Annotated in this window: 116 protein-coding genes and 2 tRNA genes (1 of these 118 running past the window's edge); 62 read left to right on the forward strand and 56 right to left on the reverse strand. The window is 47.3% G+C overall.

Annotated elements, in window-relative coordinates; translation table 11 throughout:
* Positions 1-92: 92 nt before the first annotated feature.
* Positions 93-743, reverse strand: a complete 651-nt coding sequence (locus tag M988_RS10390; RefSeq protein ID WP_020303763.1) for a transglycosylase SLT domain-containing protein — start codon at positions 741-743, stop codon at positions 93-95.
* A 169-nt stretch (positions 744-912) separates the two neighbouring features.
* Here M988_RS10390 and ghoS point away from each other — a divergent pair, with 169 nt between their 5' ends.
* Complete coding sequence (ghoS, locus tag M988_RS10395; protein WP_008813410.1) at positions 913-1,233, forward strand: type V toxin-antitoxin system endoribonuclease antitoxin GhoS; 321 nt, start codon at positions 913-915, stop codon at positions 1,231-1,233.
* A 283-nt stretch (positions 1,234-1,516) separates the two neighbouring features.
* The gene (locus M988_RS10400; protein WP_008813409.1) at positions 1,517-2,389 is read left to right on the forward strand and encodes a fructosamine kinase family protein; all 873 of its coding nucleotides are present in this window, start codon (positions 1,517-1,519) and stop codon (positions 2,387-2,389) included.
* 351 nt (positions 2,390-2,740) lie between these two features.
* On the opposite strand, the gene M988_RS10405 is transcribed toward M988_RS10400, so the two are convergent.
* Positions 2,741-3,286, reverse strand: a complete 546-nt coding sequence (locus M988_RS10405) for a YniB family protein (protein WP_004089983.1) — start codon at positions 3,284-3,286, stop codon at positions 2,741-2,743.
* A 226-nt stretch (positions 3,287-3,512) separates the two neighbouring features.
* Here M988_RS10405 and hxpB point away from each other — a divergent pair, with 226 nt between their 5' ends.
* From hxpB to M988_RS10420, 3 genes are all read left to right on the forward strand, one after another.
* Positions 3,513-4,175, forward strand: a complete 663-nt coding sequence (hxpB, locus tag M988_RS10410) for a hexitol phosphatase HxpB (protein WP_040012372.1) — start codon at positions 3,513-3,515, stop codon at positions 4,173-4,175.
* 149 nt (positions 4,176-4,324) lie between these two features.
* Entirely contained in the window at positions 4,325-4,867 is a 543-nt protein-coding gene (locus M988_RS10415) for a metal-dependent hydrolase (RefSeq protein ID WP_020303765.1), read from the forward strand.
* A gap of 243 nt (positions 4,868-5,110) precedes the next feature.
* Positions 5,111-6,502, forward strand: a complete 1,392-nt coding sequence (locus tag M988_RS10420) for an L-cystine transporter (protein WP_008813406.1) — start codon at positions 5,111-5,113, stop codon at positions 6,500-6,502.
* A 113-nt stretch (positions 6,503-6,615) separates the two neighbouring features.
* Here M988_RS10420 and M988_RS10425 read toward each other — a convergent pair whose 3' ends face one another.
* On the reverse strand, positions 6,616-8,388 hold the full coding sequence (locus tag M988_RS10425) for a SulP family inorganic anion transporter (RefSeq protein WP_008813405.1): 1,773 nt from the start codon (positions 8,386-8,388) through the stop codon (positions 6,616-6,618).
* Positions 8,389-8,616: 228 nt separating this feature from the next.
* Here M988_RS10425 and M988_RS10430 point away from each other — a divergent pair, with 228 nt between their 5' ends.
* On the forward strand, positions 8,617-9,162 hold the full coding sequence (locus M988_RS10430) for a septation protein A (RefSeq protein ID WP_008813404.1): 546 nt from the start codon (positions 8,617-8,619) through the stop codon (positions 9,160-9,162).
* 118 nt (positions 9,163-9,280) lie between these two features.
* Entirely contained in the window at positions 9,281-9,709 is a 429-nt protein-coding gene (yciA, locus tag M988_RS10435) for an acyl-CoA thioester hydrolase YciA (protein WP_004089994.1), read from the forward strand.
* An 80-nt stretch (positions 9,710-9,789) separates the two neighbouring features.
* On the opposite strand, the gene M988_RS10440 is transcribed toward yciA, so the two are convergent.
* Positions 9,790-10,461 (reverse strand): TonB family protein, encoded by a 672-nt coding sequence (locus tag M988_RS10440; protein WP_064574072.1) that lies wholly within the window; start codon positions 10,459-10,461, stop codon positions 9,790-9,792.
* Positions 10,462-10,859: 398 nt separating this feature from the next.
* On the opposite strand from M988_RS10440, the gene M988_RS10445 reads away from it, so the two are divergent.
* Positions 10,860-11,156: a YciI family protein gene (locus M988_RS10445; RefSeq protein ID WP_004090000.1), complete on the forward strand. Its 297-nt coding sequence runs from the start codon at positions 10,860-10,862 to the stop codon at positions 11,154-11,156.
* 808 nt (positions 11,157-11,964) lie between these two features.
* A complete protein-coding gene (locus tag M988_RS10450) occupies positions 11,965-12,456 on the forward strand; it encodes a Dps family protein (protein WP_004090001.1) in 492 nt (163 codons plus the stop codon).
* A gap of 47 nt (positions 12,457-12,503) precedes the next feature.
* Here the strand turns inward: M988_RS10450 and M988_RS22400 are convergent, their stop codons facing one another.
* Positions 12,504-12,680, reverse strand: coding sequence for a YciY family protein (locus tag M988_RS22400; RefSeq protein WP_071603101.1), 177 nt, complete (start codon positions 12,678-12,680; stop codon positions 12,504-12,506).
* A 250-nt stretch (positions 12,681-12,930) separates the two neighbouring features.
* Here M988_RS22400 and cls point away from each other — a divergent pair, with 250 nt between their 5' ends.
* A complete protein-coding gene (gene cls / locus M988_RS10455; protein ID WP_008813402.1) occupies positions 12,931-14,391 on the forward strand; it encodes a cardiolipin synthase in 1,461 nt (486 codons plus the stop codon).
* A 45-nt stretch (positions 14,392-14,436) separates the two neighbouring features.
* Positions 14,437-14,760: an HI1450 family dsDNA-mimic protein gene (locus M988_RS10460; RefSeq protein ID WP_035502449.1), complete on the forward strand. Its 324-nt coding sequence runs from the start codon at positions 14,437-14,439 to the stop codon at positions 14,758-14,760.
* A gap of 69 nt (positions 14,761-14,829) precedes the next feature.
* On the opposite strand, the gene M988_RS10465 is transcribed toward M988_RS10460, so the two are convergent.
* The 3 genes from M988_RS10465 to spy all read right to left on the reverse strand — a co-directional run bounded on the left by M988_RS10465 (position 14,830) and on the right by spy (position 19,476).
* Positions 14,830-15,681, reverse strand: coding sequence for an ion transporter (locus M988_RS10465; protein WP_008813401.1), 852 nt, complete (start codon positions 15,679-15,681; stop codon positions 14,830-14,832).
* Positions 15,682-15,957: 276 nt separating this feature from the next.
* Positions 15,958-18,645, reverse strand: a complete 2,688-nt coding sequence (gene acnA, locus M988_RS10470; protein ID WP_428838869.1) for an aconitate hydratase AcnA — start codon at positions 18,643-18,645, stop codon at positions 15,958-15,960.
* 309 nt (positions 18,646-18,954) lie between these two features.
* Positions 18,955-19,476 (reverse strand): ATP-independent periplasmic protein-refolding chaperone Spy, encoded by a 522-nt coding sequence (gene spy, locus M988_RS10475; protein WP_008813399.1) that lies wholly within the window; start codon positions 19,474-19,476, stop codon positions 18,955-18,957.
* Positions 19,477-20,018: 542 nt separating this feature from the next.
* Between spy and kduI the strand changes: the two genes are divergently transcribed.
* The 3 genes from kduI to M988_RS10490 all read left to right on the forward strand — a co-directional run bounded on the left by kduI (position 20,019) and on the right by M988_RS10490 (position 22,647).
* Positions 20,019-20,855 (forward strand): 5-dehydro-4-deoxy-D-glucuronate isomerase, encoded by an 837-nt coding sequence (kduI, locus tag M988_RS10480; RefSeq protein WP_008813398.1) that lies wholly within the window; start codon positions 20,019-20,021, stop codon positions 20,853-20,855.
* A gap of 65 nt (positions 20,856-20,920) precedes the next feature.
* Entirely contained in the window at positions 20,921-21,682 is a 762-nt protein-coding gene (gene kduD / locus M988_RS10485) for a 2-dehydro-3-deoxy-D-gluconate 5-dehydrogenase KduD (protein ID WP_004090015.1), read from the forward strand.
* Between the two features lie 227 nt (positions 21,683-21,909).
* Positions 21,910-22,647, forward strand: a complete 738-nt coding sequence (locus M988_RS10490; RefSeq protein ID WP_008813397.1) for a substrate-binding domain-containing protein — start codon at positions 21,910-21,912, stop codon at positions 22,645-22,647.
* Here M988_RS10490 and M988_RS10495 read toward each other — a convergent pair.
* From M988_RS10495 to M988_RS10505, 3 genes are read right to left on the reverse strand one after another with little or no spacing between them, the layout of a single operon-like run.
* Positions 22,644-23,405: an ABC transporter ATP-binding protein gene (locus tag M988_RS10495; RefSeq protein ID WP_061060452.1), complete on the reverse strand. Its 762-nt coding sequence runs from the start codon at positions 23,403-23,405 to the stop codon at positions 22,644-22,646. The two genes, M988_RS10490 and M988_RS10495, sit on opposite strands and share 4 nt — an antisense overlap.
* Entirely contained in the window at positions 23,398-24,402 is a 1,005-nt protein-coding gene (locus M988_RS10500; protein ID WP_020303767.1) for a FecCD family ABC transporter permease, read from the reverse strand. Before M988_RS10500 ends, M988_RS10495 begins: the two co-directional genes overlap by 8 nt.
* Positions 24,386-25,465, reverse strand: a complete 1,080-nt coding sequence (locus tag M988_RS10505) for an ABC transporter substrate-binding protein (RefSeq protein ID WP_064574076.1) — start codon at positions 25,463-25,465, stop codon at positions 24,386-24,388. Before M988_RS10505 ends, M988_RS10500 begins: the two co-directional genes overlap by 17 nt.
* A 241-nt stretch (positions 25,466-25,706) precedes the next feature.
* Between M988_RS10505 and M988_RS22965 the strand changes: the two genes are divergently transcribed.
* On the forward strand, positions 25,707-25,883 hold the full coding sequence (locus M988_RS22965) for a hypothetical protein (protein ID WP_008813393.1): 177 nt from the start codon (positions 25,707-25,709) through the stop codon (positions 25,881-25,883).
* Between the two features lie 97 nt (positions 25,884-25,980).
* Here the strand turns inward: M988_RS22965 and M988_RS10510 are convergent, their stop codons facing one another.
* The 3 genes from M988_RS10510 to M988_RS10520 form a co-directional block, all read right to left on the reverse strand.
* Positions 25,981-26,235, reverse strand: a complete 255-nt coding sequence (locus M988_RS10510; protein ID WP_004090023.1) for a hypothetical protein — start codon at positions 26,233-26,235, stop codon at positions 25,981-25,983.
* A gap of 234 nt (positions 26,236-26,469) precedes the next feature.
* A tRNA-Thr gene (locus M988_RS10515) sits at positions 26,470-26,545 on the reverse strand.
* 5 nt (positions 26,546-26,550) lie between these two features.
* Positions 26,551-26,638 (reverse strand) — tRNA-Ser (locus M988_RS10520).
* Between the two features lie 215 nt (positions 26,639-26,853).
* On the opposite strand from M988_RS10520, the gene M988_RS10525 reads away from it, so the two are divergent.
* Entirely contained in the window at positions 26,854-27,351 is a 498-nt protein-coding gene (locus M988_RS10525) for a 2-thiouracil desulfurase family protein (protein ID WP_008813392.1), read from the forward strand.
* Between the two features lie 32 nt (positions 27,352-27,383).
* Here the strand turns inward: M988_RS10525 and M988_RS10530 are convergent, their stop codons facing one another.
* The 3 genes from M988_RS10530 to M988_RS10540 form a co-directional block, all read right to left on the reverse strand.
* Positions 27,384-27,800 carry a DoxX family protein gene (locus M988_RS10530; protein ID WP_008813391.1) on the reverse strand — a complete coding sequence of 139 codons (417 nt, stop codon included), beginning with the start codon at positions 27,798-27,800 and terminating at the stop codon, positions 27,384-27,386.
* Between the two features lie 143 nt (positions 27,801-27,943).
* A complete protein-coding gene (locus M988_RS10535) occupies positions 27,944-28,618 on the reverse strand; it encodes a MarC family NAAT transporter (RefSeq protein ID WP_008813390.1) in 675 nt (224 codons plus the stop codon).
* Between the two features lie 98 nt (positions 28,619-28,716).
* A complete protein-coding gene (locus M988_RS10540; protein WP_064574078.1) occupies positions 28,717-29,610 on the reverse strand; it encodes a formate/nitrite transporter family protein in 894 nt (297 codons plus the stop codon).
* A 172-nt stretch (positions 29,611-29,782) separates the two neighbouring features.
* Between M988_RS10540 and M988_RS10545 the strand changes: the two genes are divergently transcribed.
* On the forward strand, positions 29,783-30,061 hold the full coding sequence (locus M988_RS10545) for a YjcB family protein (RefSeq protein WP_008813388.1): 279 nt from the start codon (positions 29,783-29,785) through the stop codon (positions 30,059-30,061).
* Positions 30,062-30,142: 81 nt separating this feature from the next.
* Here M988_RS10545 and M988_RS22970 read toward each other — a convergent pair whose 3' ends face one another.
* From M988_RS22970 to M988_RS10575, 7 genes are all read right to left on the reverse strand, one after another.
* A complete protein-coding gene (locus M988_RS22970; protein WP_020303768.1) occupies positions 30,143-30,286 on the reverse strand; it encodes a hypothetical protein in 144 nt (47 codons plus the stop codon).
* A 184-nt stretch (positions 30,287-30,470) separates the two neighbouring features.
* Positions 30,471-31,973 carry a glycine betaine/L-proline transporter ProP gene (gene proP, locus M988_RS10550; protein WP_039186868.1) on the reverse strand — a complete coding sequence of 501 codons (1,503 nt, stop codon included), beginning with the start codon at positions 31,971-31,973 and terminating at the stop codon, positions 30,471-30,473.
* Between the two features lie 572 nt (positions 31,974-32,545).
* A complete protein-coding gene (gene yfiB, locus M988_RS10555; RefSeq protein ID WP_008813386.1) occupies positions 32,546-33,037 on the reverse strand; it encodes an outer membrane lipoprotein YfiB in 492 nt (163 codons plus the stop codon).
* 29 nt (positions 33,038-33,066) lie between these two features.
* Positions 33,067-34,293: a diguanylate cyclase DgcN/YfiN gene (gene dgcN, locus M988_RS10560; protein ID WP_020303769.1), complete on the reverse strand. Its 1,227-nt coding sequence runs from the start codon at positions 34,291-34,293 to the stop codon at positions 33,067-33,069.
* A gap of 4 nt (positions 34,294-34,297) precedes the next feature.
* Positions 34,298-34,882, reverse strand: coding sequence for a regulatory sequestration protein YfiR (gene yfiR / locus M988_RS10565; protein WP_039186869.1), 585 nt, complete (start codon positions 34,880-34,882; stop codon positions 34,298-34,300).
* A 473-nt stretch (positions 34,883-35,355) separates the two neighbouring features.
* Positions 35,356-35,727 carry a helix-turn-helix domain-containing protein gene (locus M988_RS10570; protein ID WP_008813383.1) on the reverse strand — a complete coding sequence of 124 codons (372 nt, stop codon included), beginning with the start codon at positions 35,725-35,727 and terminating at the stop codon, positions 35,356-35,358.
* Between the two features lie 29 nt (positions 35,728-35,756).
* A complete protein-coding gene (locus M988_RS10575) occupies positions 35,757-36,167 on the reverse strand; it encodes a hypothetical protein (protein WP_039186872.1) in 411 nt (136 codons plus the stop codon).
* An 865-nt stretch (positions 36,168-37,032) separates the two neighbouring features.
* Here M988_RS10575 and M988_RS10580 point away from each other — a divergent pair.
* Positions 37,033-37,377 (forward strand): DMT family transporter, encoded by a 345-nt coding sequence (locus M988_RS10580; RefSeq protein WP_008813381.1) that lies wholly within the window; start codon positions 37,033-37,035, stop codon positions 37,375-37,377.
* Between the two features lie 310 nt (positions 37,378-37,687).
* Positions 37,688-38,620, forward strand: a complete 933-nt coding sequence (locus M988_RS10585) for a LysR family transcriptional regulator (RefSeq protein ID WP_082019177.1) — start codon at positions 37,688-37,690, stop codon at positions 38,618-38,620.
* A gap of 50 nt (positions 38,621-38,670) precedes the next feature.
* Here M988_RS10585 and M988_RS10590 read toward each other — a convergent pair whose 3' ends face one another.
* The gene (locus M988_RS10590; RefSeq protein ID WP_064574079.1) at positions 38,671-40,122 is read right to left on the reverse strand and encodes a methyl-accepting chemotaxis protein; all 1,452 of its coding nucleotides are present in this window, start codon (positions 40,120-40,122) and stop codon (positions 38,671-38,673) included.
* A gap of 301 nt (positions 40,123-40,423) precedes the next feature.
* Between M988_RS10590 and M988_RS10595 the strand changes: the two genes are divergently transcribed.
* On the forward strand, positions 40,424-40,867 hold the full coding sequence (locus M988_RS10595) for a GNAT family N-acetyltransferase (protein WP_008813379.1): 444 nt from the start codon (positions 40,424-40,426) through the stop codon (positions 40,865-40,867).
* A gap of 65 nt (positions 40,868-40,932) precedes the next feature.
* Here the strand turns inward: M988_RS10595 and M988_RS23255 are convergent, their stop codons facing one another.
* Together M988_RS23255 and M988_RS10600 are read right to left on the reverse strand one after the other, a co-directional pair.
* Positions 40,933-41,064: a hypothetical protein gene (locus M988_RS23255; protein WP_020303774.1), complete on the reverse strand. Its 132-nt coding sequence runs from the start codon at positions 41,062-41,064 to the stop codon at positions 40,933-40,935.
* Between the two features lie 157 nt (positions 41,065-41,221).
* Positions 41,222-42,127 (reverse strand): LysR family transcriptional regulator, encoded by a 906-nt coding sequence (locus tag M988_RS10600; protein WP_008813378.1) that lies wholly within the window; start codon positions 42,125-42,127, stop codon positions 41,222-41,224.
* A 104-nt stretch (positions 42,128-42,231) separates the two neighbouring features.
* On the opposite strand from M988_RS10600, the gene M988_RS10605 reads away from it, so the two are divergent.
* Positions 42,232-43,158 (forward strand): DMT family transporter, encoded by a 927-nt coding sequence (locus tag M988_RS10605; RefSeq protein WP_064574080.1) that lies wholly within the window; start codon positions 42,232-42,234, stop codon positions 43,156-43,158.
* A gap of 145 nt (positions 43,159-43,303) precedes the next feature.
* On the opposite strand, the gene M988_RS10610 is transcribed toward M988_RS10605, so the two are convergent.
* A complete protein-coding gene (locus M988_RS10610; protein WP_008813376.1) occupies positions 43,304-43,651 on the reverse strand; it encodes an antibiotic biosynthesis monooxygenase family protein in 348 nt (115 codons plus the stop codon).
* A 372-nt stretch (positions 43,652-44,023) separates the two neighbouring features.
* On the opposite strand from M988_RS10610, the gene M988_RS10615 reads away from it, so the two are divergent.
* A complete protein-coding gene (locus M988_RS10615; protein ID WP_064574081.1) occupies positions 44,024-44,602 on the forward strand; it encodes a cytochrome b/b6 domain-containing protein in 579 nt (192 codons plus the stop codon).
* Between the two features lie 63 nt (positions 44,603-44,665).
* Here M988_RS10615 and umuC read toward each other — a convergent pair whose 3' ends face one another.
* The 6 genes from umuC to M988_RS10645 all read right to left on the reverse strand — a co-directional run bounded on the left by umuC (position 44,666) and on the right by M988_RS10645 (position 49,688).
* On the reverse strand, positions 44,666-45,934 hold the full coding sequence (gene umuC, locus M988_RS10620; RefSeq protein WP_064574089.1) for a translesion error-prone DNA polymerase V subunit UmuC: 1,269 nt from the start codon (positions 45,932-45,934) through the stop codon (positions 44,666-44,668).
* Positions 45,934-46,353, reverse strand: coding sequence for a translesion error-prone DNA polymerase V autoproteolytic subunit (gene umuD / locus M988_RS10625; protein ID WP_039186882.1), 420 nt, complete (start codon positions 46,351-46,353; stop codon positions 45,934-45,936). The genes umuC and umuD overlap by 1 nt, the downstream gene beginning before the upstream one ends.
* A gap of 238 nt (positions 46,354-46,591) precedes the next feature.
* Positions 46,592-47,188, reverse strand: a complete 597-nt coding sequence (locus tag M988_RS10630; protein ID WP_064574090.1) for a serine acetyltransferase — start codon at positions 47,186-47,188, stop codon at positions 46,592-46,594.
* A 177-nt stretch (positions 47,189-47,365) separates the two neighbouring features.
* Positions 47,366-47,848: a cold-shock protein gene (locus M988_RS10635; protein WP_004090082.1), complete on the reverse strand. Its 483-nt coding sequence runs from the start codon at positions 47,846-47,848 to the stop codon at positions 47,366-47,368.
* A gap of 259 nt (positions 47,849-48,107) precedes the next feature.
* Positions 48,108-48,647 (reverse strand): DUF2058 domain-containing protein, encoded by a 540-nt coding sequence (locus tag M988_RS10640; protein ID WP_004090084.1) that lies wholly within the window; start codon positions 48,645-48,647, stop codon positions 48,108-48,110.
* Positions 48,648-48,827: 180 nt separating this feature from the next.
* Positions 48,828-49,688 (reverse strand): LysR family transcriptional regulator, encoded by an 861-nt coding sequence (locus tag M988_RS10645; RefSeq protein WP_064574093.1) that lies wholly within the window; start codon positions 49,686-49,688, stop codon positions 48,828-48,830.
* 97 nt (positions 49,689-49,785) lie between these two features.
* Here M988_RS10645 and M988_RS10650 point away from each other — a divergent pair, with 97 nt between their 5' ends.
* Positions 49,786-50,292 carry a phenolic acid decarboxylase gene (locus M988_RS10650; RefSeq protein ID WP_008813370.1) on the forward strand — a complete coding sequence of 169 codons (507 nt, stop codon included), beginning with the start codon at positions 49,786-49,788 and terminating at the stop codon, positions 50,290-50,292.
* A gap of 170 nt (positions 50,293-50,462) precedes the next feature.
* Positions 50,463-50,741, forward strand: coding sequence for a hypothetical protein (locus tag M988_RS10655; protein WP_008813369.1), 279 nt, complete (start codon positions 50,463-50,465; stop codon positions 50,739-50,741).
* Positions 50,742-50,956: 215 nt separating this feature from the next.
* Here the strand turns inward: M988_RS10655 and M988_RS22975 are convergent, their stop codons facing one another.
* The gene (locus tag M988_RS22975) at positions 50,957-51,118 is read right to left on the reverse strand and encodes a hypothetical protein (protein ID WP_167390522.1); all 162 of its coding nucleotides are present in this window, start codon (positions 51,116-51,118) and stop codon (positions 50,957-50,959) included.
* Positions 51,119-51,606: 488 nt separating this feature from the next.
* On the opposite strand from M988_RS22975, the gene M988_RS10660 reads away from it, so the two are divergent.
* Complete coding sequence (locus M988_RS10660; RefSeq protein ID WP_008813367.1) at positions 51,607-52,065, forward strand: GNAT family N-acetyltransferase; 459 nt, start codon at positions 51,607-51,609, stop codon at positions 52,063-52,065.
* Between the two features lie 388 nt (positions 52,066-52,453).
* Here the strand turns inward: M988_RS10660 and icd are convergent, their stop codons facing one another.
* Positions 52,454-53,707, reverse strand: coding sequence for an NADP-dependent isocitrate dehydrogenase (icd, locus tag M988_RS10665; protein WP_004090093.1), 1,254 nt, complete (start codon positions 53,705-53,707; stop codon positions 52,454-52,456).
* Positions 53,708-53,936: 229 nt separating this feature from the next.
* Here icd and rluE point away from each other — a divergent pair, with 229 nt between their 5' ends.
* The 13 genes from rluE (at position 53,937) to M988_RS10735 (ending at position 64,864) form a co-directional block, all read left to right on the forward strand.
* On the forward strand, positions 53,937-54,560 hold the full coding sequence (rluE, locus tag M988_RS10670; RefSeq protein WP_008813366.1) for a 23S rRNA pseudouridine(2457) synthase RluE: 624 nt from the start codon (positions 53,937-53,939) through the stop codon (positions 54,558-54,560).
* A 108-nt stretch (positions 54,561-54,668) separates the two neighbouring features.
* Positions 54,669-55,604 (forward strand): hypothetical protein, encoded by a 936-nt coding sequence (locus M988_RS10675; protein ID WP_064574244.1) that lies wholly within the window; start codon positions 54,669-54,671, stop codon positions 55,602-55,604.
* A 9-nt stretch (positions 55,605-55,613) separates the two neighbouring features.
* Entirely contained in the window at positions 55,614-56,081 is a 468-nt protein-coding gene (locus M988_RS10680; protein WP_039187720.1) for an NUDIX hydrolase, read from the forward strand.
* A gap of 195 nt (positions 56,082-56,276) precedes the next feature.
* Positions 56,277-56,861, forward strand: coding sequence for a fasciclin domain-containing protein (locus M988_RS10685; RefSeq protein ID WP_064574096.1), 585 nt, complete (start codon positions 56,277-56,279; stop codon positions 56,859-56,861).
* A 62-nt stretch (positions 56,862-56,923) separates the two neighbouring features.
* Complete coding sequence (locus M988_RS10690; RefSeq protein ID WP_008813362.1) at positions 56,924-57,487, forward strand: RNA polymerase sigma factor; 564 nt, start codon at positions 56,924-56,926, stop codon at positions 57,485-57,487.
* Complete coding sequence (locus M988_RS10695) at positions 57,484-58,167, forward strand: anti-sigma factor (protein WP_039187718.1); 684 nt, start codon at positions 57,484-57,486, stop codon at positions 58,165-58,167. The genes M988_RS10690 and M988_RS10695 overlap by 4 nt, the downstream gene beginning before the upstream one ends.
* Positions 58,168-58,317: 150 nt before the next feature.
* Complete coding sequence (gene mnmA / locus M988_RS10700; RefSeq protein ID WP_008813360.1) at positions 58,318-59,421, forward strand: tRNA 2-thiouridine(34) synthase MnmA; 1,104 nt, start codon at positions 58,318-58,320, stop codon at positions 59,419-59,421.
* A 158-nt stretch (positions 59,422-59,579) separates the two neighbouring features.
* Positions 59,580-60,638 carry a GGDEF domain-containing protein gene (locus M988_RS10705; protein WP_008813359.1) on the forward strand — a complete coding sequence of 353 codons (1,059 nt, stop codon included), beginning with the start codon at positions 59,580-59,582 and terminating at the stop codon, positions 60,636-60,638.
* Between the two features lie 170 nt (positions 60,639-60,808).
* Entirely contained in the window at positions 60,809-61,435 is a 627-nt protein-coding gene (hflD, locus tag M988_RS10710; protein WP_008813358.1) for a high frequency lysogenization protein HflD, read from the forward strand.
* Between the two features lie 70 nt (positions 61,436-61,505).
* The gene (purB, locus tag M988_RS10715; RefSeq protein ID WP_004090115.1) at positions 61,506-62,876 is read left to right on the forward strand and encodes an adenylosuccinate lyase; all 1,371 of its coding nucleotides are present in this window, start codon (positions 61,506-61,508) and stop codon (positions 62,874-62,876) included.
* A gap of 196 nt (positions 62,877-63,072) precedes the next feature.
* Entirely contained in the window at positions 63,073-63,834 is a 762-nt protein-coding gene (locus tag M988_RS10720) for a GntR family transcriptional regulator (RefSeq protein ID WP_008813356.1), read from the forward strand.
* Between the two features lie 297 nt (positions 63,835-64,131).
* A complete protein-coding gene (locus M988_RS10730) occupies positions 64,132-64,533 on the forward strand; it encodes a type II toxin-antitoxin system RelE/ParE family toxin (protein WP_064574098.1) in 402 nt (133 codons plus the stop codon).
* Positions 64,526-64,864 (forward strand): helix-turn-helix domain-containing protein, encoded by a 339-nt coding sequence (locus tag M988_RS10735; protein WP_008813354.1) that lies wholly within the window; start codon positions 64,526-64,528, stop codon positions 64,862-64,864. Before M988_RS10730 ends, M988_RS10735 begins: the two co-directional genes overlap by 8 nt.
* Before the next feature lie 42 nt (positions 64,865-64,906).
* Here M988_RS10735 and M988_RS10740 read toward each other — a convergent pair whose 3' ends face one another.
* From M988_RS10740 to M988_RS10750, 3 genes are all read right to left on the reverse strand, one after another.
* Positions 64,907-65,854, reverse strand: a complete 948-nt coding sequence (locus M988_RS10740; RefSeq protein WP_039187717.1) for a PfkB family carbohydrate kinase — start codon at positions 65,852-65,854, stop codon at positions 64,907-64,909.
* Positions 65,854-66,894, reverse strand: a complete 1,041-nt coding sequence (locus M988_RS10745; RefSeq protein ID WP_039187716.1) for an ADP-ribosylglycohydrolase family protein — start codon at positions 66,892-66,894, stop codon at positions 65,854-65,856. Before M988_RS10745 ends, M988_RS10740 begins: the two co-directional genes overlap by 1 nt.
* A 77-nt stretch (positions 66,895-66,971) precedes the next feature.
* The gene (locus tag M988_RS10750; protein WP_064574100.1) at positions 66,972-68,222 is read right to left on the reverse strand and encodes a nucleoside permease; all 1,251 of its coding nucleotides are present in this window, start codon (positions 68,220-68,222) and stop codon (positions 66,972-66,974) included.
* A gap of 411 nt (positions 68,223-68,633) precedes the next feature.
* Here M988_RS10750 and M988_RS10755 point away from each other — a divergent pair, with 411 nt between their 5' ends.
* The 9 genes from M988_RS10755 to M988_RS10795 all read left to right on the forward strand — a co-directional run bounded on the left by M988_RS10755 (position 68,634) and on the right by M988_RS10795 (position 78,971).
* On the forward strand, positions 68,634-69,365 hold the full coding sequence (locus tag M988_RS10755) for a gluconate 2-dehydrogenase subunit 3 family protein (protein ID WP_008813350.1): 732 nt from the start codon (positions 68,634-68,636) through the stop codon (positions 69,363-69,365).
* Complete coding sequence (locus M988_RS10760; RefSeq protein ID WP_064574102.1) at positions 69,365-71,143, forward strand: GMC family oxidoreductase; 1,779 nt, start codon at positions 69,365-69,367, stop codon at positions 71,141-71,143. Before M988_RS10755 ends, M988_RS10760 begins: the two co-directional genes overlap by 1 nt.
* A gap of 14 nt (positions 71,144-71,157) precedes the next feature.
* Complete coding sequence (locus tag M988_RS10765; RefSeq protein ID WP_064574103.1) at positions 71,158-72,444, forward strand: c-type cytochrome; 1,287 nt, start codon at positions 71,158-71,160, stop codon at positions 72,442-72,444.
* Positions 72,445-72,760: 316 nt separating this feature from the next.
* Positions 72,761-73,387 (forward strand): outer membrane beta-barrel protein, encoded by a 627-nt coding sequence (locus M988_RS10770; protein WP_008813347.1) that lies wholly within the window; start codon positions 72,761-72,763, stop codon positions 73,385-73,387.
* Positions 73,388-73,452: 65 nt separating this feature from the next.
* The gene (gene phoP / locus M988_RS10775) at positions 73,453-74,124 is read left to right on the forward strand and encodes a two-component system response regulator PhoP (protein WP_008813346.1); all 672 of its coding nucleotides are present in this window, start codon (positions 73,453-73,455) and stop codon (positions 74,122-74,124) included.
* A complete protein-coding gene (gene phoQ / locus M988_RS10780; RefSeq protein ID WP_008813345.1) occupies positions 74,124-75,596 on the forward strand; it encodes a two-component system sensor histidine kinase PhoQ in 1,473 nt (490 codons plus the stop codon). The genes phoP and phoQ overlap by 1 nt, the downstream gene beginning before the upstream one ends.
* Before the next feature lie 177 nt (positions 75,597-75,773).
* Positions 75,774-76,895: a ribosomal protein uL16 3-hydroxylase gene (locus M988_RS10785; protein WP_008813344.1), complete on the forward strand. Its 1,122-nt coding sequence runs from the start codon at positions 75,774-75,776 to the stop codon at positions 76,893-76,895.
* 220 nt (positions 76,896-77,115) lie between these two features.
* Positions 77,116-78,339 carry a phosphoadenosine phosphosulfate reductase gene (locus M988_RS10790; RefSeq protein ID WP_064574105.1) on the forward strand — a complete coding sequence of 408 codons (1,224 nt, stop codon included), beginning with the start codon at positions 77,116-77,118 and terminating at the stop codon, positions 78,337-78,339.
* Complete coding sequence (locus M988_RS10795) at positions 78,336-78,971, forward strand: IbrB-like domain-containing protein (protein WP_064574107.1); 636 nt, start codon at positions 78,336-78,338, stop codon at positions 78,969-78,971. Before M988_RS10790 ends, M988_RS10795 begins: the two co-directional genes overlap by 4 nt.
* Positions 78,972-79,048: 77 nt before the next feature.
* Here M988_RS10795 and cobB read toward each other — a convergent pair whose 3' ends face one another.
* Genes cobB through lolC form a run of 5 tightly spaced genes read right to left on the reverse strand, consistent with a single transcriptional unit; the run spans position 79,049 to position 84,042 of the window.
* Positions 79,049-79,888: a Sir2 family NAD+-dependent deacetylase gene (gene cobB / locus M988_RS10800; protein ID WP_064574109.1), complete on the reverse strand. Its 840-nt coding sequence runs from the start codon at positions 79,886-79,888 to the stop codon at positions 79,049-79,051.
* 51 nt (positions 79,889-79,939) lie between these two features.
* A complete protein-coding gene (gene nagK / locus M988_RS10805; protein WP_064574111.1) occupies positions 79,940-80,851 on the reverse strand; it encodes an N-acetylglucosamine kinase in 912 nt (303 codons plus the stop codon).
* Positions 80,852-80,880: 29 nt separating this feature from the next.
* Positions 80,881-82,131 carry a lipoprotein-releasing ABC transporter permease subunit LolE gene (gene lolE, locus M988_RS10810; protein WP_008813339.1) on the reverse strand — a complete coding sequence of 417 codons (1,251 nt, stop codon included), beginning with the start codon at positions 82,129-82,131 and terminating at the stop codon, positions 80,881-80,883.
* Positions 82,131-82,850, reverse strand: coding sequence for a lipoprotein-releasing ABC transporter ATP-binding protein LolD (lolD, locus tag M988_RS10815; RefSeq protein WP_004090166.1), 720 nt, complete (start codon positions 82,848-82,850; stop codon positions 82,131-82,133). Before lolD ends, lolE begins: the two co-directional genes overlap by 1 nt.
* Positions 82,843-84,042 carry a lipoprotein-releasing ABC transporter permease subunit LolC gene (gene lolC / locus M988_RS10820; RefSeq protein ID WP_061060096.1) on the reverse strand — a complete coding sequence of 400 codons (1,200 nt, stop codon included), beginning with the start codon at positions 84,040-84,042 and terminating at the stop codon, positions 82,843-82,845. The genes lolD and lolC overlap by 8 nt, the downstream gene beginning before the upstream one ends.
* Before the next feature lie 834 nt (positions 84,043-84,876).
* On the opposite strand from lolC, the gene M988_RS10825 reads away from it, so the two are divergent.
* The 3 genes from M988_RS10825 (at position 84,877) to mfd (ending at position 91,990) form a co-directional block, all read left to right on the forward strand.
* A complete protein-coding gene (locus M988_RS10825) occupies positions 84,877-85,533 on the forward strand; it encodes a helix-turn-helix domain-containing protein (RefSeq protein ID WP_064574112.1) in 657 nt (218 codons plus the stop codon).
* A 135-nt stretch (positions 85,534-85,668) separates the two neighbouring features.
* Entirely contained in the window at positions 85,669-88,227 is a 2,559-nt protein-coding gene (locus tag M988_RS10830) for an autotransporter outer membrane beta-barrel domain-containing protein (protein ID WP_064574113.1), read from the forward strand.
* A 301-nt stretch (positions 88,228-88,528) separates the two neighbouring features.
* A complete protein-coding gene (gene mfd, locus M988_RS10835) occupies positions 88,529-91,990 on the forward strand; it encodes a transcription-repair coupling factor (RefSeq protein ID WP_039187709.1) in 3,462 nt (1,153 codons plus the stop codon).
* 54 nt (positions 91,991-92,044) lie between these two features.
* Here mfd and M988_RS10840 read toward each other — a convergent pair whose 3' ends face one another.
* Together M988_RS10840 and M988_RS10845 are read right to left on the reverse strand one after the other, a co-directional pair.
* Positions 92,045-92,584: a glycine zipper 2TM domain-containing protein gene (locus tag M988_RS10840; RefSeq protein ID WP_064574118.1), complete on the reverse strand. Its 540-nt coding sequence runs from the start codon at positions 92,582-92,584 to the stop codon at positions 92,045-92,047.
* Between the two features lie 332 nt (positions 92,585-92,916).
* The gene (locus M988_RS10845; RefSeq protein WP_008813333.1) at positions 92,917-94,221 is read right to left on the reverse strand and encodes an NAD(P)/FAD-dependent oxidoreductase; all 1,305 of its coding nucleotides are present in this window, start codon (positions 94,219-94,221) and stop codon (positions 92,917-92,919) included.
* Between the two features lie 384 nt (positions 94,222-94,605).
* On the opposite strand from M988_RS10845, the gene M988_RS10850 reads away from it, so the two are divergent.
* Together M988_RS10850 and M988_RS10855 are read left to right on the forward strand one after the other, a co-directional pair.
* Positions 94,606-96,672 carry a carbon starvation CstA family protein gene (locus M988_RS10850; protein WP_064574123.1) on the forward strand — a complete coding sequence of 689 codons (2,067 nt, stop codon included), beginning with the start codon at positions 94,606-94,608 and terminating at the stop codon, positions 96,670-96,672.
* Between the two features lie 25 nt (positions 96,673-96,697).
* On the forward strand, positions 96,698-97,003 hold the full coding sequence (locus M988_RS10855) for a YbdD/YjiX family protein (protein ID WP_074388446.1): 306 nt from the start codon (positions 96,698-96,700) through the stop codon (positions 97,001-97,003).
* A 70-nt stretch (positions 97,004-97,073) separates the two neighbouring features.
* Here M988_RS10855 and M988_RS23260 read toward each other — a convergent pair whose 3' ends face one another.
* Positions 97,074-97,205: a hypothetical protein gene (locus M988_RS23260; RefSeq protein ID WP_004090179.1), complete on the reverse strand. Its 132-nt coding sequence runs from the start codon at positions 97,203-97,205 to the stop codon at positions 97,074-97,076.
* A gap of 245 nt (positions 97,206-97,450) precedes the next feature.
* Between M988_RS23260 and nhaB the strand changes: the two genes are divergently transcribed.
* The 4 genes from nhaB (at position 97,451) to uspF (ending at position 100,919) form a co-directional block, all read left to right on the forward strand.
* On the forward strand, positions 97,451-99,028 hold the full coding sequence (nhaB, locus tag M988_RS10860; RefSeq protein ID WP_064574128.1) for a sodium/proton antiporter NhaB: 1,578 nt from the start codon (positions 97,451-97,453) through the stop codon (positions 99,026-99,028).
* Between the two features lie 110 nt (positions 99,029-99,138).
* Entirely contained in the window at positions 99,139-99,669 is a 531-nt protein-coding gene (gene dsbB / locus M988_RS10865) for a disulfide bond formation protein DsbB (protein WP_008813329.1), read from the forward strand.
* Between the two features lie 229 nt (positions 99,670-99,898).
* Positions 99,899-100,090 (forward strand): hypothetical protein, encoded by a 192-nt coding sequence (locus M988_RS10870; RefSeq protein WP_008813328.1) that lies wholly within the window; start codon positions 99,899-99,901, stop codon positions 100,088-100,090.
* Positions 100,091-100,487: 397 nt separating this feature from the next.
* Entirely contained in the window at positions 100,488-100,919 is a 432-nt protein-coding gene (gene uspF / locus M988_RS10875) for a universal stress protein UspF (RefSeq protein ID WP_008813327.1), read from the forward strand.
* Between the two features lie 619 nt (positions 100,920-101,538).
* Here uspF and M988_RS10880 read toward each other — a convergent pair.
* From M988_RS10880 to M988_RS10890, 3 genes are all read right to left on the reverse strand, one after another.
* Positions 101,539-101,994 (reverse strand): YcgN family cysteine cluster protein, encoded by a 456-nt coding sequence (locus tag M988_RS10880; RefSeq protein ID WP_004090188.1) that lies wholly within the window; start codon positions 101,992-101,994, stop codon positions 101,539-101,541.
* Positions 101,995-102,100: 106 nt separating this feature from the next.
* A complete protein-coding gene (locus M988_RS10885) occupies positions 102,101-102,757 on the reverse strand; it encodes a fumarylacetoacetate hydrolase family protein (protein ID WP_039187704.1) in 657 nt (218 codons plus the stop codon).
* Positions 102,758-102,993: 236 nt separating this feature from the next.
* Positions 102,994-103,278, reverse strand: a complete 285-nt coding sequence (locus tag M988_RS10890; protein ID WP_008813325.1) for a YcgL domain-containing protein — start codon at positions 103,276-103,278, stop codon at positions 102,994-102,996.
* A gap of 136 nt (positions 103,279-103,414) precedes the next feature.
* Here M988_RS10890 and minC point away from each other — a divergent pair, with 136 nt between their 5' ends.
* From minC to minE, 3 genes are read left to right on the forward strand one after another with little or no spacing between them, the layout of a single operon-like run.
* Positions 103,415-104,098, forward strand: a complete 684-nt coding sequence (gene minC / locus M988_RS10895; RefSeq protein WP_008813324.1) for a septum site-determining protein MinC — start codon at positions 103,415-103,417, stop codon at positions 104,096-104,098.
* Positions 104,099-104,123: 25 nt separating this feature from the next.
* On the forward strand, positions 104,124-104,936 hold the full coding sequence (minD, locus tag M988_RS10900) for a septum site-determining protein MinD (RefSeq protein ID WP_008813323.1): 813 nt from the start codon (positions 104,124-104,126) through the stop codon (positions 104,934-104,936).
* Positions 104,937-104,939: 3 nt separating this feature from the next.
* Positions 104,940-105,209 carry a cell division topological specificity factor MinE gene (minE, locus tag M988_RS10905; protein ID WP_004090202.1) on the forward strand — a complete coding sequence of 90 codons (270 nt, stop codon included), beginning with the start codon at positions 104,940-104,942 and terminating at the stop codon, positions 105,207-105,209.
* A 385-nt stretch (positions 105,210-105,594) separates the two neighbouring features.
* On the opposite strand, the gene rnd is transcribed toward minE, so the two are convergent.
* Both rnd and fadD read right to left on the reverse strand, forming a co-directional pair.
* Positions 105,595-106,710: a ribonuclease D gene (gene rnd, locus M988_RS10910; protein ID WP_064574130.1), complete on the reverse strand. Its 1,116-nt coding sequence runs from the start codon at positions 106,708-106,710 to the stop codon at positions 105,595-105,597.
* Between the two features lie 118 nt (positions 106,711-106,828).
* On the reverse strand, positions 106,829-108,511 hold the full coding sequence (fadD, locus tag M988_RS10915; protein ID WP_008813321.1) for a long-chain-fatty-acid--CoA ligase FadD: 1,683 nt from the start codon (positions 108,509-108,511) through the stop codon (positions 106,829-106,831).
* A 453-nt stretch (positions 108,512-108,964) separates the two neighbouring features.
* Between fadD and rluF the strand changes: the two genes are divergently transcribed.
* Positions 108,965-109,846 carry a 23S rRNA pseudouridine(2604) synthase RluF gene (gene rluF / locus M988_RS10920; RefSeq protein ID WP_008813320.1) on the forward strand — a complete coding sequence of 294 codons (882 nt, stop codon included), beginning with the start codon at positions 108,965-108,967 and terminating at the stop codon, positions 109,844-109,846.
* A gap of 55 nt (positions 109,847-109,901) precedes the next feature.
* Here rluF and M988_RS10925 read toward each other — a convergent pair whose 3' ends face one another.
* From M988_RS10925 to M988_RS10940, 4 genes are all read right to left on the reverse strand, one after another.
* The gene (locus M988_RS10925; protein WP_004090212.1) at positions 109,902-110,513 is read right to left on the reverse strand and encodes a Slp family lipoprotein; all 612 of its coding nucleotides are present in this window, start codon (positions 110,511-110,513) and stop codon (positions 109,902-109,904) included.
* 65 nt (positions 110,514-110,578) lie between these two features.
* On the reverse strand, positions 110,579-111,280 hold the full coding sequence (gene tsaB, locus M988_RS10930) for a tRNA (adenosine(37)-N6)-threonylcarbamoyltransferase complex dimerization subunit type 1 TsaB (protein WP_039187701.1): 702 nt from the start codon (positions 111,278-111,280) through the stop codon (positions 110,579-110,581).
* A gap of 192 nt (positions 111,281-111,472) precedes the next feature.
* Positions 111,473-113,392 carry a DNA repair helicase YoaA gene (gene yoaA, locus M988_RS10935; RefSeq protein WP_039187700.1) on the reverse strand — a complete coding sequence of 640 codons (1,920 nt, stop codon included), beginning with the start codon at positions 113,390-113,392 and terminating at the stop codon, positions 111,473-111,475.
* A 148-nt stretch (positions 113,393-113,540) separates the two neighbouring features.
* Positions 113,541-113,858 (reverse strand): monooxygenase, encoded by a 318-nt coding sequence (locus M988_RS10940; RefSeq protein ID WP_004090217.1) that lies wholly within the window; start codon positions 113,856-113,858, stop codon positions 113,541-113,543.
* A 237-nt stretch (positions 113,859-114,095) separates the two neighbouring features.
* Between M988_RS10940 and M988_RS10945 the strand changes: the two genes are divergently transcribed.
* A complete protein-coding gene (locus M988_RS10945) occupies positions 114,096-114,440 on the forward strand; it encodes a RidA family protein (RefSeq protein WP_064574131.1) in 345 nt (114 codons plus the stop codon).
* Between the two features lie 3 nt (positions 114,441-114,443).
* Positions 114,444-115,343, forward strand: partial view of a LacI family DNA-binding transcriptional regulator gene (locus tag M988_RS10950; RefSeq protein WP_004090221.1) — the 5' portion only. 105 nt of this gene lie beyond the right edge of the window; the window shows 900 of its 1,005 coding nt (coding positions 1-900); it begins with the start codon at positions 114,444-114,446; its stop codon lies off the right edge, out of view.

The following is a 115,343-nucleotide window of genomic DNA, read 5'->3' on the forward strand; positions in this document are numbered from 1 at the left end:
TAGGGTTTCAATTAAGAAGAGGAGAGATGACTGTGGTTAACCTACAGCCTTATAAAGGCTAACCACAGTCAGGACATGGCCTGATTTACAACTTACTGCACCATCGCCAGATAGGCGGTGTTTACTTTCCACAGATAACGCGGAGCCTGCGCTGCCGGATGTCGTTTCTGTATATGCTGGTAAAATTGTTCCGGTGTCATGCTATTGATTTTGTCGATCGCCACTTTGCGGTTTGGCGAAAACGTTCTCAACATGGCTCCTGCGCCGTTGGCATATGACACTATCATCGCATACCGCATGGTTTTAGGGTTGGTGATACCGGCTAACTGCTGATTCTGCAAAATATTCAAATAAGCGGTGCCTAAATCAATATTGACAGCAGGATCTTTTAACTCACGCGACGTTGGTTGCCCGCCTCGCCCCTTCTTGCGGTAAGCATCCTTACCGGCCGTAGAGGCCTTTAACTGCATCAGCCCAATCGCATTGGATGTGCTGACCGCGTGAGGATTCCCTCCTGATTCCACCTGAATAATGGCCTTTATTAAGGTTTCATCAATGCCATAACTGTTTGAGGCCGTTCGGATGTAAGTTCCAAACTCTCCTTCAGGTGGCGTTCGTGCATCTAAAAAACTACCGCGAGCATTATTGTTGACGTTTAACTTCACTGTTTGAGGCGGTGTTTGCTCTTTCGCACACCCAGCCAAAAGCAATACCGCCAACATGCAACTGATTCGTATCTTCACCGTTGCGAGATCCTCTGCGTATGTTGGTCCGAGGTGGATGTTGCCAGAAAAAAAAGGTCTTTGGCTAGTTGATTTTTACGCTTTGTTGCTCATTTCACCTTTTTATACACATTTTTAGTTTATTTATAGACTATTATTATTTAGTTAAGTGCATCAATTGAGGTACTCCATGAGTCAATCTGCTATTGCTTGCTATGTAGTGACCTTCAGTTATCCGCAGGCCGATCTGGCGGAAAACGCAAAATTAAACAACCAACTCATGCTTGAGGGGTTTGCCACTACCGTTGCGGATTCTGATGGTATCCCGCATGAACTGGGGCCAAATAGTTACGCCATCACCAGCCTACAAGATAAAAGTGACGTTGAGCGTCTTGCGCAGGCCTTGGGCAAGGTCGCATTAGGGCAAGAGCCTGAAGTGGAGGCCGTTTTGCGTGATGAATATTTTACCCAACTCTGGGCCGCTAGAAATCCTTCTAAAGGGCGCAACTAGCGCCCTACTTTATTTTCGATCAAGCAATTAACAGAAAATAACCTGTGATCATCTTTTATACTTTACGTTCGTCGCAACAACGGTTACGGTCAAAATAGCATCACACAATTATGTTCACCTATATGTCTGTCCTGAATTATTGAGTCGCATTCTATCGTGCAACAATGAGTCGGGATAATAGAACGCCAGTTCCTTTCACGATCTATACCTAAAATAGTTGTTGTAGCAGGCAAAGCTAACGCCAAGCAGCTTCAAATATCAGCGGTATTATAGGGGGTACACTATGTGGCAAGCGGTGAGTCGTTTACTCAGTGGGCATTTTGACCAAACCTTTACCATTCGCGAGAAACAAGAGCTTGCCGGTGGCGAGGTTCACCAAGCATGGTGCGTTAGCGATGGCGATCGCAAGGTTTTCATCAAGTGTGACACCCCTGATTTTCTGCAAGATTTCAAAGCTGAAGCCGATCAGCTTGAATGTCTGGCTCGTAGCCATACGGTAAGAACGCCGCAGGTTTACGGTGTCGGCTCTACGCGTGAAGCGAGTTTCTTGCTGCTGGAATATTTGCCGGTTCGCCCACTAGATGCACACAATGCCTATCTTCTGGGGCAACAACTGGCGCGTCTGCATCAGTGGAGCGAGCAACCACAGTTTGGCTTGGATTTTGACAACCACCTTTCAACCTCTCCGCAACCTAATATGTGGCAGCGCCGTTGGGCGCAGTTCTTTGCCGAGCAACGTATTGGCTGGCAGCTCCAGCTTGCGGCGGAAAAAGGCATTCACTTCGGTGATATCGACAGCATTGTCAGCACTGTAGAACAACGTTTGCAAGGCCACCAGCCACAACCGTCGCTGCTGCACGGCGATCTTTGGCCTGCGAATATGGGGCTGAGCGCTCAAGGACCGGTAATTTTTGACCCTGCCTGTTACTGGGGGGATCGCGAGTGCGATTTGGCCATGCTGCCGCTATACCCTTTATTACCCGCACAGATTTACGATGGCTACCAAAGCGTCTGGCCTCTGCCGACATCGTTTATCGATCGCCAGCCAATTTACCAACTCTATCATCAGCTCAATATGTGCAACCTGTTTGCGGGGCCGCATCTAGAAACCGCGATTCAGGCAGTGGATAAATTGATGGAGAAAGATGTGGCCTAAACGATATAGCGTAAACATGAGTGCAAACGGGGAATGGAAATGAATTATAGAGGCGAGCTCTGCTGTAATGCTGATCGTTTAAGAGATCGAGATACACGGGGCTAGCACACCGCGGGGCGGTTATGGAACACATCCATGTGTTCCACCCTAAGGGGCAACGCTAAAGCGTTGTTCAACTTTGCTCCCGGCAAAGTTGTCGGCAGCTAAAGCGGCTACGACCCCATCGGTGTACTTCCCCTAAAATCACGCTTAAGTGACCGGCATTAAGCTCTGCTGTTCTTTTTCTTAGGGCGCAGCCAGCGAGATAATTAGACAGGGCTTACACGAAATGTAGGCCCTGTTTTAAATCACCTACAGCATCCCCAGCAATTTCAAAATAAAATACCCGATCACCGCAACGATAATTGGCAGAATGTACAGAGGGAAAAACTGGAGGAAAATCGTATGGCGCGGCAGTACGATTCGCTTCTCTAGCGCCTCGCGGCTGTGTCCCTCTGCCCCTTTCATCTGTTCGAGGATCAGTTGGTCTTCGATACCTTCGCGAATATGACGAACCTGTCGCGACATGCGTGCGCCAGAGGCCTGTAATGCCACACCGACAAATATCAGCCAGTAGATAACCCAGAACATAATGTTGGCACCGGTAAAACCTTGTCCGAGCGCTGGCTCAGGAGAGTTGAACCAGAATACATCCAGAAAGTGCGTGTTGAATTTGACCATATCAATCATGACATGCACAAAATCCAGCATAACGGCGTTCAAACCTTCTTGCTTCTGACTGTGCTGATACAGAAAGTTGAGCACCGACACGATGGTCGAAAGCAGCGCTGGAATAAACACCACCCAGCCTAAAATCCGTTTTATCACTGCAACCCAACCGGCTTGTTGGTAGGTCATACCATCCCCTTACTAATTCGCGTTGTTATCGCCTTGAATAACGGCAGTCTACGTGGCTGTTTATCTTCCCGCAATCTCAACTTGTTGAATTGATTGGTCGGGTTCGGATTAACTTTAAGCTTGTTGAGTATAACTGGCTTAACCAAAACCATCGCGAATGTTAGAGTAAATAAAGTGAATGCCTGCAAGCGTCAGCTTGGGGCCGTTAATCTCAATAGATGAGGAAATGCCAGTGAGTCGCATTGAAGCCGTAATTTTCGATATGGATGGGTTACTGATAGATTCTGAGCCGCTGTGGACTCAAGGAGAGCACGATGTCTTTTCCTCATTAGGTATCGACGTGAATGCAGCAGACATTCCAGAAACCCTGGGTCTACGCATCGATCTGGTGGTTAAGCTTTGGTATCAACGCACACCGTGGCAAGGCGCGAGTCAGGAAGAAGTGACCGAGCGAATCATTCGTCGTGTGATTGAATTGGTTCGCGACACCAAACCACTGCTGCCTGGCGTTGAGCACGCGCTCAAGTTATGCCGCCAACAAGGAATGAAGATCGGTTTGGCCTCTGCGTCTCCTCTTTACATGCTTAACGATGTGTTGGAAATGTTTAACATCAGCCAGTACTTTGACGCGGTGGTGTCTGCCGAAGCCTTGCCTTATAGTAAACCCCATCCAGAAGTCTACCTCAATGCAGCCCACGCGCTGGGCGTCGATCCGCTAAACTGCGTCACGCTGGAGGACTCTTTCAACGGTATGATTGCAACCAAAGCAGCCCGCATGCGTTCCATCGTGGTACCTGCACCTGAGAATATTAACGACCCACGCTGGGCACTCGCTGACGTAAAACTTAACAACCTCAACGAGCTTAGCGCGTCAGATATTCAGCCATAATCTTGCTGCAAGATAGACGGAGTCTAGCCTAGGCTCCGTTTTATGTATATTTATACAGCAAACAGCCATCTGTTACGCTGTCACCTCTTGATTCCTGCGAAAACTCCGATATGCTGGATAAATTACCAGTAGCATCGGCGAGTTTTATCATGACGGCGGAAGGCCATCTCATTTTTTCTGTCGCATGTGCCATTTTCGCTAAAAAAGCGGAACTGACGCCTGCGCTCGCCCATGGTGACTGGTGGCACATCATTCCCGGCGCACTGCTCACCTGCTTATGGCCCGATATTGATCATCCCAAATCGGTGCTGGGACAGCGCCTCAAATGGCTATCATCCCCAATTGCCCGCATGTTTGGCCATCGGGGATTTACTCATAGTCTGTTAGCCGTTATCGGCGGAATATTTCTCCTGCATTGTGAAATGCCTAGCTATATGGGTATCCCCGTAGACGCCATGCACGCGATGGTTATTGGCTATCTCAGCCATCTGCTAGCCGATATGCTCACACCGGCTGGTGTTCCCCTATTGTGGCCTATCCGTTGGCGTTTTCGTTTGCCCATTCTCAATTCTCAGAAAGGGAATCAGTTGGAACGTATTCTGTGCATGTCGCTAGTGGGATATGCCGTCTATTGGGGAGGTGATCTCGTGCCGTTTTACGATTTACTCAGATACGTGAGCCAAAAATTATGACCCACATCACATCCCATCGCTCATAAACTCCGCGTTTTGCGGGCTTAACATACAAACTCGATGCAAAAATTATAATAAATTCATTTTGGATATAAGCGCGAGGTCAATGGTGCTGTTAGCATATATACATTAAACGTTTCAGCGTAGGTCAGTGTTAAGTCCAAAAAGGCTTGATCGTCCTATAGGGCCGCAGGAAACGTATAAAAACAGTCATAATATAAAAACATTGGATGGAGAATGGGGATGAACCTACCGCTCGTGATTAACGTGTTGGTGTTTGTAGCACTATTGCTGCTACTGGCACAGACGCGTCGTACTAAATGGAGCTTGGCTAAAAAAGTACTCGTCGGCTTAGTGATGGGGGTTCTGTTCGGCTTAGGCCTACAGCTGGTTTACGGTTCAGATAACCCGCTGCTGAAAGATTCCATTAGCTGGTTCAATATCGTGGGTAACGGCTATGTGCAACTGTTACAGATGATTGTGATGCCGCTGGTGTTCGTCTCTATTCTGAGCGCCGTAGCAAAGCTGCACAACGCGTCTTCGCTGGGTAAGATCAGTTTTCTTTCTATTGGCACCCTGTTATTCACCACCATGATTGCCGCGCTGGTTGGGGTGCTGGTCACCAATCTATTTGGCCTGACCGCTGAAGGTCTCGTACAGGGCACGCAGGAAACGGCACGATTAGCCGCGATTAACACGAACTATGCGAGCAAGGTTTCTGATCTGAGCGTTCCGCAGTTGGTGCTCTCATTCATTCCTAAGAATCCCTTTGCCGATCTCACGGGTGCAAGCCCGACCTCTATCATCAGCGTGGTTATTTTCGCGGCAATTTTAGGGACTGCAGCGCTTCAACTGTTGAAAGATGATGAGGTCAAAGGTAAGCGCGTTCTTACTGCTATCGATACCCTGCAGTCGCTGGTCATGAAACTCGTCCGTCAGATCATGAAACTGACACCTTACGGCGTACTGGCGTTGATGACTAAAGTCGTTGCGGGTTCTAATATGCACGACATTATCAAGCTGGGTAGTTTCGTCGTTGCATCCTATTTGGGACTGGCAATTATGTTTGTGGTTCATGGCCTGCTGCTCTCTTTCACCGGTATTAACCCGCTAAAATTCTTCCGCAAAGTATGGCCGGTTCTGACATTTGCTTTTACCAGCCGTTCTAGCGCAGCAAGCATACCGCTAAACGTTGAAGCGCAGACTCGCCGTATCGGCGTGCCTGAATCCATCGCCAGCTTCTCTGCTTCATTTGGTGCGACAATTGGTCAGAACGGCTGTGCGGGTTTATATCCAGCGATGCTTGCAGTGATGGTTGCACCAACCGTGGGAATTAACCCGCTGGATCCTCTGTGGATTGCTACACTGGTCGGTATCGTAACCGTAAGCTCCGCCGGCGTCGCGGGTGTGGGCGGCGGCGCAACGTTTGCCGCGCTGATCGTATTGCCAGCCATGGGGCTGCCGGTCACGTTAGTTGCCCTGCTGATTTCCGTTGAACCGCTAATTGATATGGGGCGTACCGCGTTGAACGTCAATGGTTCAATGACGGCAGGTACTATTACCAGTCAAATTCTGCGTCAGACCGACAAAAATGTTTTTGACTCTGAAGAAGAGGCTGAGCTAGCCCACCAATGATGACCCGCCTTTGCCATGAGGCAAAAGCGAAACCATAGATTTTATTTAGCACAACGCCCGATGATATTCATCGGGCGTTTTTATTTGAAAGACCTGACGGAAGTAACTCCCGCCTACTGTTTTTCCGACATCTGTCCCATCGCCGTTTTATCTTCCAGCGCGAGTATTCTCTTTTCACCGGCGGGGGAAGGTTCGCAGTTAACACATTCACTACTCTGAATGAGCTTAAGCGCCAGATAGAGATCCGAGACAAACAGCAGCCCTTTCTCTTCACCTTTCGCTCGGTTAGCACTAAACCAGCGTTTAAGGTCGGTTCTACGCCCCGCCAGCACCAACTTAACGTTGCGTTGTTTAAGATCGCGTTTTAACTCATCCACGGTAGAAATCACGCTGATATCGGGATAGGTAAAGCTAGCAACCGCATCAATAACCACCCAGCGTGGCTGGAATGGCATACCATCAACCAAATTCAATACACGGCGCTTAAAATAGCTGACGTTGAAATAGGTCAGCGGCGAGTTGAATCGGTACATCAATACCCCATCTACGGCTTTCACCTGCGCCCCATTCCCCAGCGAATGGATCATCCCTTCTTCGTTTACCCCTAGCAACTGCTCGGTTGGCCGAAAAACGGTGCGCAAAAACTGCAACAGCCCAAGCAAAACAGCCAGCCCAATGCCTGGCATGACCCCCACCAGCATCACACTGGCGAAAGTAAATAGCGCAAGGCGAAATGCCGCAGGGTTACGACGACGCAATTGAACAATAGTACGGAAATCCAACAACGACCACGAAGCATAAACCAGCACGACACCGAGCGCAGAAACCGGAATGTATTTCAGCGGCGACGTGAAAAACAACACCACGACGCCAATCACCACGGCAGCCACAATAGACACTAACTGGCTCTTACCGCCGTTAGCATCGTTCACCGCCGTGCGAGAACTGGTACCGCTGATCGCAAATCCTTGTGACAGACCTGAAACGATATTCGCAATACCTAACGCGCGAAACTCCGCATCTGCGTTAACTTCATAACCATTTTTAGCGGCGAAACTACGCGCAGTTAGCATCAGGCTGACAAAGCTTATCAATGCTAGGTTCAATGCAGGGATCACCAAGTCGCGCAGTAATCCCGGCTGGAAACTCGGCCACTGCACAATCGGTAAACCATCGCTGAACCCACCTATCGTTCTGATGCCGTACAATGGCAGGTCAAATAACCAGACTAAAAGCATCGCGAGGCACATCGCAATCAGCGGTGCAGGCCACTTTGGCCGCAGTCGTTTCACGCCGATAAGCACCAGCAGCGTGAGTAAAGACAGCAACATGGTTGGCCAATGGCTTGAAAGTAAATCATGAGGGAGCGAGATAAGACGCTCAATCAACTCACGCGCTTTGGTTTGAAAGCCAAATATTTTGCCCAACTGATCGACAATAATGGTGATCGTTAAGCCATTTAATAGGCCGGTAAGAATCGGTCGCGATAGCAGATCGGCTAATGCACCTAAGCGGAAACGACTAGCAATCAGGCACCAGCCACCGGTCATTAGCGTCATCATGATACAGAGTTGCCACTGCAGTTCGGCATTACCTGCAGCCAACGGCGTAACCACCGCAGCGATAACCGCACAGGTTGCGGTATCTGGGCCTACGATAACCTGACGAGATGATCCAAAGAGTGCATAGGCAATCATAGGAAATACACAGGAATATAGCCCGACGATCGCGCCAACGCCGGCAAGATCGGCATATGCAATCGCCACGGGTAACGCCACCGCGGCTACCGAGAGTCCTGCTCGAATATCACTTGTCAGCCACTCCCGCTGATACCCCATCAAGAGGGCTAAACCCGGCATCCAGCCGTTAATAAATTTCCATTTCATGTCGCTTACCTTCTTTACACTCTTGCTACATCATGCGTGTAAGTCACCAACTTATCAAGGTGATAGCAAGCGTTATGCCATCTTGTAAGTATTTGCAAAAATAGGCCGTGTTCATCCCACTCAGCCGCATTATGCGCGATAATGAGAACAGGTACGCGTTAGGGTTTTAATGCCTCGCCGCACTGAATCGGGTATAGTCGCTCGGTTAACTGATTTATGGACAGGTATATGAAGCAGCTTTTAGATTTTCTGCCACTGGTAGTATTTTTTGTCTGTTACAAACTTTATGACATTTACGTTGCCTCAGGCGCATTGATTGCCGCTACGGCTGTCGCATTAATTGTGACATGGCTTAAATATCGTAAAGTCGAAAAAATGACGCTCATCACCTTCGTGATGGTGGCTATTTTCGGCACACTGACGTTAGTCTTCCATAACGATCTGTTTATCAAATGGAAAGTCACCGTCATTTATGCGCTGTTCTCTATTGCGCTGCTGGTTAGCCAAATTGTTCTGAAGAAGCCATTGATCCAACGCATGTTGGGTAAAGAGATTTCTCTGCCCGACGTTGTATGGTCGCGCTTGAATACGGCTTGGGCGCTGTTCTTTATGGCCTGCGGTCTTGCCAATATCTACGTTGCGTTCTGGATGCCGCAAAGCGTCTGGGTTGATTTCAAAGTGTTTGGTTTAACGGCACTGACGTTAGTCTTCACGTTATTAAGCGGTGTGTATATCTACCGTCATATGGCTGAAGAACAAAAAACGAGCAAATAAGGTTTTCCCGAAGACTGATACACGGGAAGTGATATGCCCTAGATTGATTCAGTTGCGGCAATTTGCTGACAGCTTGAGATATCATGGGTGTAATTGAAAAGAATTAAGACTGACATTTATGAGCGAAAAACATCGTTTCCCTGAGGGAGAGCTTGTCCTTCGTACTTTGGCAATGCCAGCCGACACTAACGCCAATGGTGATATTTTTGGTGGCTGGATCATGTCGCAGATGGACATTGGTGGCGCAATTCTGGCAAAAGAAGTTGCAGAAGGCCGAGTGGTTACCGTTGCCGTTAACGGCATCACGTTTCTAAAACCCGTCGCCGTTGGCGACGTCGTATGCTGCTATGCTCGCTGCATTCGAACTGGCCGTAGTTCCATTACGGTAAATATCGAAGTGTGGGTAAAAAAGGTCTCCTCAGACCCTATTGGTCAACGCTATTGCGTCACCGAAGCCGTATTTACCTATGTTGCCGTTGATGATGACAACAAGTCACGCACGCTGCCAGCAGGAAAAGAAAACTTTCGCGTTGGCTTTGAAGACTAACGCTTAAGCACCGAAATCCAATAACAAAAAAGCCAGTCCGCAATGTGACTGGCTTTTTCTTACCGAACAGAAACAAGACGCTATCGAATTTCAGTATCACCGCTAAGGCGGAAAATAATGGTTTTGGTTAACCCCTTACCTTCTCGACCCGGTACAAAGCGCCATTTCTTCATCGCCAGCTTAACATCACGTTCAAATAGACTACGAGGCTCAGCCGAAAGGATCTCGATATTCGTCACTCGTCCATCACTATCAACGTCATAGCGCACAACCACCTTACCCTCTTGCTTCAGTGCGAAAGCACGAGCTGGATACCCCGGTTTCACAATACTTACAGCCTGTGGCCCTGTCGGTGCTGCAGCAACCGCCGGAGCATTTATCGTATTGTTACTCGACTTCGTGGTAGAGGTGCTCGCATGCGTCGACGTGCTGGATGACGATGTCTCCGGTGACGTTACCGTCGATCTTGGTATTTCTTCACGCGGCTTTTCTTCAACAACTTTCTTAGGCTGTGGTTTAACCACTTCTTTTTTCACCGGCTTAGGCTTGGGTTTAGGCACCGGTTTCGGCTCTGGTTTTGGTTCAGGCTTGGGCTCCGGTTTAGGCTCCGGCTTGCTCTCTTCTTTTGGCGGTGGAGGGGGTGCAGCTTCAGGTTTTGCATCAGGCTGTGGCGTTGCAACAGGCGCAGGAGCCGCAAACATGGCAGGATTAATCATCACCACGTTAATCGGTTCTGGCTCTTCGGCAGGCATATGCAACACCTCTTGAGCAGAGGCGTACAGTAAGCCTGCGATTAACGTTGTATGTAAGCAGACAGACAACGTCGTAGGCCATGAAAGACGGCGCGTCAGAAAAAACTTCTTCAGTGGTGATGTTTTCAGCGACAAAGTGTTAGCAACCTGATTTGACGGATTGATTTAACCCAAATGTTCTTCGTTTAACGAGGGGTCAAGTTTAAATGCAAATAGCAATCATGTGCAATGAACAAAGGCGTTCAGAACAAAAGAAAACGCTCAACTGACGGATAAAACACCACCTTCTTCAACTCCTTAACAGCAAGGTAACAGGCTTATTGCACGCCGAGTACAGATGCCGTAACGTGGTGTTGTCTCCATCACATTAATTCATTCCACCAATCAGGGTTAGCACCATGTTATATCTTATTTTCTCTCAGGATGTTCCCGACGCACTGGATAAACGAATGACCGCTCGACCTGACCATTTAGCTCGGCTACAGGTGTTGCGCGATGAAGGCCGTTTGCTGACGGCAGGCCCTCTTCCGGCGATTGACTCCAATGACCCCGGCGCAGCGGGCTTTTTAGGCTCAGCCATCATTGCCGAATTTGAGTCTCTGGAGCAGGCGAAAGCGTGGGCGGACGCCGATCCGTATGTTGCTGCTGGCGTCTATCAGGCAGTTACGGTTGTCCCGTACAAAAAAGTGTTCTAATAGACTGAGCTAACACCAAATTTCAGATATAAAAAAGGCCTGCATAAGCAGGCCTTTTCTAATTCAGAGAAGCGCATTTAGCGGGGCTACATGGAGATATCATTGATAATGCTAAACGCGCTTTTCTGTCACCATTCAGTGATGCTGCGCAGTCTACCCTTAAACCTCAAGACCCGCAACATCCTGATAATTAGTACTTATGGGTTACCTATATAGACATCTTGAAAACGATGATTAAACCAGCAAAACACCGTCGTTTCGTTGAAAAAAACAGCACTAATAGTTAGGTTCAGGTTTTTTTTTGCAGCTTATTGTCACTATAAGAAAGAATCCATCACGGCGTTCGTTTATAAGCAACTCAAGTATATTCATTAATTTCAAATAGATACACTCACACCAATCACTTCCCCGTACATAAATATTCTGAGTGGCAGAATAAGCCGCCTACAAGTCAGAATATTATTAGGTCTTTATCCTCCCAAGCGGCATTATCAGGACGAGCTGGCGCTGACTGCAGATTCCCTTGACGAAAAATCAGGTTTATCCCTTTTTCTATACCTGTTGCACCTATTGCACCTATTGCACCTATTGGCAAAAATACCCGTGTGATCCTAGATCTCCTACATCAAGTCTGGCAGGATAGAAGTCAAGGAAACACGTGCTAACTTATTGTTTACATAAGCCTGTTTTTTTAGGTTGGATGACTGGGTATCAACCATAGCAACGTCCACCGATCTCAGAGTCAAAAAATCGATATCGATTTATTACGGATATATTACTTTTACCGAATAATGAGGAACTTACGATTATGGCGACAACGAAAAAAGCAACCAAATCTCACATTGGTCTCGATACCAAACAATCTGCAAAACTCGCAGAATCACTCAATAGCCTGCTCGGTAACTACCAAGTGTTGTACATGAACGTACGTGGCTATCACTGGAATATCACGGGTCCACAGTTCTTTGAATTACACGTTAAATTTGAAGAAACCTATAACGATCTGCTGCTGAAAGTTGATGAATTGGCAGAGCGTATTCTGACTCTTGGCTACCAGCCTCGTCATGCCTTCAGCGAATACCTGAAAACGGCGGATATTAAAGAAGATACTAACGTTACTGACGATAAGGGAACGTTGAAAGGTCTGCTGTCTGGCTACTCCATTTTGCTGACTCAGCAGCGTGAAATTCTGGAGCTAGCAAGCGAAGCGGGCGATGAAGGTACTTCTTCTTTGATGAGCGATTACATCAAGGAACAAGAGAAACAGGTTTGGATGCTGAACGCCTATCTGGGCAAATAAACGTCTGAGAATCTGCTCCAGCCCCGCCATGCGGGGCTGAATTTTTTCTACCACTCGTAAGCAACAGAATACAGCAACGAACGATGATGCTGAATTTTGTGTAAGCGGCGAACACTATAGATGTGTCGATTTCTGCGGGATTGGCCTTCTAACCAGCAACTGCGTCGGCGGTGCACCTGACGCAACATACGCCAGCGCCCTACTTCATTTCTACTACGTCGCATGACAAACGTCTCTCTGGGTAAATGCGCGCACATTATAAACCCATCGTGACATTTGTCACACAATCGATTTAGCTTTACCCCAGAGAAATCCACGCAGAGTGCGATCTCATAATTGACTTAATGTTACAGTCTGTAAACTCATACGACAGTTAAATCATTTAGTTTTCTCAGCGAAAAGGTTTTACCTTTCAACAACTGTGCGTAAACTCAGTTGAGATAACGCTTTTTTGCGAAAGGACAACTCGCCTTTATGACAACGTTTTATACCGTGATTAGCTGGCTTGCAATTTTCGGCTATTGGTTACTCATTGCCAGCGTGACGCTTCGCATTCTGATGAAGCGTCGCGCGGTACCTTCTGCCATGGCCTGGTTGCTCATCATCTATATTCTGCCTCTGGTAGGAATTATTGCCTATCTGTCATTTGGTGAACTTCACTTAGGCAAAAGGCGCGCAGAGCGAGCCAAGGCAATGTGGCCCTCGACGGCACATTGGCTTGCCGATCTGAAGAACTGTAAATCCATTTTTGCTACAGGAAACAGTGAAGTCGCCACGCCGTTATTCCAGCTGTGTGAGCGTCGCCAAGGGATTGCCGGTGTCAAAGGCAATCAGCTACAACTCTTGACCACCAGTGATGACACCCTAAAGGCGCTGATCCGCGATATTGAACTAGCACGTAGCAATATCGAGATGGTGTTCTATATCTGGCAGCCGGGCGGTTTAGCCGATCAGGTCGCAGAGTCGCTAATGGCGGCAGCGAGACGGGGTGTGCACTGTCGCCTACTGCTGGACTCCGCGGGCAGCGTCACCTTCTTCCGCAGCCCTTATCCAGCAATGATGCGCAATGCCGGCGTTGAAGTCGTTGAGGCGCTGAAGGTGAATCTCATGCGTGTGTTCTTGCGCCGTATGGATTTACGCCAGCACCGTAAAGTGGTGTTGATTGATAACTTTATTGCCTATACCGGCAGCATGAATTTAGTCGATCCACGTTTCTTTAAACAGGATGCTGGCGTGGGTCAATGGATTGACGTCATGGCGCGTATGGAAGGCCCCGTTGCGACAACGATGGGGATAATTTTCTCCTGTGACTGGGAAATTGAAACCGGTAAGCGAATTCTTCCTCCCGAGCCTGAATATCATTCACTGCCGTTTGAAGAAGAGTCTGGGCACACCATTCAGGTTATCGCCTCCGGCCCCGGTTTTCCTGACGAGTTGATCCATCAGGCGTTGTTAACGTCGGTTTATTCCGCGCGTGAGCAGCTCATTATGACAACGCCTTACTTTGTGCCAAGCGATGATTTGCTACATGCTATTTGCACCGCGGCGCAGCGTGGCGTCGATGTCTCTATCATCGTACCGAAGAAAAACGACTCGATGATGGTCGGTTGGGCAAGCCGCTCGTTCTTTGCGGAACTGCTTGAGGCCGGAGTTAAAATCTATCAGTTTGAGGGGGGGCTTCTGCACACCAAGAGTGTTCTGGTTGATGGACAGCTTAGTCTCGTGGGTACAGTTAACCTCGATATGCGTAGCCTCTGGCTAAATTTCGAAATTACGTTGGTGATCGATGACGACGGCTTCGGCGCCGATTTAGCCTGCGTACAAGATGACTATATCGCTCGTTCTACCCTGCTTGATGAAGCAGAATGGCTAAAACGCCCATTATGGCAGCGCGTAGTCGAACGACTGTTTTACTTTTTCAGCCCATTGCTGTAAATAGCGTGGCTAAAATGCTTACAAGATAGATAGGACACTCCTATGATGGATTTAGATAACCGCCTAACCGAAGATGAAGCCTTAGATCAGGCCTATGATATTTTCCTTGAGCTGGCTGTCGATAACCTCGACCCTGCTGATGTCATTCTATTTAATCTGCAGTTTGAAGAGCGCGGAGCTGCTGAATTATTCGATCCTGCCGAAGACTGGAAAGATCACGTAGATTTCGACTTGAATCCTGATTTCTTTGTGGAAGTCGTGATCGGCTTAACCGATGGTGAATCCGAAGATATTACTGACGTGTTTGCCCGTGTGCTGATTTGCCGCGAGAAAGACCATAAGCTCTGTCACATCTTGTGGAAAGAGTAAGTTTTCCTTAAACGTTAGCGTAATCATTTATTATATCAATAACGCACAGCCTAGGCTGTGCGTTATTGTTTATTCATCACTATAGTGACTTAACTGTTGACCACAAAATTTACAGAATCGGGCTTCATCATCGTGACCCGATTTATGGCAATGCTCGCAACGACGCAAGTGACGCCGACGCTGCAATACCTCGGTCATATGCGCCGTTAAAACACCTGTTGGAATAGCGATAATCGAGTAGCCAATCAGAATAAGCATTGAGGCTAAAATTCGCCCTGCTGGGGTATGCGGGGTGATATCACCATATCCAACGGTGGTCATCGTCACCACCGCCCAATAGACTGAAATAGGTAAGCTGGTAAAGCCATGCTCAGGACCTTCAATCACGTACATCACACCACCGAACAAGCACAGTAAGATCATCACGAAAGTAAAAAACACCAATAGTTTTTTACGCACGCCAATGATGCTATCCCACAATAGAGACGCCGCTCCCATGTAACGCAGTAGTTTAAAAATTCGTAATACTCTGAGTACTCGTAGCAAACGCAAAACCGTGACGTACTGCCCTGCCATCTCGGGATAGATCAGCAAAATATAGAGTGGCAGAATGGTCAATAAATCAATAACACCGAGAAAAGTAAACGCATAGTTTTTCTCTTTTGGCGTCGTAAGCAAACGCAAGAAATATTCAACGGTGAAAACCGCGGTAAACAATATTTCAAGCTTGAGATAAAGATCCTCCCGTGCCACCAACACGCGCAAAGGTTGAGGATCGCCAGATTCGATAAACACCAGAAAAACGCTGGCGACAGCCATAGCAATCCAGAAATACTCCATCTTTCTGCCAACGCGGGTCCGAATATCAAACAAGTGGCCATATATCTTCTGACGCCAAGTCCCCATTTTCATGTCCGTCATGCTGCCCTCAGAAAATTATGCTAGCCCGCTGTTATATTCCCCCATTTTATCATCCCATCATCACATCACCGCTTTAGATAATTTAGATAAGTGTGACCAACGGTAAACTCCTGCCTCATCATATTAAGGTTGCTGGTGTGTTGGCAGTGTTATTCGCATAGTTTCAGATATAGCGTGTTTCGCCTGGATAAAGGCACAAAAGAAAGCCGCTATAAAAAATGATAGCGGCGGGAGTCTGAAACCTTACACTACGCGAACCTGACACATGCCATTCTTCTACAGCATTTTCCTGATCACATAGTGCAAGATCCCATCATTACGGTAATAAGTAAGTTCGTTACTGGTATCAATACGACAACGAGTCGGGATCACTTCACTATGTCCATCGGCGTAGGTGATGGTTACATTAACGGTTTGCCCCGTCGTGAGCTGCTGCAATCCGCTAATATCTAATGTTTCATCTCCCGTCAGGTTTAACGTTTTGCGTGTAACCCCTTGTGGAAACTCCAGCGTCAGAATCCCCATACCAATCAGGTTTGAACGGTGTATACGCTCGAATGATTCAGCGATCACCACACGGACCCCAAGCAATCGTGGCCCCTTAGCAGCCCAGTCACGACTAGAGCCCGAGCCATACTCTTTACCCGCAATCACCGCAAGCGGCACGCCTTCGTCCTGATACTGCATCGCAGCGTCATAAATCGCCATCTGCTGTTGGGTAGGAATGTGTCGAGTTACGCCCCCTTCCACGCCAGGAACCATTTCGTTGCGGATACGGATATTCGCGAAGGTACCTCGCATCATTACCTCATGGTTACCACGCCGTGAACCGTAGGAGTTGAAGTCTTTACGTTCAACGCCATGCCCTAGCAGATAACGCCCTGCCGGGCTCTCAGCTTTGATATTACCCGCAGGAGAAATGTGGTCGGTGGTCACAGAGTCCCCCAACATTGCCAGCAAACGCGCGCCGTGAATATCTTTCACGGCCTCAGGTTCGGCCTGCATCGTGCTGAAAAATGGCGGATGACGGATATAGGTGGAATCTTCCTGCCAATCATAGGTCGCAGAGCCTTTGACCTGAATCCCTTGCCAAACAGCATCACCGTCAAAGACCTGCGCATACTCTTTGCGGAACATGTCGGTTTTGACCATTTCTACCGCGTTGGCAATTTCTTGGCCAGTTGGCCAGATATCTTTCAGATAAACTGCATGGCCCTGTTGATCATGACCTAACGGGTCAGCAGACAGATTCACCTTCATATTGCCGGCCAGCGCATAGGCAACCACTAACGGTGGAGAGGCTAGCCAGTTGGTTTTAACTAAAGGATGAATTCGCCCCTCGAAGTTACGGTTTCCAGAAAGCACCGCACCCACGGTCAGATCGCCCGCTTTGATCGCGGTTTCAATCGGTTCCGGCAACGGGCCGGAGTTACCTATACAGGTGGTGCATCCATAACCCACGAGATTGAAACCTAACTGTTCAAGATAAGGAGTCAAGCCTGCGGCATTCAGGTAGTCGGTGACAACTTTAGATCCTGGTGCCAGCGAGGTTTTTACCCATGGCTTACGTACTAGCCCTTTTTCTACCGCTTTTTTTGCCAGCAGTCCGGCGGCCATCAGAACACTTGGATTAGAGGTATTGGTACACGACGTGATCGCGGCAATCACCACTGCGCCCTGCTCCAGTTGGTGCTTTTTACCCGCCAGCGTGAACGCTTCAAATTCAACGCGGTTCTTCTGACTGGTCAGCTCCAGTTCGGTCGCAGCCTGAAACGCCTGAGGTACTTTAGGTAGAGGCACACGATCCTGTGGACGCTTCGGTCCCGCTAAACTTGATTCAACGGTACTCATATCCAAAGACAGAGTGCTAGTAAATACCGGTTCATCTCCAGCATTTCGCCACAGCCCCTGCGCTTTGCAATAAGCTTCAACTAACGCAATTTGCTCCTCACTTCGACCACTCAGACGCATGTAGTTCAGCGTCACCTCGTCGACAGGGAAAAAGCCACAGGTCGCGCCAAATTCAGGTGACATGTTGCCGATAGTCGCACGGTCAGCCAAGGGAAGATCGGCTAAACCATCGCCATAAAATTCAACAAATTTGCCGACGACACCGTGCTTACGCAGCATTTGTGTCACCGTCAGCACCAAATCAGTTGCGGTAATCCCCTCACGCAGTTTGCCAGTCAGCTTGAATCCGACCACATCTGGGATCAGCATCGATACCGGTTGTCCCAGCATAGCCGCTTCCGCCTCTATCCCTCCTACGCCCCAGCCTAATACGCCAAGGCCGTTAATCATGGTGGTGTGGGAGTCGGTACCAACCAGGGTGTCAGGATAAGCAACGCGCTGACCGTCAACATCTTCATGCCATACCGTCTGCCCAAGATATTCCAAATTCACCTGATGGCAAATGCCCGTACCCGGCGGCACAACGCGGAAACGGTTAAAGGCTTTTTGCCCCCAACGCAGGAAAATGTAGCGCTCATGGTTGCGTTCCATCTCAAGCTCAACGTTTTCGCCAAACGCCTGCTCACTGCCAAAGTGATCCACGGTAACCGAATGATCGATAACGAGATCAACTGGCGACAACGGATTAACCTGCTCAACGTTGCCACCAAGACGCAGCACGGCCTCTCGCATCGCGGCCAAATCGACGACGGCGGGTACACCGGTGAAATCTTGCATTAACACACGCGCTGGGCGATAGGCGATTTCTCGATCGGCATGTCCCGTTTTTATCCAATCGGCAATTGCCTGCAAATCATCCTGAGCCACGCTGTCTCCATCGAGGTGACGCAGTAGATTCTCGAGCAGCACTTTCATGGATTTGGGTAAGCGACTGATATCGCCAAGATGTTTTTCCAGCTCGGGCAAACTGTAGTAGCGGTATTCGGTATTCAGGGCACTTAGTGTTTTTTCACACTGCTGGGCAAGATGTTGCTGATTCAGACGATTTCGCATATCGGATGACATAGCTCCTCCTTCCTTATAATGCTTAAAGCGATACCGGCTGGCCGTGAGCGCGCTTCTCATGCAGCGTCTAGAACCATCACAACCAGCGGCAATCTCCTGATAACGTTGTGGCTACCTTTAAAGATAACACAAAGAGATGGTAACGTTTTAGTAACATTTGGCGGTTGATACGATAGATGGTGTAAACCAATAACGACGCGTTAAGTGGGAGAAGGATATTTCTTGCGGAAAATAATCGTGGGAAATAAAAAAGCCTCCGCGCAGGAGGCTATATTTATTCCAGTCGAATCTTATCGATTATTGCTCAGCGGCAACCATCGCAGCATGGCGCTGTTGCATTTTTTCGATGCGTTTTTCGAAATTCTGATTAAATTCTTTTTTCTGTTCTGGCGTCAGAACATTATACATTTTGTTTTCCATTTTCATGCGTTCCAGCATCATATCGTTGCGCTCTTTATTGTTCGCTTCGATTTGTGCACGTGCGGCGCTTTCGTCAAATTTATCACTCGCCACCAGCTTGTGCATTTCTTTGAAGTGATCGCCCATCATTGGTTTTTTATGCTCAGCGCGGAACTCTTTAGCAATGGTTTGCATCTGTTCACGTTGCTGATCCGTCAGTTTCAACCCTTCAAACATACCACCACGATGAGGACCTTTCATACCCATCTGATGATGCATCATCATGGGTGCGGTCGCATTCCCCTGCGTTGCGGCGGGTGCTGGTGCTGGTGCTGCGGAGGCGGTCGTTTCCGCTGCGTTTGCCATTGAAGCGCCCAGAGCCAAAGATGAAGCCAACATTAAAGCAGTTAATTTACGCATAGTAATCATTCCTCAAATAATGTGTTCGTTCTAACGATTTGTCGTTCTAACAATGTGTTCACTGTGTTGATGTGTTCACTGTGTTGATGGAATTAAGTCTATAGGTCTAAATATATAGTAGTTACACGCTGAGTAAATTAATGAAAGGAGAAAAATCAAAAAATGGGCAATTATGAAGAGAGTGTGGAGATTGTGGGTTTATTTTAAACTCAGCGGTAAGATTACGCCTAAAATAGCAAATTGGCCCCACTTATTCCAGCAAACATTATTATTAATACTTTGCTTACCCTCAGCGCTTTATTGTCTCAGTCTCTATAACCTCTGTTTTACCCAGTCAGCGGCATGATTCATCACAGCCCCTTGCCTACGGTCTGTGATCTGATAGCCAAATTCGCAACACGAAACCCATAAAAACAAAACACTGTTTCATTTTTTGTTGAATTGCGCAGCGTAAGGATCTACCATGCATACATCGACAGGGATAGAAAACCTTTCTGTTCATGCCAAATAAATACTCAAACGAATAACCGACGAGGTGAAAGATGGAAGTCCGCCAAAGCATCCACAGCGATCATGCCAAGCAACTCGACACTGACGGCCTACGCCGCGAGTTTTTAGTTGAGACGATTTTCGATGCAGACCAATACACCATGGTTTACAGCCATATCGATCGTATTATCGTCGGCGGCGTCATGCCGGTGCAGAAAACCGTTACTATCGGTGCCGAAGTAGGCAAACAGTTAGGCGTGAGCTATTTTCTGGAACGCCGTGAATTAGGCATTATTAATATTGGCGGGCCAGGCACCATTACCATCGACGGAGAGTGTTTTGAAATAGGCCACCGCGAAGCACTTTATGTAGGTAAAGGTGCTCGTGACATTGTTTTTGCTAGCGTAAATACAAATCAGCCTGCCAAGTTCTATTACAACTGCGCACCGGCACATACCACCTATCCAACCAAAAAGATCACGCCTGCCGATGCATCACCACAAACGCTGGGCGATTCAAAAACCAGCAACCGCCGCACCATCAATAAATATATGGTTCCAGATGTACTACAAACCTGTCAGTTATCAATGGGGCTCACCGAGCTGGCTGAAGGCAACCTGTGGAACACCATGCCATGCCACACCCATGAACGCCGCATGGAAGTCTATTTCTACTTCAACATGGACGATGACTCCTGTGTTTTCCACATGATGGGACAGCCGCAGGAAACTCGGCACATTGTGATGCATAACGAACAAGCCGTGATTTCACCTAGCTGGTCAATTCACTCAGGCGTAGGCACCAAGGCCTATACCTTTATCTGGGGCATGGTTGGTGAAAATCAGGTCTTCGACGATATGGATCACGTCGCGGTAAAAGACATTCGCTAACCCATTTACACTTCATCTTTTGCGGTTAGCCAACGTTGTCTGGCCGCTGTTTAAGGACATAAAACATGATTCTTGACGCATTCTCGCTACAGGGTAAAGTTGCACTGGTCACTGGCTGTGACACGGGTTTAGGTCAGGGTATGGCAGTTGGTTTAGCACAGGCCGGTTGTGACATCGTCGGTGTTAATATTGTTGAACCCACCGAAACCATTGAAAAGATCACCGCTCTTGGCCGCCGCTTCTTAAGCTTAACTGCCGATCTACGCGATACATCGGTCATTCCTGATGTGGTGAAACGCGCTTCTACTGAGTTTGGCCATATCGATATTTTGGTCAACAACGCAGGAATCATCCGCCGTCAGGATGCATTAGAGTTCAGCGAGAAGGATTGGGATGACGTGATGAATCTGAACATTAAGACCGTGTTCTTTATGTCTCAGGCCGTTGCACACCAATTTATTGCGCAGGGGAAAGGTGGAAAGATAATCAACATTGCTTCCATGCTCTCTTTCCAAGGAGGTATTCGTGTGCCGTCTTATACCGCGTCTAAAAGTGCGGTGATGGGCGTCACTCGTCTGCTCGCCAACGAATGGGCGAAGCATAAAATCAACGTCAACGCGATTGCTCCGGGCTATATGGCAACCAACAATACGCAGCAACTGCGTGCCGACGAAGCTCGAAGCGAAGAAATTCTTGGCCGAATCCCTGCTGGCCGCTGGGGTTTACCAGAAGATCTGATGGGGCCAGCGGTGTTCTTGGCATCACCGGCATCCGACTATATTAACGGCTATACCATCGCCGTCGATGGCGGTTGGTTAGCGCGTTAATCAGCGCCCTATCCCGCTACGCTGATACCCGGTCAGCGTAGCTTTCCCTTCTCGAATGACTATTGCATCAAGTGTCTGGAGTCAGTGAGTGCAGCCAACGCCCTACAACCTGAAATATGACGGGGATATATCACCCGCGCATTGACAGACCGACGCTCCCGCCGTAACGTGCCTTACTCTATATAAAATTTTATATAACGTTTTAATCGTTAATATCGCGTGGTGTCATGGTGAAACCCCAAACTCAATCTCTAAATGTGCTCGCCGCCGGTAGCTTGCGGAAAGCACTCTCCCCGCATCTAACCCAATTTAGCCAGCAATTTGGCATCAATATACATGTGCAGTTTGGCCCCGCCGGTCTGTTGCGCGAGCAAATTGAGCGTGGTGCAACGTGGGATCTGTTTGCCTCAGCTAACCTGCAACATCCGCAGAAGCTACAAGCACAGGGACTGGCGCAAAGCATAATGCCCTTCCTGCGTAATCGGCTCTGCCTTACCGTTAGACGCACATGTATGAACAGCGAATCAGACAGTTGGCTGGAGCTTCTCACTAATACGCAACTTAGCATCGGCACGTCGACACCTGGCAGTGATCCCTCCGGTGACTACACGTGGCAGTTGTTTGATCGCGTCGAAGCGCTTCGTCCTCACGCAGGTGAATCACTGAAGCAACGAGCACGACAGTTGGTGGGAGGAATAGATAGCCTACAGGTTCCGGCAAATGAAATAGCCTCTGGCTGGATCATTCAGCAAGGTTTGGCGGATGTCTTCGTCGGTTATGCTCATTATGCACAGTGGCTTCGGAATAATCAGACCGTGGCGGTGGTCAATATTCCTGATACAGATAATGTTTTTGCCACTTATGCATTGGCACTGCGTGATGAAAGCGCTCGGCCGTTAGCGGAGTATCTCTCATCACCACGCCTTCAGCAGCAATTCATTAACGCTGGTTTTTCAGCATGTTAATCATGAGCAATCTCAAACAGCGGGGTAAGTACCTCATATCGCTGCCCATCCGATAACACAGACGCGCGCTCCACTCTTACGCCATATGCCATCAGCAAATTTGCTTCAGTGAGCATCTCCTGTGTGGCACCATAAGCCCAACGTTTGCCATCTAATAGCATCAGGCATTTATGCGCCACCAGATGTGCATGCGCCGGATCGTGGGTCGTAAACAGCACACTTATCTGGCGCTCTTGCGCTAGCTGGCAAACCAACCGCAAAACCGCCTGTTGATTAAACAGATCTAGCGCCGACGTGGGTTCATCGAGTATGAGCATTTCGCAACCGGTGGCTAAAGCTCGCGCAATCATGACTAACTGTCGCTGCCCGCCCGATAGCGTCTGAAAATCGCATTCAGCTAGATGTTCAATGCCCAACGTTCGCAGTGCTTCCTGTGCAATAGTTTCATCTTTACGCGTTGGTTGCTGTAACAACCCGATAGAATTCACCCGCCCCATCAGCACAATATCGACGACCCGATAAGCGAAAGCCGTTGAGAAAGATTGTGCGACAAAACCTATCGGTGCGTTGCGGGAAATTTTACCTGATAACAAAGGCAATACGCCGGTTAGCGTATTCAACAACGAAGTTTTTCCTCGTCCATTAGCACCAAGAATGGCGCATACCTCACCCCGCCGGCAATCAAAGCTCAGCGGTGTATACAACGCGTTCCGATAGCCGAACGTTAGCCCATCAACGCTTAATGCAACATTATTCACCATGAGAGAACCTCCGCGAGCGGATGAGCAACAGTGCAAACAGCGGTGCGCCAATTAAGGCCGTAATGATACCCAGTGGAATTTCTGCCTGACTCAGCGTGCGGGCAACATCATCAACCAAGACCATAAAGCCGCCGCCCAGCCAAAACGCGGCGGGGAGTAATCGCCGATGATCCGCCCCTACTAATAGACGAGCGAGATGCGGAATCACTAAGCCGATCCAAGCTATTCCACCGCTTACTGCCACCTGTGCTGCCACTAAAAGAGCACATAACAGCAAAACCAAACGACGCAAGCCCACCACGGATACCCCCAAGGTGCGCGCATCAGCATCACCGAGAGATAAAATATTGATCCGCCATCGTAGCCGAAATAACAAAAAGCTGGCTATCGCCAGCGGTATCGCCATCATCAACAACTTATGCCAATTAGCCGTTGCAAAGCTGCCCAATAGCCAGAATACAATGCTCGGCAACTTCTCTTCGGTATCAGCCATATATTGCAGCAGGCTAACTAATGCAGAGAAAAAACCGCTGAGAATAATGCCGGAGAGAATAAGCATCAGGCGATTCTCTTTGCCCAGCGCTGACGCAATGACATAGACCAACGCTAAAGCTAACAGACCGAATGCAAAGGTCGAGCTCATCAGCAGCCATGGCGAAAATCCGAGCAAAATTGCCAACGTCCCGCCAAAGGCTGCTCCCGCACTAACGCCAATAATGTGAGGGTCAACCAGTGGATTATGAAATACTCCCTGCAGACACGCACCGCACAGCGCCAACGCGCCTCCTGCGCCACAGGCCATCAGAATACGCGGCATCCTGACCGTCCAGATAATTTGCCCCGCTAACCGATCGGTCTGCATAGGTGCTAGCAGCGCATGCCAAACCTCTATCGGCGAAATAGTAAATTGGCCGACGCCGAGCGAAAAGAAGGCGACAATCAATGTCGCCATAGGGAATAGCAAATGAAAGTACCGATTACTGAACTGAGGCATGCGAATTTGGCGTCCAGGCTGTGCGATAAAAACGCTGATAGTAATCATTCGCGGCTTTATTCATATCAATGTCTTGAAAACGTTGCGGATACAGCTGTTTCGCCATCCATAGCTCGCCGATAGCCAATGCCTCCGGCATTGGATACCCCCACGCCTTAGCGTACTCCGGCATCAGATAAACTCGCTTATGTTTAACTGCATCAATGCCCTGCCAAGCCGGATCGCGAGTGATTTTAGTCACTTCATCTGGATAGCGATCTTGCACGAAGATAACCTGCGGATTCCAAGATAAGACCTGTTCCATTGAAACCTGCTTATAGCCTTTGATGCTGGTCGCAGCAACGTTTATCGCCCCCGCGTGCTGCATCATCAAACCAGTATATTTTCCCGAGCCGTAAGTTGTTAGATCGGGGTTCGCCATATAAACGCGCATGCGCTGGTCGACGGGAATATCCTTCAGACGCGCTCCCACCGTCTCTCGTTGCTTGAAGGCATAATCAATCAACGCTTCACCTTGTGACTCACGATTCACCACTTTAGCGATCAGACGAATACCCTCTTGCAGCCCTAAGTTATATGCCTGCTCCTCATCATTCATCTGAGGGTTAAGCTTGCCCTTTTCGCTTTGGGCATCACGGCGAAGTGAAATCGCTACTACGGGGATCCCGGCTTTCTCAATCTGACTAATCATTTCAGGCGGCGCATAGTTCGCCACAAAAACAACTTGAGGATGTTCAGCTAGCAGACTTTCTAGATTCACCTGTGTCAGATCGCCCGGCATTGGTATTGTCGCCAGGCGTGGAGAAAAACGTTCAAATTCAGGGCCAAGCTGCTTTTTCCAACTGGATAAAACGCCCACGACGTCATCTGCCGCATCAAGCTGTACCAGTAAGTTCAACGTTTGATGTTGTAAAACAACAACACGATTTACTCGATCGGGGATCGTAACCTGACGGCCAAGTTGGTCAATGACGGTGCGGTCGGCAAGAGATGTAAAAGAGACGAATAGAAGAGATGCGCCTGCGATAACCGCATGGCTCAGCTTGGACGTAGAAAGATTCATAGTGAGTGACTTAAGTTGTGTTATATACAAAACTATATAACGATTTGCCGGTGTCAAACAAGTTCCCCTATGGAGTTAAGGGGCTTATACCACTCACACCGCCTGACTAACGAGGACGGACAACAGCAATAAAAAATGATGATTCATAGATATATAAAACATGAACAACAAAAATAATTTGTTCAGTTTTAGTTCATGTTTAAACCTCCTACGATGGATTTTTACCCGTAGGAGGTTAAATATGAAACAGATCTATGGCTTTTTAAATCAGCTTACAGAGAGCTATCAGCAGGAACGTCAGCCTCATAAATTGCTTGGCTTATTCTACCTAACGCCAGAACAACGGCTAAAAATCTTAGAAGATATCATGGCGCCTTACAGCGAAGAGGAAGCGAAATTATCTCAAGAAAAGCAATAATCTCAAGAAAAGGATAGAGGTAGGAATATGCAGGCTAAAGAGAGCAAGCCAAACCGCAATAGCATCTACGCGGTTTGGCACAATCCATCAACGAGTGCTAAAGACGCTTGCGTAACGCATTTTCGGCGCTAAACATCCAGAGCTCAGGCTGTCGATTCGGTGAGAACCGCACTTCATAACGATCTTTCAGCGGCGTTAAACGCCAGCTCATCAACTTTTGATCACGTTTAGGTTTAAGAAAACGACGCCAGCCTAGTGCGCGGGTTGCCTGACGATCGAGCATCCATGCAGCCGTTGGCGATAACGGCAGACGTATAAAGGTATCTTCAACGCTGATATCACAAATACACATACGACACTTCCATAACGTGATTTAATAATTTAATACTCGGTTAATTATCCCCATCACATCAGCATTAGCCAAAGAGATAACCCCCAAACTATGATGTGGCTCACAAACAGAAGGTGGTTAAATTAACAAACATGTAACTATCACCGATAAGCCTGACAAAACGGAGATCACACAAAATGGAGGGCAAATTTTCGGCGAAAAAAAACCACCCAGAGGGTGGTTTCTTCTTACTCATGGTGCCGACTACCGGAATCGAACTGGTGACCTACTGATTACAAGTCAGTTGCTCTACCTACTGAGCTAAGTCGGCAAATTTGGCGGAAGGATAGAGATTCGAACTCTAGGAGCTGTTACACTCGACGGTTTTCAAGACCGCTGCCTTAAACCACTCAGCCATCCTTCCAATGGGGGCAGATATTAACGGCCTTCCCGGTGGCTGTCCAGCGCTAAAATAAAAATTTTATTCAACTGCGCAGTAAATAGCCACGATGAACTTTCTTTAATCAGATATCGCTATTTATTAATCAGTTAGGCCTCTAGCATCACCATTTTTCATGCAATAATACTCTGCTCACCGTATCGAGTTATCTCAGTTCAGCTATCGTTTTTAGGTTTTTTATGACTAATCCCACAAAAATACTGGTTAGCACCTGCCTAATGGGCTTCCCAGTGCGTTATAACGGCAGCGCAAAACCATTTATGCCACCGACGCTGTTACGCTGGCAGCAAGAAGATCGTTTGATACTCTGCTGCCCTGAAGTCAGCGCAGGCTTCCCAACGCCACGATTGAGCGCTGAAATTCGTTACTCACCGCTTGGAGAGCGTGCCGTCGTCGAATCTGATAATACTGACGTTACTGCGGGCTATCTGGCTGGTGCCAGTATCGCCCTACAACTGGCATTAAAACACCAATGCCGTTTTGCCCTACTCACCGATGGCAGCCCTTCTTGCGGTAGCTCGCTTATTTATGATGGTAGCTTCAGCGGTAAAAAAATCTCAGGAATGGGATTAACTGCGGATCTATTACGAAAAAATGGAATTACCGTTTTTAGCGAGGCTGAGTTTTCCGCTCTAGAGGCCGCAGTCACTTTGTCTGATAGGCAAACGGCCTGCTAGCAGGCCGTTAGTTGGAGACAGAAAAACGCTATCTACAATTTCTTGCTCAGGCGGTAATCCAAAGAGTAGCGCCCTGCTCCCGTCACTATCAGCAATAAAAGTCCACCAATTATGCTGATGTTCTTATAGAAGTTGATCTCGTTAAGCACCATATCCATGCCACTGAGTCTCCAGAATGGGTGGCCAATAATGGATGTCCCAAGCACATAGAGCGCAAAGATAGCGGCAATAGGCCGAGTCCCCAGCCCTAAGATCAATGCAAAACCGAAGAAGAGCTCAACCACCACCGCAACGATAGCTGCAATATAGGGTAACGGAGCGCCATAACCCTGCATTGCCGAAACAGCGAGTTCGAAATGGGTTAATTTCCACCATCCAAATATAATGAACAGCAGCATCAACAATATCCTAGCCAGCAATATAAGTGAGTCTTTCATACCGTCACTCATTTTTGACTCCTCAATCCGCAAAAATGGAACTGCTACCTTCCTGTGTTAATTCTAGGACACTATAAGGATTTATGACGGGGGATTTATCGCATTAACAGCAAGCCATCTTTCATACAGAAAGCGGCCTGCATCTGAGTATTAAATTAGATAGGCGCGTGGAAGGTTGTCACGATTTCTAAAATGCCATTGATAATAAACTGTACGCCCATGCAAACTAATAAAAATCCCATCAGGCGTGAAATAGCTTCAATGCCTCCCTTACCCACCAGCTTCATAATCGCGCCAGAACTGCGTAAGCATCCCCACAGAATGACACTAACGGACAGAAACACCAGCACCGGAGCCACCATCAGCACCCAATCGGGGAAATCAGCACCGTGTTTAATGGTGGACGCAGAGCTAATAATCATCGCTATGGTGCCGGGTCCCGCCGTACTGGGCATCGCGAGCGGAACAAAGGCAATATTCGCGGTTGGGTGTTTGTTTAACTCTTCACTTTTGCTTTCAACCTCTGGCTGATCCTCCATCTTTTGCTGAGGAAACAGCATTCTGAAACCGATAAAGGCGACAATTAATCCCCCCGCAACCCGCAAACCTGGGATAGAGATCCCAAAGGTGTTCATCACAACTTGGCCGGCATAAAAGGCAACCATCATGATGGCAAACACATAGACCGAAGCCATTAACGACTGGCGGTTTCGCTCCTCGCGGTTCATATTTCCCGCTAGGCCGAGAAATAACGCCACCGTCGTCAGTGGGTTAGCCAACGGTAATATCACTACCAATCCTAGCCCTATGGCCTTAAATAATTCAATCATTATGCATCACATCCTTGGTGCGAATGACGGGTTATATGTCAATTGAAGCTATAGAGTATAGGCAATAAGCTCAAGTGAAACCATTCGCACAATAATGTTCATTTTTTGCCCTTGTTTTTATCTAACTCACTGCGTATTTGTGCATGGCTAATTAACGCAAAAATGAATGTGCCGCCGATGATATTACCGATCAAGGTCGGCACGGCAAATGGATAAATAAATTCCTGCCAGTGAAGATGACCGGAAAATACCAAATAGAGAATTTCTACCGAGCCAACAACAATATGAGTCAGATCGCCGATGGCGACCAGATAGGTCATAATAACAATAACCCAGATTTTCGCCGCTCCCGCAGAGGGAAACATCCATACCATGGTGGCAATAATCCAACCTGATACCACGGCGTTGGCAAACATTTCCGTCGGCGAATTTTCCATCACTTTCTGACTGATGCTGACGAAAGCCTCACGCGTTTGCACGTCAAATACCGGCAAATGCCAGAAGATAAACGCAACTAAGCCCGTGCCTATCAGGTTCCCGAGCAACACAAGCCCCCACAACCGCATCAGTAAAAGAAGATTGGTGCGATTAGGCTTATTCATAACAGGCAGTACCGCGGTCAGCGTATTTTCCGTAAACAACTGCTGGCGAGCCATAATCACGATAATAAACCCCAACGTATAGCCGAAGTTTTCTAATAAAAATGCGCCCGGTACCCCATCAAGTTTGACGTGGAAAATACCTTTCGCCATCAGCGAAGCTCCCATTGAAAGCCCTGCGGCAACAGCAGACCAGAGCAATGCCCAAACATCACGCTCTAGCTCTTTGGTACCTTCCATACGGATAATTTCATGTACCGCCGCAGCGCGTGACGGAAGGCGATCTTCATCGGTATTGATCTCTTTCCCCTGCTTCTCTTCATCATTATCAACCTTCAACCCGCTTTCTGGCTTTTCATCAACAATACGATCTTTATGAGGCTCATCATTCATTCTGCATCTCTCCGTTGGTTTCAATAATAAGCGTAGACTCTGATTCCGCTCATTTCAGATGCAGATAGCTAAACTCAGATTAATTGATGAAGAAACATGCTAGATGAATTGAATGACTCAGAATATAATGTGATCCAAATCACATTATACTGTTGAGTGAGGATCGTGTTGCATGGGTACTGTTATGACTGGGCTAATCGTCGCCCGTTGGGAAATCATGAGTACTTTTATGATGTTTGTGGCCAGCTCATTGAACATCAAGTTTCGTAAGAAAGGTCACAGCTTGGTTGCTTTTGCCTTCAGCGGCATCGGGTTTGCCACGGCATGTTGGTTGGTTATGACACTCACTGGCGCGACAATCAACACCGATGGAATGAGCCACTTTTGGGCCGTAGCCAAAGATGTATTTGTTGACGTCATGAGCCAACCCTCCGCCTATAGCATGATGTAGTTGATCGCCATATTGCAGGGCACATCCGCGTTCATCACCGACGTGCCCTGCACCACCACTCTTGAATAGCTATCCATAGAATCAGAGCTCACTGCGCGGTAAAACAACCGCGACAGAAATCGATGCTTTCAGCATTTTCATCGCTGTATTCCAACGGCTCGAACTATGATGGGCAACAGCATATTTTGCGACGGACTGTGCAATTTTAACTCTCTTCGCGTTCATAGTCAGACTCTCCTCAAAGACAACATCACTTTGCCGTTATTAAGAAAAAGCCTATACCTTTCTCATTCAAGCTGTGTTTACCAATTGTAAACTTATGCCGTAAACTATATCCAAAGGTTCGAGTGTTGCCCGCAGCAGAAATAAAAAGAGGCCGCAAGCGGCCCCTAGACAGAAAATGAAAACCTTAATCCAATTTAGGATGTTGGTCGATTAGACGCTGTTTCTTGCGTTCCAATTCTTCAATCTGCTCGTTAATATCCTCAACCTTTTGCTCGATGTTGTCATAAGTCTCTTGTAACAACTCTTTCGCTTCAGCACGGTCAGAAGCTGCTGGCGTTGCGCCTCTAAGAGGCTTATTCGCCGTTTCTTTCATAAACAAGCCCGTTGCTAATCCGATTAACGCCACAACCATCAAGTAATAGGCTGGCATATACAGGTTGTTGGTGGTTTCAACCAACCAAGCTGCAATCGTCGGCGTCAAACCAGCAATAAGTACTGAAATATTAAACGAAATCGCTAGCGCACTGTATCGAATATGCGTTGGGAACATTGCTGGCAGCGTAGACGCCATCACCCCCGTAAACGCATTCAGCAATATAGCTAATATCAACAGCCCCAAGAAAATCAAACCAATGATATCGCTGTTGATGAGTTTGAAACAGGGGATGGCTAATAACAGTAAACCAATGCTACCAAAGATAATAAATGGCTTACGGCCAAAGCGGTCACTCATTAGTCCCATAACCGGCTGGACAAACAGCATACCGATCATAATCGCAATGATGATCAACACGCCGTGGTCTTCTGAATAATGCAGGTTATGCGACAAATAGCTCGGCATATACGTCAGCAACATGTAATACGTTACGTTGGTTGAGATAACCAGACCGACACAGGTCAACAAGCTTTTCCAATGCTGAGCAAGAATGGTTTTAAATGAAGTCTTAGGCGGATTTTGAATCGCATTGCGATCGTCCTGCTCCATTTTATCTACATGCTGTTGGAACGCTGGCGTTTCTTCTAATGCATGGCGTAAATAAAGACCAATCAAACCTAATGGTGCAGCAATAAAGAATGGAATACGCCATCCCCAATCAAGGAAATCTTGCTCACCAACAATGCTAGAAATCAGTACCACTACGCCGGCACCCAAAACGAAGCCCGCAATGGAACCAAAGTCTAACCAGCTCCCCATAAATCCGCGTTTTCTGTCTGGAGAATATTCAGCAACAAAGATTGCTGCTCCTGAATACTCACCACCGACGGAAAAGCCTTGAGCTAATTTAGCCAACAGCAACAGAATCGGAGCCCAGATCCCTATCGATGCATAAGACGGAATGAGGCCGATACAGAACGTACTCACCGCCATGATAATAATAGTGACAGAGAGAACTTTTTGGCGGCCAAATTTATCCCCCAATGCACCGAAGAATAATCCGCCTAAAGGACGAATGAGGAATGGAACAGAGAATGTAGCCAGCGCCGCGATCATCTGAATACCTGGATCGGCACCGGGGAAGAATACTTGACCCAGTGCATAGGCAACAAACCCGTAAACACCAAAGTCGAACCATTCCATCGCATTACCCAACGCTGCCGCGGTAATGGCTTTTTTTAACTTCTCATCATCGATAATTGTAATGTCGTTAATATGTAGCGGCTTTGCCTGCTTTCTTCTTAATCTCATTATTATTTCCTTGCAAAATTTTGTGTCGCACAGTGAATGCCTTCTCACCGTGCCTCACGATGGTCCGTTCTCTACCCGTCTTACTTCAAAATTGCTTACGTATTGGCTGCGCTCGTCCACCCTGCTTGCGACTTTTAGACGTTCATAGCCTATGACAACTCGAATACTCAGGATAAAGCCCCCAATGGGACACGACCTAAATCGCTGATAGTGCGCTTTCCGGCAGCCTCAGATAAGCAGTCTCCTACCTGATCAACCACACCCTAACAGCCCTTTTCTCCTTATTTAATCCTTCAAATAATGCTGTTTAACTATAACAATAATTCAACAAAACAGACTAAATGTCAAAATTTGTGATCTTAGTCACTGAGAGTGTAAAGATCGTATAGGCCTGAAAAAAAGCCATTTTTGAGATAATAACTAGGCAAAACTAATGAGCTACTGCCGCATAGAATGGGACTGAGAGATATTTGTGAGAGATTTGTCAGGCGGAAAAAAAGTGCGGAAAAGCAAACAGAAATGGCTAGGTATCATCCATGATACCTAAAAAATATTTATCTATTGGGGCTCAGTTAAGGCGCCTCAATGACTATTGCAACACGTCTATTTTCAGAACGTCCCTGCTTAGTGCTATTGCTAGCAATCGGATGACTTTCTCCCATTCCGCGCGTTGTAAGATTCATGCGTGGGATCCCCCCCTGAGAAAGAGCATCAGCCACTGTATTGGCGCGTTTTAGCGATAGCTGCTGGTTGTAGCTTTCATCACCATAATTATCGGTAAAGCCATCTAAGCGCGCATGCAGAATATTGATTTGCGCAAGCGTCTTACCCATTTTTTTTACCGTTTCCGTGCTTTCTGGCGTCAGATTAGATTTGTTATTACCAAACAATACCTTCTCAGACAGTCCAAACATCCATCCCTCATCGGTCTGATGGAAGCCCTGCTCTTTTAGTACTGCAATTTGTTCTGCGGTTAATCCGCCTTTATGCTGACATCCCGCTAAAAATAGTACTGCTAAAATTATTCCTACCCATTTCCACTGAGTGTGTAATCTCACGTTCATTCCTCTTCCTATTTTTTTTAATATCATCGTTACGAGAAGCTCCAACCGCCACCGTTATGCTTACTGTGATACATAGCGGCATCCGCTTTCTCCAATAATTCAGCTGGCGTACTCCCAGCATTTGAAAGCGTAAAACCTATGCTGAGTGATACAAATACCTCTTCACCATTAGGCAGATATATCGTGCGTCTCATTGCCTTGAGGATTTTTTCGATTACCTGCATGACATCGTCCTGATCAACCACGTGACGCAATAAAATTGAAAACTCATCACCGCCCATCCTGGCAACTAAGTCATTTTTACCGACCAGCGTTTTTAGACGTTCTGCAATCGTGGTTAGTACATGATCGCCGGCCGAATGCCCCCAAGTATCATTGACAGCTTTAAAACCATCACCATCAAGAAACATGACGCATATTTGTTCCTGCATCATGTTCATACTCTCTAGCATGCTCATGAAGTTTGAGCGATTTGGCAGTGACGTTAATGGGTCATGCAATGCTTTATAAGAAAGCTGATCGTTCTCGATCATCAAATCAGCATGTTGCAATTCCATTTCACGCAATAAGCTATTGAAGCCCCGACTCAGCTCATTAATCTCTGCAATTTGTGAAGGCCGTACCCTGATTGAAAATTCTCTCTTTTCTCGGGCCAAACGAGCCACATGGGCAATATTTTGCAGCTCATCGACAATTCCGGTGTGCATACGGCGCACTAACCAAAACGACAGCAAAGCGGTAATCACCAAACAACTCAATAGGCCAAGCAACAAATTGCTCAAGAATTTAACCATAGTGGCGCCACCTGCGGTCAACGTGACGTATCCCACCACTTCATTCTCACTCACTACAGGTTGAACAACCATTTTTGGCAATAGCCATTTTCGAATCGGGTCGTCAAGCGTCAAACGCATGCTGGTAGGTGAGGTCCAGCTTGCGAGTAACTCCTTCTTTTGATCGTAGATCCTCGCCTCATACACTTGTTCTTTTTTAGCGATCAACGTCAACGCATCCTGAGCCGCCGGTTTATCGCCAAATACCACTGCAGCCGCGCTGGTATAACTAATCGTGGCTGCAACCAACTGTAAGTTATGTTCAGCGTATGACTTCAGCGTGAAAACAGAAAGCACTGACAGCGGTATCCCCGCCATTAGCAGAGTAATAGCGATAATCATTAAATGAATACGCTGAAACATACTACGTAACGTTGGACGAGATTTAGGCATGTTCGCGTTTGAGAAAAAAGTGAATCTCATCCGATTACCCTTTTCTCTTAGCTAAAAGCAGCACATTAGGATTCACTTGAACGTTACTACGCGCCAGAATATCCAAATTGAGATCAAATGCGACCCCCGAATTATCGATGCGTAAACAAAACGCGCTTCCTCTAAGGCATTCCTTATTATCTTCTGCAATTGTTAGAATACTTTTACCTTGCATACTTTGAATGATCAGTTCTTGGTCATCTGGTTTTATATTTCCGAAGTACACCGCGTCACATTGTTCCAACAGTTTCGTGGGCGAAAAATCGACGACTTTAGCATCTACGCGTCTGCTGGGTAACGTAATCGTACTCTCAGTCAACAAACGCGCATAACGCGCAGGAGGGACGATACAAAGCTTTATAGGATCTGGAGAGCTCGCCCAACGGGTATAACGAAGCATTCCTATCACGACCTTTGCAACATCTTGCTCTTTGATGGTTAGAGTTTCCGGCGCTTCTTGAATTTCATCTACCGCTAAACCGTTAACGGTGTACATCATGAGAACCAACATCAGGGTTGGCGCAAATAGCAACCTGCTAAAGCAGTGAGAAAGTTTTGCACGGATTGAAGGTAATATCATGAACCAAGGGACCCTACGCTAACGGCCTCTATTTTCATTAGGTTGCACATAATTATTACTCCGTTAACATCCGCCAGCATAATGAAAACATTAAGCACAAAAAAAGTATACAAACAAACTATAAGATTTTTCTTACTCGTTGTGTTTCCGCATAAATTTCTTCGCTATTTTTATTAAGTCCGGCATAAACCTCAATAAGATTGTTCCATTTGTCGGGATAACATGCACGGCACGGACGGATAAATACATTAAAATGTGAGCAATATCTAATAGATGGAGGTATCGGCAACTATCGGCTTTTCTTTAATAAATGCCAACCGTCATTAGCTATTTAGTTAGCACGCAAATTAACCAACTTTGTTCGTAGTTCAATATGCATGCAAATAGGTTGTTTTTTGAGGATGTGATGGCGCACTAAATATGTGGATATTGGTCGCGGAATAAGCCGCCTCTTCGACGGCCATTCTTTCATCTCAGTGTTTTTTGTTCATTTCCATGACTTCATCAAGTTTTGGATACAATCTCTGGTCACGAAACTTTGCAGGAGAAGTATTAAAGTGAGCTCTAAATACACGACTAAATGTTTGCTGTGAGCTAAAACCGTATTTAAGTGCAATATCAATAATTGGGAGTTCGCTTGCACAAAGCAGCGTAGCGGCCTCATGTAAACGACGCTTGCGAACATATTCTGCAATAGAAAGTCCCTTTTTTTGCTTGAACTCGCGCTGCAAATACCACTTCGAATATCCACTTTTCGCTGCTATTGCATCCACTTTAATGGCCTCACTCAGCTGAAGTTGTCCTTCTAACCACTGGATAAGATCGCTGACAATCACCTCTGACATTTTTAACCTCTTCGTTGAATATCAGCCGATTAGCTGATACCCATTATTTCTTTAGCCAAATCCATGGTCTGTTCTGCTTTAGCTGCCTTTACCGGCACACCATACATGCGTTCGAGTCCCGAAACGAGATGAGACGCTGTCTCTCCTGATGCGTTCAAAACAATACCTCGGCACCGCTGAGAAAAATCATTACGGTGGATTTTCAACCATTTGGCAATAATCGTTCGTGCATCACGAGCACTCTCCCCACCAGCAGAAGATTCATCTGGTTGAGCGGCCACATTGACCTCAGGGTATATCAGTACAAACGGGCGATTTTGCGCAAGCAAACGTTCGGTCTGAGCGACCCAATCGTTGCCTAAAAAACACATAAATTCTGCGCTGACCTTAACCAATGGCCAATCGCTCAGATCATACAGCTGCCTATTTTTATTGCTCATGTCTTTTACCTTTATATGAGTTGGTATCGATATGCTTAGGTAAGACATGCTCACATTGCTTTAAAGATATTCTGATTTTCCAGTTGGAAAACATCCCCTTCAAGTATGTGCATATTGTAAAGGTCTGCGCTTTTTATCTGGTGCATTTCGTGCTGACCAATCATGCAGTTTCACACCCAAAGCACAAATTAACGCTAAAAATAGAGCCACCTATAGAACAAAACACCAAGAGAGCCATGAACAGATATGGTATGATGGAAACTACTATAAGAGGTGGTATGTATGGCCTTAATGACTAAGGTTCTCGATATATTTAAAAGTAAGCAGGCGTTTGTTGTCTGTCAGGAATGTCATCATAAAGGCCGCTTTGATGAGTTCAAGATTGAAGACAGCATAATGATGCATTGCCCACATTGTCACTACAGCTTTAATCGAAAACGTCACAAGCTTTCTTCGATTTAATAATCCGCTCTACTCTTTTTCAATTTGTTCATGTGTTTCCCCCAAAGGGGGTTTACCCAGTGTAAGCTATGCTTCTAATGCGTTAATAATGCAATAAAACTTATCAGCCGTTGAAGCGGGATTGAACTTACCTTGCTAGAATAAGCCAAGGAATTTTTTGCAATCCTTATGCGAGGTTTTTGTGCGTTTCTTACTCAACACCATGACAGGACTCGTTATATTGCTTTTATCTATATGGACTGCATTAATCTTTGATTTCAACGAGATCAATAAACTTCCTTCCTATTTATTCCATCATTTAGAATCGTTTCTCAACCGTTGATTCTTGCCTTATACTCACCAAGCGATGGATTCAACTGGTATATCTCCTAGCGCTTAATATCACTGTTTATAAGGATTTACGATGTCCCCCGTTTTCATCACCTACGGAGCTTTGGCCTTTGCTATTGTCTGCGAAGTTATTGCAACATCCATTCTTCCTCATACTAAAGAGTTCACACGACCAGGACTCACGCTGGTGATGGCTCTGCTCTACGCCACTGCTTTTTATATGCTTTCGATTGCGACACGTACGATGCCTATCGGAATTGCCTATGCTATCTGGAGTTGTCTGGGGATCGTATTGATTGCGGGCGCCAACTATGTGCTGTTCAAACAGACTCTCGATTTCCCAGCCATGCTTGGACTGGTGTTTATTATCGCTGGCGTGTTAATCATTAATTTATTCTCCCGTTCTGTTTCACATTAAAACTCAAGAAACTCGTGAGCAGAATCATTTCCAACATAAGTCGCCTTTCTTTAAAGGCGCTCTAAAATCCATTTTTGCATTGTCCCAAACCCACATATTCTCTTGTTTTTTTAGCTTCATATGATTAATGTATTTTTCACACAAAAATACATTTTTTATCTATCATATTTCATTCAATAATATTTATATTAATAGTATTAGAATTAATAGGCTATTTCATGAGTTCAAGAGTCGTGAGAATGGCCAGTTCAGAGCGTCAAGAACATCCCATTCATACTGACACAATCAATCAAATTCGTGCGGGCAACAAATGAAGAATATGAATGACAAGCAGATCCTCAAACGTGTAAGAGGCGTCGACCTTAACTTACTTACTGTTTTTGAAGCCATTTTTAACTGTAAGAGCGTTAGCTTAGCCGCAAAAATGCTAAACATATCACCATCTGCTGTTAGCCAGTCACTACAAAAAATACGTAATCATTATGATGACATTCTATTCATTCGTCAGGGAAATGTTCTGCAACCTACGTTAGTCTGTTTAAGTCTACACGACCAATTAGCTGAAATTATGCGTTTGGTTGATGTATCTTTGAATACAATCAATGACCCAACTAAGAAAAAAAAGTTTATTATCTACGCGTCGCATTACGTCGCATCTCACTACCTGCCTAAACTCATTCATGCACTTGAGCATCAAGCTCCTAATATCGAAATTATGCACTACACCTTGACAGAAGAGATGAAAGTGGATGAATTGCTAATCAACCGTCAGGCTGACCTGATCTTTGATATTCATCCAACCACTAGCCATTCCGTTATTTCTATCCCCTTTTCATCTGAGCCACTCTCTTTAGTGTGCAGCGCTAATCACCCACGGTTGAAAGGCAACGTAGATTTTAGTGAGCTCAGTGCAGAACGGTTTTGTGGTCTGCACTCGGCAATCCCTTATATCATGCGACGTCAGGTTGAATTTTCACGAATACTTGAAGGCCGAAACTTTATCTTCTCCAGCGATTCCGTTATGGCTCTTTTAAGTATTATCGAAAACACCGAGTCTATTGGTATTATGCCTTCTAGCCTATTAGCTGAAAGTTGCGGAGCCAAAATCCAAGCTATCGACGCAGGCCTACACCTTGAGCCCATTACGTTCTACTTCTTATACAACAAGCACTCAGCACACACTCCTGGATTCAGCCAGTTTTTAACTATCGTCAATCAACTCAGTACCGTTTCCAGCAAATGACTGACATCACACACTCCGCATCAATATTTGTCTGCCATAAATCTGAAACGTTATGCCAAACGAAATACCGAAATGGCCTGCTTTAAAGCATCAGCCTGATGTCCTTGCTGCTGGGCGACTCTCACGGTCTCAGCCACGTGGTTAACATTTTCCTGCACGCTGGCATCGATACTTGTAATACTGATATGCATTTGTGAAATACTGGCTCGCTGCTGAACACTCATGGTCGATAACTCATCCACCAACTGCGCCAAACGGCCAATAGCCCGCATCACTTCCTGCATCGTTTCCCCTGCCGCCGCCACTTGACTCGACCCTTTTTGGGTACAATCCATTGATACAGCAATCAATTGCCGTATCTCTTTGGCTGCATTTTCACAGCTCAATGCGAGCATTCTGACTTCAGTCGCCACGACGGAGAATCCTTTACCATGCTCGCCTGCGCGAGCCGCCTCTACCGAAGCATTTAGCGAAAGAATGTTGGTTTGGAAGGCAATGCCATCGATAATCTCCAGAATATTGCCAATGCGCAGAGACTCCTCTTTGATCTGTGCCATCGTGTGGATAGCCGAGGTGATACTCTCGCCGCCGCAAGCGGCCACCGCAGTGACTTTCGCTGAAAGTTCCTGTGCCAACAGCGCTTTTTCACTGGTGTGTGCGGAAACAGACGTTAGCTGTTCCATCGCGCTCGCCACCACGGCAAGAGCCGAAGCTTGCTCCTCCGTACGCTGTGACAGCGCGGAATTTTGTCTCATCAGACTTTCTGACCCACCCTGCACCATTGAAATCCCACGGCTCACTTGAGCAAGGGTATGACGCATGGTGTTCAACGTTGTGCTAAATGTTCGCGCAAAAGGTGAATGGTTTATAGGTGCCTCATTATCGAGCGTTAAACAGCCTGACTCGCGATTAATATGCGCGGCTAACTGAGCGACCTCACTAGCAGAGCGCGCATCACGCGCCATATTCACCGCAATAAAAATTAGCATTGCTGTTTGCGCCACCACGAATAATGCGTGAAAAATCACCATGTGTAGCCCTGGATGCATAAAGCATACAATGCCGTAGAGATCATTTTCCTGTAGGTAGTTAAACAATAGATGGTGAACCGCCGCCGTCGCCGCTCCTATTAGTAAAGGGCGATAATCGCGGTACGCCAACAGTGCCGAAAGTAGCACAAACACCGAGAAGTGGAATTCTGTCTCCCCTTCGCCTAATTGGATAAGTAAGGCGGCAAAAGCGAGCAGGATGAAGGCAAAGAATAAGCGAGTGATTAATTTGCCGGGGAAAAGAAATTTTATCAACGATGAACTAAAGGCCAATATGCTGCCCACGATGAGGGCGGTAGTCAAATGATCGTAATACCAGCCGACACCCGCCGAGATAACCAATAGGCCCCATACCAAAAAAAACATCAGCAAATCAGCCCGCCTGTAAATCTGTTCGAGTGAAACCATCTCTGACGGCTCATTTCTGCTATGCAAAATCGTCACTGTCGCCATTATTTCATCCACACTGTCTGTGAGTAGAATTACTAATTCTGGAAGCTACTTTCTAATCAAGCGTAGATGCTTTTAGCGGCAACGGAGAAAAAATTATTGTCTGTTTTCCCTGTAGAATTAGCCGCTAAGTCTATTCGTTCGTTTCGAAATAAACGGCTGACGCGCCTATCTAATATGTGCATTTGTCTTTACGTGGTTCCCCGCCAAGCGAACGCATAAAGTTTCATTTACTGACTATCACTAACGTAAACTAAATAGCGGCGCTATCCTTCTCATAACATCCAAAGAAGGAATTATTTCCATGAAACTATTCACAGCACAGTTGCAAGACGTACAAAAAATCCTTCCGCTCTATCTTGGTTACAGAGCATTTTATCAGGTCGATGAATCCGCCGAAAAAGCTGAAAAATTTCTCACGGAGAGAATGAGAAATCATGAGTCAGTCATCTATTTTGTGGAAAAAGACGGGATGCCAGTAGGGTTCGCTCAGCTATATCCACTGTTCTGCTCGCTGGAGATGAAACGCATTTGGCTGTTGTATGATCTCTTTGTCGCGCCTGAAGCCAGAAAAGAAGGTGTGGCTCAGATGCTGTTAGCAAGAGCTGACCAGCTTGCAACCGAAACCGATTCTGCGTTTATCATGCTGAGCACCGCAACGGACAATGTGCGAGCTCAGGCGCTATACGAAAAAGAGGGTTACGTACGAGATACACAGTTCTTTGTTTATAATAAAATGGTGAGCTGATCTCGATGGCGCCACTCGCCTGAAATGTTAAAGGCCACCTGATGGTGGCCTTCTAAACAGATTCTCTATTTATCACGCGTAAGTTTCTCATCCTCTTCGGGTACTTCAATAGGGTTGAAGCCAAACGCAATAGCCGCGAGCAGCCCCACTAAATATCCCACTAACCGACTGCGAAAAATCTCTTTGAGTAGCCTCATCGCATCTCCGACTGTAAAACGGGTCAAGATCATATCGCGTTTTTTTCGGCAAAAATGCCGGGGAACCTGCAAATATTAAGTTAATTCACTTTGTGAATAGTTTTTACATCTGCCCCGTTTTCAATATCGAGATGAGGATACCGAGACATTTGCTGGCTTAATTCAGACGAGTAATCCTTTGGCGTAGAAAATCCACCAACCGCTGACAATCAGGAGAAAAAGGCTTGGATAATGTGCTTACAACGCCAACATCCATATAGGTAACACAGTCGTCGATTGTTCGGCGCATAACCCGAAGCCCCTCCAGTGACCAAGGTCGATAAACGAGATCGGACAAAATTGTGACGCCTTTACCCTGGGCCACTAGACTGCGAATCGCCTCAAACGAGTTGGTTCTAAATTGAATATCGGGCACACAGCCACGCGCCTGCCAATAGTCCTGAATCACTTCCGGATATTCATCTGTTATCAGCAGCAGAAATGGGCTTTTCTCAACATCGCTAAGATTAACCACGGATTGGCTCTGCAATGGATGTCCAATCGGCGTCCATAGTTTTCTGGGGGAACGGATAAAAGTTTCAATCTTCAGATCGTCATCGTGCTTAATATTCGACGTCAATAACAAGCAAAAATCGAGCTGGTTTTCCCGTAGCGCATTGACCAGCACCGGTGATGTCGCCTCTTCAAAAATAATTTCCATCAACGGGAAACGGTTTTGGATATCACTCAGAATCGTCGGTATCAGATATGCAGAAAGCGTTTCAGCCAGCCCAATACGCACTGTACCTGAAGCTAGCTCAGGTTGATTATGTAACTCCTCCAGCGCAGCGTGGCTATCAGCGATAATTTTACGCGCATGGCTAAGAAAACGTTCGCCGGCTGAAGTTAAACTCACGCCCTTTGGATGTCGTATAAATAACTGGCTATTGAGCGCGTCTTCCAGATTACGCATCGACACCGTCATTGACGACTGAGAGATATGACATCGGCTGGCCGCTTTGGATATCTGCAACGTCTCAGCCAACGCAATGTAAAACTCAAGTTGCCTCAGCGTAAAATTCATAGTTTTAATCTATACCGATGGATGGAAAGTTTATATTAGCATCCCATATGGCATGCGCAGTAACCTTGTTTCAGTAACAAATTCATCCCGTTATTGGAGCATTTATGCCTTATTTTCTACTCAGCCTAGCGGCCTGTTTCTGGGGCGGAAACTACGTTGTTGGACATTTATTAGTCGCCCATGCAGACCCCATCGTTCTATCTTCGGCACGCTGGATTTTCACCGCTTTATTATTGCTTGCGCTCTATTTTCGCCAGGTAAAAGCGCAGTGGCCAGCGATGAAAAAATCATTTAGTACCATTGCATTCCTTGCTCTTTGCGGACAAGTATTATTTCCGCTAACTCTCTATATCGGTCTGCAATACACGTCATCGCTTAATGCCGCTATCTATTTATCCACCACACCCGCGATGGTATTACTGATAAATCGCTTTATTTTCAGAGAGCATATATCTAGTCGAAATATCGCCGGCGTAGCCTTAAGTTCACTAGGCGTTATCTGGTTAATCTTACAGGGAGATATTGCTCACGCGGATATATTGAAAAAACTCAACCGAGGAGACTTGTGGACCATGGGCTCTGCCATCAGTTGGGCTATTTATTGCGCATTCTTACGTATAAAACCTGCCGAGGTGAGAGGCAATGCTTTTGTAACCGTCAGCGCGGTATTAGGTGCTCTCGTTTTGATTCCTGTATTGCTCATCAGCATAGCGGAAAACGGTCTTCCCGATATGAGTGCTTATACTCAACCAACGTTTTTAAGTGGACTGATCTATCTGATCATTTTTCCTTCTTGGCTCTCCTATTTGCTATGGAACAAAGGAATTACCACTATCGGTGCAACGCGTGGGGAGATATTCTCACATCTGATACCACTCAGCGGCGGCGTATTTAGCCTGCTATTCCTGCATTCGCCTCTGCATACCTATCATGGAATAAGTGCCCTTTTCATTATTGGTGGGATCGCGCTATGTTCGCGGGCAAAACATCCTTTGCCGAAGTTAGACAATCACGTTAGCACCATTGAATAATCTTGAGAGCCGCACAACGCCCTGTTCTGCGTCTTTTGCCTACGCAGAACAGAAACAATGTTCAACACACGGGCATCCGTTAGAAACTCTCGCCAGAAATCTTTTGGTTATAGTAAGCCTTAACGATCCCACGCCAGACTGCCCCCTATTGTTCACCTTGATAACGCATTTTAATCTCTGACAATGGATGGCTCATATTGTCATTATGGGCACCTTCAATTTTAGCGATAATGACTTGGTATCCCGCGATCCACTTACCGCTGAGCTCTTTAGCCTTCAGGTGCTCAACGTTTTTCATCAATAACTCCATTGCACTTCGACTACTCCAGTAGTAATTATTGATCACACGGCCAGTTTTAGGATCTGCATAGGACTCCATGCCAATAAACCCCGGTGTCGCCTGAGTGAACGCCTCAATTTTTGCGTCCAGAGCATAAAACTCGTCGTCGTACTCTTTTTTATCAAAGATAAAACTCGTCAAAAACGTAGGCATGTGCCCTCCTCATATAAACATTTCATTATTACCACTCAGCCCAAAACCAGCGAGATGCTGTTCAATAGTGGCATTGGCATCATACTTTGTAATTCATTAATCAACTTCTCGCCGGCCTCATATAATCCAGCTAACGGCATCGTTATCTGAGGGCGCTAAGCATAAGAAGCCGCTGGCTGCTTAAGTCGAAACTTTTAGCTGCCATCATCAGCTAAACAATAATAGTTGTCATTACTCAAAGGGATCATGACACAGTGTTAACTATTTAGACAAAAGTGATATTTAATTGGCTATATCAGATGCACCTAAGTTTACCTTAATGTTTAGTATATAAGATTACCCCATATCGAGTCTGGCTAGCGTGGAAATCAAATGTCTATATCAACGTTAATAGGTAACTTTTGGCATTTCTTAGGTTTATATCAAAAGTTCTTTTTGCGATGCCTGCACATAGCCATTGCAATTCTTGTTATCACTCAAATACTCAATAGCAATGGCATGGGGTTTACACCAACGCAGCAAGTTCGCTCCGATCTGTTGACTGAGTTTTTCACGTGGATGCATATTGCCATCGGAATTGCTTTACTATGTTTATGCGTCGCGCTGGTCGTCTATTGCTTAGCAACCCGAGGTTTTCGTTATTTCTATCCCTATCTGTGGGGCGATTTCACCCAAATTAGACGCGATCTAAAAACGATAACCCGTTTCAAACTGCCTGAAAGTGAACCTAGAGGTCTGGCTACCTGCGTACAGGGCTTGGGCCTAGGAGCCTTATCACTCGTCGTTATCTCAGGCTTTACATGGTTTGTTTTATGGAGACTCAATTCAGCGTGGGCCGTAGATATGAAGGATATCCACAAATCCCTTACAGGACTTATTGAGTTCTATATCGTCGCACATGGTTCAATGGGAATATTGCACTTCATTATGTGGCGCTTTGGTAAGCAATAATTCGATCTCACTAAGCCAACGTAGAGTGCTCACTGCCCTATTTTATCACTATCAGGGGATTCACTAGTGAGCCATAACAATAGGGAGATCGCTAAATCTCGTTGTATAGGCTGGCGAAAGCATACTTCGCTTCATCTGCCAGCCTTTTTGAATGCCTTGTCCGGCAAACCACACCCTCCCGCGACCTTTCTTATTTATCTCGTCGAGAACGTTCATTAGCGCTTCACTATTTGGCTTGGGGCCGAACTCATCAAACAAGTTGAGTTGTAAGACTCCTTGATCATAAAAATCACCAAGCACGACCCCCGCTTTTTGATAACGCTTATCTGGCTGCCAAATTTTCGCTAAACAGGCGAGCGCCTGCTTGACGATATCTCGCGTGTCATTGGTGGGGGTTTCGAGCTGGGCCGATGCTGAATTTCCGTAATATGGATGCCGTTCCGCAAATGGTGATGTTTTAATGAAGGCGCTCACATGCTTGCAGAATTGACTTTCTCCTCTGAGCTTTTCAGCGGCCCTTTCTGCATAGCTACAGATAGCCTCTTTCATATCCTGATACTCAGTAATGTGATGACCAAAGCTGCGACTACATAGAATCTGTTGCTTCGTGGGAAGCATCTCCTCAATGCCCAAACATGATTCACCTCGTAATTCACGCACCGTTCTCTCAAGAACTACGCTGTAATTACGTCGTACATAGGCTAAATTCATATCAGCCAATTTTAGTGCTGTATCAACCCCTATTGTTCGCAGCGATTTAGATAGCCTTCTGCCAACGCCCCAAATCGTTTCCACTGGCATGAGAGCCATCAATTTTCTCTGCCGCAGTTCGTTGGTCAAAACAACAACACCACCGGTCTTACCCCATTGTTTCGCCGCATGGTTAGCCAATTTCGCCAGCGTTTTGGTTGGGGCAATCCCTACTCCCACGGTGAGATGGGTTCCCCACCAAATTTGCTCTCGAATCTCACGCCCATAGCCGTCAAGATCTCGGCAATGATTCACACCACGCAGATCCAGAAATGCCTCGTCGATCGAATACAACTCCACGTGCGGAGCCATCTCTTCAAGCAAGGACATAACCCGTCGACTCATGTCACCATACAAAGAATAATTGCTACTAAACACATGGACGCCGTGTTGTTCACATAGCTGGCGCAGCTTGAAGTATGGCGTCCCCATAGTGATGCCGAGCTTTTTAGCCTCAACGGAACGAGCGATCACACAGCCATCATTATTCGATAGAACAACGATAGGCTGGCCACGTAAATCGGGGCGAAACGCCGTCTCACAGCTGGCATAAAAGCTATTGACGTCAACAAGAGCAAACACTATCGCGCCTCATTAATTACAAATTTCACTACACCAAATGTTTCGAGATCCTCCCCCTCGTGAAGCTCAATCGGCGGGTAAGCGGGATTTTCAGCCAGAAGCCTCGTTCTAGGGTGCGTGACATAGCGTTTTACGGTGAACTCACCACCAAGACACGCAATGATAATGTCGTTGTGCTTAGGCCTGATACTCGAATCCACCAGCAATAACGAGCCGTCAAAAATACCGATCCCTACCATCGAGTCTCCAGCGACACGAACAAAATAGGTCGCGGCGGGATGTGCAATCAGCAGCTCATTTAGATCAATAGGCTTATCGATGTAATCCGCGGCGGGGCTTGGAAAACCGGCAGGTACACGATCGTCATAGAGAGGCAGTGGGATTGCCTGCTGGGAAACGGTGGCTGGATAAAATTTCATAACGTCAAACCAATATATGTATATGCATACAGTATAATACTTGGTTTCAGTTATGAGAAGAGGTCGCTAGTGAGATAACCAGCGACGTAGAAGGAAAGTTCTGATTAGAAAGGAGTTAAATATTTCGTACGGAGGCTTGTCTTGATTAGCCAACGTCAGCCTGCAGAAAAATACCTAGCTCGAAAACATCCATTTAATCATTCAGATACATTCATGAATATCTCGTTTTATCACAACATCAGAGTTTCTTCTGCAGTAAAACCGGAGTTATTTTATTTATATAAATTGAATTATCTGGTATATCTGATAACACCAAAGCCTGAGCTCCGATTGTTACATTATTACCTATCTTAATAACATCAGATATAATACATGCATTAGCACCAATATCGACATTATTACCAATGTTTATTGAATAGTGACTTCCATTTATATTTTTCACTCCAATGGTAACACCTTGTTTAATAGATACATTATCTCCAATAACCGCAAAATTTGTTATCACAACATTCGAGAAATGATTTATCCAAGGATTGTCTCCAATAATAGCCCCTAGCATTATATCCACATTGAAGTTTGAAATTAGGTCTCTATTTATTCTTTTTGCTACTTTTTTATAATTTCGATTACCACTGAGATACATCGCATTTGCTAATCTCCACCAAAACCAGAAAATCGCATTCATATTTGTACTTTTTTTAGACTTCCTATACTCTTTAAATAGCCTTAGCCAAGAAAACTTATATTTCCCTTTTAATATTTCAGTTTCCCATGACTTTCTTAAATCACTATTTATATTTGAAATTAGATATAAAAAAACAAAGAAGAGTTTCATATGATTGTTTATTTTAATTAGCTAAATTAATAAGTTAGAATAATATCTGTTCAAAAAAATAATGCAATGTAATTTTGTGAGAAATGGTATAGCTAATCACTCTGTAATCAGCAAGTGGTGCCGGAATTCTCCTAGTAAATGGCATTGAACTCCGGCACAGGTGCAGCCTGAATTATTTCAGACTTTCAACAATTTCACCGTGGCGTCCACATCTATCTCATCTTCTGAGAAGATCAGCGTCTCTCCTTGGAAGGTTGTGATCGCCAGTTTTTTCAGCGTACGCATTTCATCTGGTTTAGCGGCTGATTTCGGCTTGATATTATTCATCAATATCCCCACAGACAGCACCGTATTCTCTTTATCAATACGGCTATCCGCAGGCACTTCTTCGCTATAAACCAGATAGGATTTGATTGAGGTAAGCTTAAGCCGCTCGCCTGCAATATAGATATATTTACTTTCCGGTATAACCTTTACCGCATAAGCCGATAAGCCTTTGTTATTCGTGGTGGGCTCGAAAGTCACCGCCGCATCTTTCTTAATCAGATCAGGATTGGCGACCTTAATCACATGAAAATAGCGGTTATCACCGTTTTCATCTTTGATAAATCCAAAACCTTTATCTTTAAACCACGTTGTGATCGTTCCATTCATCGCCATTATCGCCTACTTAATTGTTTATCTACTCAGTTTTTACAGCGCGCAGTGTAAAGCACAATGGCTGCGCAGACTATGCATTTGGTTTACGAGACTGAAAATCGCAGACAGGTACCCGCATTTGAGATGAAATTCTGACATCTCTGGCCTATGCGGCTAGCTATCCAGAATGAATCTGTGTTTGCCTTGAACTCGCTGGGCATAAAAATGTAATGAAAAGCCCAGAAGGACTTTTCATATATGAGCACCAGTAAAACGTTAATTACCACATCAAATCATCAGGCACTTTAAAATCAGCATACGGATCGTCTTCATCCTGCTCTTCCTGACTCAGTGCACTATTTAATACGATACTGCTCGCATCTCGCTGGGCAATTTTATCAGCGACGCTCGCGGGAATGATTGCATACTGGCTCTCCCCGCTGCTATCAATCACCAAACGGGCAATGGCGAGGCGACCGCTAATCAGTTGGGCTTGTGTGACCTTATCCACCTCTATTTTTTTAATGACGTTATTGTCTGTGAAATTGAAGCCAATATCGCCTTTTGAAATGTCGATTTTGTTCATTTCAATAAGCTGTTTCACCTGAGCTTTATATTCTTTAGACAAAGCGGCCTGCTTTTGTTGCTCGCTGAGCTGTTTATCACGCTCAAGCTGTGCTTTCTTATTCTCTTCTACCGCTTCTCTTGCTTCACGCGCCTGCACCCGTGATTTTTTAGCCGTTTTCTGGACTTTGGCCATTTTTTTGCTGGTCACTAATCCCGCTTTTAGCATCTGCTCTTGTAAGGTGAGTTTTGTCATTTTGCTGTCTAAATCCGTTGAATAATTTACGGGATTATACCTGTATTCCTTGAGGCTATGCCAGATTGTAGAGGTGTTTATCGACGCTGCCACCAGATGGTTCTCAATGCCGGATGCGGTTGCACGGAGGTAAAGCCTGTAATCAAGAGCTCACAGGCGCGCCGCATGTGGCGGTGTGGTTTACAGCGACGTTTTCAGGGCTGATATTAGGAAACTGACCGGTTCATCCGGCGGAACATCCTGACGCAGGATGATGTGTAAAGGCGTGACACGGTGGGTGCCGTGGCTGAGGGGCAATGGTTTCAGTATGCCTGCCGCCAATTGTTGGTGAATATAGGCCTGCGGCAGCCAGCCATATCCAAGACCGGCCACGACAGCGCCTGCCGCCGCATCCAGAGTGGAGAAATCCCAGTTGTGGCTATCCCCTGAGGCCGTTTTACCGCCATCTGCTATTTGTACCCGTGGCCAATTGCCGAGTAGTGCTTCGGTCAACGTGCCGGATACCGACAGCAGCGGATGATCGCGATGTGCCACGGCAATAAAATCCACGTTCATTAGCCACTCTCCCCGGCCGGTAATATTTTGCCGGTCGGTCACGATCATCACGTCAGCATCGTCCACTGCGGGCATGGTGGGGAACATGCTCTCTGTGACTTCCGTTAGCCTCACCCGAATATGCGGCCAGCGTTGTTGGAATTGTTGCAGAGCAGAGAATAGGCGCTCCCGAGGATAGATAACGTCCACCACCAAATTAAGCTGCGATCGCATCCCTTCTTGCAGAGTCGCTGCCTGAGCCTCCACATAACTAAATGTTTTCAGGAGTGGGCGTACTTGGCGCAGCAGCGTGACCCCGGTTGGGGTTAATACAGTACGGCGCCCTTCTGGAACCAACAGCGTCACGCCCAGTAGCGTCTGGAGTTGCGCGAGATTATAGCTAATAGAAGACTGGCTTCGGTGTAGCGTATCGGCGGCACGTGCAAAGCTTCCGGTGGTGAAGACACAATCCAGAATTGCCCATTGTTCCAACGTGGTTCTATTCATAATGATTCACTTATTAGATTAATATCATCATAAATTAGCGCTATTCATCAAAATATTAAAGCATTAGACTAATTTTATCGAACAGAGGAGACCTGAAATGAGCAACTTTGATAAACATGATTTAAGCGGTTTTGTCGGTAAACATCTGGTGTACACCTACGATAACGGCTGGAACTACGAAATTTATGTCAAAAATGAACAAACCTTGGACTACCGTATTCACAGCGGTTTGGTAGGGAATCGTTGGGTCAAAGATCAGCGGGCTTATATTGTCCGCGTGGGTAAGGATATTTACAAAATATCCTGGACGGAGCCAACCGGGACGGATGTGAGCTTAATTGTCAACCTGGGGGATAAACTCTTCCATGGCACTATTTTCTTCCCACGTTGGGTGATGAATAACCCCGAAAAAACGGTTTGTTTCCAGAATGACCATATTCCGCTGATGAATCAGTACCGTGATACTGGTCCGGCTTATCCGACGGAGGTTATTGATGAATTTGCCACCATCACCTTTATTCGTGACTGCGGTGCGAATAATGATGATGTGATTGCCTGCGCGGCGAGTGAATTGCCGGAGAATTTTCCAGATAATCTGCGTTAAATAACAACCCGTTAAATTTAAAAGAAACCGTCGTAGTGAGCGGTTTCTTTTGTTTTGCTACTAAACCGGAACGTTGCCATTCAACCGCAAGTTTGAGCACCGTTATTCCTACTAGCGGTACGGTGGATTGACTGTGCTATCCTCCCGTTTAATTTGTCAGGAGGGAAACAATGCATATAGACACCAAACTTAGACTAGCGTCTCTTTTCTACCTCATCGTTGCATATGCCATCGCCCTGCCATTGATGGCTCTTTTTACAGATCTGGTGATAACCGGCAGCATTATTGATATATGGAGGGGTTCATACTCATTTGCAGAACTGCTAAGCTTCCGTAAAATTCTTTTCCTAAAATTCGCCGGATTAGGTGCTGTTCTTGGCTTTTTCTACTGGCTATTTTTCTATAGAAAATACAGACATCACGACCCGCTGGACAAATATTTTAAATAATCACTGGCACTGTGTGCTGGTCTAATCCTGCATTAAATATGGGGCTTTTTGAACTGCCATAATTACGACTATGGTATTGGCCAGAGATACGCCCCCACGCTTCGCTCCATGGCCAGTAGAAACTGGCAACTATCTTAAGGATCTGGCAAGCAACAAAATCGATTAAAGCCAGTAACTCTTTCTATAGAAAGAGGAGTAAATTAATTGCTTAAATACTAGTAACCCGCGGCTTTATTAGCAGCCTTTATACGTTTGTTTCTTGCATCCTGTTCTTGTTTATCTGTAGCTTGCATTATCCCGCTGGCAGCATCTACCCAATCATTTGCAGTACAACCTGATAATCCCATGCCCAGCATAAGTGCAAACACATACTTCATTTTAGCTCCATCATCTCATGCTTGTATCAATAACGTCCGCGTAATACTCAATATATTCAACGCTTAGTAATAACTTTAACTAAGAATGGCATCATGGGCAAGATGAGGTTTTCAACGCAGGCTATATAATCACAAGCGATAATTTAGAGCTTAATTAATCTTATTTATTTGATACCCTATCGGAATTGAGTAAAAAGCGGTCGCACTAGGCTCCCGTTGACATATTTAGTATTTACCCGATTATATGTGCTTAATAATCGCGCTACTAAACCATTGACATTTCAGCAGCTTAGCTGCCTTCTAGCTGACATTCGAAGTCATAGGTGTACTTTTTAGTACGGGCGGTAATTATCTGCACCCGCGTGGTTTACACTGAGGGGATCACGATGGTTCGGTGGCCTGCTGGTGATTTTGGTGTTAGCCAGTCGGACGCGTTAAGGGCGGCATGGCCGTAATATAATGCTCAAGTCATAATGTAAGGATTAAAGATGGAAATAAGCTGGAAGGCATTGCGGGGCAGCAGCCTTAGCGCACGGCAGCTGCATGATATTCTGGCACTGCGCATCGCGGTTTTTGTCGTGGAGCAGACGTGCCCTTTTCAGGATATTGACGGACAGGATCTGCCTGAGAGTACCCTCCACGTTGCTGGCTACAGCAACGAAAAGCTTGTCGCCTACGCCAGGGTGCTGCATGTGGATGACTCTCCGGATGCGGCTAAAATCACGCGGGTGATTGTTGATGATACATTCAGGGGGCAGAGGCTGGGCGCCAGGCTAATGGAAGAAACGATGTCCCTTATCCACGATCATGCGCCACGCAAGGCGATAAAGCTCTCGGCGCAGTCTCACCTCGTCAGATTCTATGAAGGATTCGGGTTTAAAACAGCGTCCAGTGAATATCTGGATGACGGCATCCCCCATAAGGACATGGTGTATACGGACGCCTGAGTCTTACCGCGCCTGACGGCTCGACGTCGCCTACTGGCGCTGTACTGACTGGCAAGGATTTTTGATAAACAAGAGACAGCAGAAGCGTTGCAGCCAAGATACTGGCAATGACGGCCGCACAGATACCGGCGTGCTTCCGTTCACGCGGCTGGACTCTCGGTACAGCCCCGTCCGTTACTGCAAGTAGGCGGCAGGGATAATGAGAAAGTGATTGTATCAGCGGATTCAGAACGCAGGAAAGCAGCGCCCTTGTTAACGTACAGACCTGCTTACTGAGGTTTCAACGGCTTTTTAGATTAAAAATCTGGTCAGACCCGCTACGCGCGAGTTTTTTCGCGTGTCGACAGGAAACAACGGGGCATTAACAGCCCCGTTTACATTTGCATTATTACATGTGCTTAATAATCGCGTCACCAAACTCTGAACATTTCAGCAGTTTAGCGCCTTCTAGCTGACGTTCGAAGTCATAGGTCACGGTCTTGGCTGCGATCGCGCCTTCCATGCCTTTAACAATCAGGTCAGCCGCTTCGAACCATTCCATGTGACGCAGCATCATCTCTGCAGAGAGGATGATTGAACCAGGGTTCACTTTGTCCTGACCCGCATACTTAGGTGCTGTGCCGTGGGTCGCTTCGAACAACGCGCATTCGTCACCGATGTTTGCCCCTGGTGCGATACCGATACCACCAACCTGTGCCGCTAAGGCATCGGAGATATAGTCGCCGTTCAGGTTCATACACGCGATAACGTCGTACTCCGCTGGGCGGAGCAGGATCTGTTGCAGGAACGCATCAGCAATAACGTCTTTAACAATGATGTCTTTGCCCGTTTTCGGGTTCTTGATTTTTACCCATGGGCCGCCATCGATCAGCTCACCGCCGAACTCTTCACGCGCCAACTGGTATCCCCAGTCTTTAAATGCGCCTTCGGTGAACTTCATGATGTTGCCTTTATGAACCAGCGTCAGAGAATCACGGTCGTTGGTAATCGCATACTCGATTGCCGCTCGAACCAGACGCTTAGTGCCCTCTTCAGAGCAAGGTTTAATGCCGATGCCGCAGTGCTCTGGGAAGCGAATTTTTTTCACGCCCATTTCATCACGCAGGAACTTGATCACTTTATCGGCTTCGGCGCTGTCAGCCTTCCATTCGATACCAGCATAGATGTCTTCCGAGTTTTCACGGAAGATGACCATGTCGGTCAGCTCTGGCTGCTTAACTGGGCTTGGCGTGCCCTGATAGTAACGCACTGGACGCAGACAGATGTACAGATCGAGCTGCTGGCGCAATGCCACGTTAAGAGAGCGAATGCCGCCGCCAACAGGAGTGGTTAGAGGGCCTTTGATCGCTACACGGTAATCACGAATCAGATCCAGCGTTTCTTCTGGTAACCATACGTCTTTGCCATAAACCTGAGTCGATTTCTCGCCGGTGTAGATTTCCATCCAAGAGATTTTGCGTTCGCCTTTGTAGGCTTTGTTAACGGCCGCGTCGACCACTTTGATCATCGCAGGAGTAACGTCAACACCGATACCGTCACCTTCAATGAACGGAATCACCGGGTTATGCGGAACAACCAGTTTCCCCTGAGCATCAACCGTAATTTTCTTACCTTCAGCCGGAACAACAACTTTGCTTTCCATTAACCTCTCCTTCAGCGCAAGTACTTAGTAAAGTTCGCTACCCATAAACCTGAGTCTATTGTTTTTTGTACGGTAACTGCTTGATTTAGCTAAGGCGTAAATTGTAAAAAATGCCGCCTTTTGTTAATGCAATGTAAGATACCTGTCAATATTACTTGAAATATTGTCCGTAGCCAATCGGAATACGATTTCAGTTATAATGTTTCTACCATTCGTCATGATGAATACTATGTCAAAATTCCCTGTTAGAAATCACAAAGTTAACCGATTCAGCACTCGTTCTGCTGCGGCGGTTAAGCGCCCTCGCGGGCCACGAAAGGTGGTTATATTCAATAAGCCTTTTGATGTTCTACCACAGTTCACCGATGAGGCTGGACGCTCCACTTTGAAAGACTTTATCCCTTTAACTGACGTATATGCCGCTGGTCGACTCGATCGCGACAGCGAAGGCCTATTGGTGTTAACCAACGATGGTAAGTTGCAGGCCCAACTCACCCAGCCAGGTCAGAAAACAGGGAAAGTCTATTATGTTCAGGTGGAAGGCGTGCCAGATGACGCTGCTTTGGCACAGTTCCGCCAAGGACTTGAACTGAAAGATGGCATGACGCTGCCCGCCGGTATAGAAATCGTTGCTGAGCCAGAATGGCTATGGCCACGTAATCCCCCGATCCGCGAACGGAAATCAATTCCTACCGCATGGATAAAAGTTATACTGTTCGAAGGACGTAACCGACAAGTGCGCCGAATGACCGCACACATCGGTTTCCCTACATTACGCCTAATCCGGTATTCGATGGGCGACTACACTCTGGACAATCTGGCTAACGGAGAATGGCGGGAGATGCCGGCGTAGTTCTGTGCACGACAAAATATTGTCACGCCATGCGACTGCTGAAGGTTAACTTTCTCCATAATACCGCGGGTGATTTTGGCCTTCGCGTTTGTCATGGAAGATAAAGATATGTATCAACGCACTCTCGTTGCAATAGTGTTATGCGGCATATCGTCACTCTGTTTTGCCCAGACGGATTGTGACGCTATCGCCGGAATGGCCGCCGGAGAAGCGAGCTATCGCTATGACTCTGCTCAGGTGAAAACAAGCGATACTCGTCTACACTTTTACTCTGCCCCCGCTTCTGGCTGCCAACTTCCTGCATTTTTAGTGCACGGCAATACGGTAGAAATACTCAGGGGCTCAGTACGGTATACCGAATCGGGAGGCATAGACGACGCATCAAAGCGACCGTTTTACTATGTCCGCTATCGTGATACCAAAGGCGTATTTGCCACTGGTTGGATCACCGCCGCAGGCTTAGCACCGCTAGCAAATCCATTGCCTGTGCCCCCTACATGCCAAAAGTGGGCGAATGGCGCGATGCCGACGCGGAAAAGCACGGCTCCCGCGTCAGATAATCATTACCAAATACAGGGAAGCGAGCGGGCGTGGTTCTACTCAATGCCAAATGAGCAGTGCCGTAGCAATACCGTTTTCTTAGTTGAGGGCGACACGATTGCCACACAGGAGCAATCCGACGATGATTTTGTCGAATCCGTTTATTACACCGCCGATCATCGTATCGTACGAGGTTGGCTGAAAAAATCGCGCCTGCAGCCACTCAACAGCGGCGATAGTTATCGCGACGATATCAACCCTTTATCGACGGATAAAGCATCACGGGTAATCACGCTGGCATTGCGTAACGACTATCAATGTACTTTCTATGAAAGCTGGAACGACGAAAAAAACATCCAAATCAAGGTTCGCGAAGACCATCAGTCTGACCAATGCCGCGGCGCTGGCGATCCAGAAACATCGCCTGCCGTGGCTTATATTGATATTAATAAGCAGAGCGGAAAAATCACCTGGCCAGACTTATTTGATGACACTGAGGAATAAAGGAACAATATGCTAAAACCACACGTTACCGTCGCCTGCGTGGTGCAATCGCAAGATCGTTTTTTGATTGTGGAAGAAACCGTCCACGGCAAACCTACATGGAATCAGCCAGCTGGCCATCTGGAAGCCGATGAAACACTGCTAGAGGCAGCCGTACGTGAATTGTGGGAGGAAACGGGAGTTCGTGCTCAACCTCAGCACCTACTGCAAATGTATCAGTGGATAGCTCCCGATAATACGCCATTTTTACGTTTTACCTTTGCCATCGATTTACCCGAGCAGCCCGAGACTCAGCCGCAAGACGACGATATTGATCGTTGCCTATGGCTCACCGCTGATGAAATTATTCATAGCGATCGGCTACGCTCGCCTTTGGTACGCGAAAGCATTTTGCGTTATCAGCGTCCAGAGCGCTATCCGCTGGAAATTCTAGCGACTTTTGGCTGGCAATCTAAACCGCCCGTCACGACTATCTAGTCTCTCCCAGATAAACTCGGCGGGCTATTGTCCACCATCGTCAATAACTCCACCGAGTTCTCCTTCGCATCGTCAGCGTTGACAAAACTATTTTAAAAATAGTTTCGTTTTCTTGCATCCAATCCAGTATCTCATCCGTATATGAGTATGTGAGGCACAGAGCCTGACTTTTCTCCTACTCATAAGGAACACATCATGAAAATGTTTACCCGTACTCTACTCTGCACTTCCCTGCTGGTATGTGGCGCATCTGCATTGGCACAAAACATGAATGAAGCCTCCATGATGTCGGGAGGAACCACGATGGTTGGCGGCGCAGCCATGTACCCGCAAAAAAATATCGTTGAAAATGCGTTGAACTCCAAAGATCACACAACCTTAGTGGCCGCAGTCAAAGCCAGTGGTTTGGTTGATACGCTGCAAGGAAAAGGTCCATTCACCGTATTTGCACCGACTAACGCCGCTTTTGCCGCGCTACCAGCGGGTACCGTCGAAACTCTGTTGAAACCGGAGAATAAAGCCAAACTGGTTGCGATACTCACTTATCATGTTGTCCCCGGCGCACTGGATATGAAATCGCTCGAGAAAAAGATCCACGCAGGCCACGGCCAAACGATGTTAAAAACGGTGAACGGTCAGGAAATTTGGTTAATGCAAAACGGCCCTCACAATATCCAGATCAAAGATGCCAATGGTGGAGTTGCGAATATCAGCACCTACGATGTTCAGCAGAAGAACGGGGTGATTGATGTGATTGATAAGGTGCTTCTTCCTAAATAAAACCGTCACGCAGAAACTTGAGTCTATACTTTGCAACAGGCTTCTCTGCGCAAGGTTTGACCATGAATAGTGACGATATTGAGAATCTAACACGGCTCATTCAGGAGGCTGCTCGGGGCAATCGAGCGGCCTTTGAAGAGCTCTATCGTCAGACGTCGCCGCGTCTTTATTCAGTTGCCCTGCAAATCCTCAAAAACGCAGCTTGGGCGCAAGATATTCTGCAAGAAAGCTTTATCACTATTTGGCACAAAGCCGCTAGCTATCAGCCTGGTCTAAGCAGTCCGCAGACATGGCTAACACATATCGTGCGCAACCGTGCCATTGACGGTCTGCGTACAGGTAACGCACGCTATGAAATCACCGGTGACGACGAGTTAGATACGCTGGTAAGCAGCGCGTTTGTTAACGACGATCCGCTGCAACATATCCATGACGGGGTACAGAATCTGCGATTGAAACAGTGCCTCTCCGGATTACCTTCAGACCAGCAGCAAACGGTGGTTCTAGCCTACTATCAAGGCATGTCGCATGCTGAGGTTTCCGAATTTCTCCGCCAACCGTTAGGCACCATTAAAAGCTGGATACGGCGAGGGCTAGAGCAGCTAAAAGGATGCTTAGGACTATGATTCCACGTAGCGAACATCTGGATCATCTCGCTGGGGAATATGTGATTGGCACCCTACGGGGTTCAGCACGCACTCGCTTTGAGCAATGGCTAGCGCAAGATCCCGAGCTGCAAATACGCGTACTGCGTTGGCAAAATGGCCTAGCGCCTTTGGATGAATTGTACCGCCCGATCCAGCCACCTGCACATGTTTGGCAAAATATCAGTAAACGGTTAGATATTGAAAGTGACAACGTCACTAGCATTCAATCACACTGGCTGAAACGCCACGGCTGGATTGGCGTCACTGCATTAGCTGCTGCATGTCTTTTGCTCGTATTGCTACCGAGAACGCTGGTGAAACCATCCACCCCGCCCGCCGAAGTCGCGGTACTCGCCGCTCAAGACAACGGTATGCGTTGGTTGGTGAGTCTCAATCCCAATAGCCACGCTTTGACCTTGATGCCACCACGCGGTCTAAATATTCCAAGCAATCGCAGTTTAGAACTTTGGGCAATTCCCCAAGGCGGCAAACCTATTTCGATGGGTATTATCAGCAACTCAGCGTTGAGTGCGGTGTCCGCTTTAGGCAAACCTATCATTAACGGCAGCTTACTCGCGATTAGCTTAGAGCCACGCGGCGGTTCACCTACCGGCCAACCGACCGGCAAAGTACTGTTTAGCGGCAGTATTCAGCTGTAATAATGCTGACAGGCAAGGATGCCTAATTTCGCGAGCCGCCCCTGTTAGACCAGTCGTCTAGAAAATAAGGTATGGAGCTTTTTCCATGCCCTGCTTTCGTGCTAAAATCCGCCCCTTAAATTTGTGTTCCACTCAGACTGTGAGAGTCTCATGTCAGATAACAGCCAGAAAAAAGTGATCGTCGGGATGTCCGGCGGCGTTGATTCCTCCGTATCCGCCTATCTATTACAACAACAGGGATATCAGGTTGCTGGCCTGTTCATGAAGAACTGGGAAGAAGACGACAACGAAGAATACTGCTCTGCGGCAACCGATTTAGCAGATGCTCAAGCAGTATGTGACAAGCTGGGTATCGAGCTGCATACCGTCAATTTTGCGGCCGAATACTGGGATAATGTCTTTGAACTGTTTTTGGCAGAATACAAAGCGGGTCGCACACCAAATCCAGATATCCTGTGCAACAAAGAGATCAAATTTAAAGCATTTCTTGAGTTTGCCGCCGAGGATTTAGGCGCAGATTACATCGCCACCGGCCACTATGTTCGCCGTCGAGATATCGATGGCACGACACAATTACTGCGTGGAGTTGACACCAATAAAGACCAAAGTTATTTCCTTTATACCTTGAGCCATGAGCAGGTGGCACAAAGCCTGTTCCCTGTTGGGGAGTTGGAAAAGCCAGAAGTCCGCAAAATTGCAGAACAACTGGACCTAGCTACGGCGAAGAAAAAGGACTCCACCGGAATTTGCTTCATCGGTGAACGCAAGTTCCGTGATTTCCTTGGTCGCTATTTGCCCGCGCAGCCGGGCAAAATCATGACCGTCGACGGTGAAGAGATCGGCCAACATCAGGGGCTGATGTATCACACGCTCGGTCAGCGTAAAGGATTAGGTATCGGTGGTACTAAAGATGGCGGCGAAGATCCATGGTACGTGGTGGAAAAAGATCTGGAAAATAATGTTCTGCTAGTCGCTCAAGGCCACGATCATCCAAGTCTCTATTCTCAGGGTTTGATTGCTCAGCAATTGCACTGGGTCGATCGTAAAACCGTGACCGAACCATTCCGCTGTGTGGTGAAAACGCGTTATCGCCAACCGGACATTGCCTGTACCGTCACCCCTATTGATGACGAGCGCATTGAAGTCCGCTTCGACGAACCTGTTGCGGCCGTCACACCGGGGCAATCAGCCGTATTCTATATTGACGAAGTGTGCCTTGGTGGCGGCGTGATAGAACAGCGCATCATCGACTAAAATTCAGCCTACCCCCACGCACAGGAGAGCAAAATAAGCTCTCCTGTTTGCTTATTGACAGAATTCAGACATTTATCCACGTACCCTTTCTAAAATTGCGGTTGAAACTCACGTGCTAGACTGAGAATATTCTGACTAATACTAATCAGAGATAAACGATGAATCCGCTACAGTCGCTTGATGTTCTCTATATAAATGCCTGTGTCACTTATGCTTCGCTGTCTGTGACCTATTTTGTGCTAAGCAAACAGAATGCATTAAGCGCGACGTCGTCATTAAGCCGCAGGATTTTGTTCGGTCTGGTGGCGGGATTGATTTCACTCTATCTGACGCGCAGCAAGATGTATTTTACGTCCGAAGTGTATTACAGCTTTGAGATCGTACCTATGCTGCTGGTCACCTTCTTTGGTGGAGGCATTGCGGGTATCACCGCATGGTTTGTAAACTTTGCCACGACCGGCGGTTTCGTCTTAGATAATCTTCTGCTGGCGGTAATGCTGATCCCGTTGCTACTCGCCCGCGTGTGGAAACGCAATACTTTTCGCACCTATCTCAAGACAATTATTCTTATAACCCTTTATCGCATCGTGGTTGTCTTGCCGTTTTTACATACACAAGGCAACGTCATCGATATTCTGGTTTATCAAGCCGTTTCATTTCTTTGCCTACTGGTGTGCTACCAGACCTTATCAATTAAACGCCGCAGCGTGGATGCGTTTTTTAAAGTGCGCGCCGAATCTTTACGTGACGCCATGACAAAAGTGCATAATCGACAATCATTGGAGTTACAGTTACAGGCGCTGTCCAAATCCCGGACCCCTTGCTGCTTAGTGATGATCGACATCGATAATTTCAAATTGGTGAACGATACCTACGGCCACTTGGCTGGCGATCAGGTACTGGTTGAAGTGGCTGAGCTCATGAACCTCATCACTCGTTCAAGCGACTTTATTGCCCGCTTTGGTGGTGAAGAGTTTGCGATTATTATCCACCACGACGATTTGAATCGTGCTTTCCAGATTTGTGAACGTATCCGCTTATCCATCAGCAACCGAAAATTTTTCTTATCGCATGGCCCTAAAATACATGTCACAGCATCCTTTGGGATCAGCCTCTATGATGGCAAAACGTCAACAGTAGAAGAAACTCTCAATCGAGCCGATAATGCACTGTATCAGGCAAAGCATACCGGTAAAAATAAGGTTGTTTTGGGGTAAAAACGTGCCAACACCTCTCTACGTTGAACAGAACCAAGCCAAATGACCACACTGGTGTGGATTGCCTCTGTGTTTAAGCCCTGCTTTGTGGCATGATCTGCCCTTAAATTTATACACGGGTTTTCAGACTCGTGTTAATTTTGTCCTTGCCCGCGCATACAGGAGTCTCCGTGGCGAAGAATTACTACGACATCACCTTGGCATTAGCCGGTATCTGTCAATCAGCTCGTCTGGTTCAACAGCTGGCACATGAAGGTCAATGCGATAACACCGCAATGAGAACGTCGCTAAACAGTATTCTTCAAACTAACCCGCCTTCTACGCTCGCCGTATTTGGCGATCACGAGCGCGACCTCAAGCTGGGTCTTGAAACACTGCTGAACGTGTTGAATGCTAATCGCCAGGGACCTGGCGCAGAATTGACCCGCTACTGCCTAAGTTTGATGGTGTTGGAACGCAAGCTGTTTGCCAACAATAGCGCTATGCAAACACTGTCTGAACGCATCAGCGTTTTAGACCGTCAACTCGCCCACTTTGACCTCGAGTCAGAAACCATAGTCAGCTCTCTGGCCTCGATCTATGTGGATGTCGTTAGCCCTTTAGGACCACGTATTCAGGTCACAGGGTCGCCAACCATCCTGCAAAATCCGCTGATTCAAGCCAAAGTGCGCGCTGCACTGCTGGCGGGGATCCGTTCAGGTATTCTGTGGCAACAGGTCGGCGGTGGCCGTTTACAGCTGATGTTTTCACGTAATCGCCTGTTCCAGATGGCACAAAATTTACTCACGCATTGCTAGTTCCGGTGGTATTCCACCGGACGTTTTATCGATTTGATTATCCACCTCAATCCCTCAGGAGTTGCTACCGATGGAATTATCCTCTCTGACCGCAGTGTCACCGATTGACGGCCGCTATGGCGATAAAGTCACCGCGCTACGTCCGATTTTCAGTGAATATGGTCTGCTGAAGTTCCGTGTGCAGGTAGAAGTACGCTGGCTGCAAAAATTGGCAGCCTGTGCAGAAATTCGCGAAGTTCCGTCTTTTGACGCCGACGCAAACGCTTACCTTGATAAAATCGTTGCCGAATTCAGCGAGCAAGATGCTCAGCGCATTAAAACCATCGAACGCACTACCAACCATGACGTCAAAGCCGTCGAATACTTTTTGAAAGAGAAAGTTGCCGAAGTCCCTGCGCTGCATGCGGTATCTGAATTCATCCATTTTGCCTGCACTTCTGAAGACATTAACAACCTGTCTCATGCGCTGATGCTGAACACCGCCCGCGAAGAAGTTATCAAGCCGCAGTGGCGCAAAATTATCGACGCCATCGCCGGTCTAGCTCAGGAGTATCGCGATATTCCTCTGCTGTCTCGCACCCATGGTCAGCCAGCAACGCCGTCCACCGTCGGTAAAGAGTTTGCCAACGTGGCATACCGTATGGAGCGCCAGTTCCGCCAGTTAGAGAAAGTAGATATTCTCGGCAAAATTAACGGTGCCGTCGGCAATTATAATGCGCACCTAGTCGCCTATCCTGAAGTCAACTGGCATCAGTTCAGTGAAGAGTTTGTCACCTCACTGGGCATTCAATGGAATCCGTACACGACTCAAATCGAACCGCATGATTACATTGCTGAACTGTTCGACTGCGTAGCACGTTTCAACACCATTCTGCTCGACTTCGATCGTGACATCTGGGGCTATATCGCGCTCAGCCACTTCAAGCAGAAAACTATCGCTGGCGAAATTGGTTCGTCGACCATGCCACACAAGGTAAACCCAATCGACTTCGAAAACTCCGAAGGCAATCTGGGTCTGTCAAATGCGGTATTAGGTCACCTTGCATCTAAGCTGCCGGTTTCTCGTTGGCAGCGTGACCTTACAGACTCCACCGTCTTGCGTAATCTGGGCGTTGGCTTGGGTTATGCACTGATTGCCTATCAGTCGACGTTGAAAGGGATCAGCAAACTGGAAGTGAACCGCGATCATCTATTGGATGAACTGGATCATAACTGGGAAGTTTTGGCTGAGCCGATTCAAACCGTGATGCGCCGTTATGGTATTGAAAAGCCTTATGAGAAGCTGAAAGAGCTAACCCGTGGTAAACGCGTCGATGCAGCAGGAATGCAGGCCTTTATTGATGGTTTAGCACTACCTGATGAAGAAAAAACTCGCCTGAAAGCGATGACGCCAGCCAACTATATCGGCGAGGCTATCACTTTGGTGGATAAGCTGAAGTAGTCCCGTATCTACCTCATGCATTCACTCAAACTGCTCACTTCGGTGGGCAGTTTTTATTCAATCACACACCGTTTGTCTATCAATACCTCCCTCCTCCACGAAATCACGCTTTTTTCCTTCTGCTATCTGAAATCACGGTCTACACTGAGAATCTCATCAGTCTTAATCCATACCAATAATCCGGACGTTCAAAGCTATGAGCGCTGAAAATAGCCAGCAATTATTGAATAAATTACAGCAAGATATTGCCCAAACGGGCTCAATGCCAATTTATCTGAGATTTAATGAGTCTCTACGTGAAGCCATCGATCAAGGGATCGTGAAACCGGGAGACTTTCTCCCCAGCGAACGTGCTTTTACTGACGCATTGAAAATTTCACGAATTACCGTCCGTAAAGCGCTGGCATGTTTAGAACAGGACGACATCATCGGGCGAGGCCGAGGCTTTGGCACCATGGTGAAGAATGTGCCAACTCCGCCGCTGGCATACTCACTCGCCACCATTAAAGGATTCTCAGGCGAAGTTAATTTGCAAGGACGTATCCCCGGTTCCGTATGGCTAAAACGCGAGCGCGTTGTCGCTTCTGTTAGCGTGGCTGAAAAACTCAGTATTCCACAAAATAGCCCGGTGTTTCGCCTTGAGCGTATTCGCACCGTTGACCATAGCCCGGTTTCTGTCGCGATCTCCTACGTAGTTGAAGATGCTATTGATGACGTGGAACAAATTGGTAACTCACTGTATGACTATCTGCGCAGTCGCCGAATTCAATTTGGCAAACTCTATAGCCAAATAAGCGCCTGTTTAGCTGATAATGAACTGCGCGAGAAATTATTGATTAAAGAGCCTTCCGCGATGCTAGTGATTCGTCAAACCCTGCTCGATCACGAACTACGACCGCTGGAGTACAGCATTAACTATTGCCGTGGTGATATGTACGAATACTCTACTGAAGACTAACCGTTACGTTGTCACAAAAAAATAGCGCCATCTAAGGATAACGTGGATGGCGTTTTATTTTTCGCATCCTGCAAAGCCGCTCGCAAAATATGCTTAGCATTAGCTCATTTTGTCACACATCCTCGCGTATAACCTCGCAGATATTTATCACCAACCTCATTACACCGAGATCTTCGGCCTTATCCGTCTTACCCTGCTTTACCGCTAGATCAGCGCAAACTATTTTCCTCCATTTTAAACGTTGTGCTTGCCAAACGCACAGATTTGTATAAAATTTTATACACAAGGACGCGCACGATGCATACATCAAAAAGGACTTTCATTGCTATCACGCTGTCAGGGCTGCATATTTCTCCTGTCGTTAAACCCATTGACTGGCGGGGCTCCTCTCGCAAAACGTTAATTTCGTTTTCTGAGAGCGTAAAGAAAATCGCAGGGTTTGAGCTACATCGCGTGCAACACGGGCTGGAAGCTAGGCATTGGAAGCCAAGAAACGATTTAGGCGCTGGCGTGACTGAGATTCGTATCAACGAAGACAACAACCAGCACCGCATCATATATGTTGCTACGTTCCACGAATGCATTTATGTGCTGCACTGTTTTGTTAAAAAAACACAAAAAACATCGCAGAAAGACAATGAAATCGTGGCATTGCGCTACCAAGAAATCATCAAAGAAAGGAGTCTCAAACATGGCTGATCATATTGATGTTAAATCTCGTCACCTCACGCCAGCCGATGGGAATATTTTTACCGAGTTAGGTTTTTCTAGCGTTACAGCCACGCAATTACAGGCCGAATCTCTGGCACAAATTAGTGCAGAACTTGAGATGAAAGTCATGCTGATGGTTGAAATCACCCAGTGGATTACCACAAACAATCTCAAGCAGAGTGCCGCCGCTGAGATCTTGAATATCTCTCGTCCTAGAGTGTCAGATGTTGTTAATCAAAAGACCGATAAATTCACTATCGACTCGCTTGTCGGCATGTTAACAATGACCGGCAAGCGAGCACGATTGATTATTGAGTAGTGCTTGCTTGAGTCGTGCTTGAAGGAGACTGGGCGTAACGGGTTAGAAAAATGTCGTTAGTTCTCCAACCGTCGGCGCGCAATCACCGCCTCGGAACGAAACCACATACGCGGCAACGTGGTTGGCTAATATCAACGAATCTTTAGCCGTGAGTCCACTCGCCAGCCCTGCGAGCAATCCCGCACAATGACTATCGCCCGCACCGATCGTATCAACCACCTGTACACGGCAGGGTTCAACCCATCCAGCATCGTCATGAGACCGTTGGTAATAACACCCTGCATCTCCCATTCTGACCACCACGAGTTCATGAGTCAGCTCATAAAGCCGATGGCAGAATGCGACAACGTCATCACCTTGCATGCCCAAGAGTTTAGCCTCACGCTCGTTCAACGTCAGGATCACTCCGGGGCGAAGCAGTTGTTGTACTGTTTGCGGGGCAATACGATCTAATCGAGGGCCAAAATCAATCACGACTTTAACTTCCACAGGCAAGTGCTGTAGCCAATTAATCAATACATCGCTGCTCGGAGAACTTAACTGATAACCAGAGACTGACACAAAACCGGATGTTGGCTGCATAGATTCCAGCCAATGCGGCTGCCATTGGTTCTCAATGCCGTCGAAAGAGATAAAAGTACGCTCACCATCCGGCTCAACCAGCGCCAGGCACCAGCCATTATCGCCACCGTTTACATTAAGCTGACTTTCAATACCTTTCCGCGCCATTTCCGCTCGTAAGCGATCGGCCCACATACCTTCGCCAACGGGCAGCATCGGTGTGCAATTTACCTCAAGACGATGCAGCGCTAAGACAATATTAAGCGCGCAGCCCCCCAGATGTACGCCGCGCTCGAAAGCAGGCTGATCGCCACCTCGCTCAGGCAAACGATCGGTTTCTGCCACAACGTCCATCACTGAGGCACCAAGCACCATCACGGGCTGCGCCTGCTTGCGTTGTTCAACAAATTGGTTCAGCCACGGTTTCATTATTTGCTTTCCTGCCATTGAGCGCGAAATTGTTCAAACGCACGGCTATAGCGCGTCATATCAATGGGATTGGTTTTCTTTAGCGTATCCAGCCACGCCTTTTTGATCGCATCAACGCCTTGCAATGCACCACAGATCGCCGTCGCCATTGCCCCGATGGTGTCGGTATCGCCCCCAAGGTTGGCACACAATTCCGCGCACCGATTCGGACAGCCGTTAGCCAAATCCACCATTGCTATCGCTGCAGGAACTGATTCGATAGTACTCACACCGGCTCCGACCAACTGATAGACACGCTCGCTGGCATCTTCAATACCATCCGCATGGGCAACCACGGAAAGCGCGAGTTCAATACGCGCTGCCAGCGACGCGCTGAAAGTGGATGGACGGAATTCTTGTGCATAGGCGGCAACGGCAGGCAAAGCCGTTTTAATTTCGGCCCAGCTTGCGCCCTCAATCGCTTTAGATACTGACCACGCAATGACGACTGCCCCCGCGACAGCAATATCAGACTTATGCGTTGGGCTCGACGCCTCCCACACCTGATCAACAAAGGTGCGTAACGGTGCCGATGGCAAGACACACCCTAGGGGTGAAACACGCATTGCTGCGCCATTCGTCACACCATTGTTTTCCAAACTGCTAATCGGCTTGCCTTCTTTCTGCTCACGCAGCGCCACTTTAGAGCTTGGGCCCAAGATATTTTTATTGAATGCATCAAAGCTATCGACCCAACGAATAACGTTACGCGCGATCAGCTCTGGAACCACTTTCCCATTTGCCTCTAACAAGGCATCGGCTAATGCTAGCGCCATTGACGTATCATCAGTGAATTGGCCGGCGGAAAAATAACAAGCAGCAGAGTTTTCCTGTGGGCCATCCAGAAAACGATCAATCCAACCAAAATGACTGCGCACCCGAGAACGTGGCCACAGCTCAGACGGCATCCCCAGAGAGTCTCCCAACATCTGGCCATAAAGCGCTCCCAGAATGCGTTGCTGGATAGTTAGATCTTTTCCTGCCGATACTTGTAACGTCATAACAACCTCAATATTTCATCGGAGACACGGGCCAAAGACCTGTCGTCTCCGCTAGGATTCAAAAAACAGTATTAATTTCAGAGGGTAATTTGGCCGATTTCTTTACTCTTTTCGCGGAAAAATAGTACGAATAACAGCATGACCGCAAACACCATCGCTGCCCCCACGCCCCAGACGGTAAACCAGTCGAAAGTCATCCCGTTGTGCGCTTCAGGTAGTTGGAATGCTGTCATTGCACGCCCGCCTAGCCAGTTACCAATAAAGCTACCGAAGCCCTGACAAATCAGCGTGATCAGGCCTTGAGCCGCGGTGCGCATATGAGCAGGTGCTTTCTTATCAACGTAGATATAACCGGTGACAAAATAGAAGTCATAACTCACGCCATGCAACAGAATGCCGATGAATAACATGCTGTACATCAGCATGTCTGCTGTACCGCCGTAGATAAAGAGAACATAGCGGATACCCGCGGTGACAAAGCCTAACAACAGCACTTTCTTAATACCGTAACGCTTAAGCAGGAACGGCAACGCAAGCATGGCGAAAATTTCAGAAACCTGACCCAGCGTCATCCACCCTGTCGCATTTTGTAAACCAACCTGAGTTAGGTAGCCATTTGCAAACTGGTAGTAAAACGCCAGCGGCATGCAGAACAGGAATGAGCACAAAGCAAAAATAGCGAATGAACGATCGCGCAATAGTCCTAGCGCGTTCAGACCCAGCAGGTCTTTGATGTCCGTACGCTGCCCGACTTTCGGCGGTGTATTCGGTAGCATGAAGCTGTACAGACCGAGTAGCACAGAGGCAATAGCGGTAACAATCAACGGAAGGTTAGTGTCAGAGACGTTTTCCATCCCCAATAATGGTGGTAGCACAAATCCAACCACCAGCCCAGAAGCAATCCATCCTAAAGTGCCTAACACACGAATGCGTGGGAAATCCTTTTCCGTATCGCGAATATTGGCAAAAGCGATACTATTGGTCAGCGCTACCGTTGGCATATAGGTCAAGGCATAGACGACCAACAGCGGGAAAAAAGTAGAGAATTGAATTTGCCAAGCCAACAGCAGCATCAGCCCCCCACCCACTATGTGTAACCACCCTAATACTTTCTGCGCAGCAAAATATCGGTCTGCGATAACCCCGACTAACACTGGAGATAGGATAGCGGCAATGGCAGTACTGCTGTACGACCACGCAATTTCAGAGGGAGAAAACCCCAGTTTGTTCAGATATTGCCAAAGCGGAACAAACCACGCCCCCCAGATAAACCATTCCACGAACATCATCACGGAGAGTTTTGTATTGTTATTATTCACAGTTTGCATTTGATTTCCTTGCACACGAATGGACTAAGAACCCTTTCATTGCGTAGTACCTTAATAATACCATTGAAATAATACTGAGAGCTGAATCGAACAATCATATTTCCTTCCCCCTTAGAGGCAATCGTTTTCTTTGCCATTTTCCTCCTATGCTCCCTAAACCCACCCTTGGCTAGTTATCGATAGTTATCTGAGTGGTAAATAAATTGTATGAAAATATTTTCTTAATTGTTTTTTATATCCATGCAATTACAATGGAATATATGATTAGCAACCTAATCATAAACAAGGCAACTAGATGCCAATTATAAGACTCTCATCATCCTTCGATCCTCTCTTCTCAATCTGGCGCTAAATCAAAGCCAGCTGCATTTTATGAGTAGAGCGTATCCTTTAATGCAAGGTGCTGTAGTTATGTCAAAGCCCCATGAAGCAATGCCATCCAGAAGGCAATTTTTAAAAAAGACGCTCACACTTATCCCACTAGCCGCGGCTACCGGTTCGGGGGTTGTCTCGTTCGCATCAGCGGCGCAGACAGCCTCTGAAAAATCGCCCGGCGTCAGCCAGCACTATGTCCCTCTTTACTTTAATAATGAAGAATGGGCATTTTTGTTGGCTGCCTGTGAGCGATTAATCCCGAGTGATGCCAATGGCCCAGGGGCCGTTGAGCAAGGTGTGCCGGTGTTTATCGATAAACAAATGGAGGCTCCTTTTGGGCGCGGCGGTCTCTGGTATATGCATCCGCCATTTGTCTCTGCGGTTCCCGAGCTTGGATACCAATCCAAACTCGTGCCGCGAGAGGTTTATCGTTTAGGTATCAGTGAGGTAAATAACTATTGTCGCAAGCAGTTTAAACAGCGTTTTGCCGAACTTTCCCCAGATCAACAAGATCAGGTTCTCTCTAATCTTGAAAAAGATAAGCCCAGCTTCGATAGCGTATCCGCGAAAATGTTTTTTGACCTACTGCTGCAAAATACCAAAGAAGGCTATCTGGCGGATCCTATTCACGGCGGAAACCAGACGTTGGCATCGTGGCAACTCATAGGTTTCCCCGGAGCTCGCGCCGACTACACGGATTGGGTCGACCATCCGAATGAGCCCTACCCACAAGGCCCCATCAGTATTTCCAGCAAGAGGACTGCATAATGACAACAATAAAAAAAGAGCCCGTTGATGTGGTTATTGTCGGCTTCGGCTGGACAGGCGCCATTATGGGGATGGAAATGACCGATGCGGGCTTGAGCGTCGTCGCTTTAGAACGCGGGGAAAAACGCGATACCTATCCTGATTTTGCCTATCCTCGCATCGCTGATGAACTAACTTATGGGATCCGCCTAAAACTCTTCCAAGAGGCATCAAAAGAAACGGTTACCGTGCGCCACAACCCGGGTGATTATGCCGTTCCATATCGTCAATTTGGATCGTTTCTGCCAGGTAACGGCGTCGGCGGTGCCGGAGTACATTGGAACGGAATGCACTGGCGCGCCCTTCCCAGTGATTTAAAAATGCATACCACCGTGATGGAACGTTATGGTAAGTCATTCATCCCTGAAGGCATGCTGTTGCAGGACTACCCTGTGAGCTATGACGATTTAGAACCCTTTTTTGATAAGTTCGAAAAAGTATGCGGAACGGCAGGAAAGTCAGGCAATTTGCAGGGGAAAATTATTGATGGCGGTAACCCTTTCGAAGGGCCGCGGATGTCTGAATACCCAACGCCACCGCTTAAACAACTGTACTCTGGCACATTGTTTAGCCAAGCGGCTAAAGAACTCGGATATCATCCTTTTGCTATCCCAGCCGCCAACTGTTCCCAGCCTTACACCAATCCCTATGGAGTCCAACTCGGCACTTGTAACTACTGTGGGTTCTGCGAACGCTTCGGATGCTTTATGTATTCTAAAGGCTCCCCTCAATCGACGATTCTCCCGGTATTAACTCAGAGAAAAAACTTCGAGCTACGCGCTAACTCCATGGTCATAAAGGTCAATCTTGATAGTAGCGGTAAAAAGGCAACCGGAGTGACTTATGTCGATGCTCAGGGGCGTGAAATCGAACAACCTGCCAGCATCGTGATTTTAAGTGCATATCAACTGCACAATGTTCGTCTGCTGTTACTCTCTGGAATTGGAACACCTTATAACCCACAAACGGGCGAAGGTATGGTCGGCAGAAATTACGCCTATCAAATGAACAGCGGTATCTCTGTATTTTTTGATAAGGACACCAATTTCAATCCCTTCATTGGTGCAGGCGCCGCAGGCGCTGTTATCGACGACTTCAATAGCGACAACTTTGATCATAGCGATCTCGGTTTTATCGGTGGCGCTTACATATCTGCAGTGCGCACCGGCGGTCGCCCGATTCAACAAATGTCGTTACCCGCAGAGACACCAACATGGGGGACTGGATGGAAGCAAGGGATTAAAGATAACTACCTGCACTCCATGAGTATTGGTTCTGAAGGTTCCGTGATGCCGTATAAAGAATGTTATCTCGACCTCGATCCCAACTATAAAGATGATTTCGGCCAACCGTTATTGCGTATGACATTTGATTGGAAGCCAAACGAAATCAAAATGACACAGCACATCACCAGCAAAATGCAGGGAATTGCGACGGCTATGAACCCTAAACAGATGAAAATCTCTGTAATGGATATGAACAGCCATTACGACGTACGCCCCTATCAGTCAACGCATACCACCGGTGGCGCTATCATGGGCGACAATCCATCCAATAGTGTGATTAACAAATATCTGCAAAGCTGGGACGTACCCAACGTCTTCGTACAGGGCGCCAGCGCCTTCCCACAAAACATGGCCTATAACCCCACAGGATTAGTTGGCGCACTTGCTTATTGGTCAGCACATGCCATTCGCACTCAATACTTAGCCAATCCTGGCCCATTGGTTCAGGCCTAACAGGGAGAGCAATCATGAAAACGATCACGCTAACACAGCTAGCCATGCTCTTACTGGGTACGAGCTGTTTTTGCATCCAAGCCGCGCCTACACCACTCGAACAACGCATCGCCCATGGAGAATATCTCTCACGCGCAGGTGATTGCGCCGCCTGCCATACGGCTCCCGGAGGGCAACCTTTCGCGGGGGGATTAAAAATGACCACGCCGGTAGGTGCAATCTATTCAACCAACATCACGCCGGATCGAAAAAACGGGATAGGTGAATATAGCTATGCAGAATTTGCGGATGCTGTTCGCCAAGGCATCCGCAAAGATGGTAGCCATCTTTATCCAGCGATGCCCTATCCTTCGTTTGTGAAAATCAATGACGACGATCTTCAAGATCTCTATCTCTATTTTCAACATGGCGTAAAACCTGTCGCTCAGACAAACAAAGACAGCGATATCCCATGGCCACTCAACATGCGATGGCCACTCGCCGCTTGGAATATGTTATTCCGCCACGATGGTACATACCAAGTCGATACACAACAAAATACAACGTGGAATCGTGGGGCTTATCTTGTGCAAGGACTAGGCCACTGTGGCTCTTGCCATACGCCTCGCGGAATAGGTTTCCAAGAGAAAGCCCTTGACCAGACGGAGTCAGAATATCTGAGCGGAGGAACGTTAGAAGGCTGGCACGCAGCTAACCTGCGCGGAGATAAAGTCACAGGATTAGGCCGCTGGAGTGTGCAAGACATCGCCCAGTTCCTAAAATCGGGTCATACAGAAAAATCGGCAGCGTTCGGCTCCATGACAGATGTGGTGCAGGATAGTACTCAATACCTTAGTCATGATGATTTACAAGCGATTGCCGTGTATGTGAAATCACTTAAACCTGTTGGCGATAGTGCCCCAGAACCCACTCGTGACGACAAGACTTATCAGGCACTGGCAAGCGGAAAAGTCACTCAGACAGGAGCTCAGATTTACCTCGATAATTGCGCAGCCTGCCATCGTTCAGATGGTCTCGGCTACAAGAATACGTTTCCTGCTCTCGCACATAACCCTGTCGTGCTAAGCAAAGATCCTTCATCGCTGATTAGTATCGTGCTGAAAGGCTCTCATGTTCCAAAAACGCAGTCAGCCCCAACAGGCCTCACGATGCCCGACTTTGGCTGGCGACTCAACGATGAGGATATCGCTCAATTGCTATCATTTGTACGAACAGGCTGGGGAAATCAGGCCGAACCCGTTAGCGCATCGCAGGTCAGCGATATCCGTGCAGATCTGCCTAAAGCGGATATCAAGCACTAATTCGATTTGTAACCGGACTAAGCGTGAGACCTATGCCGTAAATATTTAATCCCCTATGGCAGAACCGGACCGTTAAAAGACCTAAAAAACCGCAGTGACGTATTCCTCTCCTCATACGCTGCGGTTTCTTCGTTTATCTTATTGCACGCAGACAAAGTTCCCTTTCAAGAGAAAAACCTGTAAAAGCCCATTTCACCTCGTTTATTTTTCGTTTAAGTTTGGAGGTACATGGTTGAGGAAAGGTTTAGTTGGTTCTTTCGATACTAGTTGTCGCAGTAACAAAGACTACAACAATGAAATATCGAGGAAATGACACATGTTTAAACAATCTTTATGCGCAGTCGCTATCATTAGTGCTATGAGCGGCGTTGCACTTGCAGATGACTACACCTACGTTGCTGGCGGCTTGCAGGTGGGCGGCATCACAAACAAAAGCGATTTTGATAAATTAGTGCACCAGAACCGTCCAGATCAAAGCAAAACCACCATGGGTGGCTTTTACCTGCGCGGTGGATATGGTTTCGAAAACAATGTGTTCATCGATGCGCGTTTAAACGCAATGGGTAATAGCCAGCGAGCTAGCGGCGATAGCCTGCTTGGCTTGGGTTATCACTTTGCCATTAACCCAACCACCGATATGTATGCTTTGATCGGCGCGAGCGGTCACGCTGTTTCAAGCAACTTTGATTATGATAAGAAGCGTGATGAAAACTGGAGCAGCGCAACCGGTGAGATTGGCGTTAAAAGCCACATCACCGACAAAATCAGTATGAATGCTGCTTATCGCTATGCTGAATATGATAGCCGCGGCTTCAATGAAGCTCGTATCGGGGCTGGTTATGCGTTGACGCCTAATCTGGCCGCCGAAATTGGTTATACCTACCATAACTGGAAAGTTGACGATCAGATCGGTGAGATCGGGATCCGCTATACTTTCCAGTAAAATAACATCATATGCGTTTGCCAAGAGGCATCGCCTCTTGGCCTTATCTTATGGAGAAGTCACTCATGCGAATTCTGGTTGTGGAAGATAACGGTTTACTTCGTCACCACCTTTCAGTTCAGATGCGAGATATGGGACATCAGGTTGATGCCGCCGAGGATGCCAAAGAAGCCGATTTTTTTGTTAAAGAACAAACGCCAGACATTGCTATCGTTGATCTGGGTTTACCAGGTGAGGATGGACTCAGTCTGATCCGCCGTTGGCGTGCTGAGCAAATCAAACTCCCTATTTTAGTACTCACTGCACGGGAAAGCTGGCAGGATAAAGTGGCCGTGCTCGAAGCTGGCGCAGATGATTACGTGACAAAACCTTTCCATCTCGAAGAGGTTATTGCACGTATGCAAGCCCTGATGCGTCGCAATAGCGGCTTGGCCTCACAGGTCATTACCCTTCCACCATTCCAGATCGATTTGTCTCGTCGTGAGCTTACGGTGAATGAAAACCTCATCAAGCTGACCGCATTTGAATACACCATTATTGAAACGCTCATTCGTAACCACGCCAAAGTCGTCAGCAAAGACGCGCTAATGCTACAGCTCTACCCTGATGCCGAGTTGCGAGAAAGTCACACCATCGACGTATTGATGGGGCGTCTGCGTAAAAAACTACAAAACGAATACCCGCAAGAAGTCATCACCACGGTTCGTGGACAAGGCTACAGGTTTGATATTAACTGATGAACCTTCCGCGTTGGGCACACTATAAAGCACAGCCGTTTTCGCTAAGAACACGGTTTTTACTCGCGACAGCGGCCGTTGTATTTATGCTATCACTGGCCTACGGAGTCGTTGCGGTCGTCGGCTACGTCGTCAGTTTTGATAAAACAACGTTCCGTCTGCTGCGGGGCGAAAGCAATCTGTTCTTCAGCTTGGCGCATTTTGAAAATGGCAAATTGACCATCACTTCGCCGCCTAACTTCGATCTTAACGCACCGACGTTGGTCATGATTTACGACGATAAAGGCAAACTGCTCTGGTCACAACGCAAAGTCCCCGAACTAGAAAAGCGCATTGATAAATCTTGGTTGGAGAAGCCCGGTTTCTACGAACTGGACTCCAGCACCATATTCAGTAGCGCCGTTTTGGGGGATAACCCGAAGGTTCAGGATCAACTAAAAGATTACGACGACGACGACGACGATGCCATGACGCACTCCGTGGCCGTTAACCAATATGCGGCAACGGACCGCCTACCGGCACTGACTATCGTTGTCGTGGATACTATCCCTCAAGAGTTGCAAAACTCGGATATGGTTTGGGGGTGGTTCACCTACGTACTTATCGCCAATATTTTGCTGGTCGTCCCGCTGCTTTGGTTAGCCGCATATTGGAGCCTACAGCCGATAAAGCTGTTGCTGACACAGGTGCGAGAGTTGGAAAGCGGCAAGCGAGAACTTTTGAGTGAAAATCCTCCTCGCGAACTGCGTGGCTTAGTGCGCAATTTAAACATCCTGCTCAGCAACGAGCGCCAGCGCTATACTCGCTATCGGACGACATTATCAGACCTCACTCACAGCCTAAAGACACCGCTCGCGGTGTTGCAAAGCACACTCCGCTCGCTGCGTAATGGAAAAGACTTAAAAATTGAGCAGGCTGAGCCGATTATGCTGGAGCAAATTAGCCGTATTTCACAGCAAATTGGCTATTACCTGCATCGCGCCAGTATGCAATCTGAGCACAACATGCTCAATCGAGAACTTCACTCCGTTCCGCCGTTGTTAGATAGCCTTTGCTCCGCACTCAATAAGGTATATCAACGCAAAGGGGTTGATATCACTCTGGATATCTCTCCCGAACTCACGTTTGTCGGCGAGAAAAATGATTTCATGGAAGTCATGGGGAACGTGCTGGATAACGCCTGTAAATATTGTCTAGAGTTCGTTGAGATCACGGCACAGCAAACGGAAAAAGAGCTCATTATTATCATCGATGATGATGGGCCTGGTATTCCCGCCAGCAAACGCGATTTGATTTTCCGCCGTGGACAGCGAATCGATACTCTGCGACCTGGACAAGGCCTTGGTTTAGCATTAGTTGATGAATTGCTACAACAGTATGATGGTGAAGCCATTATCACCGATAGTCCCCTCGGTGGCGCACGCATGAGTATCCACTTCGGCCGTCAGCAAATTTCACATACGCTCGACTGAGCGTCGCAAGTGTCCCTCCTTAGACTCACAAACGGCGCATAACAGGCGCCGTTGTCTAATATATTTTCTCTAAAACCTAAATTATTTTCTTTAAAACCAGAGTTGTGACAAACAGGCGGAGGAATCCCACGGTACTTCCGTTATAATCCCAACAGATACATACACAGGGAATTAACAATGGATTATCAACTCGATCTCGACTGGCACGATTTTTTGCAACGCTACTGGCAAAAACGCCCCGTCATTCTAAAGCGCGGGTTCAAGAATTTCGTTGATCCCATTTCTCCTGATGAATTGGCTGGCTTGGCAATGGAAAACGAGGTCGATAGTCGCCTTGTTAGCCATCAAGACGGTCGTTGGCAGGTCGCACATGGCCCTTTCGAAAGTTACGATCATCTCGGTGAGAATAACTGGTCGATTCTGGTTCAAGCCGTCGACCATTGGCATGTTCCATCCAGTGCTTTAATGCGCCCTTTCCGTAAACTGCCAGACTGGCGTACTGACGACCTGATGATCTCCTTCTCGGTACCTGGAGGTGGCGTTGGGCCACATTTGGATCAATACGACGTATTCATCATTCAAGGAACCGGCCGCCGTCGCTGGCGCGTAGGCGAAAAGACACCGCTAAGACAGCACAGTCCGCACCCCGACCTCCTCCAAGTCGAGCCTTTCGACGCCATCATCGATGAAGAGATGGAACCGGGTGACATCCTTTATATTCCCCCAGGTTTCCCTCATGAAGGTTACGCGCTGGAAAACTCACTTAACTACTCCGTCGGTTTCCGAGCACCAAGTGGACGTGAATTGATCAGCGGCTTTGCCGATTTTGTGCTCGCTAATGAGCTCGGCAGCGAACGCTATAGCGATCCCGATCTTGTGCTACGCGATAACCCATCGGAGGTTCAAGCCGCCGAGCTAGAAAAGCTACGTGGAATGATGATGAGCCAGTTACAAAACCAAGATAACTTCAATCTATGGTTTGGTGAATTCGTCAGCCAGTCTCGCCATGAGCTCGATATAGCGCCACCTGAGCCACCGTATCAGGTAGGAGAGATTTATGAGCTGCTTCAAGCGGGCGAATCCCTAGAACGTCTCGGAGGATTGCGCGTCATTAACGTTGCAGGAAGTTGTTTTGTAAACGGTGAAGTTATCGTTACTGACCATGCTGCCGCTGCCCACGTTCTTGCCCGCGAATATGTGATCAATTCAGCCATGCTCGGCGATGCACTTGAGGATCCTAGTTTCCTTGCAACCTTAGCTGCATTAATTAATAGCGGGTATTGGTTCTTCATAGACTAAACCCTGCAGCTATTATCATAGCAATTCACTATTGGGTGGTCGTATATATACGACCACCCAATATAAATTAAAAAACAATATTAATATTTTATTTATTAACCAAATTTAACTTTAGATTTAGGCAACATATTTAAAATATGTAGCTATCAACCTATTACGTTACGTATTATTCTATTAATCTCTACATCACCTGAACGACAATGTCTTAAAATAAATCGCTATGGATGCGTTAACTAATAAAAAAATAGCTTTAAGCATTGATGTGCTAAAAGCGGCAAAATCGCGTATTGAATGGACTTTTGATACATTCTCTCGCGTTTGCGTTTCTTTTTCCGGCGGCAAAGACTCCACGGTATTACTCCATTTAGTTGCCGAATATGCGAAAGCGCATAACAGGAAATTCGACGTTTTATTTATTGACTGGGAGGCTCAGTTTACCCATACCATCACCCATATTGAGAAGATGCGACGCTTATATCATACCGAGATCGGAATGTTTTATTGGGTTGCATTACCCATTACGACGGGGAATTCTGTTTCGCAATTTCAGCCGGAATGGCAATGCTGGACTCCCGATATTGAGTGGATACGCAAGTTTCCCGCTGACGCCATCTCTGATACTGCTTTTTTCCCGTTCTATTATGACGGCATCACTTTTGAAGAGTTTATGCCGGCCTTCGCAAGCTGGTACTCCATGCAACAACCCAGCGCAATGATGATCGGTATTCGCACCGACGAATCATATAACCGCTTCTGGGCCGTTGCATCAAAACGAAAACATCGTTTTGCTGATGACAAACCGTGGACTACCGCTAACATTTCTGGACACTGCTATAGCATTTACCCAGTCTACGATTGGAAAACCGAAGATATTTGGACCTATTTTGCCTCAACAGGAAAAGCCTATAACACACTGTATGACCTGATGTATCAGGCTGGCGTAGCGCTTCGTTCTATGCGTATCTGCGAACCTTTTGGCCCTGAACAACGTCAAGGGCTATGGCTTTATCATGTTCTAGAACCTGAATGTTGGGAACGTGTTTGCACGCGTGTATCAGGTGCAAATACGGGTGGAATTTATGCAAATAACCGTGGTGATTTTTATGCTCGCCGTCAGGTACATAAACCCGATAATCATAACTGGCGCAGCTATGCCCTATTCTTACTCGACAGCATGCCGCAAAAAACCGCAGAGCATTATCGTAACAAAATCGCTATTTATTTACGTTGGTATCAGACTCATGGTTTTCCCATTGATATACCCGATGAACAAGAGAAAGACATTGGCTCTAAAGATATTCCGTCTTGGCGACGCATTTGCAAAGTTCTTCTAAGAAATGATTATTGGTGTCGTTCTTTATCATTTAGCCCAAATAAACCTAGTAGCTATGAGCGGTATCACAAAAGAATTCAGGCGCGCAGGAAGTGTTGGAGTGTTATATGAAGATTGATACGTTAGTTAACGATCTAAAAGTAGAGTTGGAATCTATGCCAGAAGCTATAAAAATTGAGGCTTTAAATAAGATCCGAGTCATGCTTCATCAAGTGAGTCCATTTAGCAATGAGCCTATCGATTGTGTACTCTGGAAGTCTATCGAGGATGTTGTCGCGAATGATTATAATCCCAATAACGTTGCCCCACCTGAAAAGCGCCTTTTATATACATCGTTATTGCGTGATGGCTACACCCAACCGATCGTTACCGCTCAAATAAAAGATGATGATAAAGACTATGTCATCGTAGATGGTTTTCATCGCCGTGAACTGGCCGCCGATCGTCCTAAGCTACGTAAACGTGTCCGCGGCTATCTTCCTATCGTCATCTTAAACGATCTAGAAAACGAAAAGTCCCATCGCATCGCAGCAACAATTCGTCATAATCGCGCGCGCGGCAAACACCAAATCAGCATCATGTCGGATATCGTACGCGAACTTTATCGCCTTGGCTGGAGCGATGAGAAGATCAGTGAAGAACTGGGCATGGACGCAGATGAGGTATTGCGTTTGAAACAAATCAGCGGATTGATGGAGTTATTTCAGGATCGCGAATTTTCCGAGGCATGGACGGTCAAATAGCCTAAACAATTTCGCCATCTTTACAGGATAAAGATGGCGAAATAAACAAACGCTATGTCATAACCGCACATGTACGACTATTTATAAATCTCTTCTAGCAGTTCGCGGACATACTCTGGCACCACCTGACTAGCAGAGCCATAATGCTTCTCATCAAACTGGCTCTCGACCTGACTTGGTTCGAGATTTAATTCTACCGTATGAGCACCATTCAGATGGGCTTCATGCACAAATCCAGCAGCGGGATACACATGGCCAGAGGTTCCAATCGCGATGAAGTAATCTGCTTTAGCCAACGCTTCGTAGATATCATCCATACCGATCGGCATTTCACCAAACCACACAATATGTGGACGCAGCGGCGCAGGGAACTGGCAGCAATGACAACGGTCATCAACGGAGAGGTCGCCTTCCCAGCGGATAACCTGTCCTGACTGGGTACAGCGAGCTTTTAGCAGCTCACCGTGCATATGGATAATTCGCGTGTTTCCCGCGCGTTCGTGCAAATTATCAATATTCTGTGTAACCAGCACAAAATGATCGCCCAGTTGGCGCTCAAGTTCTGCGAGTGCTAGATGCGCCCCATTAGGCTGAATCTCTGGCTGCTGCAGCTGATGGCGACGCGCATTATAGAAGCGCTGTACCAACTCAGGATCGCGCTGATAGCCTTCTGGTGTCGCCACATCTTCAACCCGATGCTCTTCCCATAGACCATCGGCTGCACGGAACGTACGTATTCCTGATTCGGCCGAAATACCTGCGCCGGTCAGAACCACAACATAGGGTTTAGTCATACACCCTCCCGCCTCATTGTTCGCGTGACAAAGTGTGTCACGGTGGAAAATTCGAGAGCGAAAACGCTGATGCCGCAATCGTTTGTTTTTCCTAAACCGGCATATACGATGACGGGTACGCATAACGACTGCTCCTCAATGGTTTCTTTGCCACAACAAAGATAATAATCGTAATTAGTCGGTCAGATTTAAAAATGCCGCGCCTCGCACTCCGCCAGCATCACCGTATCGAGCAGGCTCAATACGCGGGGCCTTGGCTGCGCTCAGCATAGAACGTGGAACCCGTTCGTTCAGCAAGGGATAAAGCTCGGAGAAATTCGATAGCCCACCGCCCAACACCACAAGATGCGGATCGATAACGGTGAATAAATTTCCCAAGCAAATCGCTAGCACATCAGCAAAACAATCAACGTGTGCCAACGCTTGTGCATCAGCGGCGCGGTAGTGAGCGATAATGTCTTTGGCTCCGAGCTTTTCACCGGTGCGATATTGGTATAACCATTCGAAACCGCGGCCTGAGATGTAGTTTTCGATGCAGCCCTGTTGCCCGCAGCCACAAGCAAGGCGTGGAGTATCCATCCCAATGCGATCGAGCGCATCAACCGGCAAACGTAAATGACCAAACTCTCCGGCAAGGTAATTACGGCCTGTAAAACTTTTACCGTTGATAATTAAACCACCACCCACGCCTGTGCCTAAAATAATCCCCAGCACACTCGGATAAGCGCGGAACTCTGCATCCCACGCTTCCGATAAAGCAAAACAGTTGGCATCATTATCAACACGCACGGGGCGTTTAATCAGGGCAGATAAATCACGCGGCAATGGTTTTCCCAGGGCTGACGGTATATTGACGGCATAAAGCGTGCCCTTATCTGCATCAATAGACCCAGGGCACCCGATCCCTACTTGCCCCTGAGTTCCCGTCAGGTTATCAGCCTCAAATACCAGTGATGCAAAGGCATTAAGCAACTCACGGTAATCATCATGCGGTGTCGCTATGCGTTTTTGCCAGATCGGGTTAAGTTCAGCGTCAAACACGCCGAGCTCAATTTTGGTGCCACCCATATCAAAACCGTAATACATCTACACAACTCCTATTGAGTCAGCATGCATTACTGACCACCGCTCAATACCCGCGCAGGATCTATACGACTGGCTCGTCGAGCTGGATACCAGCTAGCAACCAGACTTAGAATAATCGCCGTGGCAAGCACTTCCACTACATCAACCCAATGCAGTTCAGTTGGCAGGAAATCGATGGGATAGATATCTCCAGATAACAAACGATGTCCGATCACTTTTTCGATAATCTTCGAGATGTTCGTTAGCTGCAGAGATGCTACGACACCAATCACAACGCCGGACACACTCCCCACCATTCCAGCCAGTAAACCATACCAGATGAAAATAGCGCGGATCAGCCGATCTTTCGCGCCGAGCGTTCGCAGTACCGCAATATCGCTGCTCTTATCTTTCACGGCCATAACCAGCGTAGAAACAATGTTGAAGCAGGCCACACCAATCACCAGCACCATCGCCAAATACATAATGGCGCGGATCATCTGGATATCACGGAACATGTACCCATAGGTACCTTTCCAGCTACGAAGATACACGTAAGCATTGGTCACTTCACCCGCGTCACGCACCAGCTTATCGGCGTTAAACACGTCATTAACTTTGATGCTGATACCGGTGACACTGTCACCGAGATCTTGATACTGCTGGGCATCCGCCAGGGGTACCATCGCTAAGCTGTGATCCAGCATCCCACTCAGTTGTAAAATGCCGCTAACGTGTAGACGAATACGTTTAGGTTGTAATAGTTTCATCTGAGGATCGTTATTGGGCACCATCACAGTCACCCAATCCCCAACTTTTACATGGAGCGCATCGGCCACACCTTTGCCTAAAATAACCTGTTGCTCACCTGCTTTGAACTTCGACCACGCATTATCCTGCACATATTGTGACAGTGAGCTCACGCGGCTTTCTTGTTCAGGATTTACGCCGCGCAGTTGTACCGCAACTAGCTGAGTGCCACTTTCAATCAGCCCCGTAAACTCAACGTAAGGCGCGGCGGCAACAATGCCTTTAACTTTCTCCACACGCTCCAGCACCTGTGGCCAGCCAGTGAACGGCTGCTCTACAGGAAAAATTTCACCGTGGGGCACCACGGAGAGAATGCGATGGTCTAGCTCACGCTCAAAACCATTCATGGCGCTTAGCCCGACGATCAACACGGCTACGCCCAGTGCAATACCGATGGTAGAAATAACGGAGATCAGAGACACCATGCCACCACGGCGGCGCCCACGGCTAAAGCGTAGGCCGATCAGCAGGGATAATGGTGAAACCGACATTATTGCGCCCCCATCAGGGTCACATTTTGCTGAAGCTGCCCATCACGCATTTCAAGCTGACGGTTCAAGCGCTTAGCCAACGCTAAATCGTGAGTAACAACCAAAAAAGCGGTTCCTTGACGAACATTCAGCTCACCTAACAGATCAAAAATACTGTCAGCGGTACGCATATCGAGGTTACCGGTCGGTTCATCGGCCAACACCAGCGAAGGATTATTCACCAAGGCACGGGCAATCGCGACACGCTGGCGCTCGCCACCAGAAAGCTCAGACGGCCGATGGTGGCTACGTTTCGCCAAACCAACGGCGGTGAGCATATCCATGGCTTTACCCTGCGCATCCTCACCCTTTTTACCGCCGATCAACAACGGCATCATTACGTTTTCTAACGCGCTAAAATCGGGCAACAGATGATGGAACTGATAAATAAAACCCAGTTCGCGGTTACGTAATTCCGCCTTCGCGGTTGAGCTCATCTCATTCAGCGACTGGCCTTTGAATATCACTTCACCAGAGGTTGGCGAATCTAATCCCCCGAGCAGATGCAGCAGCGTACTTTTACCCGAACCAGAGCTTCCGACAATGGCCATCATTTCGCCCGGCTGCATGTCAAAGGTCACATTACGCAATACGTCCGTGTGCAATTTGCCTTCATGGTAGGTTTTGCACAGATCTTTGCACTGCAACAGTTCTTTATACAAAGACGGAGAATTACTCATAACGTAAAGCCTCAGCAGGATTCACCGCGGCAGCTCGCCACGACGGATATAACGTAGAAAGCAGCGCCAGCAACATTGCCACAACGGCAATCAGCACAACCTGCGGAATATTGATATCAACCGGTAGATTGCCACCGGCTAACATTTCCCCTAAACCAGGGATGACATTGATCTGGCTGGCGAACACCACGCCAAGCACTGCACCTAACAACGCGCCAATAATACCGGCGCTGGCGCCCTGCACCATAAACACGGACATAATCTGCCCACGTGTTAAGCCTTGAGTCTGTAGGATCGCAACTTCGCCCTGCTTTTCCATCACCAGTAAGCTCAGTGAAGTAATAATGTTAAACGCAGCCACAGCGATAATTAAGCTCAGCAGCAAACCCATCATGTTTTTTTCCATCTTGACCGCTTGGAACAGCTCGCCTTTACGCTCGCGCCAGTCCTTCCATTCCAAGCCTTTTTCCAGCGGTTGACTTACCAGAGCGTCAATCGCCAAAGGTTTATCCATATAAACACGCCAACCGGTGATATTCCCCAGCGGATATCTCATCAAACGCGAAGCATCCTGTTGGTTCATCAGCATCTGATACTGATCAACTTCGCTGTCAGCAGAAAAAGTGCCCACCACGTTGAACACGCGCTGGCTAGGAATGCGCCCCATCGGCGTGAATTGGCTAGCACTCGGCACCATGATCCGCAGTTTCTCGCCGCGCTTAACACCGAGCTGCCCTGCTAGCTGGTCACCTAAAATGACATTGTATTGACCGGGCTGCAGCGCCTGTAGGTTGGAGCCATTGAGATAAGCAGAAAGCGGTTCTTTCTCATTAGGATTGACGCCCAGAATGACGCCCACAGCTACGCTATGTGCGCTTTGCAACACGGCATTGCCGGTTGTCAGAGGGGCAACACGTTTCACCCCTGCCAGATGTTCAAACTGTGTGGCGGGGACCTGCTCTGGATTTATCGACCCTTGTGTCGATGTGATCAATGCCTGCGGCATCAATCCAAGAATATTGTTTTCCAGATCGCGCTCAAAACCGTTCATCACCGAAAGAACGATGACGAGCGCCATAACACCAAGCGTGATGCCTATAGTAGAAAGCCAAGAGACAAACCGGCCAAAGCGGTCTGAGGCTCGTCCGCGCATATAACGCAGACCGATGAATAACGCGACAGGTTGATACATGAAATCCGTTCGGTTGCTGTAGTTAAAGCAAAGAGATTGTTGATGATAATGTTTACAACCCCTTTAGGGAACCCAAAACACTCTCTATATACGGTTTTTTACCAGAAGACGGCAATTTCATCGCCTAGTAGTGACGCATTTTTGAGCACACTCACCTCGCTGTTCGTTTTACGGCGGTAACTTAGTTAGCGAAACATTCCATCCATGAATATTAGATATTCATCTTATACTTTTTACCTAAGGATATTCTGAAAAATAGCCTGTCGTACCTTAGACAACGCAATTATGCCAACTTCACCGACTCATAAATCGTCATTTTTTAATAGATTAAAATAGCTGTTTCGTATCCTAATTCAGTATTTCATCCACTTATTTTTTGCTGTAAAAATTCTTTTAAAAAAAATAACGCTAATAAAATTCACCATGATTCCTATCTTACTCATTCATTTTTATATAAAAATAGCAGATGTGCATATAACACCTTTTGGTACTCACCCTGCGCACTACTCAATTCATATAAACGATCGATAACAAAATACCAATAGATGACACCTATCAATTGATAGCCTTTCGATCTGTAAAACCATCTTTAATCACACAGAATTTATGAGTAAACTAAAACCATTAACAAGCTATATTATTATTTTTTTAATTAGACCAATTATAACAAAACAGGTGTTTGTAACTTTAAAAAATTCAGCGACCGGTCTCCACCAGAAGAATAATTCTATTCCATCTACTGTACTAAAAATATTTACACACGCACTAGCTCAAAGTGAAAAGAGGTCATTGCATAATAAAAGTACACATTGGAAATCGTAAACAGGGATCTGTATGCCACAAATTGCTATTGTCGAACGGTGCCATTTTATAAGGAATGGACTAAAAAGCCTCTTATTAGATATTACTCAAGAACAGGGGCACCACACTGAGATCCATACCTTCAACAGCATAAGCGATATCGATAAATGTCGTTATAAATCAGTAGAAAATGATCTTGACAGACTAATTATGGTCGTTAATGCGTCTAGTGGATTTTATAGCCTCACAAAAGGCTTTCATCCGTTCATTGAAAACTTAGTTGCCAGAATTCCTAGCATCAAAATCATTATTATTTGCGAAGATACACTGCAGCGCCTTGCGTATCATGAATTACGTTCTCATCACAGCGTAAGCGGGATTATTTCAACGAAGAGCAAAATTGATGACCTCAAAGCTCAGTTGGAGAGCGTTGTTTATTCTCATAACCAGTCAGTTCGGCCAAATAACTCATCCAGAATTATGCTAACTAAAAGAGAACAGCAGGTTATTAACGCACTTCTTTCAGGGAAAAGTGCAGCGACTATCGCTGGAAAGCTCAATGTCAGCCAGAAAACAATCAGTGCTCATAAAATTAACGCATTAAAGAAACTCAATATTAGAACAATCGCACTGCTATTTGACATATTACCTTTATCCAGTCAGGAGATAAATATGAATCCATATCAATAATCATAACCGAATGGAATCATCTCAAGTAAAAACAATTACCCTCTGCACCCTTCCTATCAGAGCATGATTTCAGCGTGCTAGGTAGAAAATACGCTCGTCTTAATATTAAGTTTTTATGAATCAGGGAATATTTTCATGGATAAAAAAATAACTCTCATTGCGCTCTCTTTAATTCAAGCCTTCTCTTTAGCGGGGTATGCGAACCAAGCCAGTGCGGCTACATTTTGTGGCGATCGCCCTAATGTGACTTGGGGTGGCGATAGCACCATCAGCGGCGACTTAGGCGCAGATCAATGCTACGAAATCGGCGCAGGCCCTGGCTACGCAGGTAGCGGTATCAATCTTAACGCTCTGGCAGGCAGTAAGCTTAGCGTCGTGGGCTACTTGAAAGACTCTACGGTTAACGATGGTGCAGAAGTCTGGATTGGTAAAGATCCAATGATAGCTTGGGATGATTATTTTGCAGATGCGCCAGCAAATGCCACCAATATCATAATCAAATCAGGTGCATTAATCCGTGTTGTTGAAAGCGGAACCTTGCGAGACTCTCAGATCGATGGTGGTACTGTTTACGTCTATAAAAACAAGGTGGACGGCGGGCAATCCATTGACAACAGTGTGAATGCAGGTGGGCGTTTGTTTGTTTATCTAGAGGGGAAATCCCAGGGAACTATTATCAATGATGGGGGAACCGAGTTCGTACAGCAAAAAGGAACCTCACAAAATACGCTGATCAACTCGGGAGGCACACAGCAGGTTCGCTTAGAGGGTCAGGCTGATAACACGACTATCAACGATGGTGGTACTCAATATGTGACTACTGGCGGCGTTGCCACAAATACACACGTGTATGGTGGCTCGCAAATTCTTACCGCCACCGAAACTAACCCTCTAGGTGGCACTGCTCAGCATACGCAGGTTTACCTCGATGGGACACAGCATATTTTGATGGGTTCATCTGCTGTTGACACCCAGCTTTTTGATCATGCTGAACAATATATTTATGCCAGTTCTTCGGCTGAAAATGTCACCATCAATGATAACGCCAGCACCACCCTGCGGGATACGGCTCAGTTGCTCGGTGAGACTCAGATAAACAATCAAGGCCGATTAAATATCATTGCCGAAGACCAGGATGCTGAAGCTTATGCTGAATCAGTTAATTTGAATGGTGAAAACACCGCTGTTCAGATTTTTGCCAACGGAAGTGATACTCAAGGCGCCCATATTGGAATTCTGCAAGGCAATGGGAACGTTATATTCTCTCAAGCTAACGCTGACACCCATTCACACTTAAACGTAGATAAGCTCTCAGGCAATCTTAACTTTTTGTTCAACAGCAGTATTCAGGAAGGGCGTGGTGATTTCTTAACAATAGCTGACGGCAGTGGCAATCATAAGGTCGTAGTACAGGACTCAGGCAAAGAGATCACCGATCCCGGCAATACAACGTTAAATCTAATTAATGATCAAAGCAGTGGAGCCCATTTCAGTCTGGCGTCTCTCTCAGGGCATACTATTGCTGCCGTGGATGGCGGCACCTATATGTACACGCTTAAAAAGCAAGCGGATAAGGATGGCATGCACGGCGACGTATGGTATTTGGGCTCTGATTTCTCCAGTACGCCAGATCCTGAACCTACACCCGACCCAGACCCGACTCCTGACCCTGATCCAACCCCCGATCCCGATCCAACCCCCGATCCCGATCCAACTCCGGAACCTGAACCTACCCCAGAACCGGAACCCACTCCGGAGCCACAACCAAAACCCCAGACGACACCGTCAACCGACGCGGTGCTTAGCATGGCCTCTGCAAATCAATTTATTTTTGATGGCGAGCTGCAGAGCCTAAGATTCCGTAAAGGTGACCTTAACGCGAGTAAAGGACAAAACGCGGGGATTTGGGGTCGATACTTGACCAACAACACTCACGTCGAAAGCACAAATAATGCGGCCTACCGCATGCAACAGAATGGCTTCGAGATCGGTGGGGACAAGGTCTTTACCTTAGAGTCCGGTTATTTGCTGGCTGGTGCGTTCACCTCATACAGTGACAATAGTTTGAAACACGCACGCGGGGGTAATAGCAGCATCGACAGCTATAGCATCGGGGCCTACCTGACCTATTTCGACAACAGCGGCTATTACATTGATGGTGTGTTAAAAGCTAACCGTTTTAGCAACTCACTCAACGCCAGAATGACATCTGGCAGCTCAGCCCGCAGTGATTATCATCAGAATGCTATCGGTGGTGCATTAGAAGCCGGTTATCACTACAGTTTTGCCGACACTTGGTTTGCCGAACCTTATTTACGCACTTCCTACTTCATTGCTGAAAGCAAAGACATTACGCTGAATAACGGCATGAAGGCGAACATCGATAATAATCGCTCGGCGAAGGCGGAGATCGGTAGCACTTTCGGAACCCAATTCTCCTTATCGAATGGCACAGACATCAAACCTTACATTCGTGTCGCCGTTGAGCGCGAGTTCATTAAGTCCAATAACGTAACGATTAATCGAAATAACGATTTCAACAATGATTTCTCCGGTAACGCAGGTAAATATGGCGCAGGCGTAAACGTTCAAGTGACGTCCACGACCACGCTGTACGCCGAGGCAAACTACCGCAACGGACAGCATGTTGAATCACCGTTGATGGGCAATGTCGGTTTCCGCATTAACTTTTAATCTATCGCATGACTCTCAATATCTCCGACTCTTTGGAGAGTCGGGGATATTTCTTTCATGGTTATTCTTTATTGTTATTTGGTTATTAATTCACCGCTTTAGCATTAACTCCCCTCAAATCTGCCGATAATTTCAGCAAATGAAAATAAAAATGAATATAACCATTTGTTTTTAATAATTTTAAATCAAATACCCTACTCTGCTGTTGCCAAAGAAAAGTGATAAAGGATAATAAAGCTCAGAACTGCGGTGCCTGATGAGGCGACGCGCCAAAAGAGCTACAGAGACTGACTAACGATTTATGTCTGAACAATACCAATTCACGTTACCTGAGCGTTATACGCTACCGGCCAAAGCGGGCGATGTACGGCTTTTAGGTCAGCTGACGGGCTCTGCTTGTGCGCTGGAATGTGCGCAAATCGCCGAAAAGCACACTGGTCCAGTGGTGCTGATCACTTCCGATATCCAATCAGCATTGCGCCTGCGCGATGAAATCCAGCAGTTTACTTCGCGGATGGTGACCACTCTATCTGATTGGGAAACGCTGCCCTACGACAGTTTCTCACCGCATCAAGATATTATCTCAGCGCGCCTCTCTAGCCTGTATCAGTTACCCACCATGAAGCGTGGGGTATTTATCCTGCCGGTAAATACCCTGATGCAGCGTGTATGCCCGCATGAATTCCTGCATGGTCATGCGCTTGTGATGCAAAAAGGTCAGCTATTATCACGGGATAAGTTGCGTAGCCAGCTCGAACAAGCCGGTTACCGCAGCGTCGATCAGGTCATGGAACACGGCGAGTTTGCGACTCGTGGCGCATTGCTCGATCTCTACCCCATGGGTAGCGACGAGCCTTATCGCATCGATTTCTTCGACGACGAAATCGACAGCCTGCGCGTATTCGATGTTGATTCCCAGCGTACATTGAACGAAGTTGAATTCATCAACCTGCTGCCCGCGCATGAATTCCCAACCGATCAAACCGCCATTGAACTCTTCCGCAGCCAATGGCGTGAGCATTTTGAAGTCCGCCGTGACCCTGAACATATCTATCAACAGGTGAGTAAAGGCATATGGCCAGCAGGTATTGAATATTGGCAGCCGCTGTTCTTTAGTCAGGAGCTTCCACCGCTGTTTAGCTATTTTCCTGCTAGCACATTGCTCATTAATACCGGTGAGCTTGAGGCTTCGGCAGAGCGTTTCTGGCTAGATGTGAATCAGCGCTATGAAAACCGCCGCGTGGATCCCATGCGTCCGCTGTTAACACCGGATAAACTCTGGCTACGTGTAGACGAGCTCTTTTCTTCGCTGAAAAAGTGGCCGCGTGTTCAACTAAAAACCGACAAGTTGGATAAAAAAGCGGCTAATACCAACCTAAACTATCAACCTTTACCAGAGTTGACCGTTCAGGCACAAAATAAAAGCCCGCTAGATAACCTGCGACGCTTCATTGAAAGCACTAAGGATGCCATTGTTTTCTCGGTAGAAAGTGAAGGCCGACGCGAAACCATGCTCGAATTGCTGGCTCGCATCAAAATTAGCCCTTCACTTATCAGCCGTATAGAAGATGCTGAGGCGGGAAAAATCTATATCATGCAGGGCTCGTGCGAGCATGGATTTATCAATCCCGAGCTCAAACTCGCACTGATCTGCGAAAGCGATTTGCTCGGCGAGCGCGTTAGCCGCCGCCGCCAAGACAACCGACGCACCATCAATACTGACACCCTAATCCGTAATCTGGCAGAACTCAGCATCGGCCAGCCGGTGGTGCACTTAGAACACGGTGTAGGCCGCTACGGCGGAATGACTACGCTAGAAGCCGGCGGGATCAAAGGTGAGTATCTCATTCTGACCTACGCCGGTGATGCTAAGCTGTATGTGCCCGTATCCTCACTTTATCTGCTTAGCCGCTATTCTGGCGGAGCCGATGAGAGTGCGCCGCTGCATAAACTCGGCAGCGATGCGTGGACCAGAGCACGTCAGAAGGCCGCAGAAAAAGTTCGAGACGTGGCCGCCGAGCTGCTTGATATCTATGCCATGCGTGCGGCTAAACCCGGCTTCGCCTTTAAGCAAGATCGCGAGGCTTATCAAATGTTCTGCCAGAGTTTCCCATTTGAAACGACGCCTGACCAGAGCATGGCCATTAACGCCGTACTCAGCGATATGTGTCAGCCGCTAGCGATGGATCGTTTGGTGTGCGGCGACGTTGGCTTCGGAAAAACCGAAGTGGCCATGCGCGCCGCGTTCCTCGCGGTACACAACAATAAACAGGTCGCGGTTCTAGTGCCTACCACGCTGCTTGCACAGCAGCATTACGACAACTTCCGCGACCGTTTCGCCAACTGGCCGGTTCGCATTGAGATGATTTCCCGCTTCCGCAGCGCAAAAGAGCAAACTCAGGTATTGCAAGATGCCGCAGAAGGTAAAGTCGATATTCTGATCGGTACTCATAAGCTATTACAGGCCGATGTGCAGTGGCGCGATCTGGGGCTACTGATTGTCGATGAAGAACACCGCTTTGGCGTGCGTCAAAAAGAGCGCATCAAAGCCATGCGTGCCGACGTGGATATTCTAACCCTCACTGCAACACCAATACCGCGAACGCTCAATATGGCAATGAGTGGTATGCGTGATCTGTCGATTATTGCGACTCCGCCGGCGCGTCGCCTCGCGGTAAAAACCTTTGTGCGTGAATATGACAGCTTAGTCGTTCGCGAAGCCATTCTGCGTGAAGTCACGCGTGGTGGACAGGTTTACTACCTTTATAACGACGTCGAGAATATTGAAAAAGCGGCTCAGCGTTTAGCAGAATTGGTGCCGGAAGCGCGTATTGCGATTGGCCACGGGCAAATGCGTGAGCGCGAACTTGAACGCGTAATGAATGATTTCCATCATCAGCGTTTCAACGTTTTAGTGTGTACGACCATTATCGAAACAGGGATTGATATCCCAAGCGCCAATACCATCATTATCGAACGTGCCGATCATTTTGGTTTAGCACAGCTGCATCAGCTACGTGGTCGCGTTGGTCGCTCATTCCATCAGGCCTATGCTTATTTACTGACGCCGCCGCCAAAGGCCATGTCCACCGATGCGCAAAAACGCTTGGAGGCCATCGCTTCTCTGGAAGATTTGGGCGCAGGTTTTGCTTTAGCCACCCATGATCTAGAGATCCGCGGTGCAGGCGAGCTGTTGGGAGATGATCAGAGCGGACAGATGACGACCATCGGTTTCTCTCTGTATATGGAATTACTGGAAAGCGCCGTTGATGCACTGAAAGAGGGGCGAGAACCTTCACTCGAGGATCTCACCAGCAATCAAACCGATGTTGAGCTGCGCATGCCAGCCCTGCTACCGGATGACTATATTCCTGACGTCAGCACGCGCCTGTCATTCTACAAACGCATTGCTAGCGCGAAAAATGACGATCAGTTGGAAGAGCTAAAAGTTGAGCTGATCGATCGCTTTGGCTTGCTGCCAGATGCAGCGCGCAATCTGCTGCAAAGCGCGAAGCTGCGTTTGGATGCCATGGCGCTGGGTATTCGTCGGATCGAAGGTAATGACAAAGGCGGGTTTATTGAGTTCAGCGAGAAAAACCACGTTGACCCCATGTTCCTAATTGGTCTGTTGCAGAAGAAACCGCAAATCTTCCGCTTAGATGGACCCACTAAGCTGAAGTTTATTGTCGATCTCAGCGAACGTAAGGCTCGTTTGGAATTTATTGGCTCTCTGCTGAATGAATTTACCGAGCATCGAGTTTAAATCACACCGCGGGGTATAAATATATACCCCGTTTGATTCTGTGCTACCGAATTATCACACGCTCTGATTTAACACCAGTTGACCATTGCGGTCGACGGGGATCTGGATGCCAGGATCTTTATCCATCCGAACTCGCCCCTGCTGATCGCCAATCTTATAGGTGACGTCATAACCGAGCAGTTTTTGCGATTTGTCATAGACCGTTGAGCAACGCTGCTGAGTTGTCGTGTAGGTATCGTTGTTTTGCATTGAACCTTGAACCTGATTACCCGCATATCCCCCACCCAACGCACCAACAACGGTAGCCACATCTTTGCCGCGTCCGTTACCAATCTGATGGCCTAGTACCCCGCCCGCAACCGCACCCAGTACCGATCCCGCTATACGGTTCTCATCCTGTACCGGGCGGCGATGCGTGACCGTTACGTTGCGGCACTGCTGTCGCGGGGTCTTCACTGACTCGTGAATCGGGGTTGCTGATAACACCTGCGCATAACGTGGACCGGTACTAAAAACGTCTAGACTTGCCACCGCAGCTACGCTAAGCGCCGCTGCAACCCCAATACCCACACCTGCCAACATTGATTTATTCACAGGGCACTCCTCCTGAATATACTCACGCAATATTTATAAACGTCGTGTTGATTAACGTCATACGCTCATAACGATGCAAAAGTTTGTCGTTTCTTTCGCTCGGTGTGCGTGCTTCACCAAATTTATATACAGGTAGTGTGCATAGGAATATTCGTAGTAACAATCAGACAACATAACCAAACAAGCCCAAACCCATTGTTTGGGAAAGTTCCTATCGGCGATAGTCTAACAATCATCAGATAGCGTTCTTTCTGGAAGGAAATAAGTGAAATACGAGATACACAAACGGCTCCACTTGGGAGCCGTTTGTCGCTACTCAGAGGGTTAAGCTATTAATGTAACTTCAAGCGTGGACGAATCACTCGGTTGATCCCACCCACCAGCATCATCAAACCTGTTTTGATGTAGCCATGGAGTGCAATCTGATGCATACGATACAGTGAAATATACACCATACGAGCAATACGCCCTTCCACCATCATTGAGCCCCGCATGAGGTTACCCATCAGACTACCTACGGTACTGAATTTGGATAGCGAAACTAATGAGCCATGATCCTTATAGATATAAGGTTTCATGTTACCGCCCTTAAGCTGCGCCAAAATGTTGGCATAGCAGCGTGATGCCATCTGATGCGCTGCCTGTGCGCGTGGCGGTACAAATCCACCGGACGGCTGTGGGCAAGACGCGCAGTCACCGATTGCAAAGATATTCGGATCGCGAGTCGTTTGCAGCGTCGGTTCAACCACCAACTGGTTGATACGGTTGGTTTCTAACCCACCAATATCTTTCATGAAATCAGGCGCTTTGATCCCAGCAGCCCAAACCATCAGATCAGCCGGAATAAATTCGCCATCTTTGGTATTCAAGCCATTCTTGTCGGCGCTGGTCACCATGGTTTTTGTCAGTACGCGAACGCCCAGTTTCGTCAACTCATTGTGGGCTGCGCCCGAGATACGCGGAGGTAGTGCAGGCAGAATACGTTCACCGGCCTCAACCAGCGTCACATTCAATGCCTCACTGCTTAACCCTTCAAAACCGTAGCTATGCAGTTGTTTCACCGCATTGTGTAATTCCGCAGACAGCTCAACGCCGGTCGCCCCACCGCCAACAATCGCGATGTTAACCTTCGCCGCTTTGTCCTTCTGCGCTGAAAACTTCAAGAACAGGTTCAGCATTTCGTTATGGAAACGACGAGCCTGATGCGGGTTATCCAAGAAGATACAGTTGTCTTTCACGCCCGGCGTACCAAAGTCGTTCGACGTACTGCCAAGAGCCATGACCAGAATGTCGTAAGACAACTCGCGCTGTGGAACCAAAACTTCGCCCTGCTCGTCACGAATATCAGCCAGCGTGAGCTGCTGTGCGGCGCGGTCGATGTTGGTTAACGAACCGAGCTGGAAGGTAAAGTGGTGATTGCGTGCGTGGGCCAGATAGCTCAGCGCATCAACACCATCGTCTAACGATCCGGTGGCAACTTCATGCAGTAAAGGTTTCCACAAGTGGCTATGGTTGCGATCAATCAAGATGATTTCCGCTTTGTCTTTACGGCCCAGTTTGTGACCTAGACTGGTTGCCAGCTCGAGACCGCCCGCACCACCGCCGACAATCACGATTTTTTTCTTAGATGCGCTCAAAGCCTTCTCCCTTGGTAAAAAATGTAAACCAATAGTTAATTAACAGTAAATAACCAATACCCTTAATTTACGTACGGTTCACGCAGGTTGATTTAATTCTCTGAGGAAAGAATACCACGACAGGTTATTTGGTCATACCAAAATTGATGCACATCAATTTTTATGTTTATTCCTTGGGCGATATGTATCGCAAGCTCACAAATTTGCGTCATTTTTCAACGTAATCATTACAAATCAGACCAGCCTCACACTTCTATCGCCTGCTTGATTAATCAACATGACAAAGACCGAATTTTAACCTTTATTTAACCATGCGAGCTTGGTCTCCAAACCTCTTATACAACAATAAATCAATACCTCTCCCCTATACGAAGGAGCCGTACAATGAAAAACGTCCGATCCGGCCTGATTTGGCTATTGGTGGCGTTAATCGGTGCTTATGCTTTTGGCATGCTAGCACTGAGCCGTGGTGAACATATCAATGCGGTATGGCTAGTGGTTGCCGCCATCGCTTGTTACAGCATTGCCTACCGTTTTTACAGCCTGTTCATTGCCGAAAAGGTCTTTGAACTCGACGATCGCCGTTTAACTCCCGCAGAGCGCCATAACGATGGTTTGGACTACGTTCCGACCAATAAATGGGTGCTCTTTGGTCATCACTTTGCGGCTATCGCCGGTGCGGGGCCTTTAGTAGGACCCATTCTAGCCGCTCAGATGGGTTTCTTACCAGGAACGATCTGGATCTTAGTTGGCGTCATGCTGGCGGGTGCGGTGCAGGACTTCTTAGTGCTTTTTATCTCAACACGCCGCGATGGACGTTCACTGGGGGAAATGGCTAAGCAGGAGCTTGGCTCTTTCGCCGGAGTCATCACAATGCTTGGCGCATTGGGGGTCATGATCATTATCCTGTCGGCTCTCGCGCTGGTGGTCGTCAAAGCATTGGCGGATAGCCCTTGGGGGCTATTCACCATCGCAGCCACTATTCCGATTGCGCTATTCATGGGCATATATATGCGCTATCTGCGCCCAGGCAAAATCGCTGAAGTCTCTATTATTGGTTTTGTACTGATGATGGCAGCGATTATCTATGGCGGCGATATTGCGATGCATCCCTACTGGGGTCCCTTCTTTACCCTGCATGGCACGACTCTCACGTGGGTATTGGTAATCTATGGGTTTATCGCATCGGTACTCCCTGTGTGGCTGCTGTTGGCACCACGCGATTATCTATCTACGTTCCTGAAAATCGGTGTGATTGCTGGTTTGGCCGTGGGCATAGTCTTCGCTGCACCAGAAATGAAAATGCCGGCGGTCACTCGCTTTATCGACGGTTCTGGACCAGTCTTCTCCGGCAGCTTGTTCCCGTTCCTGTTTATTACTATTGCCTGCGGTGCCATTTCAGGCTTCCATGCATTGGTTTCCAGCGGCACCACACCAAAATTAATCGAACGTGAAAGCCACATTCGTTTCATCGGCTATGGTGCAATGCTGATGGAATCCTTCGTTGCCATCATGGCACTGATTTGTGCCTCGGTTATCGACCCTGGCGTATATTTTGCCATGAACTCACCGGCGGCCTTGATCGGTACTACGGTCGAGAATGCCTCTCAGGTCATCAACAGTTGGGGTTTTGTCGTCACACCTGAAACGCTGGCGATGATCGCGAAAGATGTCGGGGAAAACTCCATTCTTTCCCGAGCCGGTGGCGCACCAACCTTTGCTGTCGGCATGGCCCACATTATTACCGAGGTCTTTAACAGCCGTGCCATGATGGCATTCTGGTATCACTTCGCCATTCTGTTTGAAGCCCTATTTATTCTGACCGCCGTTGACGCGGGCACCCGTGCCTGTCGTTTTATGGTGCAAGATCTGGTCGGTGTCGCTATCCCAAGCTTGGCCAACAACCGCTCATGGTTTGGTAACCTCGCAGGAACGACGGTTGCCGTTGCAGGCTGGGGGTTCTTCGTTTATCAAGGCGTGGTCGATCCTCTAGGCGGGATTAATACCCTGTGGCCATTATTCGGTATTGGTAACCAGATGTTGGCATCAATGGCACTGATTTTGGGTACGGTGGTGTTGTTTAAAATGAAGAAACAGCGCTACTCGTGGGTCACTATCTTGCCAACGGTATGGCTGTTCGTGACTTCAATGACTGCAGGCTGGCAGAAGATCTTCCATGAGAAACCGAGCATTGGGTTCTTGGCACAGGCTAAACGTTTTTCAGCGGGTATCGACTCAGGCACATTGATTGCACCGGCCAAAACGATCAAAGACATGGAAACCATCGTGATGAACAACTACATCAACGCTGCACTATGCGGCTTCTTTATGTTAGTTGCCGTCACCATGTTGATTTCCGCTTTCTTCGTGATTCGTCGGGCGTTGGACTCTAATAAACCAACGGTACATGAAACAACTCCTGCATTGCGTGAGGAAAGATCGCATGGTTGAAAAACTGCACCACACCCCTAGCATGATGATTAAAACCGGGCTGCCATGGAAGAGACAAGCACAACCGGGGATGACTATCACTCGCTGTTTACCGCTTTCGCTGGGTGAATCTCAGCCAACATCAGCATGGCAATGGGCAAAATTGACGCTGCGACGGGTTGCACAAAGTTTTCGCTTGATGGTTGGCATTCAGGACTACCAGAACTATCTGCGGCATCAGCAACTACATCATCCCGAGCTAACGCCAATGAGCGAACGCGAGTTTCATCGCTACTGCTTAGAAGCCCGTTTCCCAAGTCAAGGCGGCAAACTAGGCAAGTGCCCTTGCTAACGCGGATAATCAGATAAAAAAAAGCACCGGAGATCTTATCTCTCGGTGCTTTTTTCATCTCAATTTGAATTCAGATTTTGCAGCCTTCGCAGTCAGCTTCATCATTCAGTTCGACCGGCACTTCGTTCGCTTTTTCCTGTGCACGCTTTTCAGCCTGCTCAAGTTGTGCATCGATGTCAAAATCAAAAATATCTTCGTTCATAGCAAATACCCCTTTGGATCAATAACGCCAGTATAACGGGGTTATGTACGCAGGTAAATTATCTCGGCATGCGTATATTCTGTATGGCCTTAAAATCACCAGATAAAAAACCACAATAATAAAATGATTTTAAAGGACTTATTTTCAGCACGGTCTACTTTTACGTCATTGCGCAAAAAGAGTATAGTCAGGTGTTCGTATTAAAATATTCCATTTTTTGTTTATTTTTTAGGTGCTAAGTTGTTATGAACACCACATTTACTCAGGCCTTCAGCAAAAACTTTCTTGGTAACGCACCAGACTGGTACAAAGTTGCTATTGTCATTTTTCTGCTGTTGAATCCTCTGGTCTTCTTTTATGTTAGCCCCTTCGCCGCGGGATGGCTGCTGGTGGCTGAATTCATCTTCACGCTGGCGATGGCGCTAAAGTGCTACCCTCTACTTCCGGGTGGCCTGTTGGCATTTGAAGCCATCATCATTGGGATGACCACAGCCGATAAAGTCAAACATGAAGTCGCCGCGAATATCGAAGTGTTGCTGTTGCTGATCTTCATGGTGGCGGGTATCTACTTTATGAAGCAGCTGCTGCTTTATGTATTTACCAAGCTATTACTGAACATTCGTTCAAAAATCGCCTTATCATTGGCCTTTTGTATCGCTGCAGCCTTTCTTTCGGCATTTCTGGATGCACTAACGGTGATTGCTGTGGTGATCAGCGTAGCGGTTGGATTCTACGGGATTTATCACAGCGTCGCGTCAGGTACGACCGGCACGCTTTCTCTCAATGATGATAGCCATCTGCAAAATGCGGGGCGTCGCGCTATCCTGAATCAGTTCCGCGCCTTTTTGCGCAGTCTGATGATGCATGCTGGCGTAGGTACTGCACTCGGCGGCGTAATGACCATGGTTGGTGAACCACAGAACCTAATTATTGCTAAAAGCGCCGATTGGGATTTTGTATCGTTCTTGCTACGTATGTCTCCCGTGACCGTTCCCGTCTTTATTTGTGGTGTGCTGACCTGCTATTTAGTCGAACGTTTTAAAGTCTTTGGCTACGGTGCTCGCTTGCCTAAACGCGTTCGACAGGTACTACGCGAATATGATCAAAACGCCACTCGCAAGCGTACACGTCAGGAGCGCCAAAAGCTGATTATTCAGGCGCTCATTGGTATTTGGTTGATCTTCGCGCTCGCTTTCCATCTGGCGGAGGTTGGTTTGATCGGTCTTAGTGTTATCGTATTAGCGACCGCTTTTTGCGGTGTTACGGATGAGCACGCGATTGGTAAAGCCTTTCAGGAGTCGTTGCCGTTTACTGCACTATTGACCGTATTCTTCGCCGTAGTAGCCGTCATTATCGATCAACAGCTGTTTTCACCTGTCATTCACTTTGTACTTCAGGCCTCGCCTGAGCATCAGTTAACGCTGTTTTATCTCTTTAACGGCCTACTTTCTTCGATTTCAGACAACGTCTTCGTTGGCACAGTGTATATTCATGAGGCAAAGGCGGCACTAGAGTCTGGCGTGATATCACTCAAGCAATTCGAAATGTTGGCTGTCGCGATCAACACCGGTACCAACTTACCTTCGGTTGCAACACCTAATGGTCAAGCCGCGTTTCTGTTTTTATTAACATCGGCGCTTTCACCACTGATTCGTTTGTCATACGGTCGAATGGTATGGATGGCACTGCCTTACACCATTGTCATGACGCTGGTCGGCTTAGCCTGTGTTCAGTTCACCTTAGAACCGATGACTCAACTATTTTACCAGTGGCATTGGCTGTCTTTACCACCAGTCAATGAGGTCTTCCCGAGTGTTCATTAAGTCGCTTAATAGCACCGTAACAATCACTAGTTTTTTAATCAAATGGCTGGCAGGCAAGACAATATAGTTTACACTGCGCTCATCTTGCTGTGGCATGGAATGGAACAGATATGTTGCAATATTTAAATGGTTGTTCTCGTGGACGTGGGGCTTGGATTCTCTTAGCCGTGACGGCACTCATCCTTGAGTTAGTCGCACTGTATTTTCAGCATGTTATGCTGTTGAAGCCCTGCGTGCTCTGCATTTACGAACGCTGTGCGTTGTTTGGGATTATGGGCGCAGGAATTGTTGGCGCCATTGCACCTAAAACGCCTCTACGTTTTGTCGCTATTTTACTGTGGATTTACAGTACTTATGAAGGCCTCATGCTGGCATGGAAACATACCATGATTCAGCTGCACCCTTCGCCATTTGTCACCTGCGATTTCTTCGTTTCATTCCCATCATGGTTACCATTAGATAAGTGGGCTCCGGCTATCTTCTCTGCAAGCGGCGATTGCTCAGTGCGCCAATGGGAATTTTTAACCTTGGAAATGCCACAGTGGCTGGTAGGCATTTTTGCCGCTTACCTAGTAGTTGCGGTTTTAGTGTTAATTGCTCAATTCGTTAAGCCAAAGCGTCGCGATCTTTTCGGACGTTAAGCCAATAACCTGACTATCTCATAAGAGCACCCGCTGGGTGCTTTTTTTATGCCACCTGCTACAGGTTTGTTAGCAATGCGCAAATCATGTGAAAAACACTTGGTCATATGAATTGCCAGATCGACGTCGACTTATTTAATCACCCACCTTGAATCCCCCCACTCCGCCCTCTAGTCTATACATAACGAGAGAGAATATGACTGGGTCAATACCACTGGGGAGCTAAACAATGATGCATCAATTCAAGGTAATTTATAAATCCAATAATCAAACACATGATTTCATCATGAATGGGCAGGCAACGCTAAATAAAACCGATGGGGAAGTTTTAGAAGCTGCACTGATTGATGTGGCCCAATACCTTAACGCCAGTGCTAAAGATCTGCACATCATCTCTGTGGAACGTTTGCAACATCTGTAACGGCTTGCTTATCCAATAAAAATCACTAGCTTCACGGTGAAAAACTCATCGCGAAGCTTTTAACGGCATGGCTGTTTAATGACATGATTTTTTGCAACAACGTCGTAAGGACGCAGTAAGCATCTTCATTCAACAACTGCGGTAACCATGTGTTTGCGACTATATCTCATCGTTATAACAAACCATTTATTTCAAGCACCCTGATATTTATAGGAAAATAGAGTACGAAAATAAAATCCTCATCAAGATAACCAGTAAAATAATTAATGGCCTATTTATTTCACTCCGTGAGCAACGGATTATTTATTCATAGAATAAGATATCAATCACTCTATATTTCAAACAGGGTTGTTAAATTAAAGAAGATATTTTCCTCAAAAGTAAAACGGGAGGCCATATGTATAATACTATTCTGGTTCCGGTTGATATCACTGAAGTTGAGCTGACACGTCAGGCAATTCCTCACGTTGAGCAACTTGCAAAACTTGTTGATTCTCATATTCACTTTGTGGTTGTCATTCCCTCTTCACCGTACTATTCCGCGTTTGGATTTGGCTATGCGGCCGCCGTCGATAAACAAGATATCCTGAAAGCAGCCAATGACGCCCTTATCAAGACGGCCAAAGAATTTAATATTCCCGAAGACAGAGCAACCACTCATGCGGTTATGGGGTCACCGAAAGAACAAATATTGAAACTGGCCGATATCATTAATGCCGATCTGATTGTCATCGGCTCTCATCGTCCGAGTACCCGAACCTACCTTCTTGGCTCGAATGCAGCGGCCGTGGTTCGCCATGCTAAGTGCTCGGTTTTGGTCGTTCGCTAACCACAGCAAACCTTCAATAAAAGTAAAAAGCCTCGTCTATCGGTAATACTGTTCATTTAAGAGATCGAGATACACGGGGCTAGCATACCGCGGGGCGGTTATGGAACACATCCATGTGTTCCACGCTCTGGGGTCAGCGCTAAAGCGTTGTTCAACTTTGCTCCCTGCAACGTTGTTGGCAGCTAATGCTGCTACGACCACATCGGGGAGCCTTCCCCTAAAATCAGGCTTAACTAACACGTATTAGGTCTATCAGGGGGTTTACTTTTTCAGTTGGGGGAATAGAAGCACTGAGTGATAGCTAAAAGGCAGAGGAACATACACTAATGAATGCAGCCAGAACGACCGTAAACAGCGAACCTAAAGCTAATAATAAATACATATGTTTAATTTTATAGTTCACGTAATCGCCTTTGCTAATTTTAAAATTTCTTTGCTAAGACTTATCGTAGTGATAGATATTCTTTCAATCAATATTTGAAGACTATTTTCAGACAAGTCTCTATTTTGATAAAATGAGCAACAATTGGCATGGCTTAGATTTAAAAAACAAAAAAACCACACTTGGTGGTTTTTTTAGGCGTTGGGCATTCGATGCAATTAACTAAATTGATTAGGATTATTCGCCATTCGTCGCCCAAAATGGTTTGTTCATAATATGTTCTTCCCAATCATTGACTTCACTTTCACGCACCGCGATATAACGGACTGATATCCGTTCTGCATGCATGGCTTTTTTAGACCCTACTTTTAACGGATGCCATTCAGGTAAATCTTTACCCTCATGAACCATGCGATAGGCGCAGGTAGGCGGGAGCCACTCGAAGGTTTCGAGATTCTCGCGGGTTAACTTGATGCAATCTTCTTCATACTCGAAGCGACGCTCATAGTGGCGGCACTGACAGGTTTTAATGTTGAGCAGATTACAAGCGACGTTAGTAAAATAAATCTCATCCGTGTCCTCATCTTGTAACTTATGCAGACAGCACTGCCCACAACCATCACAAAGTGATTCCCATTCATCATTGCTCATATCAGCTAATGTTTTTTCCTGCCAGAAAGGGAGAGTTGTCATGCTTGTATGTCCGATAATTACAGTTGGGCTGGACTATATAGACGCTTTGGCGATGAGATGCAAGTTTTGTCCTTACTAAAACGAGGCCTAGTAAGGACTTGCTGGGCTAAATAACGCGGGTACTCAATGAATTACCGTTGACGGATAGCGTGAGCATATCACCAGACACTAAAGGGCCGACGCCTTGAGGTGTGCCCGTTAAGATGATGTCGCCAGCACGCAACGTAAAGTAGCGGCTCATATAGCTGATCAGTGGCAAAATAGGCGTAATCATATCGCGCGTGCTGCCTTGTTGACGAACACTGCCGTTAATGCTCAAAACAAGTTCGGTGTTTTGCGGATCGCCAAACTCGGCTTCTGGGATAAAGCCAGAGATCGGACAAGAGCCATCAAAGGCTTTCGCCTTTTCCCAAGGCCGCCCTGCTTTCTTGCATTCAGCCTGAACATCGCGCAGCGTCAGATCAAGCGCAACGCCATACCCCGCTATTGCCCGTGCGACACGATCTTCACTTGCCTGCTTCAGCGGCGTGCCAATCAGAATGGCCAACTCGATCTCATGGTGTACAGAGCCAAAGTCTTTGGGAATCGCAACAGGCTGACGAATATCACACAAGGCGGTTTCAGGCTTGATGAATAAAACAGGCTCTGCAGCCTGAGTTCCCCCCATTTCTTTGATGTGGCCGCCATAGTTACTGCCAACACAAACAACTTTACTGACAGGCAACTCAAGTAATGCCCCCTGCCAATCACGGTGTTGATACATAGCCTTCTCCTGTGGTCATACACAACGCGATAACATCGCTACGTTACCCAAAAGGATGTGGATGACTGAAACTTAGGCCGTGTATCCAACCGCACTTCAGCATCTATCGTCCTTCTCACTCTCCGGTGTACGAAATCTCCGGTGTACGAAACTACCGCTGCTCTCACCATCACTTCAATGGATTTGCGCCAAGCCCCCTCGGCGCACGATATTTATGTGAATAGCATCACACTTATTCATTCATCCGCTGACTTTTTTGCCTGTGCAATGTGCATTTTCAACAAACTTTCCGGCGGTGGAGGAAGTTGTAAATAATAACCTTGCTCTTTCAAGTCATTTTTAACCTTTTCAATATCCGCCGTGGCGAGTTTCTTTTTGCTCTCTAAATCGATCATCATCGCTAATTGCGGCTGCCCAAAACTTTTCATCAGCTCTTCAGGCACCCGAGAAAAATCGTCTCTTTTTTCGACATAAAGATAGGTTTGATCGCGTTTTGAACTTCTGTAAATGGTACAAATCATTTTTTCACTCTAATTAATTCAGACGGCGACTTGCCTAGATATAACACTGACTATAACATGCTTAATGTACATCGGAATATCACCCCCTGTGTGGTTATTCCGGGGATTTAAAGTTGCTGAAACTGAGTCAGGATAGATGTCACAATCGCCAATAGAACTAAAAGGCAGCAGTTTTACTCTTTCGGTTGTTCATTTGCATAATTCGCAACCGGAGGTAATACGTGAGGCATTAATCGAAAAAGTCGAGCAAGCGCCCGCTTTTTTGAAAAATGCCCCTGTTGTTATTAACATTGCTAACGTCCCTGAAGGCGCAAGCTGGCAGAAATTACAACAGGCCATTACCGAAGCTGGGCTGCATGTCATTGGCGTAAGTGGTTGCACCGATGAAGGGCTTAAACGTGCTATAACCCGCGCAGGCCTGCCTTTGTTAAGTGAAGGGAAAGGTATTAAGAAAAGTGAGCCTGTCGTGTTACCCGAGCCACCTGCACCGGTAAAAACCCGCATCATTAGCACGCCGGTTCGGTCTGGTCAGCAGATATATGCACGAGACTGTGATCTTATCGTTACTAGCAGCGTCAGTGCTGGCGCTGAAATCATCGCCGATGGCAATATTCATATTTATGGCATGATGCGTGGACGCGCACTTGCTGGTGCCAGCGGAGATACATCCAGTCAGATCTTTTGTGCTCATCTTGCCGCTGAACTGGTGTCTATCGCCGGTCAGTACTGGTTGAGCGATCAGATCCCTGAAGCTTTTTATGGGCAGGCTGCCAGACTCAATTTGAGCGACAGTGCCTTAACTATACAACCTCTATTCTAGGCCCTTCGACAAGGAACCCATATACATGGCACGCATTATTGTTGTTACATCCGGTAAAGGGGGCGTTGGCAAAACCACATCTAGCGCAGCCATCGCCACCGGTTTGGCCCAAAAAGGTAAGAAAACCGTTGTTATCGACTTTGACATCGGTTTACGTAATCTAGACTTAATTATGGGCTGTGAACGTCGTGTAGTGTATGACTTTGTTAACGTAATTCAGGGCGATGCGACCCTCAATCAAGCGTTAATTAAAGATAAACGTACAGAAAATCTCTACATTCTTCCGGCGTCACAAACCCGCGACAAAGACGCATTGACCCATGAAGGCGTTGAAAAAGTCCTGAATGATTTGGGTGAGATGGAGTTTGACTTCATCGTCTGCGACTCCCCAGCGGGCATTGAAACAGGCGCACTGATGGCTCTGTATTTTGCCGATGAAGCCATTATTACCACTAACCCAGAAGTCTCCTCTGTACGTGACTCTGACCGAATCCTCGGTATTCTGGCGTCTAAATCACGCCGCGCAGAGAAAGGTGAAGATCCAATCAAAGAGCATCTGCTGTTGACTCGCTATAACCCAGGCCGTGTTAGCCGTGGGGATATGCTGAGCATGGAAGACGTATTGGATATTCTGCGCATTCCATTAGTTGGCGTGATTCCTGAAAGCCCATCCGTGCTGCGCGCATCAAACCAAGGCGAACCTGTTATACTAGACAAAGAGTCAGACGCCGGTCAGGCTTACCAAGACATGGTTGATCGTTTGCTAGGTGAAGAGCGTGCATTCCGATTTGTTGAAGAAGAGAAAAAAGGCTTCCTGAAACGCCTGTTCGGGGGATAAAACATGGCATTACTTGATTTCTTCCTGTCGCGCAAAAAACCGACAGCCAATATAGCCAAGGAACGGCTGCAAATTATCGTTGCGGAGCGACGTCGCGGTGATAGTGAACCACAATATTTACCCCAGTTGAAACGCGATATTTTGGCTGTTATTTGTAAATATGTGCAGATAGATCCAGAGATGCTAACAGTGCAGTTTGAACAAAAAGGCGATGATATTTCGGTATTAGAGCTAAACGTCACCTTGCCTGAAGCAGAAGAAGCCGCTAAATGATTTTGTTATCCTGACGTTCTCTTATAGAAATATAAGGGAACGCCTGTATATTTAAACAGACCTTTTAGTAAACAATGAATTTCGAGAATAGTACTATCAAGATTATTCCTAATATTTATTATTTTTCATTAAATTTAAGACTAATCATATAGGCATCTTTCTTTAAGTATTGTTTTTATATTGCAGCTTTATCTTTGATATATACCCATAATAATGTGAGTTGTATTGAAAGCATAAGTGAAGGAAAGCCTCATCACTTACTCAACACAGAAATTCAGTTTGAAGAAAGCTGAGTTAAGTCATACTGGGTTATCTAATAAATAAAGGCAGCCATTTTGTGGCTGCCTTTATTCTTATATGCTAGCAATGATTAGCGACACATCCATTACAGCGCCGCAAGAATGACTCTTACTTGCTCACCCACCAATTTATCTCTCCAGCCTTGCAATAGTTCTGGCTGTTCATCTTTAAGCTTCCAGTGCCAGCTTAGCAGTGCATTTATCTGGCGACGTGAGGCAATCAACTCTGCCGTTAAACCACTGCGCTCAGCCGCATTCTGTATCGCTGTTTTTAACTCTTTGAACGCGTGCTTATAGCCACTGTGATCGACCAAACGCTCAACGGGCTGTGGCCACTGTGACTCAGGGATATTCGCCGATTCAGCCACCAGTGCCACCAGCGTTTTACCATGGAAGCGAATTTCTGGACCGCTCAAACCAAGCTCCCCCAACTCCCCTTGAGAGGTGGGTAAATAGCGAGCAACCTGCCAAAGATTTTCCTCACGTACCACAAAGTTCACGGCCATATCGCGCTGACGCGCCTGATTAAGGCGCCATTCAGCAAGCTTTTGCAAACATGCCAACTGTCGAGTTCGCAATTGCCACGCGTTGGTAATATCGCGATAGGCTAAAGCAGGATCGACGACGTCTTGACGGCGACGGCACAGAGATAAGCAGTCATCCTGTGCGGCATCCAACCACCCTGCCTCTGCGACTTCAGCGATCAACTTATCGGCTAACGGAAGCAAATAGAAAACATCTGCTGCCGCGTACTCGCACTGCCGTTCAGTCAACGGACGTGCCAACCAATCGGTGCGAGATTCACTCTTGTCTAATTCTACCTGCAGGTAGTCGTTCACCATGGCTGCGAAACCACACGACAATGCACGCCCCGTGAATGCGGCAAGGATTTGCGTATCGATCATTGGCGTTGGCAACGTCTGGAACTCATGCAAGAAAACTTCAAGGTCTTCGCTACACGCATGGAGAAGTTTGGTGACTTCTGGATTTTTCAACAGAGCAACAAACGGCTGCCAATCGGTAATCGGTAACGGATCGATCAGCGTCAGAGTTTCGCCGTCAAAAAGCTGAATCAACCCTAACTGAGGATAGTAGGTGCGAGTTCGTACAAATTCGGTATCTAACGCGATGTAGGCGTGGCGGCTGGCCTGCTCACAAACTTGCTTGAGATCGCTGCTGGTAGTAATTAACTGATAATTCAAAACATCATTCTCATTTTCGTTTCTCTGACAGACTTGGTACGCCAGATAATTTAATCAGTACAAAAAATGACGCCGGTCACAACCGGCGTCAACGTTTATCTCTTAGAGTCGCAAGAAGCTATGCGGCGCCTTTCGAGGCCGTCTGCTCCTCACGTAATTTTCTGCGTAGGATCTTACCTACATTGGACTTTGGTAATTCATCGTAAAACTCTACGCTTTTCGGCACCTTGTAGCCCGTGAGATGCTTACGACAGTGTGCAATCAACTCATCGCGAGTCAGTGAAGGGTCTTTCTTCACAACACAGATTTTCACCATTTCACCGGAGGCTTCGCTTGGCACGCCGATAGCTGCGCACTCGAGCACTTTATCATGCATCGAGACAACTTCTTCGATTTCATTCGGATAAACATTGAAACCAGATACTAATATCATATCTTTTTTGCGATCGACAATGCGCAAGAAACCCTCGTCATCCACGGTCACCACATCTCCAGTAGATAACCAGCCGTCTTTGAGGATCTCATCGGTAGCTTCTGGGCGCTGCCAGTATCCTAGCATCACCTGTGGGCCTTTCACCTGTAACTCTCCGGCTTCTCCATGAGCCACTTCATTACCTTCATCATCCACCAAACGCACATCGGTGGACGGCACCGGCAAACCAATACTCCCACTATAATGCTGTAGATCGTAAGGATTACCCGAAACCAAAGGCGCACATTCGGTTAACCCGTAGCCTTCGAGCAAATGACGACCGGTGAGTTTTTCCCATTTTTCCGCAACCGAGCGCTGTACCGACATGCCACCGCCCACCGATAAACGCAGCGTCGAGAAATCCAACTCACGGAAATCTTCGTTGTTCAGCAACGCATTAAACAACGTATTGACACCGGTCAGCGCGGTAAATGGATAGCGGCTTAGCTCTTTTACCATACCCGGAATATCACGTGGGTTGGTAATCATCAAGTTGCAGCCCCCCATTTCAATGAACAGCAGGCAGTTAACGGTTAACGCAAAAATATGGTAAAGCGGCAAAGCCGTGACCACCAGCTCATGGCCTTCATGTAACAGCGGACCATATGCGGCGCGTGACTGCACCAAATTCGCCTGCATGTTGCGGTGGGTTAGCATCGCCCCCTTTGCTACACCGGTAGTGCCTCCGGTGTATTGCAAAAATGCGAGGTCATTATTGGTAATATCAGGCTTGATGTACTGCAAACGGCGACCACGCTGTAACGCTGAGCGGAAAGAGATGGCATCAGGCAGATTATACTTAGGCACTAAGCGCTTGATGTATTTCACGACAAAGTTAACCAACGTGCCTTTCGCCGCTGAAAGCTGATCGCCCATTCGGGTTAAAATCACGTGCTTAACTTGCGTGTTGAACACCACTTTCTCAAGCGTATGCGCAAAGTTTGACACGATGACAATCGCGCTGGCACCGCTGTCATTTAGCTGATGCTCAAGTTCTCGCGGCGTATATAGCGGGTTCACGTTCACCACCACCATACCGGCACGCAGCACGCCGAACAACGCAATCGGATACTGCAACAGATTAGGCATCATCAGTGCCACACGGTCGCCTTTTTTTAGTCCCAGCTCATTTTGTAAATAGGCCGCGAATGCACGGCTACGCTCTTCAAGCTTACGGAAGGTCATCACCTGCCCCATATTGATGAACGCAGGCTGATCGGCAAATCGCGCGACCGACTGCTCGAACATCTCTACCAGAGAGGCGTATTGATCAGGGTCGATTTCCGCAGGCACATCTGCAGGATATCGTTTAAGCCAAACCTTTTCCAAGGTCGTTCTCCCGTAAAAATTGTTTTCTTGTTTAAGCCTTGTTTGCATCGCACACCCGCACTGTTAGCCATGAAAAACAACAGAACAATATCCAATGTTTAACAAAATTTTAACTCAGCGTACCAGTTCATGGAAAAACAATGTTCAGGTTGCGATATGCATCACTAAAATTAGCGTAGCCACGGTAGTAGACGCGGTAAAAAATGGCGCCTGCCATAAAAGCAAAAAGCGGCCTCAAGGCCGCTGTAGGTATAATATCAAAAAGAGTAACTTTCTGTAAAATTAGCACTATTTCCGGCTAATAAATCGCCACTATGCCTGTTTTTTCCGCTGCAAACGTCTATCTTTGAAACAGCTGGCATGAGCTGAACGCAGTACATCCACCAATATGATAAATCGATGTTCGTATCAGCGCTCAACTCATGTATATTCCGCTGTTTATCGGAGGGAACCATGCTAACCAATTCATCCACGCGTCTTAACAAATACATCAGTGAAAGTGGCATTTGCTCACGACGCGACGCCGATCGCTATATTGAGCAAGGGCATGTTTTTATCAACGGCAAACGTGCTGGAATTGGCGATCAGGTTTTCGCTGGTGACGTGGTCAAGGTGAATGGTCAGCTCATCGAGCCGCGTGATGCTGATGATTTAGTTCTGATTGCGCTGAATAAACCCGTTGGTATCGTGAGCACCACGGAAAATGGCGAGAAGGACAATATCGTTGATTACGTCAACCATAGCACGCGCGTTTTCCCCATTGGCCGTTTAGACAAAGACTCTCAGGGCATTATTTTCCTGACCAACCACGGCGATCTGGTGAACAAAATCCTGCGCGCCGGTAATGACCATGAAAAAGAGTATTTGGTTACCGTGAACAAGCCGGTGACCGATGAATTTATTCGGGGAATGGGCGCTGGCGTTCCAATTCTCGGCACCGTTACAAAAAAATGCAAAGTAAAAAAAGAAGCCCCGTTTGTGTTTCGCATCACCTTAGTACAAGGGCTAAATCGCCAAATTCGCCGCATGTGCGAACACTTCGGCTATGAAGTCACTAAGCTCGAACGCACGCGTATCATGAATGTCAGTCTATCTGGACTCCCGCTAGGTGAATGGCGTGATTTGACCGACGATGAGCTTATCGAATTATTTAAAGCGATAGAAGACTCCTCTTCTGAGGCGAAACCGACTAAAAAGGCCAAGCCGAAGGCAAAACCCGCCGCAGCGAAGAGCCCTCCAAACAAGGGGGCAAAACCTGCGGGGAAAAGCAGCAGCGCCGATGCCTCTTCACGTAAGCGATTTACTCAGCCTGGACGCAAGAAGAAAGGCCGTTAATCTCAAATACGACAAAGCCCCGAAATCGGGGCTTTGTTTTAAACGCGAGCGTTCATTAGTTTTCTGTCACTACGCTTTGGACACGTGCCGGACCAGGATTATACCATCCCCAACCAGGGCCAAAGCCGGGTCCCCAAAATCCACCGCGACCATAAGCCCCATAGCCATAATCCCAAGGACCAAATGGCTGAGGCGGCATCACGATTTCCTGCGTGATGTGCCAACGCTGATAGCCCTGTATATCCATCGTCACGAAGGTATAAGGCGTTTTCCCTATTTTACCTTCAACGCTACCCGTTAATGGCCCTACGACCGTAACAAGCTGTCCTTTAAAATCAACCGGATCTAAGAATGTCGGGCTCTTAGCGATCAAACGCCCCACTGACGGCTGGTTAAGAATGGGTCTGGCTGTATCGTCCAGCGGCATCACCGCTATCTCTAGCGTCGTGGCATCTTTTTGATTAACCACATTCACTACGGTTCCGCCGAAGCGAGACTCCTGACCTACGTACAAATCAGGAGCATTATGCACTGCAACAAAATTCTGCTGCGGCGTTGCAGACGTGCCTTTGATTGAGTCTGGAATGGTGACACATCCAGACAACAACAGCGGGCTACAAACGATCGCCACGCTGACTAACCGACGAACCCAGTGCTTAGAAGGCATATTTAATTCTCCAAAACTAACTATCTCTTTCATATGACTGCTAGTTTAGACAGAAGTTGCCTGAATTATTCACGCCCCGGAAGTTTTTTCCAAGTGACTTCATTGCGCAGATAAGTAGGCTGCGCGTTTTCCACTGCCGTCATCTTACCTAAGGCAAAATCCACCAGCGCCAACGGCAGCATATCTTCAGCCTGAGGCAGCGTTATTTGTCCATCGACCAGCGTAATGGGCGTCGCTGCTGCCATGTCTGGGTAGGTTCCCCATCCGGTGCCAACGCTCGCCCATTCCCCCGCCAGCGCCATGACATTTTGCTGTGCGCGTTCTGGCGTGAAAACTGCCTCGGTGTTTTCTCCCAGCCACACGCCATCATTTTGGCGCTGGTACTGCCCCCAATAAACTTCGCCCATACGCGCATCAATGGCGGCCAGCACCTGCGTGGCACCCATCTGTCGAAATGCGCCCTGAGCCATAGTTGCCAACGTTGAAACGCCAATCATCGGCAGATCTGCGCCCATGGCTAATCCTTGAGCAATGCCGATACCGATGCGTACTCCGGTGAAACTGCCGGGGCCACGACCAAAGGCCAGTGCATCCAACTGGTTTAACGATACGCCAGACTCAGCCAATATCTGTTGCACCATTGGCAAAATACGCTGTGTGTGTTCGCGTGGACAGATTTCAAACAGCGCATGTTTTTCGCCATTATTCCAGAGCGCAACAGAACAGGCTTCTGTTGCCGTATCAATCGCTAAAATTCGCGTGGACATGCAAACCTCGGGTGGGACAATTAAATGAGTAGAGATAAATCAGGCGCAGATGATAGCACAGCCAACCAATCGATGCCTCTGAAGGGTGTATGACGATAGCTCGTTGCATCACGACATTTGGTTATCGTAAGGCCACAAGCGCCGCCACGGCGCAATCATTCAATCCCCTTCTTCTATCGGACATGGGCAACGTCACTCAATCGCTGATGGATTCCCCGCCTTAAGAAACTCGATGACCTTATTCAAGTCTCGGGTACGTGGTGCGGGAGGCAGGCTATTGAGGAAAACCTCGCCATATGGACGCATGACTAAACGGTTATCGCAGATAATCACTACGCCGCGATCGCTGGTATCACGAATCAATCGTCCCACGCCCTGCTTGAGCGTAATCACCGCGTCAGGAAGTTGAACCTCTGCGAAAGGATCGCCGCCACGAACGCGGCAATCTTCAATTCGCGCTTTCAGCAGCGGATCATCCGGTGATGTAAACGGCAGTTTATCGATAATCACACAGGAAAGCGTGTCTCCCCGCACATCGACGCCTTCCCAAAAACTACTGGTTGCCACTAATAAGGCATTCCCTGCGGCAACAAATTCTGCCAGTAGACGTGGCTTGCTGGTTTCGCCCTGCAACAGCACGGGCAGCGTCATGGTCGCGCGAAACTCTTCGGCTAAATCGCGCATCATGGCATGAGAGGTACAGAGGAAAAAACAGCGCCCCTCATTAGCTTCAATCACTGGCCTGAGCATTCTTGCCAACTGACGTGCCGCACCACGCTGGTTTGGCGTGGGCAAAAAGCGTGGTACACAGAGCATTGCTTGATTTGCATAGTCAAATGGACTCGGCAAAAGCAGGCTTTTGGCTTTGTTCAGGCCAAGACGCGCAGTGAAATGTGAAACATCGTCATTAACCGCTAACGTCGCTGAAGTGAAAATCCACGAGCCTGGTTTATCCTTCATCACTTCGTTAAATTTTTCCGCTACGGTCAGCGGCGTAAGCGCCATCACAAAGTGACGTGAGTTGCACTCATACCAATAGCTGTAACCGGGTATGGACACATCACGTAGACGTTTAAGGCGATTACGATAGGTCGTGGCTCGCTCAAATGCCGCATCTAACAGCGCAGAACGTCCCAGCGACATTTTCACGACGTCGTAGCACAGCTCCAAAGCATCATCGAGCAACACCAGCGCACGTTGAACTTCCGGTAATGCCAGCGCCTCACGTAAATTGCCACGATAGCCCGGATCGCCGAGTGCTAGGCGGAAGTCCTGCGCACTCTGGCTCAGCCTATCCGCACACTTCTGTAATTGCGCGGTATCTCGCACCTCAGTGCGGTAGGCAATGGTGATATCTTTTGCCAAATCCATCAGTTGGCGGCTGGTCAACTGCTGACCAAAGTATTGGCTAGCAATATCCGGCAACTGATGTGCTTCATCGAAAATCATGACGTCGGCATCAGGGATAAGCTCACCAAAGCCGGTCTCTTTCACGACCAAATCGGCTAAAAACAAGTGATGGTTGACCACGATAATATCGGCATCCATGGCGCGCCGACGCGCTTTCACCACGAAACAGTCTTTATACTGTGGACAATCGCTGCCAAGACAGTTGTCGTTAGTGCTGGTGACCAGCGGCCAGATAATGCTGTCTTCCGATACGCCGTGACAGTTACTCACATCGCCATCTTCGGTTTGAATGGCCCAGCCGCGCAGGTGCATCAAATCTGAGAGTGCCTCAGACGCCAATTCACCACCAACCATCGACTGTTGTTCTAAGCGCTCAAGGCATAAATAGTTAGAACGACCTTTGAGTAAGGCTAACTTCCCAGCAAATTTCAGGGCATCACGCACCGTGGGCAAATCTCGTGCGTACAGTTGATCCTGTAGCGCCTTTGATCCCGTGGAGATAATAACCTTTGCGCCAGAACGAAGCGCAGGAACCAGATAGGCATAGGTTTTCCCCGTCCCTGTTCCCGCCTCCACAACCAGTTCCTCTTTAAACTGAATCGCTTTGGTGACAGCTTCGGCCATGTGTTGTTGTGCTTCACGCGGTTTAAAACCCCGTATTGCTTTTGTCAGTATGCCATCGGGCGCGAAATCGTCTGTCACACAGCCTCTCATTCAATCAGTGAAGGCGTGATTATGCCAAGTGATCGGCGTAACAACCACCCACTTTCATTTTTAGTCAGTTTTACTCACAGCTTAAAAAAGTAAGGCCGCACAGCGGCGGCCCTTATCGATATCAGCGTAGAGACGCTTACCCCGCAGGCTTAAGATTGCCACGCGTAATATGGGTGAGTGGGATATTAATATCAAAAATGCGGCTACGAATATCTGTTGCCCCCATCTGCGCAACGCGTTTTATATGCATCGCGGCGTACTGCTCGGCACTCGCTTTATCGTTAAACAGATAGATCCCACCGGCTTCGCCAGTATCAACATTTTCAGTCCAGATTTTTGAGATAAAACCCTGCTCCTGAGTGATGCTTTGTGCCAGCGGCGTTGCCAATTCGGCCAAACGCTCACCCAACATTTCTGCCGGCATTTTAAAGTCGATTTGCAATAATACGGTCATCTGTGACTCCTTATGTTTTCTATTTCTTGTCTGTCACTATTGAGAATGCCACATACTTGCCGCAGAAAGCAGTGTTTTTCATCGGTTTTCGATATACTCAATATATTGTTATACCCCCAATAATAGGTGCTAGATCAGAATTGACCTGAGTCTTTTGGGGCGCACTACGTGGCCTTCAACGCAGAGGTGGCTTCATGCATGAAGGGTATAAATCATCAACACTACAAGGAGTTATCTATGTCTATCGAACGTATCAATCCAGAAAAGCGCTGGTCTGACGCCACCGTATTCAATGACACCATCTATTACACCAGCGTTCCCGAGAATCTAGATGACGATGCAACGTCGCAGACCGCTAACGCATTGGCCGCCATCGATATGATCCTAAATCAGCTAGGTACTGACAAAACTCGTATTCTCGATGCGACCATTTTTCTGGCCAACAGTGACGATTTCCAAGCCATGAACGCCGCTTGGGATGCTTGGGTTCCGGCAGGGAAAGCACCGGTTCGTTGCTCGGTTCAAGCCAAGCTGATGAACCCTAAGTACAAAGTTGAAATCAAAATTATTGCGGCGCGTTAATTCATGGCCACGATGAAAGATGTTGCCCTGCGTGCCGGTGTTTCCACCGCAACCGTATCGCGAGTGATCAATCAGACATCGTACGTTGAGCCGGTAACCAGAGAGCGAGTGGAAAAAGCCATGCGCGATCTGAATTATCGGCGTAACGCCGCTGCACTGGCATTGGCCAAACGCAGCGGCGACATGCTAGGGCTATTAACGGGTAATTTAGCCGATCCTTTTTTCGCTCGCTTAGCTCGCGGAGTGGAAGAAGTTGCCCGACAGCAAGGTTTCCGTCTCATGGTATGCAGCGGTGGTCACCAAGCCGAACTTGAGAAATCAGGATTGGATTTCCTGATTAATCAGGGCTGCGAAGCGATTGTGGTTCATGCAACCCGCATGTCTGATCAAGAGCTGGTTCGCTACAGCGCCCATTCTCCCGCCATGGTGATCGTTAATCGCTATATAGCGTCATCAGCTAATCGCTGTGTGTGGCTGGATAATCTATCAGCGGCGCGCGAAGCTACCCGCCATCTGTTACAAAAAGGTCATCGTTGCATTGCCTGCATCACTTCGGATTTACCCATTGACGATCGGCAACAACGGCTCGAAGGATACCGCATGGCGCTGTCAGAGTACGGCATCATGCCGGAAAAAAGTTGGATTATCAGCGTTCCCTTTGATGAAGAAGGCGGCGAAATCGCGGCACAAAAGCTGTTAGATAGCGGAGTTCCATTCACCGCAGCTTTCACATTTAACGATGTGATGGCTGCCGGCATGATGCGCGCATTACATCAGCGTGATATTCGGTTACCCGAACAGCTTTCGCTGATCGGCTTTGACGACGTTGTCCTAGCACGTTATCTCTATCCTGCATTGACGACCATGCACTATCCTGTTGAACGAATGGCTCGTCGTGCCGCC

The organism is Hafnia paralvei ATCC 29927 (genome assembly GCF_001655005.1).
Taxonomy (GTDB): Bacteria; Pseudomonadota; Gammaproteobacteria; order Enterobacterales; family Enterobacteriaceae; genus Hafnia; species Hafnia paralvei.

Bases quoted from the DNA above. Each gene is read 5' to 3' on its own strand.
- M988_RS10890 (WP_008813325.1), bottom strand. From the start codon at position 103,278: ATGATTTGTACCATTTACAGAAGTTCAAAACGCGATCAAACCTATCTT.
- M988_RS10825 (WP_064574112.1), top strand. From the start codon at position 84,877: ATGCCACAAATTGCTATTGTCGAACGGTGCCATTTTATAAGGAATGGA.
- M988_RS10655 (WP_008813369.1), top strand. From the start codon at position 50,463: ATGCATATAGACACCAAACTTAGACTAGCGTCTCTTTTCTACCTCATC.
- cobB (WP_064574109.1), bottom strand. From the start codon at position 79,888: ATGCGTACCCGTCATCGTATATGCCGGTTTAGGAAAAACAAACGATTG.
- M988_RS10745 (WP_039187716.1), bottom strand. From the start codon at position 66,894: ATGACGTTACAAGTATCGGCAGGAAAAGATCTAACTATCCAGCAACGC.
- minE (WP_004090202.1), top strand. From the start codon at position 104,940: ATGGCATTACTTGATTTCTTCCTGTCGCGCAAAAAACCGACAGCCAAT.
- M988_RS10510 (WP_004090023.1), bottom strand. From the start codon at position 26,235: ATGTGTATTTGTGATATCAGCGTTGAAGATACCTTTATACGTCTGCCG.
- M988_RS10605 (WP_064574080.1), top strand. From the start codon at position 42,232: ATGCCTTATTTTCTACTCAGCCTAGCGGCCTGTTTCTGGGGCGGAAAC.
- M988_RS10680 (WP_039187720.1), top strand. From the start codon at position 55,614: ATGCTAAAACCACACGTTACCGTCGCCTGCGTGGTGCAATCGCAAGAT.
- hxpB (WP_040012372.1), top strand. From the start codon at position 3,513: ATGCCAGTGAGTCGCATTGAAGCCGTAATTTTCGATATGGATGGGTTA.
- cls (WP_008813402.1), top strand. From the start codon at position 12,931: ATGACAACGTTTTATACCGTGATTAGCTGGCTTGCAATTTTCGGCTAT.
- M988_RS10720 (WP_008813356.1), top strand. From the start codon at position 63,073: ATGAGCGCTGAAAATAGCCAGCAATTATTGAATAAATTACAGCAAGAT.
- M988_RS10880 (WP_004090188.1), bottom strand. From the start codon at position 101,994: ATGACAACTCTCCCTTTCTGGCAGGAAAAAACATTAGCTGATATGAGC.
- M988_RS10685 (WP_064574096.1), top strand. From the start codon at position 56,277: ATGAAAATGTTTACCCGTACTCTACTCTGCACTTCCCTGCTGGTATGT.
- M988_RS10420 (WP_008813406.1), top strand. From the start codon at position 5,111: ATGAACCTACCGCTCGTGATTAACGTGTTGGTGTTTGTAGCACTATTG.
- M988_RS10830 (WP_064574113.1), top strand. From the start codon at position 85,669: ATGGATAAAAAAATAACTCTCATTGCGCTCTCTTTAATTCAAGCCTTC.
- M988_RS10640 (WP_004090084.1), bottom strand. From the start codon at position 48,647: ATGACAAAACTCACCTTACAAGAGCAGATGCTAAAAGCGGGATTAGTG.
- M988_RS10530 (WP_008813391.1), bottom strand. From the start codon at position 27,800: ATGAGTGACGGTATGAAAGACTCACTTATATTGCTGGCTAGGATATTG.
- lolC (WP_061060096.1), bottom strand. From the start codon at position 84,042: ATGTATCAACCTGTCGCGTTATTCATCGGTCTGCGTTATATGCGCGGA.
- M988_RS10675 (WP_064574244.1), top strand. From the start codon at position 54,669: ATGTATCAACGCACTCTCGTTGCAATAGTGTTATGCGGCATATCGTCA.
- nhaB (WP_064574128.1), top strand. From the start codon at position 97,451: ATGAACACCACATTTACTCAGGCCTTCAGCAAAAACTTTCTTGGTAAC.
- kduD (WP_004090015.1), top strand. From the start codon at position 20,921: ATGATTCTTGACGCATTCTCGCTACAGGGTAAAGTTGCACTGGTCACT.
- M988_RS10770 (WP_008813347.1), top strand. From the start codon at position 72,761: ATGTTTAAACAATCTTTATGCGCAGTCGCTATCATTAGTGCTATGAGC.
- M988_RS10585 (WP_082019177.1), top strand. From the start codon at position 37,688: ATGAAGAATATGAATGACAAGCAGATCCTCAAACGTGTAAGAGGCGTC.
- M988_RS10595 (WP_008813379.1), top strand. From the start codon at position 40,424: ATGAAACTATTCACAGCACAGTTGCAAGACGTACAAAAAATCCTTCCG.
- M988_RS10630 (WP_064574090.1), bottom strand. From the start codon at position 47,188: ATGAAACTCTTCTTTGTTTTTTTATATCTAATTTCAAATATAAATAGT.
- M988_RS10540 (WP_064574078.1), bottom strand. From the start codon at position 29,610: ATGAATGATGAGCCTCATAAAGATCGTATTGTTGATGAAAAGCCAGAA.
- lolD (WP_004090166.1), bottom strand. From the start codon at position 82,850: ATGAGTAATTCTCCGTCTTTGTATAAAGAACTGTTGCAGTGCAAAGAT.
- yfiR (WP_039186869.1), bottom strand. From the start codon at position 34,882: ATGATATTACCTTCAATCCGTGCAAAACTTTCTCACTGCTTTAGCAGG.
- M988_RS10425 (WP_008813405.1), bottom strand. From the start codon at position 8,388: ATGAAATGGAAATTTATTAACGGCTGGATGCCGGGTTTAGCCCTCTTG.
- M988_RS10535 (WP_008813390.1), bottom strand. From the start codon at position 28,618: ATGATTGAATTATTTAAGGCCATAGGGCTAGGATTGGTAGTGATATTA.
- M988_RS10750 (WP_064574100.1), bottom strand. From the start codon at position 68,222: ATGCAAACTGTGAATAATAACAATACAAAACTCTCCGTGATGATGTTC.
- phoP (WP_008813346.1), top strand. From the start codon at position 73,453: ATGCGAATTCTGGTTGTGGAAGATAACGGTTTACTTCGTCACCACCTT.
- M988_RS10645 (WP_064574093.1), bottom strand. From the start codon at position 49,688: ATGAATAGAACCACGTTGGAACAATGGGCAATTCTGGATTGTGTCTTC.
- M988_RS10465 (WP_008813401.1), bottom strand. From the start codon at position 15,681: ATGACGGACATGAAAATGGGGACTTGGCGTCAGAAGATATATGGCCAC.
- M988_RS10635 (WP_004090082.1), bottom strand. From the start codon at position 47,848: ATGGCGATGAATGGAACGATCACAACGTGGTTTAAAGATAAAGGTTTT.
- M988_RS10430 (WP_008813404.1), top strand. From the start codon at position 8,617: ATGAAGCAGCTTTTAGATTTTCTGCCACTGGTAGTATTTTTTGTCTGT.
- M988_RS10615 (WP_064574081.1), top strand. From the start codon at position 44,024: ATGTCTATATCAACGTTAATAGGTAACTTTTGGCATTTCTTAGGTTTA.
- M988_RS10575 (WP_039186872.1), bottom strand. From the start codon at position 36,167: ATGAGCAATAAAAATAGGCAGCTGTATGATCTGAGCGATTGGCCATTG.
- M988_RS10795 (WP_064574107.1), top strand. From the start codon at position 78,336: ATGAAGATTGATACGTTAGTTAACGATCTAAAAGTAGAGTTGGAATCT.
- M988_RS10855 (WP_074388446.1), top strand. From the start codon at position 96,698: ATGATTAAAACCGGGCTGCCATGGAAGAGACAAGCACAACCGGGGATG.
- M988_RS10600 (WP_008813378.1), bottom strand. From the start codon at position 42,127: ATGAATTTTACGCTGAGGCAACTTGAGTTTTACATTGCGTTGGCTGAG.
- M988_RS10925 (WP_004090212.1), bottom strand. From the start codon at position 110,513: ATGCCTTCTAAGCACTGGGTTCGTCGGTTAGTCAGCGTGGCGATCGTT.
- spy (WP_008813399.1), bottom strand. From the start codon at position 19,476: ATGCGTAAATTAACTGCTTTAATGTTGGCTTCATCTTTGGCTCTGGGC.
- M988_RS10570 (WP_008813383.1), bottom strand. From the start codon at position 35,727: ATGTCAGAGGTGATTGTCAGCGATCTTATCCAGTGGTTAGAAGGACAA.
- M988_RS10415 (WP_020303765.1), top strand. From the start codon at position 4,325: ATGACGGCGGAAGGCCATCTCATTTTTTCTGTCGCATGTGCCATTTTC.
- kduI (WP_008813398.1), top strand. From the start codon at position 20,019: ATGGAAGTCCGCCAAAGCATCCACAGCGATCATGCCAAGCAACTCGAC.
- M988_RS10650 (WP_008813370.1), top strand. From the start codon at position 49,786: ATGAGCAACTTTGATAAACATGATTTAAGCGGTTTTGTCGGTAAACAT.
- M988_RS23255 (WP_020303774.1), bottom strand. From the start codon at position 41,064: ATGAGGCTACTCAAAGAGATTTTTCGCAGTCGGTTAGTGGGATATTTA.
- M988_RS10760 (WP_064574102.1), top strand. From the start codon at position 69,365: ATGACAACAATAAAAAAAGAGCCCGTTGATGTGGTTATTGTCGGCTTC.
- rluF (WP_008813320.1), top strand. From the start codon at position 108,965: ATGCTAACCAATTCATCCACGCGTCTTAACAAATACATCAGTGAAAGT.
- M988_RS10790 (WP_064574105.1), top strand. From the start codon at position 77,116: ATGGATGCGTTAACTAATAAAAAAATAGCTTTAAGCATTGATGTGCTA.
- minC (WP_008813324.1), top strand. From the start codon at position 103,415: ATGTCACAATCGCCAATAGAACTAAAAGGCAGCAGTTTTACTCTTTCG.
- M988_RS10580 (WP_008813381.1), top strand. From the start codon at position 37,033: ATGTCCCCCGTTTTCATCACCTACGGAGCTTTGGCCTTTGCTATTGTC.
- M988_RS10400 (WP_008813409.1), top strand. From the start codon at position 1,517: ATGTGGCAAGCGGTGAGTCGTTTACTCAGTGGGCATTTTGACCAAACC.
- M988_RS10755 (WP_008813350.1), top strand. From the start codon at position 68,634: ATGTCAAAGCCCCATGAAGCAATGCCATCCAGAAGGCAATTTTTAAAA.
- M988_RS10785 (WP_008813344.1), top strand. From the start codon at position 75,774: ATGGATTATCAACTCGATCTCGACTGGCACGATTTTTTGCAACGCTAC.
- M988_RS10765 (WP_064574103.1), top strand. From the start codon at position 71,158: ATGAAAACGATCACGCTAACACAGCTAGCCATGCTCTTACTGGGTACG.
- yciA (WP_004089994.1), top strand. From the start codon at position 9,281: ATGAGCGAAAAACATCGTTTCCCTGAGGGAGAGCTTGTCCTTCGTACT.
- M988_RS10885 (WP_039187704.1), bottom strand. From the start codon at position 102,757: ATGTATCAACACCGTGATTGGCAGGGGGCATTACTTGAGTTGCCTGTC.
- M988_RS10525 (WP_008813392.1), top strand. From the start codon at position 26,854: ATGACTAATCCCACAAAAATACTGGTTAGCACCTGCCTAATGGGCTTC.
- M988_RS10660 (WP_008813367.1), top strand. From the start codon at position 51,607: ATGGAAATAAGCTGGAAGGCATTGCGGGGCAGCAGCCTTAGCGCACGG.
- mnmA (WP_008813360.1), top strand. From the start codon at position 58,318: ATGTCAGATAACAGCCAGAAAAAAGTGATCGTCGGGATGTCCGGCGGC.
- M988_RS10500 (WP_020303767.1), bottom strand. From the start codon at position 24,402: ATGCCTCAGTTCAGTAATCGGTACTTTCATTTGCTATTCCCTATGGCG.
- M988_RS10445 (WP_004090000.1), top strand. From the start codon at position 10,860: ATGTTATATCTTATTTTCTCTCAGGATGTTCCCGACGCACTGGATAAA.
- minD (WP_008813323.1), top strand. From the start codon at position 104,124: ATGGCACGCATTATTGTTGTTACATCCGGTAAAGGGGGCGTTGGCAAA.
- umuD (WP_039186882.1), bottom strand. From the start codon at position 46,353: ATGAAATTTTATCCAGCCACCGTTTCCCAGCAGGCAATCCCACTGCCT.
- M988_RS10505 (WP_064574076.1), bottom strand. From the start codon at position 25,465: ATGAATCTTTCTACGTCCAAGCTGAGCCATGCGGTTATCGCAGGCGCA.
- yfiB (WP_008813386.1), bottom strand. From the start codon at position 33,037: ATGAACGTGAGATTACACACTCAGTGGAAATGGGTAGGAATAATTTTA.
- acnA (WP_428838869.1), bottom strand. From the start codon at position 18,645: ATGCGAAATCGTCTGAATCAGCAACATCTTGCCCAGCAGTGTGAAAAA.
- M988_RS10740 (WP_039187717.1), bottom strand. From the start codon at position 65,854: ATGAAACCGTGGCTGAACCAATTTGTTGAACAACGCAAGCAGGCGCAG.
- M988_RS10695 (WP_039187718.1), top strand. From the start codon at position 57,484: ATGATTCCACGTAGCGAACATCTGGATCATCTCGCTGGGGAATATGTG.
- M988_RS10870 (WP_008813328.1), top strand. From the start codon at position 99,899: ATGATGCATCAATTCAAGGTAATTTATAAATCCAATAATCAAACACAT.
- dsbB (WP_008813329.1), top strand. From the start codon at position 99,139: ATGTTGCAATATTTAAATGGTTGTTCTCGTGGACGTGGGGCTTGGATT.
- nagK (WP_064574111.1), bottom strand. From the start codon at position 80,851: ATGTATTACGGTTTTGATATGGGTGGCACCAAAATTGAGCTCGGCGTG.
- dgcN (WP_020303769.1), bottom strand. From the start codon at position 34,293: ATGAGATTCACTTTTTTCTCAAACGCGAACATGCCTAAATCTCGTCCA.
- M988_RS22400 (WP_071603101.1), bottom strand. From the start codon at position 12,680: ATGCGACGTAGTAGAAATGAAGTAGGGCGCTGGCGTATGTTGCGTCAG.
- M988_RS10440 (WP_064574072.1), bottom strand. From the start codon at position 10,461: ATGCCTGCCGAAGAGCCAGAACCGATTAACGTGGTGATGATTAATCCT.
- M988_RS23260 (WP_004090179.1), bottom strand. From the start codon at position 97,205: ATGAACGAAGATATTTTTGATTTTGACATCGATGCACAACTTGAGCAG.
- M988_RS10730 (WP_064574098.1), top strand. From the start codon at position 64,132: ATGCATACATCAAAAAGGACTTTCATTGCTATCACGCTGTCAGGGCTG.
- ghoS (WP_008813410.1), top strand. From the start codon at position 913: ATGAGTCAATCTGCTATTGCTTGCTATGTAGTGACCTTCAGTTATCCG.
- M988_RS10545 (WP_008813388.1), top strand. From the start codon at position 29,783: ATGGGTACTGTTATGACTGGGCTAATCGTCGCCCGTTGGGAAATCATG.
- M988_RS10610 (WP_008813376.1), bottom strand. From the start codon at position 43,651: ATGCCTACGTTTTTGACGAGTTTTATCTTTGATAAAAAAGAGTACGAC.
- M988_RS10590 (WP_064574079.1), bottom strand. From the start codon at position 40,122: ATGGCGACAGTGACGATTTTGCATAGCAGAAATGAGCCGTCAGAGATG.
- purB (WP_004090115.1), top strand. From the start codon at position 61,506: ATGGAATTATCCTCTCTGACCGCAGTGTCACCGATTGACGGCCGCTAT.
- M988_RS10850 (WP_064574123.1), top strand. From the start codon at position 94,606: ATGAAAAACGTCCGATCCGGCCTGATTTGGCTATTGGTGGCGTTAATC.
- M988_RS10705 (WP_008813359.1), top strand. From the start codon at position 59,580: ATGAATCCGCTACAGTCGCTTGATGTTCTCTATATAAATGCCTGTGTC.
- lolE (WP_008813339.1), bottom strand. From the start codon at position 82,131: ATGTCGGTTTCACCATTATCCCTGCTGATCGGCCTACGCTTTAGCCGT.
- M988_RS10735 (WP_008813354.1), top strand. From the start codon at position 64,526: ATGGCTGATCATATTGATGTTAAATCTCGTCACCTCACGCCAGCCGAT.
- M988_RS10690 (WP_008813362.1), top strand. From the start codon at position 56,924: ATGAATAGTGACGATATTGAGAATCTAACACGGCTCATTCAGGAGGCT.
- M988_RS10405 (WP_004089983.1), bottom strand. From the start codon at position 3,286: ATGACCTACCAACAAGCCGGTTGGGTTGCAGTGATAAAACGGATTTTA.
- M988_RS10945 (WP_064574131.1), top strand. From the start codon at position 114,096: ATGTCTATCGAACGTATCAATCCAGAAAAGCGCTGGTCTGACGCCACC.
- rluE (WP_008813366.1), top strand. From the start codon at position 53,937: ATGTCAAAATTCCCTGTTAGAAATCACAAAGTTAACCGATTCAGCACT.
- proP (WP_039186868.1), bottom strand. From the start codon at position 31,973: ATGAGATTAAGAAGAAAGCAGGCAAAGCCGCTACATATTAACGACATT.
- phoQ (WP_008813345.1), top strand. From the start codon at position 74,124: ATGAACCTTCCGCGTTGGGCACACTATAAAGCACAGCCGTTTTCGCTA.
- mfd (WP_039187709.1), top strand. From the start codon at position 88,529: ATGTCTGAACAATACCAATTCACGTTACCTGAGCGTTATACGCTACCG.
- M988_RS10940 (WP_004090217.1), bottom strand. From the start codon at position 113,858: ATGACCGTATTATTGCAAATCGACTTTAAAATGCCGGCAGAAATGTTG.
- tsaB (WP_039187701.1), bottom strand. From the start codon at position 111,280: ATGTCCACGCGAATTTTAGCGATTGATACGGCAACAGAAGCCTGTTCT.
- M988_RS10490 (WP_008813397.1), top strand. From the start codon at position 21,910: ATGGTGAAACCCCAAACTCAATCTCTAAATGTGCTCGCCGCCGGTAGC.
- M988_RS10450 (WP_004090001.1), top strand. From the start codon at position 11,965: ATGGCGACAACGAAAAAAGCAACCAAATCTCACATTGGTCTCGATACC.
- M988_RS10460 (WP_035502449.1), top strand. From the start codon at position 14,437: ATGGATTTAGATAACCGCCTAACCGAAGATGAAGCCTTAGATCAGGCC.
- M988_RS22965 (WP_008813393.1), top strand. From the start codon at position 25,707: ATGAAACAGATCTATGGCTTTTTAAATCAGCTTACAGAGAGCTATCAG.
- icd (WP_004090093.1), bottom strand. From the start codon at position 53,707: ATGGAAAGCAAAGTTGTTGTTCCGGCTGAAGGTAAGAAAATTACGGTT.
- uspF (WP_008813327.1), top strand. From the start codon at position 100,488: ATGTATAATACTATTCTGGTTCCGGTTGATATCACTGAAGTTGAGCTG.
- M988_RS22975 (WP_167390522.1), bottom strand. From the start codon at position 51,118: ATGAAGTATGTGTTTGCACTTATGCTGGGCATGGGATTATCAGGTTGT.
- M988_RS22970 (WP_020303768.1), bottom strand. From the start codon at position 30,286: ATGAACGCGAAGAGAGTTAAAATTGCACAGTCCGTCGCAAAATATGCT.